The organism is Paenibacillus sp. 2TAB26 (genome assembly GCF_052115145.1).
GTDB lineage: Bacteria > Bacillota > Bacilli > Paenibacillales > Paenibacillaceae > Pristimantibacillus.
Map to the genome: position 1 here is coordinate 229,373 of NZ_JBFRGC010000004.1, position 109,213 is coordinate 338,585.

General features: G+C 45.0%; 104 protein-coding genes, 1 pseudogene and 2 riboswitches (1 of these 107 only partly in view). Of the genes and pseudogenes, 79 read left to right on the forward strand and 26 right to left on the reverse strand.

What is annotated here, in order from left to right:
• The 4 genes from AB4Z50_RS05555 to AB4Z50_RS05570 form a co-directional block, all read left to right on the forward strand.
• Positions 1-95: the 3' end of a response regulator transcription factor gene (locus AB4Z50_RS05555; RefSeq protein ID WP_441876665.1), read on the forward strand. 646 nt of this gene lie to the left of the window's left edge; 95 of the gene's 741 nt are visible here — the last part of the coding sequence; the start codon falls outside the window, past its left edge; its stop codon occupies positions 93-95.
• Entirely contained in the window at positions 92-1,189 is a 1,098-nt protein-coding gene (locus tag AB4Z50_RS05560) for a sensor histidine kinase (protein WP_441876668.1), read from the forward strand. The genes AB4Z50_RS05555 and AB4Z50_RS05560 overlap by 4 nt, the downstream gene beginning before the upstream one ends.
• 124 nt (positions 1,190-1,313) lie before the next feature.
• The gene (locus AB4Z50_RS05565; protein ID WP_441876671.1) at positions 1,314-2,090 is read left to right on the forward strand and encodes an ABC transporter ATP-binding protein; all 777 of its coding nucleotides are present in this window, start codon (positions 1,314-1,316) and stop codon (positions 2,088-2,090) included.
• The gene (locus AB4Z50_RS05570; protein ID WP_441876675.1) at positions 2,065-4,008 is read left to right on the forward strand and encodes an FtsX-like permease family protein; all 1,944 of its coding nucleotides are present in this window, start codon (positions 2,065-2,067) and stop codon (positions 4,006-4,008) included. Before AB4Z50_RS05565 ends, AB4Z50_RS05570 begins: the two co-directional genes overlap by 26 nt.
• A 70-nt stretch (positions 4,009-4,078) precedes the next feature.
• Here the strand turns inward: AB4Z50_RS05570 and AB4Z50_RS05575 are convergent, their stop codons facing one another.
• Together AB4Z50_RS05575 and AB4Z50_RS05580 are read right to left on the reverse strand one after the other, a co-directional pair.
• Positions 4,079-4,480, reverse strand: a complete 402-nt coding sequence (locus AB4Z50_RS05575; protein WP_441876678.1) for a collagen-like protein — start codon at positions 4,478-4,480, stop codon at positions 4,079-4,081.
• Positions 4,481-4,580: 100 nt separating this feature from the next.
• A complete protein-coding gene (locus AB4Z50_RS05580) occupies positions 4,581-5,345 on the reverse strand; it encodes a VCBS repeat-containing protein (protein ID WP_430060019.1) in 765 nt (254 codons plus the stop codon).
• Positions 5,346-5,555: 210 nt separating this feature from the next.
• Between AB4Z50_RS05580 and AB4Z50_RS05585 the strand changes: the two genes are divergently transcribed.
• The 9 genes from AB4Z50_RS05585 to AB4Z50_RS05625 all read left to right on the forward strand — a co-directional run bounded on the left by AB4Z50_RS05585 (position 5,556) and on the right by AB4Z50_RS05625 (position 16,150).
• The gene (locus AB4Z50_RS05585; RefSeq protein ID WP_441876682.1) at positions 5,556-6,143 is read left to right on the forward strand and encodes an NAD(P)H-dependent oxidoreductase; all 588 of its coding nucleotides are present in this window, start codon (positions 5,556-5,558) and stop codon (positions 6,141-6,143) included.
• Between the two features lie 128 nt (positions 6,144-6,271).
• Positions 6,272-8,053, forward strand: a complete 1,782-nt coding sequence (locus AB4Z50_RS05590) for a sensor histidine kinase (RefSeq protein ID WP_441876685.1) — start codon at positions 6,272-6,274, stop codon at positions 8,051-8,053.
• Entirely contained in the window at positions 8,046-9,677 is a 1,632-nt protein-coding gene (locus tag AB4Z50_RS05595; RefSeq protein WP_441876688.1) for a response regulator transcription factor, read from the forward strand. The genes AB4Z50_RS05590 and AB4Z50_RS05595 overlap by 8 nt, the downstream gene beginning before the upstream one ends.
• A gap of 125 nt (positions 9,678-9,802) precedes the next feature.
• Positions 9,803-11,152 carry an ABC transporter substrate-binding protein gene (locus AB4Z50_RS05600; protein ID WP_441876691.1) on the forward strand — a complete coding sequence of 450 codons (1,350 nt, stop codon included), beginning with the start codon at positions 9,803-9,805 and terminating at the stop codon, positions 11,150-11,152.
• A gap of 126 nt (positions 11,153-11,278) precedes the next feature.
• Complete coding sequence (locus AB4Z50_RS05605; RefSeq protein ID WP_339204444.1) at positions 11,279-12,169, forward strand: carbohydrate ABC transporter permease; 891 nt, start codon at positions 11,279-11,281, stop codon at positions 12,167-12,169.
• A 19-nt stretch (positions 12,170-12,188) separates the two neighbouring features.
• The gene (locus tag AB4Z50_RS05610; protein WP_339204443.1) at positions 12,189-12,995 is read left to right on the forward strand and encodes a carbohydrate ABC transporter permease; all 807 of its coding nucleotides are present in this window, start codon (positions 12,189-12,191) and stop codon (positions 12,993-12,995) included.
• Between the two features lie 39 nt (positions 12,996-13,034).
• Positions 13,035-15,116, forward strand: a complete 2,082-nt coding sequence (locus AB4Z50_RS05615; RefSeq protein ID WP_441876695.1) for a glycoside hydrolase family 43 protein — start codon at positions 13,035-13,037, stop codon at positions 15,114-15,116.
• A 187-nt stretch (positions 15,117-15,303) separates the two neighbouring features.
• Positions 15,304-15,588 (forward strand): DUF7667 family protein, encoded by a 285-nt coding sequence (locus AB4Z50_RS05620; protein WP_441876698.1) that lies wholly within the window; start codon positions 15,304-15,306, stop codon positions 15,586-15,588.
• A 145-nt stretch (positions 15,589-15,733) separates the two neighbouring features.
• A complete protein-coding gene (locus AB4Z50_RS05625) occupies positions 15,734-16,150 on the forward strand; it encodes a VOC family protein (protein ID WP_076267544.1) in 417 nt (138 codons plus the stop codon).
• Positions 16,151-16,385: 235 nt separating this feature from the next.
• Here AB4Z50_RS05625 and AB4Z50_RS05630 read toward each other — a convergent pair whose 3' ends face one another.
• Positions 16,386-17,456, reverse strand: coding sequence for a LuxR C-terminal-related transcriptional regulator (locus AB4Z50_RS05630; protein ID WP_441876702.1), 1,071 nt, complete (start codon positions 17,454-17,456; stop codon positions 16,386-16,388).
• Positions 17,457-17,559: 103 nt separating this feature from the next.
• Here AB4Z50_RS05630 and AB4Z50_RS05635 point away from each other — a divergent pair, with 103 nt between their 5' ends.
• The 3 genes from AB4Z50_RS05635 (at position 17,560) to AB4Z50_RS05645 (ending at position 20,313) form a co-directional block, all read left to right on the forward strand.
• The gene (locus AB4Z50_RS05635) at positions 17,560-18,759 is read left to right on the forward strand and encodes a saccharopine dehydrogenase family protein (RefSeq protein ID WP_441876705.1); all 1,200 of its coding nucleotides are present in this window, start codon (positions 17,560-17,562) and stop codon (positions 18,757-18,759) included.
• Between the two features lie 84 nt (positions 18,760-18,843).
• A complete protein-coding gene (locus AB4Z50_RS05640) occupies positions 18,844-19,953 on the forward strand; it encodes a hypothetical protein (RefSeq protein WP_441876708.1) in 1,110 nt (369 codons plus the stop codon).
• Between the two features lie 12 nt (positions 19,954-19,965).
• Positions 19,966-20,313, forward strand: coding sequence for a low molecular weight protein tyrosine phosphatase family protein (locus AB4Z50_RS05645; RefSeq protein ID WP_441876711.1), 348 nt, complete (start codon positions 19,966-19,968; stop codon positions 20,311-20,313).
• A gap of 3 nt (positions 20,314-20,316) precedes the next feature.
• Here AB4Z50_RS05645 and AB4Z50_RS05650 read toward each other — a convergent pair whose 3' ends face one another.
• On the reverse strand, positions 20,317-21,021 hold the full coding sequence (locus tag AB4Z50_RS05650; RefSeq protein ID WP_441876714.1) for a MerR family transcriptional regulator: 705 nt from the start codon (positions 21,019-21,021) through the stop codon (positions 20,317-20,319).
• A gap of 205 nt (positions 21,022-21,226) precedes the next feature.
• Here AB4Z50_RS05650 and uvrA point away from each other — a divergent pair, with 205 nt between their 5' ends.
• Positions 21,227-23,740 carry an excinuclease ABC subunit UvrA gene (gene uvrA / locus AB4Z50_RS05655; protein ID WP_441876717.1) on the forward strand — a complete coding sequence of 838 codons (2,514 nt, stop codon included), beginning with the start codon at positions 21,227-21,229 and terminating at the stop codon, positions 23,738-23,740.
• Positions 23,741-23,794: 54 nt separating this feature from the next.
• On the opposite strand, the gene AB4Z50_RS05660 is transcribed toward uvrA, so the two are convergent.
• The gene (locus tag AB4Z50_RS05660; protein ID WP_076267549.1) at positions 23,795-24,544 is read right to left on the reverse strand and encodes an MBL fold metallo-hydrolase; all 750 of its coding nucleotides are present in this window, start codon (positions 24,542-24,544) and stop codon (positions 23,795-23,797) included.
• Positions 24,545-24,723: 179 nt separating this feature from the next.
• Positions 24,724-24,987 (reverse strand): hypothetical protein, encoded by a 264-nt coding sequence (locus AB4Z50_RS05665; RefSeq protein WP_441876720.1) that lies wholly within the window; start codon positions 24,985-24,987, stop codon positions 24,724-24,726.
• Positions 24,988-25,033: 46 nt separating this feature from the next.
• Here AB4Z50_RS05665 and AB4Z50_RS05670 point away from each other — a divergent pair.
• A pseudogene (locus AB4Z50_RS05670) lies at positions 25,034-25,273 on the forward strand (iron chelate uptake ABC transporter family permease subunit); the annotation flags it as partial.
• Between the two features lie 31 nt (positions 25,274-25,304).
• Positions 25,305-26,195: a hypothetical protein gene (locus AB4Z50_RS05675; RefSeq protein WP_441876723.1), complete on the forward strand. Its 891-nt coding sequence runs from the start codon at positions 25,305-25,307 to the stop codon at positions 26,193-26,195.
• A 159-nt stretch (positions 26,196-26,354) separates the two neighbouring features.
• Here AB4Z50_RS05675 and AB4Z50_RS05680 read toward each other — a convergent pair whose 3' ends face one another.
• Positions 26,355-27,503 carry a metallophosphoesterase gene (locus AB4Z50_RS05680; RefSeq protein ID WP_441876726.1) on the reverse strand — a complete coding sequence of 383 codons (1,149 nt, stop codon included), beginning with the start codon at positions 27,501-27,503 and terminating at the stop codon, positions 26,355-26,357.
• 281 nt (positions 27,504-27,784) lie between these two features.
• Between AB4Z50_RS05680 and AB4Z50_RS05685 the strand changes: the two genes are divergently transcribed.
• The 4 genes from AB4Z50_RS05685 (at position 27,785) to AB4Z50_RS05700 (ending at position 32,191) form a co-directional block, all read left to right on the forward strand.
• Positions 27,785-29,950: a DNA topoisomerase III gene (locus tag AB4Z50_RS05685; RefSeq protein WP_441876888.1), complete on the forward strand. Its 2,166-nt coding sequence runs from the start codon at positions 27,785-27,787 to the stop codon at positions 29,948-29,950.
• Positions 29,951-30,154: 204 nt separating this feature from the next.
• On the forward strand, positions 30,155-30,766 hold the full coding sequence (locus tag AB4Z50_RS05690; RefSeq protein WP_441876729.1) for a TetR/AcrR family transcriptional regulator: 612 nt from the start codon (positions 30,155-30,157) through the stop codon (positions 30,764-30,766).
• An 86-nt stretch (positions 30,767-30,852) separates the two neighbouring features.
• Positions 30,853-31,440, forward strand: coding sequence for an NAD(P)H-dependent oxidoreductase (locus tag AB4Z50_RS05695; protein WP_441876732.1), 588 nt, complete (start codon positions 30,853-30,855; stop codon positions 31,438-31,440).
• 79 nt (positions 31,441-31,519) lie between these two features.
• A complete protein-coding gene (locus AB4Z50_RS05700; RefSeq protein WP_441876735.1) occupies positions 31,520-32,191 on the forward strand; it encodes a YheC/YheD family protein in 672 nt (223 codons plus the stop codon).
• A gap of 159 nt (positions 32,192-32,350) precedes the next feature.
• On the opposite strand, the gene AB4Z50_RS05705 is transcribed toward AB4Z50_RS05700, so the two are convergent.
• The gene (locus AB4Z50_RS05705; protein WP_441876738.1) at positions 32,351-32,917 is read right to left on the reverse strand and encodes a GbsR/MarR family transcriptional regulator; all 567 of its coding nucleotides are present in this window, start codon (positions 32,915-32,917) and stop codon (positions 32,351-32,353) included.
• A 248-nt stretch (positions 32,918-33,165) separates the two neighbouring features.
• On the opposite strand from AB4Z50_RS05705, the gene AB4Z50_RS05710 reads away from it, so the two are divergent.
• From AB4Z50_RS05710 to sda, 7 genes are all read left to right on the forward strand, one after another.
• Positions 33,166-34,035 (forward strand): carbohydrate ABC transporter permease, encoded by an 870-nt coding sequence (locus tag AB4Z50_RS05710; RefSeq protein WP_441876741.1) that lies wholly within the window; start codon positions 33,166-33,168, stop codon positions 34,033-34,035.
• 31 nt (positions 34,036-34,066) lie between these two features.
• Positions 34,067-34,909: a carbohydrate ABC transporter permease gene (locus AB4Z50_RS05715; protein WP_441876744.1), complete on the forward strand. Its 843-nt coding sequence runs from the start codon at positions 34,067-34,069 to the stop codon at positions 34,907-34,909.
• 53 nt (positions 34,910-34,962) lie between these two features.
• Positions 34,963-36,309, forward strand: coding sequence for an extracellular solute-binding protein (locus tag AB4Z50_RS05720; protein WP_441876747.1), 1,347 nt, complete (start codon positions 34,963-34,965; stop codon positions 36,307-36,309).
• A 14-nt stretch (positions 36,310-36,323) separates the two neighbouring features.
• Positions 36,324-37,118 (forward strand): HAD family hydrolase, encoded by a 795-nt coding sequence (locus AB4Z50_RS05725; protein ID WP_441876750.1) that lies wholly within the window; start codon positions 36,324-36,326, stop codon positions 37,116-37,118.
• Positions 37,108-37,449 (forward strand): DMT family transporter, encoded by a 342-nt coding sequence (locus tag AB4Z50_RS05730; RefSeq protein WP_076267561.1) that lies wholly within the window; start codon positions 37,108-37,110, stop codon positions 37,447-37,449. Before AB4Z50_RS05725 ends, AB4Z50_RS05730 begins: the two co-directional genes overlap by 11 nt.
• Before the next feature lie 27 nt (positions 37,450-37,476).
• The gene (locus AB4Z50_RS05735) at positions 37,477-38,307 is read left to right on the forward strand and encodes a metallophosphoesterase family protein (RefSeq protein WP_441876753.1); all 831 of its coding nucleotides are present in this window, start codon (positions 37,477-37,479) and stop codon (positions 38,305-38,307) included.
• Between the two features lie 330 nt (positions 38,308-38,637).
• On the forward strand, positions 38,638-38,781 hold the full coding sequence (gene sda / locus AB4Z50_RS05740) for a sporulation histidine kinase inhibitor Sda (RefSeq protein WP_076267563.1): 144 nt from the start codon (positions 38,638-38,640) through the stop codon (positions 38,779-38,781).
• A gap of 31 nt (positions 38,782-38,812) precedes the next feature.
• On the opposite strand, the gene AB4Z50_RS05745 is transcribed toward sda, so the two are convergent.
• A complete protein-coding gene (locus AB4Z50_RS05745; protein ID WP_441876756.1) occupies positions 38,813-39,052 on the reverse strand; it encodes a hypothetical protein in 240 nt (79 codons plus the stop codon).
• 117 nt (positions 39,053-39,169) lie between these two features.
• Positions 39,170-40,171, reverse strand: a complete 1,002-nt coding sequence (locus AB4Z50_RS05750) for an NAD(P)/FAD-dependent oxidoreductase (protein ID WP_076267565.1) — start codon at positions 40,169-40,171, stop codon at positions 39,170-39,172.
• Positions 40,172-40,504: 333 nt separating this feature from the next.
• Between AB4Z50_RS05750 and AB4Z50_RS05755 the strand changes: the two genes are divergently transcribed.
• Both AB4Z50_RS05755 and AB4Z50_RS05760 read left to right on the forward strand, forming a co-directional pair.
• Positions 40,505-41,698 carry an NAD(P)/FAD-dependent oxidoreductase gene (locus AB4Z50_RS05755; protein WP_076267566.1) on the forward strand — a complete coding sequence of 398 codons (1,194 nt, stop codon included), beginning with the start codon at positions 40,505-40,507 and terminating at the stop codon, positions 41,696-41,698.
• The gene (locus tag AB4Z50_RS05760) at positions 41,698-41,970 is read left to right on the forward strand and encodes a hypothetical protein (protein ID WP_076267567.1); all 273 of its coding nucleotides are present in this window, start codon (positions 41,698-41,700) and stop codon (positions 41,968-41,970) included. The genes AB4Z50_RS05755 and AB4Z50_RS05760 overlap by 1 nt, the downstream gene beginning before the upstream one ends.
• Positions 41,971-42,099: 129 nt before the next feature.
• Here AB4Z50_RS05760 and hemQ read toward each other — a convergent pair whose 3' ends face one another.
• A complete protein-coding gene (hemQ, locus tag AB4Z50_RS05765; RefSeq protein WP_441876761.1) occupies positions 42,100-42,846 on the reverse strand; it encodes a hydrogen peroxide-dependent heme synthase in 747 nt (248 codons plus the stop codon).
• Positions 42,847-43,010: 164 nt separating this feature from the next.
• Between hemQ and AB4Z50_RS05770 the strand changes: the two genes are divergently transcribed.
• From AB4Z50_RS05770 to AB4Z50_RS05805, 8 genes are all read left to right on the forward strand, one after another.
• On the forward strand, positions 43,011-43,301 hold the full coding sequence (locus AB4Z50_RS05770; RefSeq protein WP_076267568.1) for a YuiB family protein: 291 nt from the start codon (positions 43,011-43,013) through the stop codon (positions 43,299-43,301).
• Between the two features lie 208 nt (positions 43,302-43,509).
• Positions 43,510-45,042 (forward strand): helicase DnaB, encoded by a 1,533-nt coding sequence (locus AB4Z50_RS05775; protein WP_441876764.1) that lies wholly within the window; start codon positions 43,510-43,512, stop codon positions 45,040-45,042.
• Positions 45,043-45,063: 21 nt separating this feature from the next.
• Complete coding sequence (dnaI, locus tag AB4Z50_RS05780) at positions 45,064-46,020, forward strand: primosomal protein DnaI (RefSeq protein ID WP_076267750.1); 957 nt, start codon at positions 45,064-45,066, stop codon at positions 46,018-46,020.
• 387 nt (positions 46,021-46,407) lie between these two features.
• The gene (locus AB4Z50_RS05785) at positions 46,408-47,514 is read left to right on the forward strand and encodes a sulfate ABC transporter substrate-binding protein (protein ID WP_076267570.1); all 1,107 of its coding nucleotides are present in this window, start codon (positions 46,408-46,410) and stop codon (positions 47,512-47,514) included.
• 34 nt (positions 47,515-47,548) lie between these two features.
• Positions 47,549-48,382, forward strand: coding sequence for a sulfate ABC transporter permease subunit CysT (gene cysT, locus AB4Z50_RS05790; RefSeq protein ID WP_441876767.1), 834 nt, complete (start codon positions 47,549-47,551; stop codon positions 48,380-48,382).
• Positions 48,383-48,399: 17 nt separating this feature from the next.
• Positions 48,400-49,284: a sulfate ABC transporter permease subunit CysW gene (gene cysW / locus AB4Z50_RS05795; protein ID WP_339204419.1), complete on the forward strand. Its 885-nt coding sequence runs from the start codon at positions 48,400-48,402 to the stop codon at positions 49,282-49,284.
• Positions 49,285-49,308: 24 nt separating this feature from the next.
• Positions 49,309-49,551: a YezD family protein gene (locus AB4Z50_RS05800; RefSeq protein ID WP_076267573.1), complete on the forward strand. Its 243-nt coding sequence runs from the start codon at positions 49,309-49,311 to the stop codon at positions 49,549-49,551.
• Positions 49,552-49,649: 98 nt separating this feature from the next.
• Positions 49,650-51,584 (forward strand): hypothetical protein, encoded by a 1,935-nt coding sequence (locus AB4Z50_RS05805; protein WP_441876772.1) that lies wholly within the window; start codon positions 49,650-49,652, stop codon positions 51,582-51,584.
• A gap of 77 nt (positions 51,585-51,661) precedes the next feature.
• On the opposite strand, the gene AB4Z50_RS05810 is transcribed toward AB4Z50_RS05805, so the two are convergent.
• Positions 51,662-51,808, reverse strand: a complete 147-nt coding sequence (locus tag AB4Z50_RS05810; protein ID WP_144376731.1) for a YqzM family protein — start codon at positions 51,806-51,808, stop codon at positions 51,662-51,664.
• 208 nt (positions 51,809-52,016) lie between these two features.
• Here AB4Z50_RS05810 and uvrC point away from each other — a divergent pair, with 208 nt between their 5' ends.
• Complete coding sequence (gene uvrC / locus AB4Z50_RS05815) at positions 52,017-53,921, forward strand: excinuclease ABC subunit UvrC (RefSeq protein WP_339204416.1); 1,905 nt, start codon at positions 52,017-52,019, stop codon at positions 53,919-53,921.
• Here uvrC and AB4Z50_RS05820 read toward each other — a convergent pair.
• Positions 53,887-55,515, reverse strand: a complete 1,629-nt coding sequence (locus tag AB4Z50_RS05820) for a CPBP family intramembrane glutamic endopeptidase (protein ID WP_441876776.1) — start codon at positions 55,513-55,515, stop codon at positions 53,887-53,889. The two genes, uvrC and AB4Z50_RS05820, sit on opposite strands and share 35 nt — an antisense overlap.
• A gap of 245 nt (positions 55,516-55,760) precedes the next feature.
• Positions 55,761-55,965, forward strand: a riboswitch (cyclic di-AMP (ydaO/yuaA leader).
• 90 nt (positions 55,966-56,055) lie between these two features.
• On the opposite strand from AB4Z50_RS05820, the gene AB4Z50_RS05825 reads away from it, so the two are divergent.
• Positions 56,056-57,396: a TrkH family potassium uptake protein gene (locus AB4Z50_RS05825; RefSeq protein WP_339204413.1), complete on the forward strand. Its 1,341-nt coding sequence runs from the start codon at positions 56,056-56,058 to the stop codon at positions 57,394-57,396.
• 18 nt (positions 57,397-57,414) lie between these two features.
• A complete protein-coding gene (locus AB4Z50_RS05830) occupies positions 57,415-58,077 on the forward strand; it encodes a potassium channel family protein (RefSeq protein WP_076267751.1) in 663 nt (220 codons plus the stop codon).
• Positions 58,078-58,178: 101 nt separating this feature from the next.
• Here AB4Z50_RS05830 and AB4Z50_RS05835 read toward each other — a convergent pair whose 3' ends face one another.
• On the reverse strand, positions 58,179-59,087 hold the full coding sequence (locus AB4Z50_RS05835; RefSeq protein ID WP_076267578.1) for a LysR family transcriptional regulator: 909 nt from the start codon (positions 59,085-59,087) through the stop codon (positions 58,179-58,181).
• A 304-nt stretch (positions 59,088-59,391) separates the two neighbouring features.
• Between AB4Z50_RS05835 and AB4Z50_RS05840 the strand changes: the two genes are divergently transcribed.
• From AB4Z50_RS05840 to sdhB, 3 genes are read left to right on the forward strand one after another with little or no spacing between them, the layout of a single operon-like run.
• A complete protein-coding gene (locus AB4Z50_RS05840) occupies positions 59,392-60,063 on the forward strand; it encodes a succinate dehydrogenase cytochrome b558 subunit (protein ID WP_441876780.1) in 672 nt (223 codons plus the stop codon).
• A gap of 24 nt (positions 60,064-60,087) precedes the next feature.
• Positions 60,088-61,845, forward strand: coding sequence for a succinate dehydrogenase flavoprotein subunit (gene sdhA / locus AB4Z50_RS05845; protein ID WP_076267580.1), 1,758 nt, complete (start codon positions 60,088-60,090; stop codon positions 61,843-61,845).
• 2 nt (positions 61,846-61,847) lie between these two features.
• On the forward strand, positions 61,848-62,612 hold the full coding sequence (gene sdhB / locus AB4Z50_RS05850) for a succinate dehydrogenase iron-sulfur subunit (RefSeq protein WP_441876783.1): 765 nt from the start codon (positions 61,848-61,850) through the stop codon (positions 62,610-62,612).
• 162 nt (positions 62,613-62,774) lie between these two features.
• Here sdhB and AB4Z50_RS05855 read toward each other — a convergent pair whose 3' ends face one another.
• The 5 genes from AB4Z50_RS05855 to corA form a co-directional block, all read right to left on the reverse strand.
• Entirely contained in the window at positions 62,775-63,083 is a 309-nt protein-coding gene (locus tag AB4Z50_RS05855) for a winged helix-turn-helix transcriptional regulator (RefSeq protein ID WP_441876786.1), read from the reverse strand.
• A gap of 143 nt (positions 63,084-63,226) precedes the next feature.
• Positions 63,227-64,072, reverse strand: coding sequence for an EamA family transporter (locus tag AB4Z50_RS05860; RefSeq protein WP_441876789.1), 846 nt, complete (start codon positions 64,070-64,072; stop codon positions 63,227-63,229).
• A 163-nt stretch (positions 64,073-64,235) separates the two neighbouring features.
• A complete protein-coding gene (locus AB4Z50_RS05865) occupies positions 64,236-65,045 on the reverse strand; it encodes a histidinol-phosphatase (RefSeq protein WP_441876792.1) in 810 nt (269 codons plus the stop codon).
• Positions 65,046-65,090: 45 nt separating this feature from the next.
• The gene (locus tag AB4Z50_RS05870; RefSeq protein ID WP_076267585.1) at positions 65,091-65,993 is read right to left on the reverse strand and encodes a LysR family transcriptional regulator; all 903 of its coding nucleotides are present in this window, start codon (positions 65,991-65,993) and stop codon (positions 65,091-65,093) included.
• A 147-nt stretch (positions 65,994-66,140) separates the two neighbouring features.
• Positions 66,141-67,076 carry a magnesium/cobalt transporter CorA gene (gene corA, locus AB4Z50_RS05875; protein ID WP_076267586.1) on the reverse strand — a complete coding sequence of 312 codons (936 nt, stop codon included), beginning with the start codon at positions 67,074-67,076 and terminating at the stop codon, positions 66,141-66,143.
• A gap of 307 nt (positions 67,077-67,383) precedes the next feature.
• Positions 67,384-67,493, forward strand: a riboswitch (SAM riboswitch).
• 100 nt (positions 67,494-67,593) lie between these two features.
• Between corA and metA the strand changes: the two genes are divergently transcribed.
• From metA to AB4Z50_RS05920, 9 genes are all read left to right on the forward strand, one after another.
• Complete coding sequence (metA, locus tag AB4Z50_RS05880; RefSeq protein WP_441876797.1) at positions 67,594-68,511, forward strand: homoserine O-acetyltransferase MetA; 918 nt, start codon at positions 67,594-67,596, stop codon at positions 68,509-68,511.
• 30 nt (positions 68,512-68,541) lie between these two features.
• A complete protein-coding gene (locus tag AB4Z50_RS05885) occupies positions 68,542-69,708 on the forward strand; it encodes an aminotransferase class I/II-fold pyridoxal phosphate-dependent enzyme (RefSeq protein WP_076267588.1) in 1,167 nt (388 codons plus the stop codon).
• Complete coding sequence (locus tag AB4Z50_RS05890) at positions 69,708-70,874, forward strand: trans-sulfuration enzyme family protein (protein WP_430060067.1); 1,167 nt, start codon at positions 69,708-69,710, stop codon at positions 70,872-70,874. The genes AB4Z50_RS05885 and AB4Z50_RS05890 overlap by 1 nt, the downstream gene beginning before the upstream one ends.
• A gap of 166 nt (positions 70,875-71,040) precedes the next feature.
• On the forward strand, positions 71,041-72,177 hold the full coding sequence (mqnC, locus tag AB4Z50_RS05895) for a cyclic dehypoxanthinyl futalosine synthase (protein WP_430060069.1): 1,137 nt from the start codon (positions 71,041-71,043) through the stop codon (positions 72,175-72,177).
• 173 nt (positions 72,178-72,350) lie between these two features.
• Entirely contained in the window at positions 72,351-73,283 is a 933-nt protein-coding gene (locus AB4Z50_RS05900) for a putative sporulation protein YtxC (RefSeq protein WP_441876802.1), read from the forward strand.
• Positions 73,284-73,731: 448 nt separating this feature from the next.
• The gene (gene thrS / locus AB4Z50_RS05905; RefSeq protein ID WP_076267592.1) at positions 73,732-75,669 is read left to right on the forward strand and encodes a threonine--tRNA ligase; all 1,938 of its coding nucleotides are present in this window, start codon (positions 73,732-73,734) and stop codon (positions 75,667-75,669) included.
• A 60-nt stretch (positions 75,670-75,729) separates the two neighbouring features.
• Positions 75,730-76,323, forward strand: coding sequence for a 3D domain-containing protein (locus AB4Z50_RS05910; protein ID WP_441876805.1), 594 nt, complete (start codon positions 75,730-75,732; stop codon positions 76,321-76,323).
• Between the two features lie 61 nt (positions 76,324-76,384).
• Positions 76,385-76,513, forward strand: a complete 129-nt coding sequence (locus AB4Z50_RS05915; RefSeq protein WP_256710855.1) for a hypothetical protein — start codon at positions 76,385-76,387, stop codon at positions 76,511-76,513.
• A 182-nt stretch (positions 76,514-76,695) separates the two neighbouring features.
• Positions 76,696-77,079 (forward strand): hypothetical protein, encoded by a 384-nt coding sequence (locus AB4Z50_RS05920; RefSeq protein WP_339204396.1) that lies wholly within the window; start codon positions 76,696-76,698, stop codon positions 77,077-77,079.
• A gap of 68 nt (positions 77,080-77,147) precedes the next feature.
• Here the strand turns inward: AB4Z50_RS05920 and AB4Z50_RS05925 are convergent, their stop codons facing one another.
• Complete coding sequence (locus tag AB4Z50_RS05925; RefSeq protein WP_441876809.1) at positions 77,148-78,443, reverse strand: ammonium transporter; 1,296 nt, start codon at positions 78,441-78,443, stop codon at positions 77,148-77,150.
• A gap of 263 nt (positions 78,444-78,706) precedes the next feature.
• Here AB4Z50_RS05925 and liaF point away from each other — a divergent pair, with 263 nt between their 5' ends.
• The 11 genes from liaF (at position 78,707) to serC (ending at position 91,499) form a co-directional block, all read left to right on the forward strand.
• Positions 78,707-79,726: a cell wall-active antibiotics response protein LiaF gene (liaF, locus tag AB4Z50_RS05930; protein WP_441876812.1), complete on the forward strand. Its 1,020-nt coding sequence runs from the start codon at positions 78,707-78,709 to the stop codon at positions 79,724-79,726.
• A 7-nt stretch (positions 79,727-79,733) separates the two neighbouring features.
• Positions 79,734-80,747 (forward strand): histidine kinase, encoded by a 1,014-nt coding sequence (locus tag AB4Z50_RS05935; protein WP_430060077.1) that lies wholly within the window; start codon positions 79,734-79,736, stop codon positions 80,745-80,747.
• A 17-nt stretch (positions 80,748-80,764) separates the two neighbouring features.
• On the forward strand, positions 80,765-81,430 hold the full coding sequence (locus tag AB4Z50_RS05940) for a response regulator (protein ID WP_076267598.1): 666 nt from the start codon (positions 80,765-80,767) through the stop codon (positions 81,428-81,430).
• A gap of 75 nt (positions 81,431-81,505) precedes the next feature.
• Entirely contained in the window at positions 81,506-81,919 is a 414-nt protein-coding gene (locus AB4Z50_RS05945; protein ID WP_076267599.1) for a YugN family protein, read from the forward strand.
• A gap of 192 nt (positions 81,920-82,111) precedes the next feature.
• Entirely contained in the window at positions 82,112-83,800 is a 1,689-nt protein-coding gene (locus tag AB4Z50_RS05950) for a S1C family serine protease (protein WP_441876817.1), read from the forward strand.
• An 84-nt stretch (positions 83,801-83,884) separates the two neighbouring features.
• Positions 83,885-84,577: a response regulator transcription factor gene (locus AB4Z50_RS05955; protein WP_076267601.1), complete on the forward strand. Its 693-nt coding sequence runs from the start codon at positions 83,885-83,887 to the stop codon at positions 84,575-84,577.
• A gap of 4 nt (positions 84,578-84,581) precedes the next feature.
• Complete coding sequence (locus tag AB4Z50_RS05960) at positions 84,582-86,105, forward strand: sensor histidine kinase (RefSeq protein WP_441876821.1); 1,524 nt, start codon at positions 84,582-84,584, stop codon at positions 86,103-86,105.
• Positions 86,106-86,142: 37 nt separating this feature from the next.
• Positions 86,143-87,123, forward strand: coding sequence for a 4-hydroxy-3-methylbut-2-enyl diphosphate reductase (locus tag AB4Z50_RS05965; protein WP_339204386.1), 981 nt, complete (start codon positions 86,143-86,145; stop codon positions 87,121-87,123).
• Between the two features lie 297 nt (positions 87,124-87,420).
• Complete coding sequence (aroF, locus tag AB4Z50_RS05970; RefSeq protein ID WP_441876824.1) at positions 87,421-88,482, forward strand: 3-deoxy-7-phosphoheptulonate synthase; 1,062 nt, start codon at positions 87,421-87,423, stop codon at positions 88,480-88,482.
• Between the two features lie 289 nt (positions 88,483-88,771).
• On the forward strand, positions 88,772-90,196 hold the full coding sequence (gene glnA, locus AB4Z50_RS05975; RefSeq protein ID WP_076267605.1) for a type I glutamate--ammonia ligase: 1,425 nt from the start codon (positions 88,772-88,774) through the stop codon (positions 90,194-90,196).
• A 217-nt stretch (positions 90,197-90,413) separates the two neighbouring features.
• A complete protein-coding gene (gene serC / locus AB4Z50_RS05980) occupies positions 90,414-91,499 on the forward strand; it encodes a 3-phosphoserine/phosphohydroxythreonine transaminase (RefSeq protein WP_441876829.1) in 1,086 nt (361 codons plus the stop codon).
• Positions 91,500-91,598: 99 nt separating this feature from the next.
• Here serC and AB4Z50_RS05985 read toward each other — a convergent pair whose 3' ends face one another.
• Positions 91,599-92,321 carry a response regulator transcription factor gene (locus AB4Z50_RS05985; RefSeq protein WP_076267607.1) on the reverse strand — a complete coding sequence of 241 codons (723 nt, stop codon included), beginning with the start codon at positions 92,319-92,321 and terminating at the stop codon, positions 91,599-91,601.
• A gap of 149 nt (positions 92,322-92,470) precedes the next feature.
• On the opposite strand from AB4Z50_RS05985, the gene trmL reads away from it, so the two are divergent.
• The 3 genes from trmL to AB4Z50_RS06000 all read left to right on the forward strand — a co-directional run bounded on the left by trmL (position 92,471) and on the right by AB4Z50_RS06000 (position 94,897).
• A complete protein-coding gene (gene trmL, locus AB4Z50_RS05990; protein WP_441876832.1) occupies positions 92,471-92,935 on the forward strand; it encodes a tRNA (uridine(34)/cytosine(34)/5-carboxymethylaminomethyluridine(34)-2'-O)-methyltransferase TrmL in 465 nt (154 codons plus the stop codon).
• A gap of 176 nt (positions 92,936-93,111) precedes the next feature.
• Complete coding sequence (locus AB4Z50_RS05995) at positions 93,112-93,360, forward strand: AbrB/MazE/SpoVT family DNA-binding domain-containing protein (RefSeq protein ID WP_054023539.1); 249 nt, start codon at positions 93,112-93,114, stop codon at positions 93,358-93,360.
• Between the two features lie 340 nt (positions 93,361-93,700).
• Positions 93,701-94,897, forward strand: a complete 1,197-nt coding sequence (locus tag AB4Z50_RS06000; protein WP_441876835.1) for an aminotransferase-like domain-containing protein — start codon at positions 93,701-93,703, stop codon at positions 94,895-94,897.
• Here AB4Z50_RS06000 and AB4Z50_RS06005 read toward each other — a convergent pair.
• Positions 94,881-95,606, reverse strand: coding sequence for a DUF2161 family putative PD-(D/E)XK-type phosphodiesterase (locus AB4Z50_RS06005; RefSeq protein ID WP_076267610.1), 726 nt, complete (start codon positions 95,604-95,606; stop codon positions 94,881-94,883). The two genes, AB4Z50_RS06000 and AB4Z50_RS06005, sit on opposite strands and share 17 nt — an antisense overlap.
• A gap of 242 nt (positions 95,607-95,848) precedes the next feature.
• On the opposite strand from AB4Z50_RS06005, the gene AB4Z50_RS06010 reads away from it, so the two are divergent.
• The 8 genes from AB4Z50_RS06010 (at position 95,849) to AB4Z50_RS06045 (ending at position 105,232) form a co-directional block, all read left to right on the forward strand.
• The gene (locus tag AB4Z50_RS06010; protein WP_339204377.1) at positions 95,849-97,744 is read left to right on the forward strand and encodes a PrkA family serine protein kinase; all 1,896 of its coding nucleotides are present in this window, start codon (positions 95,849-95,851) and stop codon (positions 97,742-97,744) included.
• A gap of 164 nt (positions 97,745-97,908) precedes the next feature.
• Complete coding sequence (locus tag AB4Z50_RS06015; RefSeq protein ID WP_076267612.1) at positions 97,909-98,916, forward strand: globin-coupled sensor protein; 1,008 nt, start codon at positions 97,909-97,911, stop codon at positions 98,914-98,916.
• Positions 98,917-99,140: 224 nt separating this feature from the next.
• Entirely contained in the window at positions 99,141-100,598 is a 1,458-nt protein-coding gene (locus tag AB4Z50_RS06020) for a circularly permuted type 2 ATP-grasp protein (protein WP_441876840.1), read from the forward strand.
• An 18-nt stretch (positions 100,599-100,616) separates the two neighbouring features.
• A complete protein-coding gene (locus AB4Z50_RS06025; RefSeq protein WP_441876843.1) occupies positions 100,617-101,612 on the forward strand; it encodes an alpha-E domain-containing protein in 996 nt (331 codons plus the stop codon).
• Positions 101,609-102,499: a transglutaminase family protein gene (locus tag AB4Z50_RS06030; protein WP_441876846.1), complete on the forward strand. Its 891-nt coding sequence runs from the start codon at positions 101,609-101,611 to the stop codon at positions 102,497-102,499. The genes AB4Z50_RS06025 and AB4Z50_RS06030 overlap by 4 nt, the downstream gene beginning before the upstream one ends.
• A 226-nt stretch (positions 102,500-102,725) precedes the next feature.
• A complete protein-coding gene (locus tag AB4Z50_RS06035) occupies positions 102,726-103,586 on the forward strand; it encodes a polysaccharide deacetylase family protein (protein ID WP_441876849.1) in 861 nt (286 codons plus the stop codon).
• An 87-nt stretch (positions 103,587-103,673) separates the two neighbouring features.
• Entirely contained in the window at positions 103,674-104,375 is a 702-nt protein-coding gene (locus AB4Z50_RS06040) for a YhcN/YlaJ family sporulation lipoprotein (protein ID WP_441876852.1), read from the forward strand.
• A gap of 83 nt (positions 104,376-104,458) precedes the next feature.
• Positions 104,459-105,232, forward strand: a complete 774-nt coding sequence (locus AB4Z50_RS06045) for a polysaccharide deacetylase family protein (protein ID WP_256710856.1) — start codon at positions 104,459-104,461, stop codon at positions 105,230-105,232.
• 58 nt (positions 105,233-105,290) lie between these two features.
• On the opposite strand, the gene AB4Z50_RS06050 is transcribed toward AB4Z50_RS06045, so the two are convergent.
• Positions 105,291-105,905, reverse strand: coding sequence for a superoxide dismutase (locus AB4Z50_RS06050; RefSeq protein WP_441876856.1), 615 nt, complete (start codon positions 105,903-105,905; stop codon positions 105,291-105,293).
• A 127-nt stretch (positions 105,906-106,032) separates the two neighbouring features.
• Positions 106,033-106,395: a HesB/IscA family protein gene (locus AB4Z50_RS06055; RefSeq protein ID WP_441876859.1), complete on the reverse strand. Its 363-nt coding sequence runs from the start codon at positions 106,393-106,395 to the stop codon at positions 106,033-106,035.
• Positions 106,396-106,630: 235 nt separating this feature from the next.
• Between AB4Z50_RS06055 and AB4Z50_RS06060 the strand changes: the two genes are divergently transcribed.
• The gene (locus tag AB4Z50_RS06060) at positions 106,631-107,284 is read left to right on the forward strand and encodes a helix-turn-helix transcriptional regulator (RefSeq protein ID WP_441876862.1); all 654 of its coding nucleotides are present in this window, start codon (positions 106,631-106,633) and stop codon (positions 107,282-107,284) included.
• Between the two features lie 39 nt (positions 107,285-107,323).
• Here the strand turns inward: AB4Z50_RS06060 and AB4Z50_RS06065 are convergent, their stop codons facing one another.
• Complete coding sequence (locus tag AB4Z50_RS06065; protein ID WP_441876865.1) at positions 107,324-108,322, reverse strand: NAD(P)/FAD-dependent oxidoreductase; 999 nt, start codon at positions 108,320-108,322, stop codon at positions 107,324-107,326.
• Between the two features lie 203 nt (positions 108,323-108,525).
• Between AB4Z50_RS06065 and AB4Z50_RS06070 the strand changes: the two genes are divergently transcribed.
• Positions 108,526-109,065 carry an NADPH-dependent FMN reductase gene (locus AB4Z50_RS06070; RefSeq protein WP_441876868.1) on the forward strand — a complete coding sequence of 180 codons (540 nt, stop codon included), beginning with the start codon at positions 108,526-108,528 and terminating at the stop codon, positions 109,063-109,065.
• Positions 109,066-109,137: 72 nt separating this feature from the next.
• On the opposite strand, the gene AB4Z50_RS06075 is transcribed toward AB4Z50_RS06070, so the two are convergent.
• Positions 109,138-109,213 (reverse strand): IS3 family transposase (locus tag AB4Z50_RS06075; RefSeq protein ID WP_441876892.1); only part of this gene is annotated, 76 nt, incomplete at its 5' end.

Here is a 109,213-nt window from a genome sequence, read left to right on the forward strand (position 1 = left end):
TGGAGGAGCTTGGGCTTCCTAAAGCGATCGAAACGGTGCGGGGACAGGGCTATAAGCTCGTTATAGAAAATGCAGTAGGAGAAACGTCACGATGAGAGGCTTATCGCTGGCGTTATTTTTACGTGATCGTCTGTTATTTATTTTTATGGTTTGTTTAATTATTTTACTCGCAGTCAGCCTACTTCTCCTTGAGCGTGAGCGCTACCCAGGGTTAGTCGAGCTGGGTACGATTTATTATTTTATCGTCATTGCTTTATTTTTGCTTGGGACTTGGCTGGTCGTCGATTATTTGCGGCAGCGCACGTACTTTAAGCAAATGTTGGAGGCGATTGCACGGTCTGAAGAACTGCAAGCTTCAACAATCGTACAAGCTACAGTGACACAGGAGCAGAAGCTTGTCGCTAAAATGCTGGAGGAGCAGAGCAGGGCTTATTTGAACGAGCTTGGCAAATATCGAAGGCAGCAGGAAATACATAATCATTTTGTGCTGCAATGGGTGCATCATATGAAGACGCCGGTATCTGTCATCGATTTGCTCGCTCAGGAGGTTTTGCAGCAGAACTCGTCCTCGCAGCAGGAACAGCAGCAGCTGGCGCTAAGTATGCAGGAGGAAACTGATCGAATGACGCGGGGGCTTGAGATGATGCTGTATACAGCTCGTCTAGATAAGTTTGAAATCGACCTGCATGTCAAGCAGGTAGCGCTTCATGAACTTGTGCGCTCGGTCATCAACGCCCATAAGAAGCTTTGCATCCGTTACTCCATTTTCCCTCGTGTCGAGGGGGAAGCATCCGTGGAAACCGATGAGAAATGGATGACCTTTGTGCTTAATCAGTTCATTAGCAACGCAATCAAATATAGTAAAAGCAAAGAAGGCGGCAAAAAACTGCTCTTTCAATTGGAAGCGTTCAATGACGGAGGAGGCAGGCTGCAGGTGATCGATGAAGGCATTGGTATTGCGCCGCATGATCTTCCTCGCATCTTTGATCCTTTCTTCACAGGTGAGAATGGACGAACGGCGGGCGAGTCAACTGGAATGGGGCTTTATTTGGCTAAGCAGGTATGCAATCGGTTAGGTCATGAGATGACCGTTTCCTCGGTACTCGGAGAAAGTACGACGGTCAGTGTCGCATTCAAACCGCGCGGCATTCATATTATGGGCAGCCGAGGTAACGGAAGCTCAGGTTAGGTGACAAATTTGTAAGGTTGGCAGGGTGTGAATGAAAGGGAAATCGATGGGTTTAACCTCTTCCCCTCGTCTATACTAACGGTAATGAAGCACATTACAGATAGATCTGGGGAGGAACAAAGCAATGAGCGTACTAAAAGCAGAAGGGCTTGGCAAAATATACAGCAGTAAAGGCAATGTCGCTTACAAAGCGCTTGAGGATATAGAGCTTCAAGTGGAAGCGGGAGAATTCGTAGGGGTAATGGGGCCCTCTGGCAGCGGAAAAACAACTCTGCTGAATTTATTGTCCACGATCGATCGACCAACCTCTGGTCAAATTGAAATCAACGGCATAAATCCGAGCAAGCTAACGGACAAGAAGCTTGCCTTATTTCGCCGCCGCGAGCTCGGTTTCGTCTTTCAGGATTTTAACTTGCTAGATACATTATCAATCAAGGAAAACATCATTTTGCCGCTCGTAATGGAGGGCATGGCACCGAAGCAAATTGAACAAAAGCTGGATTCGCTCGCTGAATTGCTGCAAATCAAACAAATCTTGAATAAGCGGACGTATGAGGTGTCTGGCGGCCAGAAGCAGCGCGCAGCAATCGCCCGTGCTATTATTCATCAGCCTTCGCTCGTGCTTGCAGATGAGTTGACGGGCAATCTCGATTCCAAATCAGCGAAGGATGTTATGGATTCCCTGAAGGACATGAATGAGCGTTTTAAGGCGACCGTATTGATGGTAACGCATGATCCATTCTCTGCGAGCTACTGCCAGCGCATCGTATTCATCAAGGACGGCAAGTTTTTCTCGGAAATTCGCCGCGGCTCGAACAGGCAAGCGTTTTTCCAACAAATACTAGATGCGCTCAGCGTGCTGGGAGGTAATTTCGATGACGTTCCGTTCGCTCGCGCTTAGTAACATTCGGGGCAACTGGCGGTCGTACAGCGCATTTTTCCTGAGCAGCGTCTTTTCCGTTATGATCTTTTATATTTATGCAGCGTTTCTATACCATCCAGAAGTAACGAGCGGCCACATTATGGCAGCATCAAAAATTCGTACAGGCATGGTGTTTTGTGAATATATTATCGTCATATTCTCGTTTTTGTTTGTGCTCTATTCTAATTCAGCATTTCTCAAAACGAGGCAGCAGGAATTTGGTTTGTTCTCCTTATTCGGTATGACAAAAGTTCAGCTTCGAAAGCTTGTTATTTATGAAAATGCAGCCATCGCTGCGCTGGCCATCGCTGTAGGCATCGGTCTTGGCATGCTGTTCAGCAAGCTGTTTTTTATGGCTCTAACGGTGCTTCTTAATTTGCAGGAAGCGATATCTTTTGCGGCTCCACTCAAAGCCATTGGCTTAACGGCAGGCGGTTTTTTTGTTCTGTTCATGCTGATCTCCATTTGGACAGCACTTCGCATTGGACGAACTGAAATTATTGATTTGCTGAAAGCGGCTCGCAAGCCAAAAGGACAGCTCGTATTCTCGCCTTGGCTGGTTGCTGTGTCTGTCGTTTGCTTATCGGCTGCCTATGGCATGGCTCTGGTTATGAACGACGGAAATTTCATGCTTCTAGCCTTGCCAATACTAATTACTGTCGTTATCGGGACGTACTTTCTCTTTACTCAGCTGAGCATTTTGCTGCTCCGCTATATTCAAAAAAGATCATCGATATATTATAAACGGACCAATATGATCGTGTTTGCACAGCTCGGCTATAAGATAAAGGATAATGCGCGTATTTTATTTATTGTATCTATTCTTAGCGCGATCGTTATGACTGCCCTTGGGACGGTATATGTGATGAACATCGGTGCCAAAAAAAATATGATAGAATACTCTCCTTTCTCACTAGCCTATAGTGAAAAAGGCTTGAATACACATGAGGTTATTGACCCAGCTAAGCTTAGACAAGTAGTCAAAGAGGACGGCTACAAAATTGTGCGTGAAGCAAAGGCAGCTGGCGTACTGTTGAATCGCTTTTCGGTTAAATGGGGAGATGAAAAGGCCCGTGATTTTGATTATGATGCTTTGGTAATTTCAGCTACAGACTATAACAAGCTTGCAGCATTGACGGGTCAGCCGAGCATTCAGCCTGAGAATGGCAAGCTAACGCTTATAAAGTCCTTTTTATCAAAAGAAAGAGAACAAGCAGGTACTGTAAAAGGCAGCATTAATGGCAAGGAAGCGGCATTCGACATTAGCGGCTCGGTAGAAGCTCATGTTATGAATTATCTCGAAAGCAACTATTTTACTTTCGTTATGGACGATTTTTCTTACATGAAGCTGCTATCGAGTGTGCCAGAAGATGAGCTTTATGTGATGTATGGCTATGAATTAAGCAATTGGGAGAAAACAGCAGCTACGGTTGAGAAACTTAGTAAGCTTGTGCCAGAACAATTTCAATCCCAAACCGATTTTAGCCGTGTAAAAACGCTGCAAGAAATGAATCAAACGGTTTCTTTGACTTTATTCATCGGTATGTTCATTAGTTTGCTATTCTTCATTGCATCGGGAAGCATGATTTATTTCAAGCTATTCACCGAGCTGCAAGAAGACCAAGCCCAGTTTAAAGCTTTAGTCCGCATCGGCATGACGAAGGGCGAGATTCGCAAAATTGTTGTAACGCAGGTCGGCATCGTCTTCTTTGTTCCCGTCATTGTTGGCATTTGTCACGCCTTGTTCGCGATGAAAGCACTCGACAACATTATGGAATCATCTAACTGGATTTACTCCTTCGTCGTTATCGGCATTTATATCGTGATGCAGACGTTGTACTTCATAACCGCATGCAGCAGCTACATGAAGAGCATGCTTCGCGGGGCAAACGCTTAATAAAATTAAAAAAACGGCTTTTTCCTCAGAATATGAGGAGAAGTCGTTTTTTTTATGTTCATATGAACATTTAGAAGCAAGTGAAAGAGCTGATTCTCCGTAAATCTATACCGGTGTAACCCCATGATCTTCCGAACCAACGGAAACCGGAGACAGATGTACGTCCAACAAATACAGGGAAAAACCAGAAACCATGACCATTCTCCATCCATACGTAAGTGTTGCGGAACAAACAGCCGGAAATAGCTCCTGGATCAATTGCAAATGACGAAACAGCTGGCTGCGGCGGCGTGAATTGTGGAGGCGGAGCGGTCGGACCCGACATACCTGGTTGACCTTGTTGTCCTGGTCCCATAGGTCCTTGTGGACCTTGTGGACCTTGTGGACCTTGCGGACCTTGCGGTCCAAATGGTCCGAAAGGCCCCATCGGTCCCATTGGCCCCTGAGGGCCTATTGGAGGCATAAATGCCATGCAAAATCACTCCTTATCAATTGGGCTAATGCATGTTATGCAGAAATACCTAGCAACGATTGGGCGAACGATCATTGTCAGCGATTCAATCTGAAAAAAGTTAAAAATGTGATTGGAGCGGAGTACCGATTATAGCGACGTTTAATCTAGAGGAATCAAACCTGTTTCCATTCCATGTCAGCAGATTCTCTACATAACCGAGCGTATCAGCGTTTGTTGGTCCAATGATGCGCTGAAGAGCCTGCAGATCAAAGGATGCACGGTTTTCGGCTGTAATAATTGGGTTTAATGCTGCGATAGCCAGCACTTCACCTTGCAGAGGCTGCTTCAGCGTTCCGTTTTCGTTGTAATAAGTGGCTAAATAAGCGGCCCCTTTGCTGCTTATATCAATTATAAACAGCAAATCAAGCTGAGCACTTGATACCGATACTTTGTACATATCTTCATACTGGACGCGAAACTTGTATTGTTGATTGTAGCTGTCTGAATCAAACAGCTTGTGAAGCGCATGGTGAGCGAAGGAGTAAATGTAGAAAATGCCGTAACCGCCGCTTCCTCCGGAATCGATACTGATCAAAATGTCTGGTATTTGATTTTTATCAAAGTCGCCAAGCAGCAGGACAGCGTTATAACCGGCATTATTTTGTAAAGGAACGACTGTTCGCTGCTGTGAATACCCATCTTGAATGACTAGCGTAATATGATCTGCGAATATACCGGATGGTCCATCCGGTTTATGACCAATTAAATAAATCTGATCAGGTATACCGTCACCTGTTACATCTCCTTGTTTCATGTCGAGCAAATATTCGTCTGTTGCTAACCGATCTGGCTGGTACCTATGTGTATGGAAAGACGAGTGCATAACTTTTCCTCCAAGCTTAAAATACATGGTTTCTGTCTATACCTATGCCAATCCCTTGCGATTGGACTGTGCGAATGCCTAGAAGCGGGCAAACAAACCAAAGCAAGCTTTCGTTTGAAAAGAGAGCATTCAGGCATTACATATTGCAAGATGATTAGGCAACACTAATGCGGACTGATGTCTATATACTTACGGAGGTGCAGCCTTTTTATGAAGCACTTAATCGTCTATTGTCATCCTAATCCAGACAGCTTTAATAACGCCATTGTGGATGCTTTTATTGAATCATTAAAGGAGCAAGGCCATGAGGTCGTCGTCCGAGATTTATACGCGATGCGATTTGACCCTGTGCTCAAAGCCAGCGATTTTGAGGCGCTGCGAGAAGGCAACACACCTTTGGATATTAAAACGGAGCAAGAGCATGTGAAATGGGCGGATGCTTTTACGATGGTATATCCTATTTGGTGGACGGGGCTGCCCGCACTTATTAAAGGATACATTGATCGAGTATTCTCGTATGGTTTCGCTTATGCGTATGGTGAGGATGGAACGATCAGCAAGCTGCTTGCGGGCAAGAAGGGGCTTATTATTAATACACATGGAACGCCTTCGGAGATTTACAGCCGGACTGGCATGTACGATGGGCTGAAAAAAACTTCGGATACGGGTATTTATGAATTTTGCGGCATCAAGTCAGTTGGCCATATATTTTTTGGCAGCGTGCCGCAAATTGATGATGCAGCCCGAAAGAAGATGCTCGAAGAAGTGCGGGGCAAGGCAGTCAGCTTGTTCGAATAGAAAGCCAAGAAAAGCTGGTCGCAACGATGCGATCAGCTTTTCCTTTTTTTAAAGCATGCTTGTCCTGTCCGAGGTTGAGGAGTATCATATAGTCCAAAAGCCTAAATGTATAGAATTGGAGATTTGGAATGAGAATCGGCATTCGCACCAAGATATTCACAAGCTTCTCTGTAGTAATCATTGTTTCGCTGACGATAGTTAGCGTGTTGTGGTACAACAAATATTATGATAGCCAGCGCGATTCGGCTGAGAGCTTTATGTCCCGTACCATTTTGGATGCAAATAAAAGCTTCGAGCTTACTCTCAAGGACATCGATTATATTAGTACGATTATTTCTCTCAACCGGCCTAACGTGATTGATGTGCTTTTGCCTGATCCTTCTGAAAGTTTAATTAATCGACTCGAGAAGGATCGTAAGCTTGATAACTTCATTTCTAGTTTATATGGCTACAAATATTACATATCGAGCATACAAGTAGCGAGTTTGGGAGGCCGCAGCTACTCGCAGGGGGCCATGGTTCCAACCAATGAATTTATGGAGTCGAGCTGGTTCGAGCAGCTGCTCGAGCAAAGAGGGAACAAAATATTTATTACGACGCATTCCAATAAAAAACTTAATTATGTGTCTTCCTATGTGAACCAAAACGTCGTTTCTATTGCGAGGGCAATCATGGACGGCTCGGAGGCGGCAGGTTACGTCATGGTTGATTTCAGTTATGAGGTTGTTGAGCGTATTTTCAATACCCCTCTGCCTAATAAAAGTCAGCTGTTTCTGATTGATGAAAAAGGGAATTTTGTCTACTCGCCGCGCAACAAGGATATTAATCAGCCGATTTCAGATACAGCTTATGCAGATGTGCTCCCTGAGCTGAAGGGCAGCTCGGGCAAGCTAAGCATGAACATAAACGGAGAGAAGCATCTTGTTATTTATCATACTTCCGATTTTACAAATTGGACGACAGTGGGGCTAATTCCGCAGGGTGAGCTGCTCGCAGAGAGCAGAAAAGCAGCCAATACGATTATGATTATTCCTATGGTGACCCTCATTGTTGCCCTTTTTGTTGCTACGATTTTGTCCAATCAAATTACGATTAATATCGGCCGTTTAAGGCAGGCCATGAAGAAGGTCAGCGAGGGCAATTTATCACATCCTATTGCCATATCATCAGGAGATGAGGTGGAGGAGCTGAGCCACGGCTTTAACGCGATGGTTACCAACTTGCGGCTGCTGCTTGATGATGTGAAGCAAACGGAGGAGCAGAAACGGATTCTTGAGTTTAAAGCGCTTCAGGCGCAGATCAATCCTCATTTTTTATTCAATACACTAAATCAAATCAAATGGCTGGCAGATGTACAGAAAGCCGACAATATTAAGCAGCTAGTTACCTCTCTCGTTACACTCCTGCATAGCAGCATGGGCAAAGGCGGAGAGTATGTTACCGTTCAAGAGGAACAGCAATATTTGGAGCATTATTTGAATATTCAGCAGTTTCGTTATTACGATAAGTTTGTCGCTGTATTCGATATTGAGGAAGAGATTTTGCAGGTGCGTATGTTGAAGTTTTTGCTGCAGCCTATCGTTGAGAATGCCCTCATTCATGGCTTAGAGCCGCTTAAGGGAAGAGGACAGCTCACGGTTAAAGGATATGAGGATGATGGACATATCGTAATACAGGTGTCTGACAATGGTGTAGGCATCGAGCAAGAGCGATTGGAAACTATTTTTAATAAAGTCACTGAAAAAAATCGGTCTAGATTTAGCGGTATTGGGCTTGTAAATGTACAGCAGAGAATGAAGCTCCATTATGGAATAGGCTATGGCCTGCAAATCGAGAGCGTGCCCGGTTTATTCACGACGGTAACTGTGCGTATTCCGATTGAAGTGAAGGGAGACAACAAGCATGATTAATGTTTTGCTGGTCGATGACGATCTGCCTATGTTGAGCAAGCTGAAGAACATCATGAACTGGGAAGCGGGCAGCTTTAATATATGCGGAGAAGCCAGCGGCGGCTATGCAGCGATCAAGCTTCTGGATGAACGCAAGCCTGAAATCGTCATTACGGACATGAGTATGCCGGGAATGGATGGTTTAGAGCTGATCAGTTATATGGAGGAGCATTATCCGCATATTCAAGTGATAGCGATCAGCAGCTACAGCGATGTTCATTATGTGAAGAACAGTATGAAAAAGGGCGCTGTCGACTATATTTTGAAGCATGAGCTGGATGCAGAAACACTGGCTGCTGCCCTTGCAAGCGCACGGGAGCGGTTTGCAATAGAGCAGGAGGAGCAGGCGAAGACGCTGGATTTGCAGCGGCAAATTCAGCAGAATCAAACGACGCTGATCAGGGGGTTCATTCGAAGTCTTGTTCAGTACACATACAATAGCGAAGAAGAGCTTCTCGTGCAGATGGACAAGCTTGATTTAACTCTGAACCTGCGGATGCTCACCGTCGTCGTTGCGGAGTGGGATAGCCGCGGCATGCTTCATGATAAATATAACGCCAAAGAGCTTGACTATATTATGGGCACTTTTATGGATATTACCGACAATATCCTTGGAGATACAGGAAACGCTTATATGACGCCGATCGAAAATGGGAAGTTTGCCATTTTATTTTCATTTGATACGAACAGCAAATTTATTTGGCACACGATTATATCGGAAGCGCTCTCCCGAATCAGATTGAGCGCCAAACGGCAGCTTAACCAGATGTTAAGCTTCAGCGTAAGTGAAATGTGCAGCAAGGTGAATGTGCTGCATGAATACTTCAATGAGGCGGATAAAGCGCTGCAGGAGAGGTTTTATGAAGGCGGCGATGTCGTCATCTGGCCGGGGATACAGCGAAAGGCAGGGGCTGACTCTGGAACAAGCTTCTCCGTTGATGTGAAGCTGGAGCGAACATTGCTGTCGCTTCTCGCAGCATCCAATGAAAAGGATCTGGTCATCAAAATCGAAGAGCTGTTTACTAGAATGAATGAAGCACGTGCACCGCATAAAACGGCTCAAATGGTTGCGGTAGAACTCATTCATCTTGTTAATCGCAAGGCGAAGGAAGCTGGCATTGCAGATCAGGATTTGTTCGAGGGCGACCAGAATCCTTATCTGGCGATTGGTAAATTTGATACGCTCTCCGATCTGAAGGAATGGATTGTTGGGGTGTATAAGAAGCTTGTCGAGGCGCTTAGTCCGTATGTGCATGACAATCTTTATTCTGAAAATACCCGCCGCACGATGGAGTGGGTTCGGAAAAAATTCTCAGAGCCAATCACTTTGCAGGAGGCCGCAGATGTCATTGGAGTCAATTCCTCTTATTTGAGCCGGATGTTCAAGGAGGAATGCGGTCAAGGCTTCGCTGATTATGTCAACCATGTGCGAGTGGAACAAGCTAAGCTGTTGATCAGGTCAGGCGATGTTGATTTAAAGGATGTTGTGAAGCAGGTTGGTTTTAACAATTACAATTATTTCTTTACGGTATTCAAAAAAATTACTGGAAACACGCCAATCGAATATGAAAAACAACAAAAATAAGATTATTTGAGTGAAAAGTAAAAAAGATAGAGTAAATGTAAAAATAATGGAGTCCACGTGTGGGCTCTTCTTTTCTATGATGAAGAGGCAAGATGACAAACATACATCTAAGGGGAGATGGAACAATGAAAAAATTATCTTTTAGATTTGCGCTTGTATTGGCATTATCCATTTGTTTAACATTGACGGCTGCTGCTTGCGGCAGCAAAAACACAGACACAAATAACGGCAAGAATAGTGGATCAACTTCTACGGAACAGCAAACGGTTACTTTCTGGTCTTGGGTTCCTACGGATGTACAAGCGGAGAAAGCGATTGCGGCATTTGAAGCAGCTAACCCGAACATTAAAGTAGATTACTGGCGCGGCGAGCAAACAGACTTTCAGAAGAAGCTTCAAGTAGCGATGGCTGCCAACGAAGGTCCGGATCTTCTTGGTATGCAAGTTGGAGGCATGCTGAACCAATATGCTAACACGCTAGAGCCTATCGAAGCGCTTGCGGATACGAACTGGGGTACTGGCTGGCAGGACAAGTTCGTTAAAGCTTCTATCGATCAAGTAAGAGCAAAAGACGGCACAATGGTTGCACTGCCGCTTAACTTGACTGGCCAAGAATTTGTTCTTTATAACAAAACGATTTTTGATAAATTGGGCATTACAAAAGTGCCGGCAACGTATGAAGAGTGGTTGTCTGTAAATGCGACTATTCGTGAGAAAGGCAACGGCATCGTGCCTGTAGCTTTCGGAGCGAAGGACATTTGGCATGACGTTGATATGTTCGTAGCGCTTAGCAATCAATTCGCGCCAGGCAAAATCTATGAAGCAGAGCAAGGCAAAGTAGCTTGGACCGATCAAGCTTTCGTCGACACAATGACAGCATGGAGCAAGCTATTCACTGATAAAGTAATGCAAGACGGAGCTTTGGGCTTGTCTACTTACCCAGATGCTCGTGACCAATACTTCTATTCTGGTAAAGCTGCGATGTTCTTGACTGGTTCTTGGCATGCAGGCTTCAGCCTACCAGGCGGAGAGAAAGACGGAACAGCGATTGAAAACGATGAAACGGGCATTTTCTTGCTTCCGCAAATCGGACCAAACGAATCCAAAGCGGTTGCCAGCGTAGATACAGCACTTTCAATCAACAAAAACTCCAAAAACAAGGAAGCGGCTTGGAAGCTGCTTGAGTTTATGACACAAGGCGAAGGCCAACAAATTATGGCTGATTTCATTCAAGGATCACCAGCTAAGATTGGCATTGAAATTAAATCGCTTGATCAATTTAAATTCGAATCCGAGCGTGAAGCGATCAAAACAGTAAACGATGCAATCGAAAATGCAGTAGGCAAACGCTTGCTTGATTACCCTGAGCTTACGAATGCGATTGGTGTAGCGATGCAGGATGTTGCAGCAGGTAAAAGCATTGAAACCTCGCTTAAAGATATTCAGAAGGTTTCCGATGGTATTGACCGCAAGTAAATTCGAATTTTTAGCAAGCAATAAGATTTAGAGCAGATAAAGAGCATGGATATGCGTGTTGGTATTCATGCTCTTTCTTATACTCAAAATCGGATATTTGATAGGTAAATGAAGGGGTGATACACCATGAACGGCAATCGTTCTGTTCTTTCCGGATGGAGAGCTTATTTATATATTTTACCAATTCTTATCGTATCGGGTTTATTTTTGTACTATTGCATAGGATTTACGGTTTATACGAGCTTTCATTCTTGGAACGGCATTGACTCGGAGATGAAATATATCGGCTTTGATAACTATATCAAGCTGTTTGACGATAAGTCTTACCATATCGCACTGCGAAATAATCTCGTGTTCTTTATTTTTACAGTGGGCATTCAAGCGGCGCTTGGGTTAATGCTGGCGATACTGCTTCGCGCGAAGCTGCGGGGCCATTCCATCTTCAGATCGGTCTATTTCATACCGACCATTATGGCACCGATCATTATTGCTGCTATATTCCGTATCATTATGGATACAAACTTCGGCAGTCTAAATGAAGGATTGCGCGCTTTGGGGCTAGATTTTCTAGCTGTATCCTGGCTTGGCGATCCCAAATATGCGCTCATGTCGATCATTATCGTCAATATTTTTGAATGGATGGGCTTTAGTATGACGCTTTATTATTCAGCGCTTCTAGCCATTCCAGATGAAATCTATGAATCAGCAAAAATTGACGGCTCTGGCTTCTGGAGGACGCTGTTCAAAATTACGGTTCCGCTCGTTGGCGGCACAACGTCTACACTCGTCATTCTTGGTATTGTCGGCTCGCTCAAAACATTCGACATCGTATCGCTGCTTACTGGCGGCGGACCGGGGCGCTCGACAGAGTTTCTGACTACGTATGTGTATAAGAAGGCGATTGAGGAGTTTAATGGCGGGATGTCCGCTGCTGCAGGGGTGACCATTCTCATCATCGCTCTCATACTTGCCGTGCTGCAAATTCAGTATACGAACCGTCAACAACGTGATTTATAACCGTAAGGGGTGAGCTCAAATGTTTATTAATTTACGCAAATTAGATAAATGGATCATTCAAGCCGTGTTAGCCATAGTTGCGGTCGTTTGGTTGTATCCGCTTGTACAATCCGTCATTAAATCGCTCGGCATCAATGGGTTTGGCAATTATCTTGCCGTTATCAATCACCCAAAGGTCAATTATTTCTTAGTCGTTTTCAATAGCTTTTTTATCGCGGTATGCACAACTCTCGCAGTAGGTTTGCTAGCTACACTGGCTGCTTATGCATTCTCAAAAATGCAATTCAAGATGAAAAACGTCCTGTTTTATTCGCTGGTTGCCTGCTTGGCTATTCCTGCGACAGCGGTCATGTCACCGCTCTTTTTTACAGCAAAAACACTTGGCATTATGAATAGCTATTCTGGCGTCATTTTGCCATTGGTCGCATTCAACGCACCGTTCATGCTTCTTATTCTCAAAAACTATTTCGATTCCATTCCGAATGCGATTCTGGAAGCGGGCATGATTGATGGCTGCACATCCTTCCGAATGTACAGAACGATCATGATCCCGCTTGGCATACCTGCTATTATTAATATTGCAGTGCTTACATTTATCTACTCATGGAATGACTATATCATTCCGCTGCTCCTTATTCGTGATGAAGAGATGTATACCGTTACGCTGGCTACGCAATTTTTTACGGGTACAACAAATCAGACGCCAGAAATGGTCGCACAGCTTTATGCAGCGCTTATTTTGATGACTATTCCTTCCATTATTGTTTATATGTTCGGTCAGAATGCAATGAAATCAGGCTTAACGGCAGGCGCAGTAAAAAGCTAATTAATGAGCTAGTAGATAAGCTGGAGGAGGACTATTATTATGGCTAAAAATATACCATCTATCGGACTGCCGCATCATGGCGGCGCATCGTATTTGAATCCGCTGAAGATCGAAGCGGGCGCAGGGCAGCAGGAGCCGCTGACGCTCGTGCATCCCGATCCTTACCTTTTGAAATTTAACGGTCGTTATTATACCTATGCAACCGCGAAAGCTGGCGTAGTTGTGCTGCGATCCAGTGATCTTGTAAGCTGGGAGCACTTAGGCTATGGATTTCAGCTGGAAGGGCATAAGGAATATTGGGCGCCAGCCGCTGTATATGAGAATGGCCGCTTTTACTTATACGTATCATCAATGCTCATAACGGAAGATGATGTGCATGAAGAGCGATTAATGGTTGCCGTTTCAGATACACCGGAAGGCCCATTCGAATACGTGCGAACGTTTTATGACACGTTTTCATTGGATGCGCATGTCGTGAAGGACGAGCAAGGCGATTATTATATGTTTTACTCCAATAATGAATATTCAGGCGTAGATCGTGATCGTGCGGGCACAGTCATCCTGGTCGATAAAATGCTTGATATGGTTACGCCAGCCGGTGAGCCGCAAATTGTCGTATTGCCTACTATTGATGAGGAAATCTATGAAGAAAATCGGTTTGGCGACGGCCGTGACTGGCATACGATCGAGGGTGCTTTTTATTTGAAGCGCGGCACGAAGCACTATATGATGTACAGCGGAAATGCATATGTACGCCCGAATTATTTTTTAGGTTATTCGGTGGCAGACGGCAGCAAAGGCCAGCCGCTTCATGAGCTGGAATGGAACAAGTATCCTTCCGATGATCAATATGAGCCGCTTCTTCGCAAAAATGATGGTGTCGAGGGCGTAGGCCACAATTCCGTGGTGAGAGCTCCAAACAACGTAGATTCATGGGTGTTTTACCACGGCCGGAATGCTGACGATGTTCTTGACATGGACCGTGAGCAGCGGACGATGCGAGCAGATCCTCTGCTTTGGAGCGGTGATCGGCTCTATATTGCCGGCCCGACTTATACGCCGCAGACAGCGCCGGCGCAGCCAACATTCCGTGATTTATTTGACGGTAGTGAAGAAGGTCTAGGCGAGTTGTGGCAAGCAGCTGCGGGCAGCTGGACAAGAGCAAATGGCGAAGCGCTTCAGACAAGCCGTGCTGTTATCGCCGGGGCAGTCACGAAGTCTGCATACAGCCACTATGTTCTTGAAGCAAGCGTGAAATGGTCGAAGGATCATACCGGCGGTTTATATGGCATTTATGCCGCATATCAGGACGAAAGCAATTACGTGTCGGTCTTATTGGATGTCGGACGTAGAGTACTACGTGCTCATGCCGTCTATAAAGGCATTCAGCATGAAGCAATCGAGTATGCTTTGCCAGAGAGCTTTAACTTCGCCGTATACCATTTGCTTCGTGTGGAGAAAACGGGAGACAACTATCGTATTCAGCTTGATGAGGTTACGGTAATAGATAAACAATTCCCGATTGCAAGCGGCAGCGTAGGTTTACAAACGCGTTATACTGCTGCTTCCTTCGCAGGTTTTGAGGTTACACGCCATTTGGCGTTAACGGATGCGAGCAGCACCGCATTTGCTGAGCAGCTTGAGCGGACAAGCGGCGATGGCATCTGCCGTGTCAGCGGCGGCGAGCTTCACTGCCGCAGCAAGCAAGGGCTGCGTACAGCTTGGTTATTGGACAAACTAGGTGATGCTGCCTCAGGTGAGGCTTACTGTTTTGATACCGATATTCTCGTGAAGCGTGGTTCCGAATATGGCGTCTATGCCGCTTATACGGATGAGCGCAACTCGGTAGAAGCCGTGTTGAATCGTACAGCCGGTTCCGTAACCGTATCGTCATGTATTGATGGAGAGGCATCTGTTTTGTCCAGCGTTACTTTAGATGCGGCAGACTTCGATTGGACGGTCTGGCATACGCTTTCGAGTACGGTCGTTAACGGCTGCTTGACCATTCGACTGGACGATCAAGTCGTATTTGCAGGTGCTGTATCCAGCCTTGCAGGCTTGCCTGGTCTGGTGGGCGCAGGTGAAGCTTCATTCCGTGAAACACGGTATACGATGCTTTAATAAGTGAATGTTGTCATGATAGATTAATGAAATAATGGGTCTGTTTCTCTAGGTCGCGAGTGACCTTTAGGGACGGGCTCTTCTTTTTTTTATAGCAAATCTACTAATTTTTTGTGAGTTTTAATAGCAAGGAGATTATTTTGGCTACGACTGGGAAAGAATAGAGGTGAAGGTCATTAATAGAACGATGGGAATGATCGATATGATGAATGTTCATTGGCGCCTTGCTGAGCTGTGGCTGCTGCAGGAGAAACGGAGCTTAACGGAGCAAGAAAGCTCAGAGCTAAACGCCTGCATGAAATTGAATGCCAAGTACGCACAAAGACTTGCCGAACAATATAATTTTGGCTATATGGCGAGCATGACAGGTGACGAGGTTTGGCTTCAGGAAATCGCAGTCGAAATTGACAAGCTGGAGAGAACTAATGAATGCAAGCGTCCTTTGTTTTTTGAAGGCAAAACGGAGAAGTAAGCAAGAAACGGCTTATTAATGTGCGAGTATTGGTATGAAAAAAGCAATCGACAAACTATCATTCACTAGTAATAAAGCTAGAATATAGGTTATTATGATAGTGATGATTTACATGTAGGGCATTCTAATTAAGAGGTGATAGGTTATGGCTTTTCAGTCCGCAAACATCTTTGTGAATTTACCGATTAAAGATTTGAATAAGACAGTCGATTTTTTTACTAAATTAGGGTTTGAGTTCAACCCCCAATTTACGGATGAGAAAGCTACCTGTATGATCATCGGACCTAATATTTTTGCTATGCTGCTGGTTGAGCAGTACTTCCAAACGTTTATTGATAAAGAAATTGCAGATCCATCAAAAACAGCTGAGGTCATATTGACATTATCCGCCGAAAGCAAAGAGCAAGTGGATGAGATTGTGAATAAGGCTTTGGAAGCTGGCGGTAAACCTGCTAAAGATCCAATCGACCATGGATTTATGTATAACTGGAGCTTTCAAGATATAAATAATCATCTATGGGAACTAGTGTATATGGACCCAAGTGTGATCGAACAAGGGTAAGCTGGTGCAATAGGCAAGTAATGCAGGGGYTGTCTTAAACGTAGATTTATCTGCGTTTTGGACAGCCCCTGCTTTGTTTTGTTAATCGAGCTTAGACTGCGTGAATCCCAAAGCGCTGCTCTGCTGGGGCTTCGTTCACCTGCCATTTGGATTGCACCACTATTTTCAGTTAACGAACCCAGCATCTCGTTCCCAGTTTGCAAGCCCCCTTGAAGATGACATCAACCTCTGGTTATTAGTTATGACGGGAAAACAGTTCCCATAAAAGCTCACGCCGGCTGTTTACGCCGGTTTTTGTGAAAATCGACTTTAAATGGTCTTGAACGGTATAGGCAGAAATATGAAGAGACTTAGCAATTTCTTTAGTTGAAAATGCTTTGATGATCCGCTCTATAACCTCCTTCTCCCGAGAAGAGAGGGCGTATGCCTCTGATATAAGCGGAACAATATCGGATGGTTTAGCTAGCTCGATAAAGACCGCAAGCTGGGTCAAACCATTTGTTCCATCCAGCCTGCTCGCATGCAAGGATAAATAATGACCGCTCGGCATCCGAATACATACTTTTGCTGACTTTGTTTCATCCGCTGAAGAGGCTGGCTTTGCCAGCGCCCGAGAGCAAACAGCTCTGATTGGTCTTGGCAGTGTATCGCCTTCTATTTGCTCTAAGCCTCTTAAGGCGGAAAGCCAGCGGCGGGCAGCATCATTGGAGGAATTGAATTGAAGCTGCTCGGACAGCACCAAGAAGCCAGGCTCCTCTAAGCCTGCAACACCATCGGTCGACGGAAGCTCCAAAGCGTATTTTTTTAATGCTTTGGCTAAAATCGGAGCGACAGCGACGATAAGCAAAATTTCCGACTCAAGGAAAAAAGGCTCTCCTGACTTACGGAACAACGTCAAATATCCCCAGCATGAACCCTCATAAAGCAAAGCTGCACGCAGCTCGTCTCCGAATCCAGCAGGCAGCAGAACCTCGTGGTAACGACCGCTTCGCCCCAAGTAGCCCTCAGTGGCTTCGCTTAAGGAGGCTGCTGCCATTTCTGCTTGGGCTAACTGCTCATAGCTGTTGTAATCCTCATGCAAATATTCATATTCAAATAATTGATGATGAATCGCTTCCACAGCCTCATCTGTTGTCGCCCCGATTGAGAGCAGAGTCATCGGATCAACAGAAGTACAGCAGGCTCCAGCATAAGGCACGGCTTCTCTGATGATGGATAAGGCCGCTTCGCGATAAGCCTGTGATGTTATTGAGGCAACAGACAACTTATTTAATCGCTGTTTGACCTTATCTATGGTTAAAGACATACACAGTCTCCTTCATTTCTGTATTCGGAATCCCACATTTATGGGATGGTTGTTTATTTTATCTCCACTATAATTGAGAATAATTCTTAATTCATTTTACATAATGGATGGGACGATGAACAGCTTTGCTGCTGCTTATATATTAGACGGCTATGTTGATTTAAGAGAGGATAAGGGGACAGCTATGAAAACAGACATCATTGTAGTAGGCGGTTACGGCCATGTGGGCGGGAAAATATGCAATCAGCTTGCGATTCATTATCCAGGCAACGTGTATGCGGCAGGCAGAAGTCTAGCGCGAGCGGAACAATTTTGCCAGAGCGGTGGCGGGAAGGTAAAGCCGCTTCGGATTTCAGTGGAAGAACCGCTTAAGGAACACCAGCTTGAACGAGTAAAGCTTGTTGTGATGTGTTTGGATCAGATGGATACTGCCTTTGCGGAAGCTTGTTTGCTCGCTGGCGCGGACTATGTAGACGTATCGGCAAATGGTGCTTTTTTTGCAGCGATGGAGCAATTGAATAAAAGCGTGAACGATCAGCAAGGTACCGCTGTATTAAGCGTCGGGCTGGCGCCAGGCCTGACGAATCTGCTGGCGCTTAAGGCCGTGCAGTCGATGGATGAAGTGCAACGGATTGATATCGGCATTATGCTGGGTCTTGGAGACGCGCATGGCAAAGCAGCTATCGAATGGACAGTCGATAGTCTCTCACGGTCATTTCATATTACGGAATCAGGCAGCGCACGAAGAGTCAGCAGCTTTACGGAAGGGCTTAAAACAGATTTTGGCGCTGATTTAAAAGTCCGAACAGCCTATCGCTTCCCTTTTTCCGACCAAGAAACACTACCTCATACATTAGGCGTACCATCAGTATCTACGAGGTTATGCTTTGATTCGCGGATCGTCACCAGCACGATAGCACTCTTTAAGGGATTAGGATTCGATCGTCTGCTGCGATTAAAACCGATGAGAAGTTTGGCGATTCAATTGCTCGGTAAGCTTCGAGTCGGTTCTGCTTGTTACGCGGTAAAAATGACAGGTTACGGTGTTAAATCAGGAGCAGAGACGTTAATCGAATATGGGCTGCAGGGTACAGAGGAGGCTGAAATTACAGCACAAACGGCAATTGCGGTTGCCATGGCTGTATACAGCTCGAATCTGCCAAAAGGAGTTTATCATATTGAGCAATTATTTGAGCTCGATCTCTATGAAACAAAGCTTGAGCTGCGTTTAAAAGAGGACGAGAACAAGCTTTCAATCGCTGCTATTTCCAATATCGAGAGCTGGACTAGGATGAATATGTAGTTTTTCAGCTGATTCATTTGGTATAATTAGCATTAAATGCCTAAAATACTGAATCGGATTTACGATAGGGAGATGGAGCTGAGCATGGATAAACAATCGATGATTGCTTTCATTTTGGAAGAATATGCGTTCGTAAAGGAGGATAACCGCGCACAGTTTGATGCGATTATTCTGCGTTTATCCGGTCATAAGGGCGGGATATCGTTGGAGAGCTTGTCGGCGTGGGAAGAAGATGACCTTACGCAGCTGTACCAAATTCTGTCTGGGCATAAACTGACTCGTGAATACGTACCGGATATCATTCAAGCCTACGCCAGCATCGATAGGGCAAATTTTCCATCGGAAATATCGTTTGGGCCGATCGTCAAAACGGAACAAAAATGGGATAAGCCGCGTGTTCATCGGCAATATGGCAACTATGAGGTGCCGCAGGCGATTAATCGGCTGTATGAGCTGGAGTCAGAGCTCGGGAGAGCAATGGATCTAGAGCTGGGGCTTATCATGCAAAAATATGACTTCCGCTATCCATGTACGCCGCCCGATTTTATTCCTTTCGCCAGCTCTGGTTGTGATGGCATTCATTATTGTTTTGTAACGGATTTCGGAGCTGTCAAAGATTTGGAGCAAGCTTATATAGCTGTCGTATCGCCAATGGATTTTGACTCGGAAATATGGCTTGTTTCCAAAAATATTACGGATTTCCTTCGTCTTATTATTACGGATAGAAGTCTACTGTATAATAACCCTGCGACATTTGATGATTTCTTTAAAAAGATGCGAGAGCAGAAAAATGAAAGCTTGGCGGATGAGCATTCAGCGGCGCTGCAAAGGCTGAAAGAGCTTTTTGGACTGCGTGAAATTACTGACTTGGAACAGTATATGCAAAGTGTACGTGAGGAAAGGGCGCAAGCGATTTGCATGCAAACGCTGGATTCGATTGGTGTTGCACCGCTTTTGGGTCAGGTTGATTATATCGCTGAAGGGCCGCTCTCTATTGATTGGGATGATAGGCGGGCGCTCGATGCAATGGTTGAAGAGGCAACCCCGGAGAGAAAGCTTGCTTTCCTTCGTGATGCGCAGCACAAGAAATTAATTTTGGAAGACAGACGGATGCTTAGACGCTGCAAGCGCGTATTGTCGGAGCTGGAGTTATATCATGAGCTGAGTAATTTGCTTGAACTGGTTGACCAATAAAATAAAATATCAATGAGGAGTGTGTTCTCGATAAATCTATTGTTTGTATGCAGCAGAAACAAGTGGCGAAGCTTGACTGCGGAAACGATTTTTCAAGGTGTTGTCGGCCATGAGGTGAGGTCCGCTGGTACGGAAGAGAATGCCCGGATTAAGGTGACAGCAGGTCATATTGGCTGGGCTGATTATATTTTTGCAATGGAGAAAAAACATATTCGAAGGCTGCAAAGCAAGTTTGGCCATGAGCTTTCGGGCAAGCAGCTAATCTGTCTTCATATACCAGATGAATTCGAATACATGAACGATGATTTAATCGATCTACTTCGATCAAATGCAGCTTCCTATGTCAGCGATCTGGGCTAATGATTAATGTTTTTGTTCGATGGCGAGTAGAAGCTTATACAAAAAATGGGCTCCGAGCAGTTGGTTTCTATTGACTCGATTTAGAAATTGCATCGATTCACGCGCTATTTTTATCGCATTTTCTACCTGGTTATCGTCTACTTCTTTCAACACCTGTTGAATGATCTCAAGCGACCATACCGCCGCCTTGAAGGTGCGAATAATTAAGATTTGACGCAGGTTTGCTGGACTGAAGATGCGGTAGCCATTTTCCTTGTTGCGATTAACAATAAGGAGACCCATCTTCTCCCAGTGACGAATAGCGGAGCTTGGTATGGTTGTTGCCTCGGATACTTCCCCAATGGTCATCCCTTTTCTGTTCCTTGCTCTATGCAGCAAATGAATTTCATCTGTCTCCAGCGCAAGAATCGTTTTATCGGCGATCGTTTTGTCACGGTGAAGCTCTGCCTGTGCACGGTTTACAAGCCATAACGATTCATCAATCTCGCCTTGGATTAGTTTAATCATCACTTCTTTGGTAAGCGTCATTCCAAAACCTTCATTCATCGCTCTTATGCACTCAAAGTAAGCGACGTGTTCTGCTGTATATATGCGATAACCGTTTGTCCCTCGTTCAACCGGTGGAATGATGCCCCAATCCTCGTAGTGCCTCAGCGCGTTAGTACTAATATTTAATCTCCTGGCAATATCAATCGGCCGAATAATCACAAAAAAACACCTCCGAACATTTTCTAAAAACATTAAACAACCATGGGAACCTTTTTGTCAACGAAACAGGTTTAAATAGGGTGTTTATTTGCGTAACCTTCTCACTTGCATCAATGTAGTATGCTGGAATAAATGCTGGAAAAGAGCTCTAAATAGGCGAAGCGTTGCTTACCCCAAAAATTTATTGTCAATGAGGAGGACATGCATGAACGATACGATAGTCATTACAGGTGCGCGCGAAAATAACTTGAAAAACATTTCACTCTCAATCCCCAAATACAAATTGGTTGTGTTGACAGGGCCCTCAGGCTCCGGCAAATCAACGCTTGCCATGGACACGCTGCAAAGGGAATGTCAGAGGCAGTATATGGAGTCAATGGGGATGGTATCGGATTCCATAAGCAAGCCGAAGGTGGAATCGATAGCTGGACTTTCTCCTTCCATCAGCATCGGTCAGCACGTCACCAATCGCAATCCGCGTTCTACGGTTGGTACGGTTACAGATATTTATACGTATTTGCGTTTTGTCTACTCCAGGCTTAGCAGCCGTAAATGCAGCAGCTGCGATACAACTATACCGCCTGTATTCGATGAAGAGAATGATATCGCAGCTGCAGAGGAAGAGGAGGGACGCCAGACGATCGTATGCCCGGGCTGCAATAAGGAACATGAGAAGCTCGGAATGGCTCATTTTTCTTTCAATAAGCCGGAGGGAGCCTGCGAAACCTGCAGTGGGTTAGGACATGTTGCCACGCTTGACTTAGAAGCGGTATTCAATCAAGAGCTGAGTTTCCGCGGCGGCTGTGTGACTTGCCTGTACGAAGTACAACTCGAATATTATGCTGTCATTTTAAAGGGTGCAGGAGACCATTATGGATTTACATTTGATCTCGACCTGCCATTAAAGGATTATACGGAAATCCAGCGTGATCTGCTTTATTACGGCGTGGAGAGCGATGCATTCATGAGGCATTTTCCTCTTGCAGCGCCGCCAAAAACAGTCGGAAAAGGCAAGTTTGAAGGCATTGTAACTGGAATGTGGAGAAGGTATAAAGAGAAGGAAAGCGAGCAAGGGGCAGCAGAAAAGGAAAACGATTATTTTAAGCAAGATGGGTGTACGGATTGCAAGGGCATGCGTCTAAAAAAAGAAAGCCGGTCAGCTTTAGTGGCAGGGGCTTCGATATCAGAAGTATCCACTTGGTCATTGGAGGATTTGCTTACTTGGACCAAGCAGCTTCAGGATGCTGTGCCTCCTCAGGGACGGCCGCTGCTTGCGCCTGTCATGACCGATATGCCGATACGTTTGGAGAGAATCATCGATGTTGGCCTTAGTTATTTATCTCTGGACCGACAGACCGTTTCCCTGTCAGGCGGGGAAGCTCAGCGTCTGCGATTAGCGTCACTCCTTGGGTCTGGACTTACTGGTGTGCTCTATATATTGGATGAGCCAACAACAGGTCTACATCCACGCGATACAGCAGGTTTGCTTCGCGTTCTCATGCAGCTGCGTGATTTGGGCAACACGGTACTCGTTATTGAGCATGATATTGAGGTCATGAGAGCTGCAGATCATATTATCGATATCGGTCCAGGAGCAGGATATTTAGGTGGGACGGTCGTTGGCGAAGGCAGCTTGGAGGAGCTGATCGCAAGTGAGAGTTCCGTTACAGGTACCTATTTGCGTCAGGAAAGCTTGCCAGCGGCGGTACGGACAAGAAGGTCAGGCGACGGTAAACAGCTGTCGATTGTCCATGYACATGCTCGTAATTTGAAAGGGTTTGATGTTGCTTTTCCGCTTGGCTGTCTCATCTCGGTAACGGGAGTGTCTGGCTCAGGCAAATCTACCTTGTTATTTGATTTGCTTGCGGAGGGAGGGCAGGGGAAACGACGTATTGCGGGCTGCGACAGCATTGCGGGCTTTGAGCATATCGGAAATCAAATTACGGTCGATCAGTCACCATTAGGTCGTATGCAGCGCTCAAATATTGCGACTTATACAGAAGTATTTACACAGCTGCGAAATTTATATGCAGGGCTGCCAGAGGCGAAGCGCAATCAGCTTACCTCGAAGCATTTTTCATTCAATACACCAGGGGGACGCTGCGAGACTTGCCAAGGACTTGGCGTATTATCGGTAGACATGAGTTTTCTCCCTAATCTTGAAATTCGCTGCACGGCTTGCAAAGGAAAACGATTCAAAGATGAAGTGCTGCGAGTCACCTACGAGGGTTATTCGATATCGGATTTGCTTGATATGACGGTTGAAGAGAGCAGATCTGTGTTTAAAAATAAAGCAAAAATTGCGAGCATGACCGAGCTGCTGTGTGAAGTGGGGTTAGGCTATCTGCAATGGGGACAGTCGGTAAAAACGTTGTCCGGCGGAGAAGGTCAGCGAATTAAGCTGGCTAGGGAGCTGAACAAGAGATCGAACAAACATACCCTTTATTTGCTGGATGAGCCAACAACGGGCTTGCATCTAGCGGACGTTGAACAGCTGCTTGCTCTACTCAATAAATTAGTGGATGCCGGCAATACGGTCATTCTGGTTGAGCATAGCTTAGAACTTATCCGGGAATCCGATTGGGTCATCGATATAGGGCCCGAAGGCGGTGCAGAAGGCGGCAATCTTGTCGCAGCAGGAACGCCAGAGCAAGTAGCGGCTGTTGCAGCTTCCTATACAGGACAGTTTTTGAAAAAAGCGCTGGCTGGCGGATTGTAGACATATATATAAAGGAGCTGTCAACGTCGATTGCGTTGGCAGCTCCCTTATTCGCTATTCGGCAGCGAGCTCTAAAATCCGCTCATTCACATGATCAGAATATAATCCGCCATGGTAGCAGATGACTGTGTTTATGTCGTATTGCGTTAATTTTTTGATGGATTTTTTTGCGGTATCCGGGTCGAGGCAATAATGTGGTGTCGGTCCTAGCAGCTGGTCGTTTTCAACGATTAGAGCATCAGCTGCAATTAACGTTTTGCTAGCAGTATGATAAAGGCTAAGATGTCCGGGCGTATGCCCAGGTGTGCCAATGACGATAATTCCTCCGCAATACGGCAATTGTTGCCCATCCGTAATGATAACATCGACATTCGCTTTAGGCGGATTTTCAAGCGTCTTCCTGAATGCGGCTCGCCATTCCTCAGGCACTTCTGCCGGCAAGGCTTTGACAGCTTGCTCAATCGATTCTGGTGTAACTTTGAGCAAATGTGCTTCACCTTGAATGTAAGGAGCTTCTACTTTATCCGCAAGCACCTCCGCCTTATGAGGCAATTCCTGCAAAATCGCAGGCAAGCTTCCAATGTGGTCAAGGTCTTGATGGGTAATAATGATTTTGTTAAGACGCTCAAACGCAAGTCCAGCACGCTCCATTTGCTCCTTTATTAATGGCAGCTGCCCCGGATAGCCAGTATCCACTAAGATCACGGTGTCGTTATCCCAAATTAAAGTGGGATAAATCGTTTCCATTCGACCCATCATGACCGCTGATATTGGCATCATATTAACGCCGCTTGCAATGTTCATTTTAACCCTCCGCTACTGTTTAGAAGTTTTTGCTGCAGGTGAGTTGCTCATTTCAAGTAACATCGTACCAATAGTTAAAATGTATGTAAATAGTAAAATATTATATTATACCACAAAAATAATTATTTGTCAATATGCAATAGTAGCGTTTTTGATGAAATAACGTTTCATCTCACGAATCATATATTCACGCCCAATGGGGCCCCAAGGGTCCCATTCTCTAGAATCGGGATAATGTGCTCAAGCGCATTGTTTTTGTAAATGGGATACGTGATGCGCTCATCACATTGGAACTGCAAGCGATCGTAAAATAACTCCGTAAAGGTATGTTCACTATTTCCATAAAGGCGGCAATTATTTGGCAGCAGTCTTATGATTACCCATTTTCCTTGTTTTGTAACCGAAGCAAGCTTTTTTCTTGCGTCCTGCTCGACCATGATCATTTGCCGAATGATGATTTATTTAATTGCTTGAAAAAAGGGTGTAAATCCCTTTCGCCTCGTATTAGTCGGCATAGGTGTGGCTTCCTTGTTGTCGGCGATGACGACATTTATGCTTGTGTTTAGCCCTGCCTATTATGCCATCTCCTCCTATATTTGGTTGACCGGAACAGTTTATGGCACAACCTGGACCTATGTATGGAACCTTTTACCATGGACCTTCGTCTTAATGGTTATCGCACTCGATTTATTTATCTATTTATTATATCGGACACGAAGTAACAGGTAGCAATGGTTGAATTTTTTTGGAGAAAGGAAGTGTGCATTTGAAGCGTGGCTACATCATTCTGATTGGCGTCGTAGTTGTGGCTGCTGCAATTTTGATGTTTTTGTTTCGGGTAAATGAGAATCAGGTTACCGTTCAGCGCATGCTTGATTTTGAGCAGGCAGAGCCGACCTCGCAAGTGGTGTGGGAGGATCGAGAGTCGATTCGAGCATTCGAATATGCATTCCGATTTGGTAAGCAGATGAAGGGAAAGGTCGATATCGCGGCACCACCCTATTCTGTAATCTTAGGGGACTCGCGTTACCTGCTTTGGATATCAGAGAGCAGCGAGCATGGGAATTTCATGAAGCCAGGTGATACTGGAACGCTTTATCGATTAGGGAAATCATCCACGAATAAGATTTGGACTTTGCTGGAAGATGCGTATTCGGTGAGTGGTTATGGCAAAGATGGAGCAGACGAGCAAGTAGACGGAGAACAGCAGAATACACAGAGCATGTCGCCATCACCTATAATCGAGTCTTCCACTCCCATTCCTATGCAGTCGTCTGAGTCGCCGAATAACGAAGTACTCGAGCCAGCGTATTTGGAAAGCTCAGCTTTCACGGAAGAAGAGAAGCCGCTTATCGAGCTAATTAATTTGCGAATAAAGTATATACATGAGAAAAAATGGGATGATTTTTTAAACTTGTACACGGAAAGTGCACGCAAGTCACGCGAAGATTCAAGTGGCATTACCGGATTCACAATTACAAGCATAAAGGTCGAACAACCAATAGCTATTAAAGAGCAAAAGTCGTTGTTTGAGGCTGTCGTTCAAGTTTCGGAGATCAGGAACAATGAAGACAGCGGTGGAAGCTCAGTGTATGTGTTCCATAAGAGCAAGGAAAAAGGTGCTGAATGGCGTATAGCTGATGTAGATTAATCGTTAATTAGCGGATTCACACCGTTATAGACGCAACACGGAGTCTACAATAAAGATATAAAAATAGCGGCAGCAATTGTGTGTATACCCTCGTCATAGGCTGGATAGCCGGAAATGAGAGTGGTTTACATCATTGCTGCCGCTATTTTCGTTAACCTTTTAAACGGTTGTGAATTCTACCTCGATATGAATAACCTCAGACCGGCTGCCAATTCGTACTGGCGGTCCCCAAGTTCCGAAGCCCGATGATACGATGGCATGCAGTCCGCCTTTTTTTAAATAACCCCAATCGAGCTCAAACAGCTTTCTCGTTATCAGATGATTAGGCATCATCTGGCCGCGATGGGTGTGGCCGGATACGGAGATGTCGATGCCGTTATCCGCTGCGCTTGCGATGTCGGAAGGCTGATGATCGAGCATGATTAGCGGTCTAGATTGATCTAGAGGAGCGACAAGCTCCTGAATAGGTAGCCTTCCTTTGCCGCTGAATCCCGCAGCCGCCTTATCTTTACGTCCGATGACATAGAAGCTGTCAGCAATGAGCGCCGTCTCGTCCATAAGGACACGAATGCCGATTGCATCCATTGCCGCAATAAATTCCGGCACTTTCCGGCCAATGTATTCGTGATTTCCAGTTACGGCGTAAACGCCTAGTGGTGCTTTGAGCTTGCCAAGTTCAGTTGACATGTTTTTGCGAAGAAAAGGCTCAATATCATCATCAAGAATATCGCCAGGAAGCAGGATAAGATCCGGCTTAATTTCTTCAACCTTATTCACCAGCCTAACTAAATGCCGATTGCCTACAATTGTACCCAAATGAAGATCAGAAGCCATGGCGATGCGCAATTTCTTCAATTTTCCAGCAGGTTTTGGCACTTGAACGTGATAGGTTCGAACAATTGGGCTCCATGCATTCCATGAACCGCGGATAAGGAGTACAGCCATAATAAGCAAGGTCAGTCCGCCTACACCTACAATATAGATTGATTTTTCAGCGCCAGCTGCTTTTAAGATAAGGGCAACAACATTGGCAGGCGGCAAAATGATTACGGCGTATTCCAATACGGCAAACCAGTAGGAACCAATCAGCTTCAATACCTCGGCAACCGGTTTAAAAGGCGCACGGTAAGCGAGCCGGCCGATAATGTATGAAAATGCAATGACACTAGCAATGATCGTATACACTGTCGCATTTTCGAAATGAAATAAATGAGATAAGAACAGCCACCCATTCCAGCCAATATAGAAGGAAATGCCGCTGTATAAGAGCAAAACACCAAAAACAATAGCAACAACACGCAGCTTCATCCATCAACGCTCCCTAGCTCTTAATCTGCTTTCTTATAAGCTGAACCTACTATATCACACCGAGATTATAGCAGTAAAATTCACAAGAATAGCAGGAATAGATTGCTAATCGCCAAGTGTTTCAATACGATAGGAAGGATGCGAAATCGATGCATAAACGTTTTATAGCATGCTAGGAGTTAAGGCTGCAGGCGTTGCGCAGGCTGCGAGCCTATGGTATCGTTTCGTCATAATGATTGATGCGAATGAGGCATCTAAATGGAATGGAGCGAATAATCCGAATGAAATCGCTTGTACTGGCAGAAAAACCGAGTGTGGCGAAGGAAATAGCCCGTGTACTCGGCTGCGGACAGAAACATAAAGGCTACATGGAAGGCTCTAAATATGTTGTAACTTGGGCGCTGGGACATTTGGTGACACTGGCTGAACCTGAGGATTACGATCCGAAATATAAAACTTGGAATTTGGAAGATTTGCYGCTGCTTCCGCCAAAAATGAATTTAAAAATTATGAAGGAAACATCACAGCAATATCGTACAGTAGCTCAGCTTTGTAAACGGCAAGATATTAGTGAGCTTATCATCGCTACAGATGCTGGCCGAGAAGGCGAGTTAGTCGCTCGTTGGATTATGGAGCTTGTTCATTGGCGCAAGCCGTTTAAGCGTCTTTGGATTTCATCTCAGACGGACAAAGCGATAAAGGACGGCTTCAACACCTTGAAGCCAGGCAAGGACTATAACAATTTGTATGCTTCGGCCGTTTGCCGAGCAGAAGCGGATTGGTTGATTGGATTAAACGTGACGAGAGCATTAACGACCAAATACAACGCGCAGCTAGCAGCTGGACGCGTGCAAACGCCAACGCTTGCCATGCTGATGGAGCGGGAACAAGAAATACAATCGTTTCAATCGCAGCCATATTGGAATGTGTCCGCTGATTTTGGCTCATTCTCTGCGCATTGGCGGGAGCAGGATGCACATGATGGAAGAGTATGGAGCCGTGCTGATGCTGATGCGATCGCCGCTCGTATTAAGCAGGGAACTGCAAAGGTAAGCAAGCTTCGCACCTTGGAGAAATCGGAGCCGCATCCTCAGGCCTATGACCTTACTGAGCTGCAGCGGGATGCAAATAAACGTCTGGGCTTCTCGGCCAAACAAACGTCCAACGTGCTTCAGAAGCTTTACGAGCAGCATAAGCTGGTTACGTATCCGCGTACAGATTCCAGATATTTGTCGAGCGATATGGTTCCTACCTTAAAGGGACGTTTAGAGAGCATCGCTGTTGGCCCCTACACACAGCTGGCTCGCAAGCTTGTCAGAATGCAGATTCCGATAACGAAGCGAATTGTGGACGACAGTAAAGTAACAGATCATCATGCTATTATTCCTACAGAACAATTCGTAAACTTGTCTGCTCTAAGCAATGATGAGCGCCGATTATACGATTTAATCGTAAAACGGTTTATTTCATTATTTTATGGACCTTATCGTTACGATGAGACGAGTGTCGTGCTTGCTGTAGGCAAGGATATGTTATACGCAAAAGGGAAGATCGAGAAAGAAAAGGGCTGGAAGGAAATTTATCAATCAGATGCTTATTCTTCCGTTCAAGATGAGGATGACGACGACGGAGCGGGCTCAGGTCAAGGGAAATCCGACGGACAGCCTGCTCAGCTGCTTCCGCCGCTATCCATTGGACAATCGCTCCCTGTGAAGCAGGAAAAGGTACGCGAGCTTCGCACAATGCCGCCAGCACGCTATACAGAAGCGACACTGCTTACTCGCATGGAGAAGCACAGTCTTGGAACACCGGCAACAAGAGCTGATATTATTGAAAAACTGCTCGGAACAGATACGATAACTCGGACGCAAAACAAGCTGATGCCAACGGGTAAAGGAAAGCAGCTGATTGAACTCGTAGTAAACGAGCTCAGAAGTCCTGATTTAACAGCAAAGTGGGAGCAGGAGCTGGAGCGCATTGCGAAAGGTAAAGGCGACCCGGCTGCCTTTATGAAAAATGTCAGACAGCAGGCTGCGAAATGGGTTTCTGAGGTTATTGCTGAGACGAAGGAATATAAACCGCATAATTTGACCCATTCACGTTGTCCTGAATGCGAGAAGCCGTTGCTCGAAATTAACGGAAAACGAGGCAAATCGCTCGTCTGCTCAGATCGTGAATGCGGCTATCGCCGTTCAGCAGAGCCAATGCTCTCCAATAAGCGCTGCCCGCAATGCCATAAGAAAATGGAGATTAAAGACGGCAAAGCAGGGAAATTTGCACAATGCAAACCATGCAATGTCATCGAAATGCTTGGCGATAAGCAAAGCGGCAAAGTGAATCGTAAGCAAAACCAGAAACTGATTGAACAGTATAGCGATAATACGTCGATGTCCAATAGCTTGGCAGATAAGCTTAAGGCAGCACTCGAGAAACAATCAGGCAAATAAATTAGAGAAAACCGGCAAGCAATCCCTAAAGGGCTGCTTGCCGGTTTTTTTGTGATAAGAAAAAATGAAATACTACTTTACAAACCGACCAGCGGTCTGTATTATAAAGGTAGCAACAAACCGACCGACGGTCTGCTGTCCTTCTAAATAAGTTATCGTCGATTGCAACTAATAATAAACAATTAATAATAAAGGAGGCTGCTTATGGTAGATTACACTTCAAATGTGAGTTATAAATTATTGTTGGAAACAGCAGAGCAGCTCATTCGGGAAAAAGGCTGCCGACATACCACATTGCAGCAAATCATGCTTAGTACCGGATTGTCCAAAGGTGCCATCTATCATTATGTAAAAAGCAAGGAAGAGCTTTTTGGACTTATATTGGCTTCGCAAGTAGAGCTCATTAATGATTCCTTCCTGCTTACGATAGAGAAAAGCTGCAGTCTTACAGCTCCATTGCTTGCTATTACTGAGGGGCTTGATCGGCTTCAGCAGAAGGATAGTGTGGCTAATCAAATCTTAACTTATTTGCTTAGTCAGAAGGATAAGCCAGGTATTGCAAATGTGCTGCAGCAATTTCACGAGCGTTCAACAGCGACCTTGCTCGAGTGGATAGAAAGCGGACAAAAAGAGGGTCTCATTGCTCAAACCGTGGATGCGCGTAAAGCAGCGGAGCAAGGCGTAATGCTGTCATACGGCATGTGCGTTCGGAACATTATGTTAGCCGACACGCTTTCATCACCAGCTCGTGCATTCGAGAAAGAAGATTTTTATACATTTATGCTGCTCATTTTACAAGACGGAGCTTCTGAATAGTGTCAAAGAGAATCGCGACAAGGATAAGTACCGATGATTAGATTTCTTACAATTATTTTAGTAACAGAAACGGTGGTGGAGCCAAAGTGAGCTCAAATAAAAAAATACTTATCATTCAAGGAAATCCCAATCCTACCAGCTATTGCAGTTCTTTGGCCAAGGCTTATGCTGACGGCGCGGTGCAGGGCGGCGCAGAGGTTCGAATCATACAGCTGCATGAGCTAAGCTTTAATCCTAATCTTGCCTTCGGCTATGCGAAGCGTACAGAGCTTGAACCTGATTTGCTAGAAGCTCAAGCATCGATGAAGTGGGCGGATCATCTCGTCTTTATTTATCCGACTTGGTGGGGGACGCTGCCGGCTTTGCTCAAAGGATTTTTGGATCGGGTGCTGCTGCCAGGTTTCGCTTTTAAATATCGTGAAGGCTCTATATTTTGGGATAAGCTGTTGTCTGGCAAAACAGCTCGCTTGATCGTTACACTGGATACACCAGTATGGTACAACCGCTTTGTATACGGTCAGCCAGGGCATCGCGCAATGAAGAAAGCAACACTTCAATTTTGTGGAATTAATCCAGTACGGATTACGAATATTGGTCCAGTAAAAGGTTCTACGGATACGAAACGAGGCAAATGGCTAGCGATTGTTGGTAAGCTTGGTAATAAAGGCTCCTAACCTATGTCATTCATCCAAGAGACAGATAGTGTTCTGTCATATGCTATGGATGAAGAGGTGGGAAAGGGGAAAGATTTCATTGGGTGATTATCAGGGTAGGCAATTAGCTAGCAAATGGGCTAAGACGGCAATACTGCTCTCTCATTCCAGCATCGCACCGCATATTCCTCCAACTAGGAGATTTACGGCCAATAACCTCAGAAGCATGTTGGATACACATCAAATGGTTGTTGTTAAGCCAGTAGTCGGTGCTGGCGGACACGGCGTTATTAAGGTTACGCGAGACGGCGATGGGTATACCTATACTTATTATTCGCAGATGAAACGATTCGCTAGTTTTGCAGCTTTAGTAGGATCGCTTAACAATCAACGTAAAGGCCGTGCTTATATTATTCAAAAAGGGATATATTTGGCAACGGTGGACGGCAGGCCTATTGATTACCGAGTAAAATATGTGAAGACGGAGAACGGCTGGGTCTATCGTGCAATTGTAGGGCGAATTGCTAGAAAAGGGCTGTTCGTAACTAATTTATGCCGAGGCGGCACATTGGTTTCAGCAGCAGACGGGATTAGCAGATCCCTAACTTCAGCACAGGTAGGGGAAAAGAAGCGGAAGATGCGTGAGCTTACCGTATTATCGACAAATGTGCTTGAAGCCAAGTACCCCGGAATTGGCCAGTTAGGGTTTGATTACGGTATTGATAAACAAGGTAAAATATGGATATTTGAAGTGAATACAAGGCCGCAATAACAGGCAAACAAAAGGATGCTAAGAAGTGGAAATCACTTCTTAGCATCCTTTTGTTCAATATAAGAAAGTAGATTGTTTTCTCATACTTCTCTTATATTTCTCCGTCAAAGCGGCTTCAGCATCCAGAGGGTGCCGAAGCCGTTTTTGCTTTATTCATAGCTAAAGATCGAGCTTGGTTTCATTTTGGCGGAAAAACTCTCCGTTACGAAGCCCGTCGACGAATTGCTGAAGCCAGCTGTAATACTCAATACCGTGGCGCAGTTTGTTCAAGTCCTTTAGGCATAGGAGCCGCTCCTCAGCCTCCGTATCAATATCTAAGATGATTTCTGACAACGGAGGAATAACCTCATTTATTGCACCGAGCATGACATCGATCTCGCGCTGCAGCTTAGCAGCAAAGAAGTTTTGGAAGGCTTGGAAAAAGTCAGTCTCCGCTACATATAAATCTTTGCGTTCCAGTTTTTCATCCAATTTCATTATCATCTTTGAATCCATCAAGGATCGAACGGCATAGCTCATATTGCTTTTGCTCATATTCATTTGCTGCTTCATTTCTTCAAGTGTCATTGGTTTATCTTCAAAAAACATGATGCCGTAAAGCTGTCCGAATGAATAATTAGCACCATATAAATCCATCGTCTGGGCAATAGCGTCTATTATCTTTCCTCTTATTTGCTCCTGAGTCGTGGGCAAACTATTCTGATCGCTGGTGGAAGCTCTTTTCACAACATCACCTACAAGATTAAGATTTTATGATTCATTATACAGCAACAATATTAGTTGAAAGTGAATCTTTCAGGAAAACAACTCTTTTACAAGATCTTTATCAGACGTTAACGTTCAGATAATGTGGCTGTTCTAAACTGAGTGTACAATAATTTTTGAACGATAGAGGTGAAAATGAGTTATTAATGATAATTATAGCAAACATTAAGGAAAAATTGAACGATAAACAGGAGATGATAAAACGCGATATGGCTAAGGAATGGAAGGCTCTATTGTTCACGCTGCCGGCTATGATTCCATTGATTGTATTTTGGTTGATCCCGCTGGGAACTATTTTTTATTTGAGCTTTACGGATTGGGATTTTATGAGTCCCGTTAAAACATTTGTAGGTTTTGAAAACTATATTTATTTGTTCAATAATTCAGCATTCTATCAATCCCTTGGCGTAACACTCCTCTTTTGTCTTGGTAGTGTGCTTCCGGTGATGGCTTTTGGACTCGCACTTGCGTTGTTGCTAAACCGGAAGATGAAGGGCTCCGTTATATACCGGACGTTATTGTTCTCTCCTTGGGTTACACCAACGGTTGCTGTATCTATTGTATGGTCTTGGATATTCGAGCCAAAAGTAGGAATGGCCAATACGGTGCTGAGATGGTTCGGCTTTGACGGAATTGGCTGGCTTCAAGATACGAGATGGGCGCTTGCAGGGGTGCTGATCGTTACCATCTGGAAGCTGATGGGCTGGTCGATGGTGTTTTTCTTAGTCGCCTTGCAAAATTTGCCGCGAGAGCTGTTGCAGGCTGGAGAGCTGGACGGGGCGGGAAGCTGGAGCAAGCTTAGATATATTACGATTCCGCTAATATCGCCAACGACCTTTTTTCTTTTTATTGTACAAACGATATCGGCGCTGCAAGCTTATGACCAAATTAACGTGTTAACGCAGGGTGGCCCGGCCGGCTCAACAAGAACGCTTTTATATATGTATTATCAATCGGCTTTTGAGTCGTTTGATATCGGAGAAGCTTCCTCTGTGGCGGTTGTGCTCGTAGCTATCTGTATGGTGCTGTCGATCGTATCCTTTGCCATCAGCCGTAAAACCGTTCATTACAGCTCATAATCGTCAACCGATGGGGAGGAGAAAAATTGTTATGCAAGCTCAAAATGTTTTTCGACGTACGATCAGGCATTTGTTATTGCTGCTCTTCAGTGCCGTTATGGCCTTTCCATTCTATTGGATGATTACAAGCGCGCTCAAAACAAATGATGAAATATGGCAATTCCCGCCCACTTTCTGGCCAAGTTCTCCTCAGTGGAGCAATTTTTTGGCGGCTTGGCTAGAAGCGCCTTTCTGGCGGTATTTAACGAATAGCATTCTCGTAGCTTCAGTCATTGTTCTGCTGCAGGCACTGAATTCTGCGATGATGGCTTATGCTTTGACGCATTTGCGATTTCGATTGAAGAAAGCCATCACAGCAATCATAATGCTTGGTTATATGATTCCTAGCACAGCGGTTTACTTGCCGAGCTATATGATTTTGGCCAAGCTCCACCTGCTCGATTCCTATGCTGGCCTTATTTTATCCAACTGCGTCAGCGTCTTTTCCATTTTTTTGATCAGACAAGCTTTTTTACAGGTGTCGCATGAACTGGTAGAAGCAGGGCAAATCGATGGTGCGTCATCAATGCGGATTTTATGGTCGATTCTTATTCCGGTGACGCGTTCCTCCTTCATAGTGCTCGCTCTTATTACGTTCATTGAACATTATAATAACTATTTTTGGCCGATGCTGATCACGAAAAATCCGAATCTGCAGCTAGTCTCGGCTGGCCTTAGAAGCTTCTTTGTGGAAGGAGGAGCCTATGGCCTGAAGTGGCCGCTTATTATGGCGGCAAGTTCCTTTACGATTATCCCGCTGCTTGTGCTGTTTCTTTTTGCGCAGAAGACGATTATGAAAAGCTTCAATATGTCAGTTGGCGTGAACAAAGGGTAGAAAATAGGCATTGCTTGTTGTTTTATACAAATCGAGTGGAGGAATCAATTACAATGTTGAAAATGAAGCAAGGTTTAGCTCTGATGATGGTAACCAGTTTTGCGGTGCTGGCAGCGTGTGGACAAACAGCAGGAAATACGAAAACGAATAATGGAGCTGATGCAGTTCCAACCAATGAGTCAAGCGAAGCTCCTGCTCCTAAAGAGCCAGTTACGATTGAGTTCTGGTATGGGCTTGGCGGCAAGCTTGGCGAAACGATGAAGGAAAAAATCGACTTATTCAACAACTCGCAGCAGGAGGTAATCGTGAAAGGCATTGCCCAAGCGGATTATTCCGAAACCGAGCAGAAGCTTCAAGCTGCGATTGCAGCGAAGCAAGCGCCTGCTGCTGTTCTTTCCTCTAATATGAACTGGGCAAAAAAAGGATTATTCGCTGACATGAGCGAATTAATTGGTGCTGACTCTTCTTTCAATAAAGAAGACTTTGTACAAACATTTCTTGAGCAAGGACAGCTGGACGGCAAACAATATTTCCTACCGATGTATGGCACGACGCAGGTCATGTATTATCGCAAGGACGCACTTGAGAAGAGCGGACTTACAACAGAAGATTTTAAGACATGGGAAAGCTTAGCTGCTTCGGCGTCGAAGATGGCGGTTAAAGCGAATGGAAAAACAAGCTTCTACGGCTGGGAGCCGATGTGGGGCATGGAAAATATGATGGATGCTGTATTAGGCAAAGGCGGAACCGTTCTAAGTGATGATGGCAAAACTGTGATGATTGACTCTCCAGAATGGGTTGAGACATGGGAGATGTTCCGCAAATGGATTCATGAAGATAAAGTGATGACGATCCACTCCGGCGGCCAAGGATGGGAATATTGGTACAAAACGATCGACGATGTTATGAAGGGACAAGCTGCAGGCTATACGGGCTCAAGCGGCGATCAAGGTGATCTTGATTTCAATATCGTTGGGGCAATGGAGCAACCGGGCTGGGACGGCATTGGTGCAGGCAAACCTGTTGCAAGTGCAATTATGGCAGGCATTCCAGCTGGCGTTAGTGAAGAACAAAAAGAGGCGGCATACAAATGGCTTACATTCTTCTCTGAAACGAAAAATACCGCATCATGGTCGATTGGTACGGGCTATATCGCAGTTCGCTCATCCGCACTTGAAGACGAGGAATACAAAGCATTCAGCGAGAAAAACCCTCAAATTAAAGTGCCGCTTATGCAGGCAGCTCATGCATCTGCGCCATTCCAGGACCCGACAGGCGGCAAAATAAACGATGCGCTTAAGATTGCAGCTGATAAAGTGCAAATCGGAAATGTTTCTGCTGAGAAAGCGCTCAAGGAAGCGAAGGAAGCAGCACAGAAGGAGCTCGACAGATTAAAATAGGAGGAATGGCTAATATGCCTGACTTAATAATAAATAATCGAGCATACAAGGTGTCAGGCATCTTGTTTGACAAGGATGGAACGCTGCTGGATTTCATCGGGATGTGGGGCAACTGGAGCGAGTTCATATTCATTGAGCTAAAGAATCAGCTAGAGCACCGTGGAATTCCTTTTCAGCTTGATCGAACTCCTAGCCTTTGGGGCACGAAACATGATGCTGACAACAAGATTATCGATTATGATCGAAATGGCCCGCTTGCTATGGGCACGATGAATGACTTGTATGCAGTGCTTGCTTGGCAGTTGTACAGCCAAGGCGTATCGTGGGCCGAAGCGATGGAGCTTGTTCAGCATTGCAAGAAGCAAGCGGATATTGAGCTGGAGCTCTCGCGCCCAGCTCTCCCGCTGCCTGGAAGCATTGATTTTCTGGATAGCTGCAGAGAGCATGGCATTAGGCTTGGCGTTGTCACTGCTGATGAAACGGAGGCTGCAAATAAACATTTGGAGTGGCTTGGAATACGCAATTATTTTGATGTCGTAATCGGCACTGATTTGGTTGAGCGAGGCAAGCCGTTTCCGGATATGATGCAGCTGGCCTGCCAGAAGCTTGGAATTGATTGTTCGGAGGCTGCGATTATAGGCGATACTAATGGAGATATGCGGATGGGACTTGCGGCTGGAGCTTGTGTAAAAGTTGGGATCGCAGATGTTGCCGAAGGATCTCGCGTCCACAAGGCGCTTCCTAATGCAGATGAAGTTATTGCTTCTTATAGTGAACTAACGATTAGGAGACGAGTGAATGAAGAGTGAAATGGGCTGGGGATGGACATTTCTTCTTCTCGCTATCGTATTAGAGCTGTCAGGAACCGTTTCTATGAAATATTCAGCGGGCTTTTCACGATTTTGGCCCTCTGTACTCATGTTTTTGTTTTATGGTGTCAGCTTCACGATGCTAAACTTCGCTCTATCTTATATGAATGTGAGCGTTGCCTATGCGATCTGGTCAGGTATTGGCATTATTCTCATTACGATTGTCAGCGTTACGATTTTTCATGAAAAGCTGCCTATTACCTCATTGCTCTGGATCGCTGTTATCGTTGTTGGAGTAGTGGGCTTGAATATGAGTGTAAAAAACCATTAAATGCAAGCAGAAAGGGAGAGGAATAAAATGCTGTCTCCAATTATTAGTTTTCAAGTCATTACGGACACCCATGTTACGAATGACCGGGATCATATTCACAATAAGCATTTCGAGCAAGCGCTTCTTGATATTGCTGCATATGCCTCTAACAGTATAGGCATAATGCATGTTGGAGACGTGACGGATCATGGACTCCGACCTGAATATGAGGAGTTTACCCGCATTTGGGAAGCAAACAAAGCAGGACTGCCAGAGATGCTGCTTACGTATGGCAATCATGATATTTTTTTAGGTGAATGGAGCAATCAACTTAAACTCTATGAATCTAGCACCGGCATGAAAGGTCCATATTATGATAGATGGCTGGAGGGCTATCATTTTATTTTTCTTGGCTCGGAGCAAGGATTAAAGGATTTCGCCTATTTGAGTACAGAGCAGCTTGACTGGCTTGATGAGCGTCTTGGTGAGCAGGCATCAGCATCAAAGCCGGTATTTTTGTTCCTGCATCAGCCGCTGAAGGATACGGTTGCCGGCTCGCTCGAGGAGCAGGGCTGGTATGGTGTGACTCAGGACAAAGAATTGAAAGCAATATTGAAAAAGCATCCTCAGACCATCATGTTTAACGGACATACCCATTGGGAGCTGGAAGCGGGACATACCTGCTTTGAAGGAAAAGGTGAAACGGCGACCATATTTAATACGGCATCGGTCGCTTATTTATGGACGAATGAGGACGAGTACAAAGAGGGCAGCCAAGGTTATCAGGTTGACGTGTACGCAAATAAGATTATTGTGCGCGGCAGAGACTATACGACTTCCTCATGGATCGAAAACGAGCAGTATGAATTGAATTGGTAAGGAATCATTTCTCATATGAGCCCCCATTGGGGCTTTTTTTATGTGATTGTATGTGGGCTAGTGTAGGAAATAGGGAGAGGTTTCAATATATTCCATTAATAGATTCATATAAAGCGATTAAAGTTTTTTATTGAGAGGATGTAAAAAAGACCTGTGGATAACTCTATCCACATTATCCACCTTGATAATGCTTAAAATTCGACGTATATACACATGCTATTCACATCGTATCCACAACATCTTGTGTATAACCGGGACTGTTGTCCTTCTAATAGTGCCATGCTACTATGAAAAAGTAGTAACCAAAGTATGGAAGAAAGGGTGTGTAGTATGGAGCTACTGTCTGACGAAATGTTAGTAGACACTTATTATGCAGCTGTGCAGTTTGAATTGGAACCCGAGTTTATTCGAATGTTAGCCATCGAAATGACACGCAGACGACTCAAACCAGAAAACATCAAAATTACAGCATAAAAAGTCGCGATTCTTCAAGATAGCAGAGCGACTACATTTCCTTCACCCAAACCTCGGCAGTAAGCTTGCAGGCCTGACAATATACAAGATGCTTGCAAGATAAAGAGTTTTGCACATGCACACTATTTATGAGCGGCTCGTCTTCGATCTGTTCATAGGGAGCGTAAGGGCTCGTCAGATCAGATGCACGACCGCAATCGATAACTGCGCTATCGCAAGAGGAGCAGCGAACATGCAAATATTGAAAGCCATTACAAACAGGACAAAACATAAGGGTATCCTCCTAGGCTCACCGTGCATATGAATGCAATAGGTGTATGATTGAGCTAAGCCAAGGTTAGGATACCCTTATGTTTATTTTTTTACCGTTATGATCAATATAAATGCGCTAAAGCTTCATGTTGCTGCTATGTCCTGGGGAGAGCTTTGCTCCGGGATCAACATAAACCTTAGCGTTGTTAATAGCAGTAGGGGCTTCTCCGAAACCAACAGCGATCAGCTTGAGCTTACCGGGATAAGTAGTCACATCGCCGGCTGCAAAGATTCCAGCAATATTCGTTTCCATACGGGTATCAACGATAATCGACCCGCCTTGAATTTGAATACCCCAATCAGCAATTGGACCGAGTGAGGAAATAAAACCAAAGTTGACGATGACGGCATCGACTTCAAGTTCAATTGTCTCTAACGTTTTGACGTCGGATAACGTGACTTTCGTAATGCTCTCCTCACCATGAAGCGCTGTAATTTCTTTTGGTGTAAGGATGTTAACTTTCGAATTCATTAAATTCTCAACGCTATGCTCATGCGCTCTGAATTTGTCACGACGATGAATTAGCGTAACGCTCTCAGCAATGGGCTCCAGCATGAGCGACCAGTCAACGGCTGAGTCGCCGCCGCCGCTTATCAACACCTTTTTCCCCTGAAAACGCTGCAAATCACCCACAAAATAATGAAGGTTTTTCTTCTCAAATCCAGCGGCCTCAGGCAATTCAAGCCTCCGCGGCTCAAATGCACCAACACCGGCAGTAATAATGACCGCTTTAGCATAATGTTTTGTTTTGTCTGTTATAATTTCAAAGAGACGTTCATCAAGCTTGTTTACGTTTAATACCTTTTCCTCAAGGCAGATTTCCTGCTGAAAATGAGTAAGCTGCTCTCTTAGACGGTCAACTAGTTCTTGTGCCGTTACCTTAGGAAATCCAGCAACATCATAAATGTATTTTTCAGGATAAAGCGCTGCAAGCTGACCGCCTAGCTGGGGCATGCTTTCGATGAGCTTAACTGAAGCTTGGCGCATACCGCCATAGAAAGCAGCAAACATTCCTGCAGGCCCGCCTCCGATGATTAAAATATCGACGGGATCTACTGCTGATTCAGGGTTTGACATTGTAGCCACCTCCACGTTATAAGCTTTACGACTTCAATTATAAACTTTCCAGATATAAGAAGGAAATATTTAATTTGTATAGAGTTCTAAACAATTTCGTATATTTTGCCCTTGAACTTTGCCCGAAAACTCTGTAGAATTTCTGATGTATGTTATGCATGGGAGTGGTTGCATAAAACGTCGAAAGTTGTCGGTTTAATGCCATAGGCTCATTGATAAAAGCACTTTAATTAGAACACACTGAACTCATCATTATAAATATTCGGTTTAGCATGTGTAATTTTTCACAAAGTATAAATACAAAGATAAATAAGGAATGGATGGGATTAAACGATGAGTAACATACCTAAAATCGTTATTCTTGGCGCAGGGTACGGCGGCATTTTGACCGCACTTCGACTGCAAAAAGAATTAAATTACAATGAAGCTGACGTTACGTTAGTTAATAAACATGATTACCACTATATTACAACACATCTTCATATGCCAGCGGCAGGCACGGATAATCCGGAAAATGCACGGGTGAGCATTTCGAAATTGATCGATGAATTTAAAATCGACTTCGTGAAATCAACGGTCGTTCAAATTCGTCCGCAAGATAAAAAAGTGATTCTTGAAGACGGTACTTTGTCTTATGATTATTTGGTCATTGGTCTTGGAGGCGAGCCTGAGACTTTCGGAATTCCAGGCTTAGGCGAGCATGCAATGAATATTCGCAGCATCAACTCTGTTCGTTTGATTCGCGAGCATATCGAGTACCAATTCGCGCGCTTCAAACGTGAACCGCATCGTACGGATTATTTGACGTTTGTTGTTGGCGGTGCAGGCTTTACGGGAATCGAGTTTGTTGGAGAACTCTCCGACCGTATTCCTGAGCTGTGCAAGCAATTTGACGTAGATCCTGCGCTTGTAAAAATCTACAATATCGAAGCAGCACCAACGGCGCTGCCAGGCTTTGATCCTGAGCTCGTAGAGTATGGGATGGATGTGTTGACCAAGAAGGGTGTAACGTTCCGTATTGGCACAGCCATTAAGGAATGCTCGCCAGAGGGTGTAATCGTTGGCGAAGGCGAAGAAATCAAGTCGGCAACCGTGATCTGGACTGGCGGTATTCGCGGCAATCGCCTCATTGAGGAAGCTGGCTTCGAAACGATGCGCGGACGCGTGAAGGTGGATGAATTCCTTCGTTCCCCGAGCAATGAGAACATTTATATCGTTGGCGACAACTCGCTGATGTTTAATCCAGAAGGCCGTCCTTATCCGCCGACTGCTCAAATTGCAATGCAGCAAGGTGTCGTATGCGCACATAACCTTGTCGCTTCCATTCGCAATCAACCGCCGAAGAGCTTCACGTTCAGCAACAAAGGAACGGTAGCATCACTTGGCAAAGGCGAAGCAATCGGAGTAGCTTTTGGCAAAAAATATAAAGGCCGCGTAGCCGCTTGGCTGAAAAAAGCGATCGACCTTCGTTACCTGTTCATCATCGGCGGCATTTCGCTTGTACTTCGCAAAGGGAAGTTTCTATAATGAGACATTGCAGCGTACAAGTCCGCGGATTGCTGACCAGAGATGAGCTGGATCGTTACAATGCATTGATGGAAGTCGGCTCCTTCTTAGAATCGCAAACACGATACGACTTGGCCTATACGGTGCAAAAGGAAGTTGACCTCCTTATTCAGCCGGCGATCGAGCGGTTGAAGGACAAAGGCCGCGCTCGTGACCGAGCTACGCAAGAGTATTTGGAAGCGAAGCGGCTTGGTCTTGAAAATAATGACGAAGATGACGACGACGATAATTAAAATAAAGGCTTTCGCTCATTGGAGCAGCAACGAAACTGCTCCAAGGCGGAAGCCTTTTTCATTCAGTTGATTCTCTCGGAAAAAAAAGAAGCCCAAGCCATTTGTAGAAAAGGCTTGGGCTTCTTTCTATTATATTTTCAGCAAAGCTTGGAATTTTTCTGCATTCAAGAAATTGCCGACATAAAAATCGCCGAAGTCAGCGTAACGAGCGCTCACTTCATCAAAGCGCATTTCATAAATCAGCTTCTTGAATTGCAACGCATCATCGGCGAACAGTGTAACGCCCCATTCCCAGTTGTCGAAGCCGACAGAGCCGGTAATGATTTGTTTAACTTTGCCAGCGTATTGGCGACCGATCATCCCGTGGCTGCGCATCAACGTTTTACGCTCGTCCATTGCGAGCATATACCAGTTGTCTTGTCCATCCCGGCGCTTGTTCATCGGGTAGAAGCAGATGTGGTTTGCTTTTGGCAGCGTCGGCTTCAATCGAGCGATAATATCCGGGTTTTGCATCGGATCAGAGCCCGGTTGTGCCATGTAGTTGCTCAGCTCTACAATGCTGACATATGAAAATACCGGATATGTAAAGCTTGCGAACGTTGTTTTGTTAAACGCCGTTTCAAGTTCGTTAAGCTCCTCTAGTGTTTCACGCAAATGCATGAATACGAAGTCTGCTCTTTGACCAACGATTGAATAAACGGCTGTACTGCCTTCTTTATTTTCCTCCACTGTGGTCCATTGCTGCAAAAACGTTTGCAGCTCGTCCAGCGCGCGGCTGCGTTCACTTTCATCGGCTAAGCGCCAAGCGGTCCAATCCACACTGCGGAAATCATGCAGCGCGTACCAGCCTTCTAATGTTTGTGCTGCTTCACTCATCGTATAAATGCTCCCTTCAAGCTCCATAATGATGCTCTAGTCATTGTATCGTAAGGAGGGCAGAGTGAGCAAATGGCGGTCTTGTGACATTTGTCCTCATATAATTGACTTCCATCTAACCATTAATTAAACTAATAAACGAGAGTGTGAAAGGGGAAGTTTGGATGCTTCAATTAATTATTGCAACCGTGCTGTTTTTAGTTATGATGTTCGGCATTGGCTTTATTTTGAATATGTTGTTAAAAACAACGTGGTTCCCGATATATTTATTTGTTATCGCATTAATTGTATTAGGCATTTGGGCTCCTTGGGATCAGTCGGCGTCAACGACGATTGAAAACTTTGCTCACTACACGGTTTTTGATTACATACCGGTAATTGGAGCACTAATCGGCGCATACGTAAGCGGATGGGCGATTCAGGCGCTGCGCAAGGGCGGCTACAAAATGTTTTAAGCCAAGCAAAAACGCCTTCAGCGTCCACTGGATGCTGAAGCAGCTTTGACGGAAAAATATAAGATAAGCAGAAGGAACGAATGATATGCCTTCTTATATTTGAAAAAAAAATCCCTCCTTCGGGGGATTTTTCTATTTTCCGACTCGTCCTGAACATCGGTTTTTATGTTAAAATGATAGAATGTTAGTGAAGGATGGAGCTGATGCTATGCGCATCAATAATATATTGCAGTACACTGAACACCACCGATATTACATTTTTCGCGATTTTTCGCTAAGCAGCCTCGACTACAAAATGCTGTCGCTAATCTATCAGCCGATGATTGGCGCATTTGCCGTCGCATTTTACCAGCAGCTGTATCATGGCATTGCCGAAGGCACCTCGGGCTACTCTTCGATTGAGCCGCAGCGCAAGCTGTTTCTTGGCTTAGGGCTGGAGATGAACGAGCGCGGACGCAAGCATCTTATCGAGCAGGCTTCGAAGCTGGAGGCTGTTGGATTGCTGCAAACGTCACGATTAGGCGTTCCTGATAATGCAGATGTTATTTATGAATACGAGATGTCGCAGCCGTTGTCGCCAGTCGAATTTTTTCGCAATATGCATTTAACGATGCTCTTGCGCGATAAGGTTGGCAAGTATGCGGTAATCTCGCTTCGAGAATCATTTGGCGCTAATGAACCGGATGAGCTGGCAGGAGCGAAGTTAACGAAAGAAAATATATCCGTGCCTTTCTATGAGCTGTTTAAGCTTAATATGCAGTCCGTAGACAATGAGCTTGAGCAAGCGTTGATAGAGGTTGCGCCATCGCGGCAATCTGCCGCTAGGCCGGCACAAGCAACAGCAGGCATACCTTATGGAGAAATTATTTTGCGTTTTCCTCGTAATTCCGCCAATCGGCGGTTCGTGGAGCGGCTGCGAAGTGATGAAGAACAACTCTCGCAGGTAAACTATGTAGCTTACAAATATAATTTGGCTGTAGTGGATATATGTCGTTTGCTTGATGAGGACGGCATTTTTGGAGAGAGCGGCACACTGAATGTTGACGAGCTTCAACTGCGGGCTAATCAATTTTATAGGCAGGACAAGAAGCGGGAAGGCGAACGGCAGCGAGCGCTGTCACGCACGCAAGTTGTTGCGGACGAGGAGACGGTTGATCCTGATGAATTGACCGAGGAATACGAAGTGCAAGAGCAGCATTATTTGCAAGTTCCAAATCAGCTTAGCGGCCGCTGTGATGTTCAGCAATATAATATGCTGATGCGAAATGAACCACATACACGGTTTCTTCAGCGCTTTTTCCCCGGAGCAGTACCGGATTGGATTGAACGAGTGTTTGAACGCATCGACCTCAATTATAAATTAGCTGCCCCTGTTATAAACGTACTTATACATTATGTTATCGGAGCTAACGATGCGCAGCGGGTGACAAAAACATTTTTGGATGCCGTAGCATCGAACATGCTTGTGAAACAAATCGATACATTCGAGAAAGCAGTGCTTTATGTGCGAGAGCAAGCGCAGGTGGAGCAGGATAAGGAGCGCCGCAAGGAAGCTGCGACCAGTTACGCTGGCGGAGGCTATAACGGCTCGAAAGGCGGCTCCAGAAGCGGAGGCAGCAGCAGGGGCACATCCCGTAAGCCTTCTATTCCAATCGTACAGGAAGATCAATCGGCTTCGGCAGTTTCGGCCGATGAGCTTGAAGAGCTGTTGAAGCTGGCTCGGAAATTAGACGGTAAATGATAAAGGCGGTGTAAGCAGATGATGGAGTCGATGGGCGAATTGCTGAAGGCTTGGCCTTCCGGCAAAGCCTTTACGGAAAAGGCGGAGCATAAGCTGACTGAGCTGCTTGCAGAACCGCTTGTTGAGAAGCTTCGCGTTAAATATCCGGATTTGGATGAGCAGACAATCCGTCTTAATTTGAATCGGGTTTATCAATATGTGACGGAATACAGGAACTGTACCAATTGTCCGGGCTTAGACAATTGCCCGAATGATTTTGAAGGCCACTATACGCTGCTTAGTTCTGATACGGTGAATGGACTAACGCAGTTATATGACCGTAAGGTAGCATGCAAGAAATTTAACGCTCGTCAGAATGAGGATCAGATTAGAAGCCGGATCAGAAGCTTCTACATAGACGAGAAGGCGCTGCAGCGCGGCTATTCGTCAGCTGAGATTATTACGAGAGATCTTGAGCGTGCAAAGGCGGTTGGGCAGGTTCAGAAATATATCGATCGCACGAAAGAGCATGGCTTGCAGGAGGAAGGCTTGTATTTGGCAGGCCGCTTTGGTACAGGCAAAACATTTTTAATGTGTTATTTGCTTCATGAGCTTGCGAAGGCTGGATATTCTGGAGTGATCGTCTACATGCCTGACTTTGTAGAAGATCTGAAGACGCTCATGCATGAGCCTGGCAAGCTGAAGGAAACGGTCGAGATGATGAAGGAAACCGACCTGCTTATCTTTGATGATATGGGCGCGGAAAATTTAAATCCATGGGTTCGCGATCATGTACTAGGCGCGATCTTGAATTATCGGATGCAGCGCAAGCCAACGTTCTACACCTCCAACTACGAGCTGGAGGCGCTGGAGAGGCATTTTAGCTTTACGAGCAAGGATGGCGATGAGCTGCATAAGGGACAGCGTATAATGGACCGTATACGGCCTTACGTTGAAGTCGTTATGGTTACCGGCGAAAACAAGCGCGGACAAAAGTAATTGATTAAAGCTTTGGTTAACGGATTCCTATTCGCGGAATTTGTTGACCAAAGCTTTTATTTTGTTTAAGGATAGCAGCAGCATCAAGCTTAATCTCAATATGGTTGAAAGCGTATTCAGGATGAGTGCTGTTTTTATACTGTGTCGTTCGTTCTGCTAGCATATAAAGCTTTCTTATAGGACTTATCAATTATTTGAAATTAAGTATTGACAGAAAGTGGGGCTCGCTGGTAAGATTCTTCCATAACCAACTAAGCAGGTAGGAATAATGTTTTCCGACCGGACGAACCGGAGCAAACACCTATCCAGGAGAAACATCCTCACAGGAAGTAAACTTCATAAATGTTTCTGAAAGCCTGTTAATTTAAAAAAGGGGTGTATGGAAAGATGAAGAAAATTACTCATGTTCGTTCCGTTGTTATTTTATTGGCATTAGTGCTTGTATTGGCTGCTTGCGGTCAAGGCGGCAACAACAAAACAAACAAAGAAACGAATAAGCCTACTAACGAGGCAACTAATACAGCTGCAACAGACGCACCTACGGATAAACCAAAACCGCCAGTTGAGCTTTTGAATGTATCCTACGACCCTACTCGTGAGCTTTATGTAGCATTTAACGCGGCATTCTCGAAACATTGGAAAGCGGAAACAGGTCAAGACGTGACGATAAAACAATCGCATGGCGGGTCTGGTAAACAAGGCCGCGCAGTTATTGATGGCCTGAAGGCGGATGTTGTAACACTTGCACTTGGTTATGACATCGATGCAATCGTTGAGCCAGGGCTAATTAATGCGGATTGGCAATCAAAGTTTGAGCACAACAGCGCTCCTTATACATCAACAATCGTATTTCTAGTTCGTAAAGGAAATCCAAAGGGCATTAAGGATTGGAACGATCTAATCAAGGACAAAGTTGAAGTTATTACTCCAAATCCTAAAACATCTGGCGGAGCTCGCTGGAACTATCTTGCTGCATGGGGTTATGCGCTTAAGCAAAATGGAAATGACGAAGCGAAAGCACAGGAGTTTGTTACACAATTATTTAAGCATGTACCTGTACTGGATTCCGGTGCACGCGGATCAACAACAACGTTTGTAGAACGCGGAATTGGCGATGTACTGCTTGCTTGGGAGAATGAGGCTTTCCTATCGATCAATGAGCTTGGTCCAGACAAATTCGAAATCGTATATCCTTCTTTAAGTATTCTTGCTGAACCTCCAGTAGCTGTAGTGGATAAAGTGGTAGACGAGCGCGGAACTCGTGAAGTAGCGGAAGCTTACTTGAAATACCTTTACACAGAAGAAGGCCAAGAAATTGCAGCTAAAAACTACTACCGTCCAATTTCGGAGACAGTTGCTGCAAAGTATGCAGATCAATTCAAAACTCTAGAATTGCTCACGATTGATAAAGATTTTGGCGGCTGGAAAGAAGCGCAAACCAAACACTTTGCAGACGGTGGCATTTTCGACAAAATTTACACACCAGGCTCATAATGCAAAGCATAAACAAGATTGGAGCTGACTTCACATGAAAGGTTCCAAGCCCCGTAACGTACTGCCGGGTTTTGGTTTGTCGCTTGGATTCACATTGTTTTACCTTAGCATTATTGTATTGATTCCGCTGACTGCCGTTTTTTTCAAAACGGCAGAGCTCAGCTGGTCTGAATTCTGGAGCACGGTTACGAATGCTCGTGTCGTTGCATCTTATCGAGTCAGCTTTCTAACCGCATTTTTTGCCGGACTTGTTAATGCGGTATTTGGCCTATTAATTGCATGGGTGCTCGTTCGTTATCAGTTCCCAGGCAAAAAAATCGTCGACAGTTTAGTGGATCTGCCATTTGCACTGCCAACTGCAGTGGCTGGCATTGCTTTAACTGCGATCTATGCACCGAATGGTTGGATTGGCTCATTGCTCGCACCACTCGGCGTCAAGGTTGCTTACTCCCCGCTCGGTATTACCATCGCACTAATATTTATTGGACTTCCGTTTGTTGTTCGTACGGTACAGCCGGTGCTGCAGGATATGGAGAAAGAAACGGAAGAAGCGGCAGTTATGCTCGGAGCCTATCGTTTAAGAACCTTTTGGAAGGTCATCTTGCCTGAGCTGTTGCCAGCACTACTAACTGGTTTTGCTCTAGCCTTTGCAAGAGGTATCGGAGAATATGGTTCGGTCGTGTTCATATCGGGCAATATGCCGCTGAAAACAGAAATAACTCCACTGCTCATCATGACGAAGCTGGAGCAATACGATTACGCTGGCGCTACTGCCATTGCACTCGTAATGCTCGTTGTATCCTTCCTGATGCTGCTAGTCATTAATTTACTGCAGTGGCGAATGAATCGCCGCACAGTATCAGACTAAGAAGGGAGCTCATACAAATGGCTGGAGCAATTACAGTACACACGAATGCAGAAGCTTCCAAACGTCCGAGGCATATTACAGAATCAGGTCCCGTCAAATGGCTGCTTATTATCATTGCGATGCTGTTTCTTGGATTAGTTGTCCTGCTGCCGCTGGCATCGGTATTTGTTGAAGCATTAAAAAAAGGTGTAGGCGTATACATTGATTCGATTACGGAGCCGGATGCTTTGTCAGCGCTTAAACTCACGCTTATCGTTGCATTAATCGCAGTTCCTGTGAATACGGTCTTTGGTATTGCTGCGGCCTGGGCGATCAGTAAATTTCGCTTTCGCGGTAAAAATATTTTAATTACGTTAATCGATTTGCCGTTTGCTGTGTCGCCAGTCATTTCTGGATTGATCTATGTGCTGTTATTTGGCGCACAGGGCTTTTTTGGTCCTTGGCTCGATGAGCGTGGCATCCAAATTATATTTGCAGTTCCTGGAATCGTACTTGCAACCGTGTTTGTTACGGTCCCCTTTGTTGCTCGCGAGCTTATTCCGTTGATGCAAGCGCAGGGCGTCCAAGAAGAGGAAGCAGCTGCAAGCTTAGGCGCTAAAGGCTGGCAAATCTTTTGGAAGGTTACTTTGCCAAACATCAAGTGGGGGCTTTTGTATGGCGTTATTTTGTGTAACGCACGAGCCATGGGCGAGTTCGGCGCTGTATCTGTCGTATCCGGCCATATCCGCGGAGAAACGAATACGCTGCCGCTGCATATTGAGATTTTGTATAACGAGTATCAATTTTCAGCCTCATTCGCCGTTGCTTCTTTGCTCGTCATGCTAGCGGTCGTAACGATGATCGTGAAGAGCATTGTAGAGTGGAAGTCTGGCACGCAGAAGCCAGCGGAGAAAGCTGAATAAATGACAATAATGGAGGGGTTTGAAATGGCAAAACCGCTAGAGTTAGATGCGCAATGGCTGGAGCGTATTTCTGAACAAGTAACGGGTCTTAATTATGGGCATGTAACGATCACTGTTCATGATGGAAGAATTGTACAGATCGACCGGACGGAAAGAACACGTTATGATGGTCCCTCTCAGAAGCAGCAGGTTCCGTCCGAATCTTCACAGCAATCGAAGCAGCGGGACAATTCATCAACGGGCGAAGCGCTTAGAATTGTGCAGTAGCTCCCTAATAGATTCGATAAAAATACAACAAACCCAATGCCGCGCAGGCATTGGGTTTGTTGTATACTGGAAGAAAAGTATCCATAAGGAGAATATTAATGCCGGATTGGTCCTATCAGTCCTTGTTTCGACCTCTTTTATTCAGGCTTCCTTCTAGGCTCAGCAGAACACTGACTCTAAAAGCAATGGGAACGCTGAGCAGTATCCCAGGCGGTACTTTTGTCATTCGTACACTTGGGCATATGGAGCCATCACCTCACTTGGAGCAGAAGCTAGCAGGCATTTCCTTAACTACAAGTGTGGGATTGTCAGGCGGTCTAGATCCGCAAGGAGTGGCGCATAAAGCGCTGGCTCAGTTTGGAATCGGTTTTATCGAGCATGGTCCAATCACCGTCAAGCAAATTAAGAGTGATAAGCCTATAACGAATGACATCCTAAATGAAACCATTCGATATCCAGATTATTATGAAAACGATGGTGTAGAGCAATATGCTGAGCGTATGGGAAAGCCCGGACATTCGTTGCCGCAGCTGGCAAGAATTGCTCCAATGCCGCATGCTTCTTGCGAGCAGGCTCTAATCGAACTTAAAAGCATGCTGGTGCAGCTAAGTGCAGCGGGTGCGGCTGGTTTTTATGTTGATGTCCTGCATTCATCAAGGAGCCTCGAAGAAGCCCTCACTATTTTGAAAGGCATAGCCGGATACGCTTCCGCACAACCGCATGCTAATAAACCTTTGTTTATTTATGTTCCGCCTGACTTTTCTAATGACAGCTTAATCTCCCTGATCCACGCAGCAGAGGGAGTTTGGAGAGGCGTGGTCATTGGAGAAGCAATCTGCGATGATAACAACGATGGCTATGCCGCAAGCATGGGTAAAGAGGCCAAGGCGCTTACTTTGGCCAAAATAAAGCTGCTGCGAAAGGAATGCTGTTCCCACTTGCTAATCAAAGCGGGCGGGGGCGTGCATGAGCCGCAGGATGCGTTAGATTTGCTGAAAGCAGGCGCTAACGCCGTTCTACTTCACAGCGGACTGATTTATGCAGGGCCTGGTCTGCCAAAACGGATTAATGAAGCTGTCATTTATGAGCAGGTCCGAGATCTTCCTGCGCAAGTGACTCCATCATTCTGGAAGCATTGGGGCTGGATGCTCCTGCTTGGAATCGGCATGATTATTGGCGGGATATTGTCTTGGATTATTGCTGCGACTACGGTGCTGCTGTCCTATGACTTGAATTTTATAGACATGACGCTGGACGAACTGAAGCAAGTCAACCATCATTTGCTGCATTTTATGTCTCATGACCGAATTACGCTTTCCGGAACGATGATTACAATCGGCATATTGTATGTTCAATTGGCTAGACATGGATTAAAGTATAGTCTGCACTGGGCTCGAACAGCTTTGATGACGTCTGGTATTGTTGGATTTTTAAGCTTTTTCTTATTTCTTGGCTACGGTTATTTCGACCCGCTGCATGCGCTAGCTGCTGCGGTTTTGTTCCCGATGTTTCTGCTATCCATGCGCAGAAATCCGGATCAGCCCTATCGCTTGCCAGTTAATGTTCGTAATGATCGATTATGGCGTTTGGCGATGTATGGACAATTTTGTTTTGTTGTTTTGGGCTTTGCGCTGGCTGTAGGCGGTTTAACGATCGCAGGCGTTGGGATTACAGAGGTGTTCGTACAGTCAGATTTGGTTTATTTGAATACGACGCATAACGAGCTGAATGGGGCGAACTTGAAACTCATCCCGTTAATAGCCCATGATAGAGCAGGATTTGGCGGAGCGTTGTTCTGTGCTGCGCTGGCCATTCTTATTATTGCGCTATGGGGAATCCAGCAGGGATCGCGCTGGATATGGTGGACGCTGCTGCTTGGCGGAGCACCGGGCTTCTATGCGGGCTTAAGTGTTCATCTATCCATCGGTTATATCGATTTTTTGCATCTTTCACCTGCGTTGTTTGCGTTATTGCTTTATATACTCGGACTTATTTTCTTGTATCCTTATTTAATGAGAAAGCAACAAGCATAGCGGAATTATATCTGATTAATCAGCTGCGTATCGTTGATAGGCAACAAAAAAAAGGAGCAGCTCGCTGCTCCTTTTTCTTATGAAATGATGAATTTCACGATTACAGCAACAGCGAAAATGACGGTCATTAAACCGAGCATGCCGCCAAAGCCGAACACGACGTCCATCAAGTCATGGCGAGGCTCTTCGTTAAAATGCTCGCGCGGGTCTCTTACGTTTTCCATCGTTGACGTCCTCCTTGAAAAAGACCGATTGCGTAAGTAACAACCAATTTACGGTCGTCTTTATGTAGTATCGGTTTATTCAACTTATATTAGTATACTCAAACAGATAAACAGTTGTAAAGCCAGAACCGGTGACAATTGTAAAACAAAGTATAGCCGAGTTATGATAAAATATGAACAGAATCATTTGGCAGTCGGAGGCGAGAGCATGGATCATCAGCAAACGGATCGGGAGCAGGCAGAGCAGCAGCTTGCAGAGGCAAAAGAGACGATACGGAACAAACTAGCTTTGCTCCCGGATCAATCAGGCTGTTACCTCATGAAAAACAGCGAAGGCGTCATCATTTATGTAGGCAAGGCAAAAGTGCTCAAAAATCGCGTGCGTTCTTATTTTAACGGCAGCCACAACGGCAAGACGCAGCGGCTCGTATCTGAAATTCGTGATTTTGAATTCATTGTAACCTCTAGCAATATGGAAGCACTTATTTTAGAATGCAACTTAATTAAACAATACCATCCAAGATATAACGTCCTGTTAAAGGATGATAAAACGTTCCCCTATATCAAAATTACGAACGAGAAACATCCGAAGCTCGAGGTCACAAGACGTATCATTAAAGACAAGGGCAAGTACTTTGGCCCTTACCCGAATGCTTATGCCGCTCAGCAGACAAAGAAGCTTCTGGACCGGCTATATCCGCTTCGCAAGTGCAAGACACTTCCTGATAAGGTGTGCTTGTATTATCATCTAGGACAATGTATTGCACCATGTGAATTTGATGTGCAGCAGAGCGAATATGATCGGATGATTCAAGAAATTTCAAAGTTTTTGAACGGCGGTCAAGATGTCGTGAAAAATGAGCTGCAGCGCAAGATGGAGGAAGCAGCCGAGAAGCTCGAATTTGAACGGGCGAAGGAGCTTCGGGATCAGCTTATTGCAATCGATGCGGTCATGGAGAAGCAGAAGATTACGATGTCCGATGCGCTTGACCGTGATATTTTTGGTTTTGCAGTAGATAAGGGCTGGATGTGCGTTCAAATATTGTACATGCGCCAAGGAAAGCTTATTGAGCGGCACGGCACAACTTTTCCTTATTACGGGGAAGAGTATGATGATTTCATGACATTCGTTACGCAGTATTATAGCGATAATCCGGCTTTGCCTAAGCAAATCCTGCTGCCAATACCGCCTGAGCTGGAAGCGGTGGAATCAGCGGGCGGAGTGGCAGCAGTTGATGAGGCAGCCGCTACGCATGCTGACGATGTCATTGCATCCTTGCACAGCTGGCTGAAGGTTAAGGTGCTTATGCCGCAGCGCGGACGCAAGAGTGAGGTCGTAACGATGGCTATCGATAATGCAAGGGTGATGCTGGACGAGAAATTCAGGCTCATCGAAAGAGATGAGGAACGAAGCGTTAAAGCGTCAGAGTCGCTTGCAGGCTGGCTAGGACTGGATGAAGTACGCCGAATCGAGGCATTTGATAACTCCAATATTCAAGGTACGAATCCAGTTTCGGCTATGGTTGTCTTTACGGACGGCAAGCCAGATCGCAAGGAGTACCGTAAATACAAGGTTAAGACAGTACAAGGTCCAGATGACTACGAAACGATGCGCGAGGTCATACGGCGCCGCTACGAGCGTGTGGTGAAAGAGGAATTAGCTCCGCCGGATCTGATCGTAGTCGATGGGGGCAAAGGGCAAATATCAGCGGCGCTCGACGTGCTTGAGAATGAGCTTGGCTTATACATCCCAGTTTGTGGTCTTGTGAAGGATGCGAAGCATAAGACAGCACAGCTTATGACTGGAGATCCTGCGGAGATTGTTCCTTTGCCAAGGGACAGCCAGGAGTTTTATTTGCTGCAGCGCATTCAAGATGAGGTGCATCGCTTTGCGATTACATTCCACCGCGAGCAGCGCGCCAAGTCCATGGTGGAGTCGAAGCTTGATTCGATTCCGGGCATTGGCGAGAAACGACGCAAGCTGCTGCTCAAGCATTTTGGCTCGATCAAAAAAATAAAAGAGGCCTCAGTCGAAGACTTCCGGCCTCTATCTATTGGTGATAAATTAGCTTCGCAAATTATAGCTGCCCTAGGGGAGGAGTCGTCGTCATAGACGGCTTCTTCTCTTTTTTGTGACTTAAATATTTTAGAACAAATGCAATCAGTACCGGCAGCACGGAGAAGAAAATAGCCGAGATTATGTTCGGTGCTGTTCCAATAGTGAGCAAGGATAGGCCAACTGCAACGCTGTTGAAGATGGCATGGGTGAACATGGCTGTAATGAAGCCGTATCTGACGAAGATAAAGCTGAACAACAGCCCGATAATCATCAGCTCAAACAATCTCGTCGTAGACGGATAAAAAGGATACATCACATGGCCGAGCGCCCAGAAGAAGGTAGGCAGCAGTGCTGCGGCAAACGTGTTTTTAAACCACCTGCGAAATAGTCCAATACCGAAGAAGCGGAATACGGCTTCTTCGCCAATTGCGGCAGCCCAAGCAAGCACGGGCATCAGCCAAAGAATGCCCATATTGTATGGGGATTGTGAGGCATCTGATGTTTCCCAAGTGCCAATGGACAGCTTTAAGGCGATAAAGATAACCGATTGAATTGCGAATAAGATGATCGCGAATAAATAGGACAAGCCGACGCTGCGCCAAACATAATCGCCATACCCTCTTTGACCAAAACGCGGCCATAAAGCGCGGCCCTGCGCCTTCCAGAGGCCGTCTCCGGCAACAATGGATACATAAATGGAACCTGCCATTGGAATCGCTAGCAGAACACTTACGATGGCAGTGATCGATACGGTAGCGCCTGCCATATCCGTCTCGCCGAGCGTAGCCCGGATACCATCCAGAACGTTTAAATTCATGATCGTATAAGTAATTAAATAAATGATCGTTAATACGATTCCGTATTTAAAGGATGTATGTTTTCGATACAAAACGGAGTAAATAATAGCTAAGACGAATAAAACGAAGCTCATGAACAGATAACCGATAGAGGTAAGGTATCCAGCTATTTTATCTTGTTTCTCTACATAGTTTATGTAATCGGATGGTGCTTCGAATATCGGTTTATATTTAGTAATGATCGTACGGTCATTCACGACAAGAGCGTTAACCAATACGTTAAGATGAGCATTTTTAATGGAATAACCTGCAGGAGGCTGAGGCTGCCAATCACCATTAGGCAATATTTGACCGCCAATGAATTCAGTACCGCTGAAATTTCCTGCAGTTAGGAAGGCAATAGCTTCTTTTGCTTTATCTGCATCTGATAGCTGTTCCCCCTCAAGCTTCAAGTTCCAAGCTACGACTTTCCCGCTATGCATATGCAGATAAATATATCCGCTGCCGCCGCCTACGAATTTAAGATCAACCTGAAATGTATCTGTAGGAAACATGGGGTCATATTTATCCGTATATGCTTTGACTAGCTCATATTTTGATAAGTAGCCATTCATAATTTTATCGGTTTGATGTACGGCTTTAGCCGATTTCACCTTCAAGCCTGTTTCTTTTTCAACAAATGCAGACGCCTTATCCTCCGCCGCTGATTTCGTAATGACCTTGGTATTCATTTCGCCAGATGAGATGGCCGTAATCATTGGAACGATTTGTACGGCCCCATAAATAATAAAGCAAGCAACTGCTGCCCATATAAATCGTTTCCATTCATTGGGTTTAATAGAATCAATCATAGTTTCACCTCAACTGTCTTCATAATAAATAGCTCATTTTATTACCTTAACATATGAATCCCTAAATTATCCAATGAAAATGACCGTTTGTTTTCAAAAAAATGCGAAATAACGATGTCCAGCAAGCTAGCTATGTGCTGGTTCGTCCCATTGCCCTAATTTGAGCTAATATCGTCCTGTTTGTCATAAACGTCACCTTTATATCAGGAGTGCTTAGGGATTATAATCGTTATCGTCATACTAATTGCATAGCATAGCCGAATTTCCTAAGGAAATCGGGGGAACCATAAAGTTGTCTAAATGGATGAGCCTGCTGAAAGCAAAGCAGTTCAACATTAGATAGCATGGGGTGAATTTTAGCGGTGAAGCATCGTCTTCTTCCGCTGAATAGGGCTGCCTGTCCAGGCCCGAATCCGTCAGCTAACCTCGAAGGCGTATTGGAACAGGACTCATCGCACGAGCACTTGAGTTTCCAGTGCTTTTTTTTATGCTTAAAAACAATAAATGACAATATGACATAATCAAAAAGAAGGGAAATGGATGAAGGTTAGTTGGAATGTTTTGAAGTGGTCACCCCCGCGTATTTTGGTAAGTGGATTCGCTCTTATTATATTGCTGGGTGCCTTATTATTATCCATGCCTTTTGCATCGGTAAGCGGTGAGAGATTGCCTTTTATAGATGCGCTGTTTACGGCAACTTCGGCAACCTGTGTAACAGGGTTAGTTGTCGTTGATACTGGAACTTATTTCTCTATATGGGGTCAAATCATATTAATGTGCCTGTTCCAGCTTGGCGGACTCGGATTTATGACGATGGCAACGCTGGTAGCGCTCGTACTTCGCAAGAGGATTTCGCTGCGTGAGCGGCTTTTGCTGCAGGAATCCATGAACCAGTCGAGCATGGAAGGCATCGTGCGTTTGATTAGACGCGTTATTGTGTATTCATTGACAATAGAGCTTATTGGCGCTGCGTTGTTTGCTTCGAGGTTTGCATTTGATATGCCGCTGGGCAAAGCGATTTATTTTGGAGCCTTTCATGCGGTTTCATTGTTTAACAATGCTGGTTTTGATATTTTTGGGAACTATCGCAGCTTGACCTTATACGTTTCTGATCCAGTCGTCAATATTGCAGCTATGATGCTGATCATTTCGGGCGGACTTGGCTTTGTCGTTATGTCGGACCTGATGGAGTTCCGCAAAAACCGCAAGCTGTCGCTGCACAGCAAGGTCGTGCTATCTATGACAGGAACACTTATTGCAGTAGGGACACTCGTCATATTTATTTTTGAATTCTCGAATTCGAAGACACTGGGCTCTCTGGACTGGGGCGGGAAAATTTTGTCCTCGTTCTTCCAGTCGGTAACGCCGCGGACGGCAGGAGCCAATACGCTTGATTATACGGCTATCCGGCAAGCAACGATGTTTTTCACCATTATATTAATGTTTATTGGCGCCTCGCCCGGCTCGACGGGCGGCGGCATCAAAACAACAACCTTTGCAACGCTGGTCGGCGCTGTATTTGCAATGATTAGAGGACGAGAGGACATCGTTCTTTTCCGTTACAGATTAGGCAAAGACAGAATTTTTAAAGCACTCACGATTACTTTGATCTCTTTATCGCTTGTCATTATTGTAACGATGATCTTGTCGATGACGGAGGATCAAGCTTTTATAAAGCTATTGTTTGAAGCGACATCAGCATTTGGAACAGTAGGATTATCCGTTGGTGTTACGCCAGAGCTGAGCCTTGTTGGGAAAATAGTCATTGCATTAACCATGTTTGCCGGAAGACTTGGACCCCTGACGCTCGCATACGCGCTTGGGCCTCGTACAGAGAAAGAGCTTTATCGGCATCCAGAAGGCAAAATTACGATTGGATAGGAGACTTTGCAAGTGGGAATTAAAAAGAAACAATTTGTCATCATCGGCTTAGGGAGATTTGGTTCGAGCTTAGGGCGCGAACTCGTCCAGCTTGGCCATGAGGTGCTTGGAATAGATAAGGATGAAGAAGCCGTTCAGGACATGAGCGGTATTCTAACCTATGCTGTATCAGCTGATTGTACGGATGAAGAAGCGCTGCGCTCCTTGGGTGTAAGAAACTTTGATTGCGGAGTTGTCGCGATTGGCGATGACATTCAATCCAGCATTTTGACAACCATACTGCTTAAGGATTTGGAAGTGAAGCAAGTTGTAGCGAAAGCTTTGACTGAACTACATGGCCGGGTGCTTGAGAAAATCGGTGTCGACCGCGTGGTCTATCCTGAGCGCGATATGGGTATTCGAGTTGCGCATCAGCTTGTATCCCCAAATCTATTAGATTATATCGAGCTTTCCAAAGAGTATACGATTGCCGAGCTTGCCGTACCGCAATGCTTGGATGGCAAGTCATTGCATGATCTTAATCCGCGAGCTAGATTTGGATGTAGCATCGTAGCCATAAATAAGCCCAATGGCATCATCATCGCACCGACAGCAACGGATGTCCTTTCACTTCGTGATGTCATGGTTATTATAGGAACAAATGAGCAAATAGAAGACTTCGAAGCATCCGTTATCCGTTAATTTTTTTATGTAGTGGAAAAGGCTTATTATTAGAAAAAGCAGATTAGGCTGAAATGGATTTGGAAGTGTAATATTGGAAATGCTGAAGGACAGCAGCTATTTTAAAAGCTGCTGTCCTTTTTGCTGGGGAAGCCTGCTGCAAGCTCGTTGATCCATAGACGAACGGACGGGCTGAGGGCGGCCGAATCCGCATGAATGAGCGAGGTGGTACGCTTTGTATCTTCAAGTTCTCGAATGGGAATGACGGTAAGATCATTGTCTTCAAGCAGTTGATTGCGCATATATGATTGAGGCAGGAGCGTCGCAGCACGGCAAGTATGCAGCAGCCGAAGTATAGCTTCAAACGAATCAATTTCCATTCGCACATCCGGCTGAAGATGATATTTGTCAAACAGCTCGTCGGTCAACAACCTGTACCAAGTGCCTTTGGAGAACAAGATCATCGGCATGCCGGTCACATCCTGTATACCCAGCGTGCCTTTATCGGTAATGACCTGATTACGAGGCACCACGAGCGATAGATGATCCTCAAACAGCGGAATACACCGCAGCGTTGAATCCTCAATACTAGAGGCGACAATGCCGATATCGGCTTTGTGATCTCGTACGAGCGATACGATTTCATGCGTCTTGCCGGTAATCGCTTTAATGTCGATCTCCGGATGAGTTGAAGTTAAGCTTTGAATGAGATCGGGCAAAGTCGTTTGAAGCGTCGTCAAGCTTGCGCCAATAGTAAGGGTCGTATGTCCAGCTGAGGTGAACTCAGAGACGGTTTGCAAATATTTGCGATGAAGCTGGCGAAGCTCCAAAGCATATTCATAGGTCAATTGCCCAATTCGAGTAAGCTCCAGCCGCTTTCCGATGCGATGAAACAAAGGAGAGCCCAGGTCCTGCTCAAGCTTGGCAATTTTACGAGAAAGTGCAGGCTGAGACAGGTTTAGCAAGGCGGAAGCCTTGTTCATACTGGACTGTTCCACAATAACGGTGAAGACATGCATCTCTTCATTCATGAATGAAACCCCTTATGTCATTTTGTTATAAGAAATTATAAAAAATAAGCAATTCCATTATAAGCTTAAAAGGAGTAGGATGGGAAGTGTGGCTAATATGTGTCGAGTTTTGTTGACGGACATACATGCTGGGGTTACAATGTAGAATGATTTGCCAAGCGTAAACTGCTGATGACAACCATTGGCTGCACAGCACCTCGTTTGCGCTGGAATATAAGCAATGTATAAAGGGGAAACCGATACATTCTTATATTTTAAGAAAAAGCATGCTAGCACTCACAGTTTTGAAAGGAGAAGGAATGACATGAAAGGAAATTCGTATTTCTCGCGCAAGCTTCACTCGCTTCTCGGGATCATTCCACTCGGCGGATTTATCGTCGTGCATGGTCTGACTAACTACCAGGCGTTTGAACGCGGGCCTGAAGGCTTTGACAAAGGCGTAACTCTCATTAACAGCATGCCCGTGCTGCCGCTGCTCGAGATTTTCGGCATTTACCTCCCGCTATTGTTTCATGGTATTTACGGCTTGTATGTCGCTTACCAATCGAACACGAATACGGGACGTTTTAAGTACGGCCGGAACTGGGCGTTTACCGCTCAACGGGTAACTGGGGTAATTACTTTTGTATTCGTTTTCTGGCACGTATATCAAACTCGGATTCAGGTTTATCTCGGCCACATCAACCATGAGGAACTGGGATCAACGATGAATCAAATTGCGAGCAACCCTACTTACTTCGTACTTTATGTTATTGGTGTATTAGCAGCTGTTTTCCACTTCAGCAACGGCCTTTGGGCGTTTCTGATCAGCTGGGGCATTACGATTGGCCCGAAAGCTCAACGCATCTCTTCATATATTTGCATGGGCGTTTTTGTAGTCGTATCAGCATTGTTTATTCTTTCGCTTATTGCATTCAGCGGAGATCAATTCAAAGAAGCTGCAAGTGCTGCATTGGCACTTACGAATATCGGTTAGTTTGTAGACAAGGAGCGAAACGTTATGGCTAAAAATAAAATTATCATCGTAGGCGGCGGTCTTGCAGGCTTGATGGCTACCATCAAAGCAGCAGAAGCTGGCGTTCACGTTGATCTGTTTTCACTAGTACCGGTCAAACGTTCCCACTCAGTATGTGCACAGGGCGGCATCAATGGCGCTGTTAATACAAAAGGAGAAGGCGATTCTCCATGGGAGCATTTCGACGATACCGTATACGGCGGAGATTTCCTCGCCAACCAACCGCCAGTTAAAGCAATGTGTGATGCGGCACCAGGCATTATTCACTTGATGGACCGGATGGGCGTTATGTTCAGCCGTACATCCGAAGGCTTGCTGGATTTCCGTCGCTTCGGCGGCACGAAGCATTCCCGTACAGCATTTGCAGGCGCAACGACAGGTCAACAGCTGCTTTATGCACTGGATGAGCAAGTTCGTCGCTGGGAAGCAGCTGGACTAGTTAACAAATTCGAGCACTGGGAATTCCTTGGCGCTGTTGTTGACGATGACGGCATTTGCCGCGGTGTTTCGGCACAGGATCTTCGCTCGATGGAAGTTCACACGGTTCGTGCAGATGCAGTTATTCTTGCATCAGGCGGTCCTGGTATTATTTTCGGCAAAACAACGAACTCTGTTATCAACACCGGCACAGCTGCCAGCGCAGTTTACCAGCAGGGCGTTAACTACGCAAACGGCGAGTTCATTCAAATTCACCCAACAGCTATTCCAGGCGATGACAAGCTCCGCTTGATGTCGGAATCAGCGCGTGGTGAAGGCGGACGGATTTGGACGTACAAAGACGGTAAGCCTTGGTACTTCCTAGAAGAAAAATACCCTGCTTACGGAAACCTTGTTCCTCGTGATATTGCGACTCGTGAAATTTTCAGCGTGTGCGTAGATCAGAAGCTTGGTATCAACCAAGAAAACATGGTTTACCTTGATTTGTCTCACAAAGATCCGAAGGAGCTTGATGTTAAGCTCGGCGGTATCATTGAAATCTATGAGAAATTCATGGGCGACGATCCACGGAAAATCCCGATGAAAATCTTCCCAGCGGTTCACTATTCAATGGGCGGCATGTGGGTTGACTACAATCAAATGACAAACATTCCTGGTCTGTTTGCAGCCGGTGAGTGCGAGTATCAATATCATGGTGCGAATCGACTTGGCGCCAACTCTCTGCTATCCGCTATTTACGGCGGTATGGTAGCTGGACCAAAAGCTGTTGAGTATATCAAAGGCTTGAAGAAATCAGCTGAAGATGTAGCTTCCTCCGTATTTGACCGCGAGAACAAGCGTCAAACGGACAAGTACAACAGCATCGTTAATATGAAGGGTACTGAAAATGCATATGTCATTCACAAAGAGCTAGGCGAATGGATGACGAACAATATGACGGTTGTTCGCTTTAATGACAAGCTGGAGCAAACGATCCACAAGATCAAAGAGCTGAAGCAGCGTTATGCGAATATCAACATTAACGATACAGCGCAATGGAACAATGCAGGCGTTGCCTTTACTCGTCAGCTTTGGAACATGCTTGAGCTTTCTGAAGCAATGACGCTAGGCGCATTGCTGCGCAACGAAAGCCGTGGCGCTCATTATAAACCAGACTTCCAAGAACGCGACGACGAGCATTTCATGAAATCGACGATTGCGAAATGGACGAAGGAAGGTCCACAAATTTCTTACGAGGATATCGACGTAAGCTTGATCAAGCCGCGTAAACGTGATTACTCGAGCGACAAGAAGAAAGGAGAATAATGATGGCTGAAACGACTGTAGCTACAAAATCGGTTAAGTTTATCATCACTCGCCAAGATACTCCTGAGTCCCAACCATATACGGAAGAGTTTGAAATTCCTTACCGCGCTAATATGAACGTTATTAGCGGCCTGATGGAAATTCAACGTAATCCGAAAAAGGCAGATGGAGCAAGCACGGCTCCTGTATGCTGGGATTCCAACTGCTTGGAAGAAGTATGCGGCGCATGCTCAATGGTCATCAACGGCAAGCCTCGTCAAGCGTGCAGCGCTTTGATCGATAAGCTTGAGCAGCCGATTCGTCTTGAACCAATGAAAACATTCCCAGTAGTTCGTGACCTTGTTATTAACCGTGAGCGCATGTTTGGTGCCTTGAAACGCGTTAAGGCATGGATTCCAATCGACGGAACGTATGATCTGGGTCCTGGACCGCGGATGGCAGAAACGAAGCGTCAATGGGCTTATGAGCTTTCCAAATGTATGACTTGCGGTGTGTGCCTTGAAGCGTGCCCGAACGTAAATGATCGGAACAGCTTCATCGGTCCTGCTGCAATTTCACAGGTTCGTTTGTTTAATGCTCATCCAACGGGTGAGATGAACAAGGAAGAACGTCTGGATGCACTGATGACAGATGGCGGCATCGAAGGCTGCGGCAACTCGCAAAACTGTGTTCGCGCATGTCCGAAGGGCATTCCGCTTACGACTTCACTCGCAGCAATCAATAAAGATACAACCAAACATCTATTCAAAAAATGGCTTGGCATGTAGTCCAAATGATTTATAGGAAACCCTCGATCTGATCGGGGGTTTTTTATTTGTCTATTGTGATATTGATTATTATTATCAATGATAGTAGATAAATAATCCTTTGTCAATTCCAGATAAAAGAAGAGAAGGCAATAAAAAAAACCGCCTAAGCGGTTTTTTATCTTACATCCATTGTTCGCCCCAAGTTTGAATGGACTCAATGACTGGCTGAAGCTCCCTGCCTTTGTCGGTTAGCTCATATTCAATACGTACAGRCATTTCTGGATAAACTTGACGTTTGATAATCGTTAATGTTTCAAGCTCTTTCATCCGGTCCGTTAGCATTTTGTCGCTCATTTCGGGAATTTGTTCCTTAATCTCTTTGAACCTTTTTGGTCCTCCAAGCAATACCCGAATAATTCTGCCAGTCCACTTCTTGCCTAAAATGTCGGCTGCGGCTTCATACTTTGGGCACATTGTCGAATAATCCAACCGTATCACCCCGCTTTTTGTAATACTATTGTACCATACGAACAAACTAAAAGTAAGTTAATTTCAGTGGGAATGCGATTGTTTGATCGTATATTATATTTACTATATAAAAGTTAGGAAAATACAGGAAAAGCGTTCGCTAATTACAATCGAATAACAATCAACCCAAGAATGGTACAAGCAAAGGCTGCCCACTGCAGGATCGTCAACTTCTCTTTATAAAATATAATAGCGCCAGCTGCTACGACGAGACTGTTCGTAGCAAAGATAGGCGCTGCAAGATTCGCTTGTCCAGTAGCAATCGCGACTGCATAAAGCTGCAATCCTCCGTATGAGAACAGACCCGCAACAATTCCGAGCCAAAGCCCAGTTCGCTCTGAGGAACGTGCAGCGGTCGTTTTGACCGGGATGAGAAACCAGCAGAGAGAGAGGGCATAAGCGATGAACAGGATCGGGGCGCTAGGAAGATCCAACTCATCGGTGACCTTTAATCCGCCATTGCGCAGCGCAAATAGCACGACTGCCAAAAAGACGAGAATGAACCATCTTTTTTCTATAATCGTGAGCGGTTCCTTTCGTTTATGAGCAATAAAGACGACAGCAAGCAGAAGCAGCGTAATGCCTATTGCTTCCGAAGCGCTGAGCGGCTCGTTGTACCACAAAGTCGCTAAAGCAACAACTAGGATAATGTTCATATTCGTTAGGGGAGAGGTCAAGCTGGCGGGTCCAAAATGCAATGCTTTCATAAACAAAGCGTTTCCCCATGCTGAGCCTGCTCCTATTATGATGCCTGCAATCCATACCCTCGGATCAGCAAGAAAGAAAAACGTTCCTTCAAGCGTCGCATGCACCCCAAAACCTAACGTTCCAGAAGCATACAATCCGAGCAGCAGCGTTCTTGTAGAGCCGCCCCGCATTTGTGATACTTTCATCCACCAGCCTGCTAGTCCAAATAAAACAGCGCTRCTGATGGCTGTAATGAGCCACATCGTTTTCCAACCCCTCAAATTTGTTACACAAATGAAATAGTTCTGTTATCGTCTCATTACATTAGTGGGCTATTATAATAAACAAGACCCCCTTTTTAATATATCCTTTTGGGACCTGCGACGTGCAGGTCCACTTTTTTTGTCTAAAGCCCCTCATGAGCTCTTATATCGGTACAATAACTTGCTGGCGCTTGCGATAAAAAACCCACTGTGAGAAGCCTATTTCCTTCAGCCTTTTCTGTACGAGCTCCCAATCTTCGCCAACTCTGCTTGGCTTATGCGCATCCGAACCAAACGTCACATTTACGCCAAAATGTAGTGCTCGCTCCAAGATTGCATCCGATGGATACCATCCGCCTACATCTTTGGTACTGCCTGATGTATTAATCTCTATGGAAACGCCGCATTCGGCAATCGTTTGCAAAGCATCGTCAATTTCTTTATTAGCAGGTATATCGGAGAAAGCAGGGTAATACCCCTTCATCGCGTCGATATGTCCCAAAATATCAAACATGCCGCTGCGTGCAGATTGTTTGATAAGATCATAGTAGCTTTGCTTCACTTCAATATGCTGCTGTTCATTTAAGTTTTTAAACCGATTGCGATTGAATATGCTGACGTCGCCAACTTGATGAACAGAACCAATGATATAATCGAAGGGCACGCCRTCATATGCTTTTTTGTAGCTGTCTACATATTTAGGAAAAAAATCCGATTCTACTCCAAGCATAACCTCGATTTTGCCTGCGTATTTCTCCTTCAACCGCAATACTTCATTAACATAATTGGTGAATTCGCTTCTTGCCATTGCAATGCCTGGCGAAGGCTGATCATTCTCATGATAAAAGAAGGGGGAGTGATCCGAGATGCCGATAACCTGAAGCCCGGCTTCAATTCCGGCTAAAATATAATCCTCGATATTGCCGTCGGCGTGGCCGCATCTAAAATGATGGGTATGTAAGTCGAATTTCATTTTTTATCTCTCCTAGTTTTTTGTCTAGTGGAAGCTTCTTGTCGACTACTCGCTGCTAATGAATTGATGCTCAGGCATGCCTTTTAGATCACTTAAAAATTGCTTCAGTGCGGTATTGATGTAACGGCCTGATTTATAAACCACGCCAACGGGATGACTTATTTCAAGCTCGTTGACCTTTATCATTTTTAGTGTACCCATACGGAGTTCGTTTGCTATCGAAAGTTTGGATACGACTGCGGCGCCTAAATTAATTTCAACCATGCGCTTCACTTCCTCGCTGCTGGAAACCTCCATTACGATATTGGGTTGAATATTGTATTTACGAAAAATTTGATCGACAAATCTCCTGCCAAGCGTGTCTGGAGCAAGCATAATCATTGGAATGTCCTTAAGCGTATCAACTGTCGTATGCGTCAACCTGCTCATGGGATGGGAAGGAGGAACGACGAGCTCAAATGTATCATAATAAAGGACGGAGGAGGAAACGTTCGGATTTTTTTCAGAAAGATATGTAATCCCTATATCGACTGACCCGTTCTCGACACTGGCCATAACTTGGGATGAGGGCATGGAATGAATCGTTGTTTTAATAAAAGGAAATTGGTTTTGAAAATAGGATAGCACGCGCGGTAAAATCTGAATCGCTATTGAAGCCGTAGTTCCGAGTAATATGTGTCCTTGCGGCGTAAGGTTCATATCGGAAAGCTTCTGCTTCAGTTCTTCCACAATCGAAAGAACTTGCTCCGCATGCTCCAAAAAAACTTGTCCGTGTTCCGTTAATGTAACTGGCTGATTGCGATTAATGAGAATCGTTTTGAATTCATCCTCAAGGCTTTTGATTTGTGCCGAAACAGCTGGCTGTGTGAGATTCAGCAGCTCGCCAGCTTTCCTGAAGCTCATCGTTTTGGATATCGTAAGGAGTGTTTCAAGCTGACTAATATTCACGTCAATCCCCCTCTCATAGGTACTTAATGCTCAAACTCATATTCTACTATTATAAAGGATAGCGGCCATTACAGCAAAAAGGCTGCAGCTCGTTAGGCATAAATTGCCCGTACGAGTGCAGCTCTGTAATGAATATGGCACAGGTCTCTAGAGCCATTCTTTTTTGCGGAAAATATAAAACATGCTTATGCCAAGCAGCAGCATGATACCAAGTAAAATGTATGATCCTAACCGAAGGTGAAGGCCTGGAATGAAATCGAAATTCATCCCATAGATGCCGGTTATAAAGGTCAGCGGCATGAATATAGTCGTAATTGCTGTAAATACGCGCATGATTTCATTGGCACGGTTGGATACGCTGGACTGATAAGCTTCGCGTAAGTTGCCCATGAGATCGCGGTACGTATCGAAGGACTCGGCAATTTTCAAGGCGTTCTCGTATATATCGCTGAAATATTTTTGTAGCTGATCATCAATGAGCTTCAGATCTTTTTTGTTAAGCGTTGCAATGACATCGCGTTGTGGACCGAGCACTTTCCTCAGCCACAATATTTCACCGCGGAGCCCGATGATTTCGTTCAAATGCGATTTCTTAGTGTGCATTAATATATCTTCTTCAAGCGCTTCAATGCGCGTATCAATGCGGTCGCCAACGAGGAAATAATTATCGACAACAATGTCGACGAGATGATACAAGAAATAATCGGGCCGGCTAACCTCTTGTTCCCACAGCACAGGCTTTAGAGAACGAAGCTCGTTAATTTTTTGCTTGGTGACCGTAATAATGAAATGGCGGCCAAGGAAAATATTGAGTGCCCTTAGGAAGATTTCTTCGTCATCAAATCGTATGCTGTTGATTACAATAAAATAATGGCTTTCGTAAATTTCAATTTTTGGACGCTGCTCCTCTTCACTGAGGCAATCCTCAACTGCCAGATCGTGCATGCTGAATAGGGGCTGTAAAATAGCAAGATCCTCCACATCAGCGTCAATCCAGTAAAATCCTTCTTTCGAGGGAATAAGTGTTTCGTTAATATCTTCAATAGTGGTGAACATGCCATTGCTAACAAGGCGGATTTTCATCCGGAGTCACTCCTTTCTTTCTTCAGAGGAAACTGCCGGCTGAATCGGACTTGGCCGGCAGTAACCGTATTCGATCGTTTTCAGGCTTCGGTCGGTCGCCTTCCATGTCCATATGCACCCCTTTATAAGTCAAATAAATGAAATAATTCTTGTCTAGTATACTCCCGCGTCAGCTTTACATTCAAGCCTAAAAACAATCGTTTTTTTCATCTAAATGTCAAGGATATGAATAGAGGATCTTGACGCAATTGTCAGAATGCATTAAAGTGAAGGTGAAATGAAACCGCGGAAAATTGAATAGACTACTTTCTTATCAAGAGCAGGCGGAGGGACTAGCCCGATGAAGCCCGGCAACCGGCGTGTAAAACGCACGGTGCTAATTCTTGCGGAAACTTTAATGTTTCTGAGAGATGAGAGAGGCGGATGGCTTATTTACTGAGCATACGACCTTTTCTCACAGCAGAAAGGGTCTTTTTCATGTTCAAGCGGTCATACTGCTTCTAGAGGAGTGATACCTATGCCAATTAAAGTGCCTGACAATTTACCAGCCAAAGAGGTATTAAACAACGAGAACATTTTCGTCATGGATGAGAGCATCGCCTACCATCAGGATATTAGGCCGCTCAGAATTGCGATTTTGAACTTAATGCCTACCAAGGAAACAACCGAAACGCAGCTGCTTAGACTTATCGGCAATACGCCGCTACAAGTTGAGGTTGTACTGCTGCATCCAAGAACACATACATCAAAAAACACCTCAGCCGATCATTTGGAATCCTTCTATAAAACATTCGATGAAATTTCGGATGAATATTATGATGGTCTCATCATTACAGGCGCGCCGGTAGAGCATATGCCTTTCGAGGATGTAAACTACTGGGAAGAGCTGAAAGAAATTATGGATTGGAGCGCAAGGCGCGTAACTTCAACTTTCCATATTTGTTGGGCCGCACAAGCTGGGCTCTATCATCACTTTAATGTTCCCAAATACAGCTTGGACAGCAAAATGTTTGGTGTGTTCCCGCACACGATTGAAAAACGCAATGTTAATTTGCTGAGAGGCTTTGATGAAATGTTTTTTGTGCCACAGTCTCGTCACACAGAGGTACGCCGCGAGGACATCGAGAAGCTTGACACGCTCGATATTTTATCGGAATCAGCGGATTCGGGCGTATACATCGTGGCTTCAAAAGACGGCAGACAAATTTTCGTCACAGGCCACTCCGAATATGATCCAACTTCACTTAAATATGAATATGATCGCGATCAAGCCAAAGGGCACCAAATAGATGTACCAAAAAATTATTTCCCAGGTGATAACCCAGCTAACCCGCCGTTATCAACATGGCGTGCGCATGCCAACCTATTATTCTCGAACTGGCTTAATTATTATGTTTACCAGCAAACACCGTATGATTTGGGTGGAGGCATTTAAAACCATATAATAAGGGAGCGCTATATAAAGATGAAGATAGAGAGCCATTTAGCACAGATTGGATCTATTAAAGAGCCTGTAACTGGAGCGGTAAGTTTTCCAGTGTACCAATCAACAGCATTTCGTCATCCTAAGCTGGGACAGAGTACAGGATTTGATTATGCGCGTACCAAAAGCCCAACCAGAGCGGTATTAGAAGAAGCGGCTGCACAATTAGAAGCTGGCGATGCGGCATTTGCCTGTAGCTCCGGCATGGCCGCGCTGCAAACGATATTCGCCTTATTTAGTCAGGGCGATCATTTGATCGTATCTCTTGATCTATATGGCGGTACTTATCGCTTGTTGGAGCGGATCATGTCGAGATTTGGTGTGACGGCATCTTATGTGGATACCAACGATATTGATGCGATGGCGGCATTATGGACGCCGAACACAAAAGCAGTACTTATCGAAACGCCAACTAACCCGCTTATGATGATTACGGATATTGAGAAAGTAACTGCGTGGGCGAAGTCAAAAGGCTTGCTTACTATTGTAGACAATACGCTGCTTACGCCTTTCTTCCAACGTCCTATAGAACTGGGTGCTGACATTATCATTCATAGCGCGACTAAATATTTAGGTGGTCACAATGACGTTCTTGCTGGTCTTATTGTAACCAAAGGCAAGGAGCTCTCGGATGAGATGGCCTTCCTGCACAATTCAATTGGAGCGGTGCTCGGGCCTCAGGATTCATGGCTTCTAATGAGGGGAATGAAGACGCTTGCGCTCCGTATGGAGCGCCACCAATTTAATGCTACCGCAATTGCTAATTATTTGCTTGAGCATTCAGCCGTTGAGGATGTTTATTATCCGGCATTGCCTCACCATCCTGGCCATGAAATTCAGAACAAACAATCATCCGGCAATACTGGCATTTTCTCATTCCGATTAAAGGACGCTCGTTATGTGGAGCCAATTCTTCGTCACATTAAGCTCATTGCATTTGCTGAGAGCTTGGGCGGAGTTGAATCCTTGATGACCTACCCAGCGGTTCAGACGCATGCTGATATTCCGCTTGAAATTCGTCAAGCGATAGGCGTTGACGACCGTCTGCTTCGTTTCTCCGTAGGAATTGAGCATGCAGATGATTTGATCAGTGACTTGGCGCAAGCACTCGAAGCTGCCAAACGCGAAATTGAGGAGGTTAACAACTAATGGGCAACGACAAAATTCAACCTCAAGATCGCCGGTTTGCAACGAAGCTGCTGCATTTCGGAGCAGAAATTGACGAGCATACAGGAGCTTCAAGCGTACCTATTTATCAAGCTTCAACGTTCCATCATCATGATATTTTCAATCCGCCGCAATATGATTACAGCCGCTCGGGCAATCCTACACGCCAAGCGCTAGAGGATTATATCGCTTTGCTTGAGGGCGGTGCTCGCGGATTCGCCTTTGCATCAGGCATGGCTGCAATCTCAACCACGTTTTTGCTGCTTTCTGCAGGTGAGCATGTCATCGTAACAGAGGATGTCTACGGCGGAACTTACCGCTTGCTGACGACGATTTTGGATCGACTGGGCATTGAGTCTACTTTTGTTGATATGACGGATTTTGAAGCGGTTAAGGCGGCGCTTAAGCCAAATACAAAAGCTGTATTTATGGAGACGCCTTCCAACCCGACGCTCAAAATCACAGATATTGCAGAAACGACAGCTTGGGCAAAAGAGCATGGACTGCTTACACTGCTTGATAATACGTTCATGACTCCGTATCATCAGCGTCCAATTGAGCATGGCGTCGATATCGTCTTGCACAGTGCGACGAAGTTTCTAGGCGGCCACAGCGATGTGCTAGCTGGGCTTGCAGTTACCGCAGATGAAGGTCTAGGCAAACGCTTGAAACAGCTTCAAAACGGAATGGGAACGGTTCTGAGCGCCCAAGAATCATGGTTGTTGATGCGCGGCATGAAAACATTGAAAGCTCGGATGGAATATAGCGAGCAAAGCGCTCGCAGACTAGCTGAATGGTTGTCGGAGCATAAGGAAGTAACAGCGGTTTATTATCCTGGTTTAGAGAATCACCCCGGCCGGGCGATACATGAGAAGCAGTCGCTTGGGTATGGAGCTGTCGTATCCTTCGATGTTGGAAGTGGAGAGCGTGCCAAATCTTTGCTGAGCAAGGTTCAAATTCCTTTAGTAGCTGTCAGCTTAGGTGCAGTAGAGAGCATTCTTTCTTACCCAGCTATGATGTCGCATGCAGCAATGCCGAGAGAAGTGCGTCATGCACGCGGCATTACGGACGGCTTGGTGCGTTACTCTGTTGGTCTAGAGGATATTGAGGATCTTATTGAAGATTTGGATAATGCGCTTCGTGCCTAATTGGGACTAAAAGAAAGGAAAGCACGGATGTTCTCACGAACATGCCGTGTTTTTCCTTATTTCAGGGCGAGATGCCATCATACGGCGGGTGACTTGCACTAGAGATCTATGTTAGGATGAAGTGATGGTTAGCATAAATAGAACGGGAATAAGGAGGTCTTGCGGAATGGGAACGTTGGACCATATTTTGGATAAAGCGTTGCGCGGCGAGCGTGTTTCGCTCGAAGAAGGCATGGAATTATTAGCTTCGGATCAGATTGAAAAGATGGGGCATGTAGCTAATCAAATCATGCTCAAGCATCATCCAGATCCAATAACGACTTTTGTTGTTGGTCGAAATGTAAACTACACGAACGTATGTGATGTTTATTGCCGTTTTTGCGCATTTTATCGCGCTCCAGGCTCTAAAGAGGGTTATGTACTGCCTGACGATACGATTTTGAGCAAAATTCAAGAAACGATCGATGTGGGTGGAACTGAAATTTTGATGCAGGGCGGTACGAATCCAGATTTGCCGTTTACGTATTATTTGGATCTGCTTCGCAAAATTAAACAGCATTACCCGGGCATAACGATGCATTCGTTCTCTCCAGCGGAAATTCAGAAGATGAAGGTTGTATCAGATGGCCTTTCTCTCGATGAAGTGATTAGACAACTGCATGATGCTGGACTTGATTCTTTGCCTGGCGGCGGCGCAGAAATTTTGGACGATCGCACTCGCCGCAAGATCAGCCGCATGAAGGGCTCTTGGACAGACTGGATGGATGTGATGAAGTCTGCACACCGTCATGGTATGAATACGACTGCAACGATGGTTTATGGTCTTGGCGAGACCGTTGAAGAGCGCGCATTACATATGCTGCGCATCCGTGATGCTCAAGATGAGTGCATCGCGAACAAATATGATTCGACGGGTTTCTTGGCGTTTATTTCGTGGCCATTCCAGCCAGACAATACAAACCTGAAGCTTGAGAAAGCAAAGCCAGAGGAATATTTGCGTATTGTTGCAGCTAGTCGAATCATGCTTGATAATATTCCGAATTTCCAATCCTCTTGGGTAACGATGGGTCCTGAAATGGGCAAGTTATCACTCTCTTATGGCTGCAATGACTTCGGAAGCACCATGATTGAGGAAAATGTCGTTTCAGCAGCTGGAACAACACATAAAGTGAACATTGAACTTATCCTTCAGCTTATTCGCGAGTGCGGCAAAATTCCGGCTCAACGGGATACAAAATATAATATTTTAAAGGTTTACAATGAATCCGATAAAGCAGATCTCGATTTTGTTATGCAAAATTAATGCTTTTTAGACCGATATAAGCATGATCAATACGTTTGTTGAACTTCTCGCTGCATAGTGGGAAGTTCGGCAAACGTTTTTTTGTATGCTTGCTTCCCTTACATTCCAATGTCTTCATCGTATATCCCTGAACGCGTCACCATATACTGATAAGGAAAGAAAGGGGTGAGCTGATGGAGCTATTCACGGTATCGTTACCTGCAAGTCTCCAAAAGTCGGTTAATAAACTAACTCAATTGTTGAAGGAACAAGCGCTCGTCGATTTACATATTGGCTCAAAAACGGAGCAAACAGCCGTCATCGAGTTTCAGCAGGTATCGGATCAAAATATAAGCTGTCTAGCGCTGTTGCCAAATTTTCAGTTAAAAGCGCATGGTCACATCGTATATAAAGCAGCATCACTAGCCATAGCTGAATTTGTAGTAAGTGAGATGGAACCAGGGATGCTTGCTGCTATTATTCGCAGAAAGTATCGCCATAACAGTTCAGCCGATACAGCTGCTATTGAGCGGTATTGTCATGACTTGCTGCATGGGAAAGAATGGGATAGCCTTGGAACGAGATTTTTGGATGCGGATCGCCTAAGAAGGAAAAGCAAAGTGGCTGCAGAGGTCCAGCTTTTTTTGCAGGATAACACGGAGCTTAATGTAAAGGGGTTTACAACCTTCAGGCTTGAGCCCTATCGTAAAGAGCTAGCCGAAGTTGTGGAATACGCATTAGATGAGTATGTGCTCGATAAACAATATCAGGAGTTTATTTCCCTGTTAAAATATTTTGTGTTTCTTCAAGATACAAAGCTGCCTATGGTGCATTTGCTGCATAAGGGCGGTCATGAATTCATGCTCTATGATGAAAAGTTTCAACCGCTTGATCCGAACCCTCCAACCGATCGTATCGTAGCCGAAATGCTTGAAACGGAAATGAACATTGAAGACATGGTAATCAGCTCGCTGATTGCTGTATCTCCCAAGCATATTACGATTCATACGAGGCAGCAGGATATGCAAGTGATTCGAACGATTCAAACGATTTTTGACCAGCGTGTCACGCTTTGCACGCAATGCGCATCCTGCAGCAGCAGCCTTGATGAACTCGTTCAGCCATAGGCGAATTAACGAAATTACTGTCTATTTGAAGCTTATAGCCTTGACCAAACGCGTAAGTCGAGCTATAATGACACACATATACGATGTAATCGGCAATGAAAAAGACATGTGTCTGTTTATGATATTTGGTCCAGAGAGAGGAAACTTGGCTGTAATTTCCTTCCACAATATCCACAGGCGTACCCCTTTGAAGCTGTATGGCCCAACCTATAGCAGGTTTCTTATGAAGCTGAGCGCTATAGCAGTATGCTGTACCGGAAATCTCCGTTACCAGATAATACGAGGACTGCTGCGATAGGAATAAAGAGCAGTCGAAGTAGGGTGGAACCACGAGCACACAAGCACTCGTCCCTTTTTTAGGGATGCGTGCTTTTTTTGTGCTCTTTTTTGCTTGAAATGATGAATGGAAGCGTAATTCGCTTACGGACAAAATGGAGGATGAACCAAAATGACAATTCAAATCACTTTGCCAGATGGCGCGGTAAGAGAATATGCGGCTGGCACAACTATTGAAGAAGTAGCAGGCTCGATCAGCTCGGGTTTGCGTAAAAATGCGATTGCCGGAAAAATCGATGGCAAAGTAGTCGATGTATACACACCTATCGAGAACAATGCTGCAATTGAAATCGTTACAGTAGATTCGGCAGACGGCCTTGAGGTATACCGCCATAGTACAGCTCACTTGCTGGCACAAGCGATCAAACGGATATACGGCAATGCTAATGTTAAGCTTGGAATTGGTCCGGTAATCGAAGATGGCTTCTACTATGATATTGATATGGAGCAATCGTTGACGCCTGAGGATCTTGTAAAGATCGAGAAGGAAATGGAAAAAATCGTTCAGCAAAACATCGACATTCGTCGTCGTGTAGTTAGCAGAGACGAGGCGCTTGCGATTTTCACTGAGCTTGATGATAACTTGAAGCTGGAGCTTATTCGTGACCTTCCTGCTGATTCGGTTATTACGATGTATGACCAAGGAGAGTTCTTCGATCTATGCCGTGGACCACATTTGCCATCTACCGGCCGTATTAAAGCATTTAAACTGCTTAGCGTAGCAGGTGCCTACTGGCGCGGAGATTCCAAAAACAAAATGCTGCAGCGTATTTACGGAACAGCTTTCCCTAAGAAAGCACAATTGGATGAGCATCTTCACTTCCTCGAGGAAGCTAAAAAACGCGATCACCGTAAACTAGGCCGCGAGCTAAAAATGTTTACATTCTCACGTGAGGTTGGCCAAGGCTTGCCGCTTTGGCTGCCGAATGGCGCGAAGCTTCGCAGAACGATGGAGCGTTATATCGTGGATCTTGAGGAAAGACTGGGCTATGAGCATGTTTATACGCCAGTGCTTGCGAATGTGGAGCTTTATAAAACCTCCGGTCACTGGGAGCATTACAGCGAGGATATGTTCCCAAAAATGATTATGGACAACGAAGAGCTTGTTCTTCGTCCAATGAACTGTCCACACCATATGATGGTGTTCAAAAGCGACATGCGCAGCTACCGCGACCTGCCTGTTAGGATTGCTGAGCTTGGCACAATGCACCGCTATGAAATGTCAGGCGCGCTTACAGGCTTGCACCGCGTACGTGCCATGACGCTAAATGATGCGCATATCTTCTGCCGTCCGGATCAAATCAAAGAAGAATTTGCACGCGTGGTTAACTTGATCCGCAAAGTGTATGAAGATTTCGGAATTAAAGAGTATCGTTTCCGCTTATCTTATCGTGATCCTAAGGATACAGAAAAGTATTTCCAAAATGATGAGATGTGGGAAATGTCACAGCGCATGCTGCGTGAAGTGGTCGAGGAGCTGGAGCTTCCATTCTTCGAGGCTGAAGGCGAAGCTGCATTTTACGGTCCTAAGCTTGACGTTCAAATTAAAACGGCGCTTGGCAAAGAAGAAACGTTGTCGACTGCACAGCTTGATTTCTTGCTTCCTGAGCGTTTCGAGCTTGAATATGTCGGCGATGATGGCAAGAAGCACCGTCCGGTCGTTATCCACCGCGGCATTATAAGCACGATGGAAAGAATGACAGCTTTCTTGCTTGAGAACTTTGCTGGCGCGCTTCCATTGTGGTTGTCGCCAGTACAGGCGAAGGTTATTCCGGTATCGACTGCCTATGAGGAGTATGCCCGTAAAGTTGCCGAGCAGCTGCAAGAAAACGGCATTCGTGTAGAAAGTGATTTGCGCAATGAGAAGCTGGGCTACAAAATTCGTGAGGCTCAGCTGGAGAAAGCGCCTTACATGCTCGTAGTGGGCGAGAATGAAATGCAGGCTGAAGCCGTCTCCGTAAGGAAACGCGGTGAAGGCGATCTTGGCGCTATTCCAGTTGCAGAGCTGATTTCGCAGCTGCAAAAGCAGATCGCAAACAAAGAACAATAATAAATAACGCATAAAGCTTGAGCCATCGGGGCATTATTCTTCTGAGGAGGAAGTACCCAGATGGCTACAAGCTTTTTTTATATTCAAAAAGGATTAACGGCTTTGCTGCTCCTAACTGTTATCGTAATCGGTTTAGATACAATGGGCGGCGGTACGGTTCATGCTGAAGCATCAGCACCTGAGCAAAGCCCTGTTGCAAGCAAAAGCGACAACCTGGGCAAGTCAGAGGCAGCTGCGCGCACGAAGCCGAAAAAGGTTGAAGTTGTTGCTACAGGCTACACAGCTGGCGTAGAATCGACCGGTAAACGGCCTGGGCATCCACAATACGGAATCACCTATTCGGGCGTAAAGGTGCGCAGGGATCAAGTCTCAACGATTGCGGCGGATACGAGGCTGTTTCCCATTGGGACGCTGCTCTATATACCTGGCTATGGCTATGGCGTGGTGGCTGATACGGGTTCAGCGATTAAGGGAAAACGCATCGACTTGTATTTTGAAACGATCAAGCAGGTGTACGAGCAGTGGGGCAAGCGCACCGTTCATGTAGAAGTGCTGCGCATGGGAACGGGCAAGCTTTCGCAGGCATGGCTGAACAAAATTAACTTGGCTATTGAGGCTGGAAAGCCTATTCCGCAGACGTATTTAGAATCGTAAATGAGTCGTATAATAAGCGGCAAGAATGCCATACTATCAATGAAACGGGGAGGTGAATACAATGGCTAAAAACAAAAACAACAAAGCCCAAAACAATCAATACAATGCAGAATTCGCAGAAGAGTTTAACCAAAATAACGCTGCTAACAAACAAGCGGCAAACAATGCTCAGCAAAAAGCTGAGAAGTAATATTTTTTTGCTATGCCATGAGAAGGAAACAAAGGGGAACCGTTATCGGTTCCTCTTTTTATTTATCCTCTGCTCATCAAACCGTTATTTTGATCTAATAAAAAACAGTTTTCAAATGACCTCGGTTTGTTGTATGATTACATATGTAAGAAATAATAACATGACAAGACAGGTGGATACTCATGACAGATCCGATCATTCATTCAGGCTTTGTAATTGCTGCCCATCATCGTAAAGCGGGCGAGGTTTTACCTTTTATTGATGCTTACGTTGCTAAGAAAGAGCAGGAAATAGCTGAAATTGAACAGATGGTTGAGCGTTATGAGAAAAGAAGGCTGATGGAAGACCGCGCGTATCAATCGATGTCTACACTTCGAAGAATGCTGACTGGCAGGAAGCCAGATCATCATCTGGCCGTTGAATATATTCATTTTGTAAGAAAACCGATGGAGAAGGTTCGTGCGCTCCGTCTGGAAATCGAAAGTGCTCGCTCCATCAAAAATGTATCGGCTCCAAGCGATATTGTAACGGTATCCTATGAGCTGGCCAATGAGATGAACGATTAATGGAATGATCATTCTAAATAATAGCAAAGAACCGTCCAGGCCATTCCGGCTTGGGCGGTTCTTTATGTTTATTTGCTGTTCTTTAAGCGATCATAATCGAGGAAATCATGCTCCTGGCTGTATGCGGGAACACCGTGAATGCCAACATCGAGGCCGATGAGCTCCTCATCCTTGGAGACACGGACGGGCATAATTTTGCGGATCAACCATAGTGCGCCCCAAGTTAAAGCGAAGCCCCATAAGGAAACCGTTACGAGCCCTAATGCTTGAACGCCGAGCAAGTTGAAGCCTCCGCCATAAAATAAACCGTAGTAGCCCTTGCCTACGCCCTCGGTTAGCTCGGGAAGTGCGAATAAGCCGACTGCAATAGTTCCGATGCTGCCGCTGACGCCATGTACGGCAAAGGCGCCGACTGGATCGTCGATCTGCCTGCGTTCGAGCCATTCAGTGACCAGCACCATCGCGATGCCGGATACTGCGCCGATCCCAATTGCAGCGATGTCAGATACGAATGCACAGCCAGCAGTAATGCCTACGAGGCCGGCGAGTGAACCATTGATGACCATTGGTGGATCTGCTTTCTTGTAGCGGAACATCGTAAACAGGATACATGTTGCGCCCCCTGCAGCTGCCGAGAGCATCGTTGTAATCGCAATATGTCCGATTGAGCCGTTTGTAGCGCTAAGTGTGCTGCCTGCATTAAACCCGAACCAGCCAAACCATAGAATGAACGCACCTACAGAAGCAAGCGGCAAGTTGGAAGGCGGAACGATATTGGCTTTGCCGTCTGGACTGAACTTACCGATTCTCGGACCAATGAAAATGGCTGCGGCAAGAGCGGAGAAACCTCCTAAAGCATGAATGACAGCAGAGCCTGCAAAATCGATCATGCCAAGCTTGCCAAGAAAGCCGCTGCTTGACCATACCCAGTGTCCGGCTAACGGATAAATGAAGCCGGTCATTGCAATAGTGAGTAAAATATATGCTCTAAAATTTATTCTTTCCGCTACTGCGCCCGACACGATTGAAATGACGGCTATAACGAATGCGCATTGGAATAACCAAAAGGTTTCGTGCGTAATATTTAGTTTTATGTGAGACAGGTCTCCGTTGATGAGAAAGCCGGTCGTTCCGATTATTCCGCCTGCGTCCTGCCCATACATGAGTGCGAAGCCAAAAAAGTAAAAAACGAGTGCGCCGAAAGCGATGTCGACAAAAACCTTCATGATGATGCTGACGGCATTCTTTTGCCTGACAAATCCTGCTTCAAGCAATGCGAAACCGCCCTCCATGAGCAAGATCATGGCTGCTGTCAAAACGACCCAGATGGTATCTAGTCCTTTTGACAGTTCGATAACGTCCATTTCTTCATCTCCTATTCCTAATATTCATGCATAGCGGTCTCTATTTTCTTAATCCGTTCATCATTATAAATATTAGACGTTAACAATGTCAACGCTCTGCGTTATGTTTCGTGACGCATGTTAGGTTTAAAATGGATAGAATCAACAAAAGCTCAGTCTAGAGACTGACTAACAATTCAATCGGTCGTCCCTTTTTCTATTGCATGTTGTCCGTTATACTAAGAATATCAAACGACGATGGAATCGTAAGGAGCTGGTGCCGCATGAACGGAAACTTCGCAAACCGGTTATTCACCGGGTTAATCATCATTGCAGTTGGCGTCTTGTTTTTACTGAATCAAACGGGTCATGTGGCCTTTGATATTGGAGATTTATTTTCTACCTATTGGCCTGTAATCATTATGATTGTAGGTATTCGCGGATTGTTGTCCAGCAGAACGTACGGCTCGGGTTCGAGCTGGTGGGGCGCGATTGTCCTATTAATCGGATGTGTATTTTTGGGACGCAATTTAAACTTGTTCTCATGGTCTATTGGCGACATCATTCCTTACATTTGGCCAATAGTTGTGATTTTAGTCGGGATCAATATTATTTGGAGACCAAGATCAAAACGCCAAACTCCGCCAACAGATGATTGGAAATCATACCGCCCTTACACAGATGAAGCGTCTGTTCCGCCAGCGCCGCCTCTTCACCCTGATCCAACGAAGCAGCCTGCGGACACGCACACTAAGGAAGAGAAGCAGGAAAGCGCATCAAACAAACCATATGATGATTTTTCTGCCACCAAGAAAGAGTATAAGGAATGGAAAAATCACCATAAATCAGAATACAAAAAAAATGAAAAAGAATGGAAACGAAATCATAAGGAGCATGTGGAATGGTGGAACCATAATGATTCCAATGTGCAGAATCGTTCCGGGTTTATCGGGGATATTCATATCGGTCATGATTATTGGGATTTAAAGCCGCTTAATATTTCCCATTTCATCGGTGATACCGTGCTTGATTTAACAAAGGCACAAGTATCCATGGGCGAAACCAAAATTCATGTATCTTCATTTATAGGCGATGTAAAGGTATATGTTCCGAATGATTATGAAGTAGGCGTACAGGTTGTATCAAGCGCCTTTATTGGCGATGTGAAGGTGCTTGGCCAGAAAGAAGGCGGATTGTTTACGAATATCAATATTCAATCGCCAACTTATCAGGAAGCTAACAAAAAAATTAAGTTGGTCGTCAGCACGTTTATCGGAGATGTTCGTGTTACAAAGGTAGGGTGATTCGAGTATGATGGTTCGGTTTTTGAGGAGCGGAAAGTGGGAGCTCATCGGAATGTTTGTCATCGCATCAACTGTGTCTCTAATACTTGGAGCGGTGGTCTGGAATGGCCTCTTAGATGAAGTCAATAAGACGGAAGTGCGCCTAGGGGCTGCCTCCGTCTTCCTCCTTGTCAGCGTGGCGTTCGGTTACTGGGCGGCACAGCGCATTGGACGCCGAATTGATACGCTTCATTTATCGCTAAAGCAAGCATCAAACGGCAACTATGGCGTTCGGATTACTGAGGGCGGTCATAATTCATTTAATGAGGTTTATCGTGAGTTTAATGAGCTCGCTCAGCAGATGGAAGAAAAGATGAAATGGCTGCAAGTACGCGGTGAAGAGTATGTGATGACGGAGTCTGCCTCTAATGAAGCGGCAGTGCTCGAGGAGCGAAAGCGTTTGGCTAGGGATTTGCATGATACGGTAAGCCAGCAGTTATTCGCTATCCATATGTGCGCTTCATCGCTTCCAAAGCTGCAGCAGGTTGATCGCGAACGAGCGGATTCTGTGCTCGAGCAGCTCGTCAATATGTCTAATTTGGCTCAGAAACAAATGAGGAATTTCATCGCTCAGCTGCGGCCTATGGAGCTTGAAGGTCGAACTTTATATGAAGCGCTTGATAAGTGGTTCCCTGATTATTGCCGCCAAAACAATTTGCAAGGTGAGCTGGAATGGCGCTTGAAGGAGCGTTTATCCGAAGCGAAGGAGCATCAGCTTTTTCTTATCGTCCAAGAAGCGATGGCGAATATCGTAAAGCATGCAAGCGCAAAGGGCTGCACGCTGACAATGGCAGATACGGAACGGCAGGTTAGCATGATTTTGCAGGATGATGGAGTTGGCTTCAAGGTAGATGAGGTGAGACGCGGCTCATATGGACTGTCTACGATGCAGGAGAGAGCACAGAAGCTTGGCGGTGCAGCCGAAATTTGGAGCAAGTCTGGGAGCGGGACGAGGGTAAAGGTTACGATACCAAAAATGTAGCGGGGAGAGCATGAATAATGAATGCATCTGAACTAATAAAAGTAATGATCGTGGATGATCATGATATGGTAAGGACGGGCCTTCGAACTTATCTAATGCTGGAGCCAAAACTTCATGTCATTGCAGAGGCGAGCAATGGACAATCAGCAATTGACTTGCTGAAGGCTAGCTCGGACGAAAATAGACCTCACATTATTTTGATGGATCTGATGATGCCCGGCATGGATGGCATTGAGGCGACAAGGGCGATTATCTCGCATTTTCCTGATATGAAAATCGTAATGCTGACCAGCTTCCTCGAAGATGACAAGGTTTATGGTGCGATAGAGGCTGGCGCTGTCAGCTACGTGCTCAAAACCGTTTCTGCAGAAGAGCTTATTTATGCGATCAGCGGCGCATTCAAAGGAATGCCGGTCATGACTGCTGACGTATCGCAGGCGTTAACGAGAGGCTTAAGACAGAAGACCGCTCAGTCTGGTGATGAGGGGTTAACGGAACGTGAGAAGGAAGTTCTGCTGCTTATTGCAGATGGACAATCGAACAAAGAAATTGCAGAAGAGCTGCATATAAGCGTAAAAACAGTGAAAACACATGTCAGCAATTTATTGATGAAATGCGAGCTTGACGACCGGACACAGCTTGCCGTGCTGGCCCATCGCAAGGGCTGGGCTAATCGCACATAAAGGTGGAAATGGAAGGGTATACTACCTACTAGCAAAAAGAGATTAGAAATAAGCTAGTGCAAAGGAGACGCCTTCATGATACCCATTTCGTCCGTGCTGGAATCACGGGAGCAACATTTCTTAGAAACGAAAGAGCTGCTGGAGTCGCAGCAATTCACGCTTGGCGGCAACTGGGAGTATGCTGCTGGTTCCTTTGACCGCGCGCTTGATGATGCGAATAAGATTTGGCTTCGCATTCCTTTTGAAGTCATTGCTGGTCATATTGATGTTGGGGAAAAAGATAATGAAGCGAGGATTATACTTGGTACACCGTACGTACTTAAGCATGAGTATAGAGAAGGTAATGATCCGGAAGCATCGGTACGTGTAGTCGGAGCGCTGTTTGATCAATTCCAATCACCGTCAAATCCAGATGCTGAAGTAGAACCACAGTGGATTGATCGCGCAAAAGAAACATTAAATGAAGTAGAGCAGCTTTTTCCGCATTGATTCACATCGTAAAAGCACTCAAAAAAAACGCTGCCAAAATCATTTGGGAGCGTTTTTTTTATTTCTGTTTAAATTCCTTTTAAGTTTGTTTTAAGGTAGAATGTGCATGATAGAACTATATCAAATAACATGTTTCCGGATAGAATACCAATTGGACTCATGATGCAATAAGATTCAAGGAGGAGAACGTACATGGACGATCAAAACAACAAAAAGGGATTTGACGACTTTTTCCGCAAAAATGAAGAGGGACATGGCTCAGCTGATAACAGCGAAAGCGCAAATGACTCCGCGCAGCCTATTTCAAATGAGTCATCGGAGCAGCCGGCAAAGCCATCTTATTATTATTCGTATGGGCCGTATAAGGCGAATTCTCAAGAAGGCGGGAATCCTTCAGCTTCTGGCTACGGATCGGAAAAGCCTAAGCTGATTCAAGATCAGCCATACGGCAATACACATACACACGATACGCAAGCACAGGCATCCAGTGCAGAAGAAGCGAATGTACAATCGGATTCAACGATGGAATCTGAACGGGCAAGATCACAATCGCCTATGCAATCCCAAATTCGAACGTTCACGCCGTCGCCGCAGTCCTCCAAAGGGCCATGGCAAGTAAGGGAACCGCGCCGGACTTCCTTTAAGGCCATTTTTTCATCGTTTCTAGCAGGTGTTCTTGTAGTAGGCAGCTTGATGTATACAGCGGACTTAAACAACTGGTTCACGAAAGAAGCCGCATTAACATCAAATACACAATCTAGCGGATCGGGTTCCACTGCTTCTGCGGGTACGACCAGCAACGGCGGTGCGGCTACAGTCGCGGATAGACCAGACAACATCGCTAAATTGTTCGAGACAGCAAGTCCAGCAGTAGTAAAAATCGAAACCTTCGTTAATACGGCAAAACGCAACAATAGCAACAACATGCTCGATGATTCGTTTTTCCGCCAATTTTTTGGCGATGATTACCCTGGAACGACACAGCCGGATGCAGGACAAAAGAATGAAGAAGGCAACATGCAGCAATCAGGCATCGGAACTGGGTTTTTCTTCGATTCAACAGGCTATATTTTAACGAATCAGCACGTAATCGGAGAATCTGACCAAATCAAAGTTATTGTTCAAGGCTATGATAAGCCATTCACGGCTGAATTGCTGGGTTCTAGCTATGACTTAGACTTAGCGGTACTTAAAGTAACGGGCGACAAAGCGTTCCCAACGCTTCCGCTTGGCAACTCGGATACGATTAATATCGGCGACTGGGTTGTTGCAATCGGTAACCCATACGGCTTCGATCATACGGTTACTGTTGGCGTATTAAGTGCCAAAGAACGTCCGATTGATATCCCTGATACACAGGGAGCACGTAAATACGAGCATTTGCTGCAAACGGATGCCTCGATTAACCCAGGTAACTCTGGCGGTCCGCTTCTTAATGTGAACGGTGAGGTTGTTGGCATTAATACGGCAGTAAGCTCGCAAGCACAAGGCATCGGTTTCGCGATTCCGACGAGCACGATTCAAGATGTGCTGGAAAATCTTAAAAACAACAAGACGATTCCTAAGCCAGCCGCTCCATACATTGGTGCAGAGCTGCAGGATGTAACAGCGGATATTGCGAAGCAATTAGGCATGGATAAAGTAGAGGGATCTATTGTTCGCAATGTATACTATAATTCACCAGCTTACTTGGCTGAATTGCAGCAGTTCGACGTCATCGTCGGCATTGACGGCAAGAAATACGCAAACACGCAAGCTCTTATTGATCAAATTAAAACCAAAAAAGTTGGCGATAAGATCGAGCTGAACATTTTGCGCAAAGGCAGTGCGATGAACTTGAAGGTTGAAATTGGTGATAAAAATACGTCAGGCGCTCAATAAAGCCTTACATGATGGATAGAAACAAAAAGCGCAGAGAGACAGCAGGCTCTGTGCTTTTTGCTGCAAATAGAGGGGGACATGCCGTTGAGACAGCATATTGTAGTTGTAGATGATGATGATAAAATTATTTCTTTACTTCGCAGAAGTCTAGCGTTTGAAGGTTATGAGGTAACTACCGCTTCGAATGGAATGGAAGGGCTGAAGGTGCTGCTTAAGACGGAGCCGGATCTGCTCATTCTTGATGTGATGATGCCTCAAGTGGATGGCTGGGAAGTTTGCCGCCGTGTGCGCGAGGGAGGCAGTACGGTGCCGATTATGATGCTGACGGCAAAGGATGACATCAATGACCGGGTCAAAGGGCTCGATCTTGGGGCTGACGATTATTTGGTTAAGCCGTTTGCGCTGGAGGAGCTGCTTGCGCGGACACGTGCCTTGCTGCGCCGCAAAGCAGATAAAATCGAGCAGTCAAGCAATCAACTGCTTTATGAGGATTTGATTTTGGATATGGATGCCAGAGAAGCGATTCGCTCGGGTCGCCGGATTGAGTTGACATCCAAGGAATACGATTTACTGCTGCTATTCATGGAGAATCCTCGCCGTGTACTTACGCGAGATGCAATTATGGAGAAGATTTGGGGTTATGACTTCAGCGGGGAGTCGAATGTGCTGGAGGTGTATATCGCGATGCTGCGCCAAAAGGTAGAGGACGGAGGCAAAAACCGACTCATTCAGACGGTTCGCGGCACCGGTTATGTGCTTCGCGGAGAGGCGGGTTAAGCATATGTCCATTAGGCTCAGGCTCACGCTTTGGTATTCGGGTTTGCTTGCGGTAACACTTCTTGTTTTTGGCGTTTCCATTTATGTTTTTTTAAATTGGAATACCTATTCTGATTTAAAGGAGCAATTAAAGAAACAGGATCAAAAGCTTGTCGTTAGAGGTGGAACTACTTTTTGGGATCAATATGATTTGAATTTGGGACGAGAATCCCAAATTGAAGAGAAAGATATGTATATTCAAATCGTTAATTATATTGAAGGTGCAATTAGTCAGTCAAACAATTTAAATCAATTTGGAATTGTCCTCCCTTATGCTGAAGCATCGGATAAGCCTGAGCAGGGAGTAGTCGAAAAACGTGTGGAAATTAATAAGAAAAAGTACAATATGCTGATTCACCAACGTCCTATTTATACAAATGATGGAACTTTAGTTGGCCTTCTTCAGGTTGGTGCAATCCCTTACAATGAAGAAAAATTTATGCACAGTGTTCGTACGACGCTCATTTTCGCCTCTTTAATCGTTGTACTTATCGCCTTTACTATAGGCTTGTTAATTGCACGTCAGGCACTTCGTCCAATTGAACGTGTCATTCGTGCTACAGAGCAAATTGAAAATGGTGCTGATCTCAGTGTACGGATTCCTGTCATGGGGCCGAAGGACGAGATAGGAAGGCTTGTGAGTACGTTAAACGTGATGCTTGCGCGTTTGGAGATGGCATACAATGAGCTTGATGAAGCTTACAAGGCGCAGCGCAGGTTCGTATCTGACGCGTCTCATGAGCTTAGGACGCCTTTGACAACGATTCGAGGCAATATTGAGCTGCTCGAGCGGATGTGGACGCGAGTTCGAGAGACGAATAGAGATATCGATACGGGCGAGTGGTTGCCGCTGGATTCGGATCGATGGGATATGTCCAAAGAAGCGATGAGCGATATATCTGCTGAGGCGATTCGTATGAGTACGCTCGTTAATGATCTGCTTGCGCTTGCGAGAGCAGATGCGGGTTATACGATGGAGAAGACGCCGCTTGACCTGCTGCCGCTTACAGAGGAGGTTGTGCGCAGAGCACAGCTGCTCCCGCGTACAGCTGAATGGAAGCTTGGCGATCTATCGGCATTGGATGGGGTGCGCGTCAATGCCAATCACAATTATTTGCAGCAGCTGTTATTTATTTTCATTGAGAATGCATTCAAATATACGTCGGAGGGTACGGTTGAGCTGAGTGCGGTCAGAAGGGATTTACAAATCGGCTTCGTTATCCAAGATACAGGGATTGGGATGAATCCTGATGAAATCCCGCATATTTTCGATCGTTTCTATCGAGCGGACGAATCACGGGGAGTTACCGTCGGTACAGGTCTAGGATTATCCATTGCAAAATGGATTATTGATGAGCATAAAGGCTCTGTAGAAGTGCTCACCAGCGAAGGAAATGGAACGAAGTTTACGATTTGGCTTCCAATTAGCTTTTCTGACACGTCTCATTCGTCTATAATAGTAGCAACGGATGAAATGAAGGATTCATAGCTGTTACGCATATCCGGTCAGAAAGCAGGTGCAATAAATGGAAATCGTTAGAATATCACCGCGTGGTTATTGCTATGGCGTCGTCGACGCGATGGTACTGGCTTTGCAAACGGTCAAAAACTTGGAGCTGCCGCGACCTATTTATATATTAGGTATGATTGTCCATAATGCCCATGTTACAGAAGCATTCGAGCAGGAAGGTGTCATTACGCTTGATGGTGCCAACCGACTCGACATTTTGGATCAAATCGAACAAGGCACCGTTATCTTTACAGCGCATGGCGTCTCGCCAGAAGTGCGTCAGCGTGCTCGTGACAAGGGGCTTTCCGTTGTGGATGCAACATGCCCAGACGTTACGAGAACTCATGATCTCATTCGCGATAAATCGGCGGAAGGCTATCATATTATTTATATTGGCAAGAAGGGCCATCCTGAGCCCGAAGGAGCGATCGGCGTTGCGCCGGAGCAGGTTCACCTCATTGAAAAGGAAGAGGAAATTGCTGCGCTTAATGTGCCGGAAGGGCGCATTCTTATAACGAACCAAACGACGATGTCGCAATGGGATATTCGTCATGTGATTAGCAAGCTCCTTGAGCGTTATCCTACTGCAGAGGTTCATAATGAAATCTGCATGGCAACTCAGGTTCGTCAAGAGGCGGTGGCAGAGCAGGCAGGCGAAGCGCAGCTTACGATCGTAGTTGGCGATCCGCGAAGCAACAACTCGAACCGTCTAGCACAAGTATCCGAGGAAATAGCAGGAGTGAAAGCTTACCGCGTTTCCGATGTGTCAGAGATTGAACAGGAATGGCTGAAAGGCATCGATCGTGTCGCAGTTACGTCCGGTGCGTCTACGCCGACGCCGCTTACGAAAGAGGTCATTACTTATTTAGAGCAGTACGATCATAATAATCCGGAGACATGGGAAATCCGTCGTACGGTCAATATGAATAAGCTGCTGCCTAATGTTCGAGTGAAGTCGACCCCAGCGGCAACGGCAACCGCAGAGAAACCTGAATAAATAGCTAACATGAAGCAAGAGATGAGACTAGTGATTGATGCAGAAGAAGCATCATGAATGAGTCTCATCTCCTTTTTTTATTATGACGGGGTTGACGAAAATGAGTTTCTCTTGTATATTTACTTTAGCGGTTAAAAGCATAGAAGCTTAAAAGCTACGAAGCATAAAAGCCATAAAGTGGATATCCAATGATTATGAGAAATTGAGGCGCGCTTCGTGCGATGCCATGCATTTATTAAGCAAAAGTTTGTACATTTTTTTTGCCCAAATCCCACAATAAATTTAGGAGTGATCCCTATGATCGTTATCACGAATTCAAATATTGCAGAAGAACGCATTACAGAAATTGTTGCTCATATTGAAAGAGCAGGTGTTCAAGCGCATGTATCAAGAGGTACGGATCGCACGGTAATTGGAATTATTGGCAAAGCAGAACCTACGCTTGCTGAGCATTTGCGTCAAATGAAAGGTGTGGAAAACGTTATTAAAATTTCGAAATCATACAAGTTAGCAAGCCGTGACTTTCATCCGGATGATACAGTTATTGACATAAAAGGCGTGAAAATCGGCGGAAGCAATCTTGTTATAATGGGCGGACCTTGTGCTGTTGAAACACCGGAGCAAATCGACGAGATTGCTCGTTTAGTAAAAGCGGCTGGCGGACAGGTGCTGCGCGGAGGCGCCTTCAAGCCGCGCACAGGGCCTTACAGCTTCCAAGGCGTAGGCGTGGAAGGGCTTGTTATGATGGCGGAAGCGGGTAAGAAGCACGGCCTTCTGACGATTACAGAAGTCATGACGCCAGAATACGTGGATGTATGCGCAGAATATGCAGACATTCTTCAAGTAGGTACACGCAATATGCAAAACTTCGATTTGCTGCGCAAGCTTGGAACGATTCAAACGCCTGTACTGCTTAAACGTGGATTCAGCTCAACCTATGACGAGTTTTTGAATGCGGCGGAGTACATTTTGGCAGGCGGTAATCCTAATGTCATGTTGTGTGAGCGCGGAATCCGAACATTCGAAACTTATACGCGCAATACGCTTGATTTAACTGCAATTCCAGTGCTTCAATCTCTCAGCCATTTGCCAGTTATTTCTGACCCGAGCCATGGAACAGGCCGTCGTGAGCTGGTTGAGCCTATGTCGAAAGCTTCAGTAGCGGCTGGCGCGAACGGATTAATCGTTGAAATGCATACCGATCCAGATAACTCGATGACTGGCGATGGGGTACAATCCTTGTTCCCGGACCAATTCGCTAACTTATTGAAGGACCTAGAGAAGCTGGCACCGATCGTAGGCAAACAGTTTGATACGCCAAAAGCACCAGCAGAAGCTTTTGTAGAGTGGAAAATCTAACATAACATCAAACCAAACTTTGTCATCTTAGGATGGCAAAGTTTTTTTGTTTTTTGTGTAACCGTTCTCAAAAAGCCTTATAAATAAAAGGATCTCAGCTTTTTTTATTGAGGATTTGTGAACAAACGTACAAACTTGTAAGTATACCTAACATGAGTTCAAAAAATACCTTACATAGCTATTGACGGAGATTGAGGGCTAGTTTTATAATAACCACATGGATTTGGAGCAATAATTGAACAATACTTGTTCAACACTACGCTAATGTTCGGAAATGGAGGAAATTATAATGTCAGTTCAAAATGTTTTGGACAATATTAAAGAAAACAGCATTATGTTTGTAGATTTCCGCTTCGTGGATCTTCTAGGTAAGGCTCACCACATCACGCTTCCTGCTGCTGAGGTTGATGCTGATACTTTTGTAAACGGAGTAGCTTTTGATGGATCATCAATCCACGGTTTCCGCGGTATCGAAAATTCCGATATGGTTATGATGCCGGATACAGAATCCGTATTTATTGATCCTTTCACTGATCATCCTACACTGAACGTTATGTGTAATATTCATACACCTGAAGGCGATCGTTATGACCGTGACCCACGCAGCATCGCTCAAAAGGCTGAAGAGTATCTTCAAACTACGGGTATTGGTACGACAGCATTTTTTGCACCAGAACCTGAATTCTTTATTTTCGACGAAGTTCGCTATGAAAGCACAATGAACGCATCCTCATATGTTGTTGAATCCGAGGAAGCTGGCTGGAACACGAACCGTAAAGAAGAGGGCGGAAACCTTGGTTCGAAAATTCCGGTTAAAGGCGGCTATGTTCCTGTAGCTCCTATCGACTCCCAACAAGACATCCGCAGCGAAATGGTTCGCCTATTGCAGGAATCGGGCCTTCGCGTAGAACGTCATCACCATGAAGTTGCAACTGCTGGTCAAGCAGAAATCAACTTCCGTTTTGACACATTGACAAAAACAGCCGACAATCTTATGAAATTCAAATATATTATTCACAACACAGCTCGCCAATACGGCAAAACGGCTACTTTCATGCCGAAGCCACTATTCGGTGACAACGGTAGCGGTATGCACGTTCATGCTTCTATCTTCAACGGCGATACTCCTTTGTTCTATGACAAAGGCGCTTACGCTAACCTAAGCGAAATGGCTATGCACTACATCGGCGGCGTGCTTTACCACGCTCCGGCTTTGATCGCAATCACTAACCCAAGCACAAACTCATTCAAACGTCTTGTGCCTGGTTACGAAGCGCCGGTTAACCTTGTATTCTCAAAAGGCAACCGTTCTGCAGCCGTTCGTATTCCGATTGCAGCTGTAACACCTAAAGGCTGTCGTATTGAATTCCGTACGCCGGACAACACGGCTAACCCTTACCTTGCATTTGCAGCGATGCTGCTTGCAGGTTTGGACGGCATCAAGCGCAAGCTTGATCCAGTAGCTCTTGGTTACGGTCCTTTCGACAAAAACATCTACGAATTGCCAGAAGAAGAGAAAAAAGAAATCCGCAGCGTTCCTGGAACGCTTGACGAGGCGCTTAATGCCCTTGAAGCAGATTCCGATTTCTTGACTGAAGGCGGCGTATTCTCAAAAGACTTCATTGACAACTACGTTGCAGTAAAACGTCAAGAAGCTAAAGCTGTTGCAATCCGTATTCATCCGCATGAGTTCAGCCTTTACTACGATTGCTAATCAATGGTTCAAGAAATATAAGAAACGGGTCCCTCTGGGACCCGTTTTTTTATGGTTTGTAAAGATAAAATGAACGAAATCCGAATGTTTATTGACAGTATTGCGTCATACGTTCGACTTTTAATTTATTTAATATGCGGAATACACTTGATGCAGCCCTTCAAAATTGCTATCATATCCATATCATAAATAAAGAAACAGAGGTGGGTATCCGAAGATGACACGAGCATTTAATTTTAATGCAGGACCAGCCGCAATACCACTTGAGGTGCTGAAGCAAGCCCAGGAGCAGTTTGTTGATTATCAGGGCGCAGGGATGTCCATTATGGAAATGTCTCACCGCAGCAAAATGTATGAAGAAGTGAACAATCAATCGCAAGCCCTGCTTCGTGAATTGTTCGGAATTCCAGAAAACTATGAAGTTTTATTGCTGCAAGGCGGCGCGAGCACACAGTTTGCTATGCTTCCTCTGAATCTTCTGCAGCCTGGCAAGCCAGGCGCTTACGTCATGACAGGAGCTTGGGCTGACAAAGCGCTTAAAGAAGCGAAACTTGTCGGAGAAACGGTTATTGCCGCTTCGACTGAAGCTGACAAATTTATGCGTATGCCGACTTTGTCAGAAATTGAAGTTCCAAGCAATGCTTCCTATGTACATTTAACATCAAATGAAACGATCGGCGGAACGCAGTTCCAAGAATTCCCTGACACTGGTGATGTGCCACTAATTGCGGATATGTCCAGTGATATTTTGAGCAGACCGATTGATGTGAGCAAATTTGGCGTCATTTATGCCGGCGCACAAAAAAACCTAGGTCCATCAGGCGTTACCGTTGTCATCATTCGTAAGGGTCTTATCGAGAGCAGCAACAAAACGATTCCAACGATGTTCCGTTACAGCACGCATGCGAAGAGCGGCTCGTTGTACAATACACCGCCGTCTTTCTCAGTATATATGGTGAAGCTGGTTCTGGAGTGGATCAAGGCAAAAGGCGGAGTTTCTCAGCTTGAGCAGTACAACCGCGACAAAACGAAGCTGATCTATGACGCTATCGATCAAAGCAGCGGCTTCTACACGGGCTGTGCTCAGCCGCAAAGCCGTTCGCTTATGAATATTACTTTCCGTATTCAAACGGAGGAGCTTGAGGCTCTGTTCGTTAAGGAGTCGTTGAAAGAAGGTTTTGAAGGCTTGAAAGGTCATCGCGATGTTGGCGGTCTAAGAGCTTCAACATACAATGCGGTTCCGCTTGAGAGCTGCGAGGCGCTTGCACAATTCATGGCTGACTTCCAAAAACGGAACGGTTAATAAGTAGTTTTAATTTCACGCCTATAATTGCTAGAATAGAAACAGCCTGCTTCTAATATAGAAGCAGGCTGTTTTTTTGATATAGACGTTATAAGTTCATTAAGCTTGGGCAAGACTGCTCTCAGCAATATGAGGACCATTTAGTTTATAACCGACATTGCGGACGGTCATAATATATTCCGGTGTACGAGCGTTTTTCTCGATCTTGTCGCGCAGATGGCTAATATGAACGTCGACGATTCGTGTGTCACCGAGGAAATGGTAATCCCAAACGCCGTGAAGCAACTGCTGGCGGCTAAGCACTTTTCCTTTGTGGCGGCATAGGAACAATAGCAGTTCAAATTCCTTTGGCGTAAGCTCAACGGATTTGCCGTCTATGAATACTTCACGCTGTTCAACCTGAACCTTCAAGCGGCCAATGTTGAACGTTGTGTCATCTGCAGTGCCTGGAAGCGATTGAACTCTGCGGAAAATAGCTTGAATACGGGAAACAAGCTCCTGCGGGCTAAAAGGTTTAGTCATATAGTCATCGGCACCATTATCAAGACCAGCTATTTTATCGGTTACGTCTTGAAGTGCAGTCAGCATAACGATGGGTACAGCATTGCTTTGCTTGCGCAGCTCGCGGCAAACTTGGAGTCCATCCATTTTTGGCAGCATGAGATCTAGAACAATTAAGTCGGGACGGAAAGGCTTAAGCATTTCGAATACAGCTTCACCATCACCTACACAACGTACATCATAACCTGCCAGCTTTAAGTTAAATTCAATCAACATTGAAATAGATGGTTCGTCATCCACGATCAAAATTTTTTTTCGCATGATTCAGCTCTCCTCCATGTGTTTCCGCCTATTATGGTTCTATTATGAAGGTTGAAATTATGCTTGAGATTAACGGTACGTAAAGTGGGTGTAAAAATATTCGTCATTTTCGTGTATAATAGGCAAAATGAGAGGTGAGAAACAAAACTATGCCATTTCATATTGTTTTGGTAGAACCAGAAATTCCTGCAAATACAGGTAATATTTCTCGTACATGCGCTGCAACCGGCACTATTTTGCATTTAGTAAGACCACTTGGCTTCGATACGGACGATCGTACTTTGAAGAGGGCAGGACTCGATTATTGGCACTCGGTACATATCGAGTATCATGATTCCTTCGATGAGGTGCTCGCAAGTTATCCGCAAGGCCGATTCTTCTACGCAAGTACAAAAGCGAAGAAGACGTATTCACAGTTCGAGTATCAGGATGGCGATTTCTTTGTATTCGGGAAAGAAACAAAGGGCTTGCCACAGGAGCTTATAGATGCGAATATAGAAACTTGCATGAGATTGCCGATGACGGATAAGGTGCGATCACTTAATCTGTCCAATTCTGCAGCAATTATCGTGTATGAAGCGCTTAGACAAAATCATTTTCCAGGACTCGATTAAAAATGTTGATTTATTTCTCATTTTTTGGAATTTTTTTGCTCTAATAAAAAGAATTATTGCAGGATATTAAGAAATTATTAAATTAGGAAGGAAATACTGAAGTGCCATCGAAAGACTATAACGCAGAGGTTTCTCAAAAATAGCTTGCGAAACCAGACACAGAAGAGGTGAAAGTGATGAAACCAGCAGGTGTAGTAAGAAAAGTGGACCAACTCGGACGTATTGTACTTCCAAAATCATTACGTAAACGTTATTTGATGAACGAGGGCGATCCCGTTGAAATTTTCGTCCAAGGTGACCATATCATTTTGGAACGTTACCGTCCAAAGTGTGTTTTTTGCGGTTCAATGGTTGAAGTTCGTGATTTCAAGGATCGCTATGTTTGTGGTGTATGTATGGAAGAAATGGCAGTTCTGCAACGCTAATCAGCGTTTTTGCATGCTGTATAACGAAATGAAGCTTCCCGAGAAGAGTATTAATGCTCTTCGGGAAGCTTCATTTTTTTGTTGCGCTGGCTATAAGCGGATAAAGCAGGCTTATAGTCCTTTTGTTTTGTCGTCATTGTAAGAGCTGGTAAGCATCGCAATAATGAACAATGCAAACACAGTCATAACGATAATAAAGTTCATCTGTGGGACACCTCCAAGTATGCTGTTTTTATTATAACCAACGATGGCAAAAAAGAAAACTTTAAAAGTTGTGAACACATTGTTAACATAGAGAGTATAAGCATAGCAATATAGCTTGCGAGGAGGAACAATCAATATGAATTATCGTTTTTCATCTAGAGTATCAGAGCTTAAATCTTCAGCGGTCAGGGATATACTTAAGCTGACGCAAGGAAAGGAAATGATCTCATTTGCTGGAGGGCTTCCAGCTGAGGAGCTGTTCCCCGTACAAGCCGTGCGCGAAGCAGCAGACCGCGTATTTACTGCTGGAGCAAGCGCACTGCAGTATGGTTTGACAGCTGGGTATTTGCCATTGCGGGAGCAGCTTTGTGAGCGCATGGCAGTTAAGCAAATGCATGTTAATCCAGATCAGATGATTCTGACGACTGGATCGCAGCAGGCGATTGATTTGCTCGTTGGCGTACTTACAGAGCCTGGAGATGTAATCTTGGTAGAGAAGCCTACTTACTTGGCAAGCTTGCAAGTATTTGCTCTTCATGGTTTAAAGGTAGTGGCAGCGGAGAGTGATGAGCATGGAATCATTCCTGAGGATGCAGAACGTCTTATTCGCGAGCATCGTCCGAAGCTGCTTTATGCTGTACCGACATTCGGCAATCCAACGGGACGTGTATGGAGCGTTGAGCGAAGGAAGAAAATACTTGCTCTCTGCAAGCAAAATGAAATGCCAATTATTGAAGATGATCCTTATGGTGACATAAAATTTGATGAGAGAGAGCAATTCCCTACACTGTTCTCATTAGAAGGACAAGTAGAGGGCGGCGCGGTATTTTATACGAGTACGTTTTCTAAAACGGTAGCACCTGCTCTGCGGTCAGGTTGGGCTATCGGAGACAGCGAAGTCATCAACATGGTAGCCAAAGCTAAGCAAGCTGCCGATCTACACTCGAGTACGATCGATCAACAAATATTAAGTCAATTGCTTACAGGGTTTGATCTCGATGGTCATATCCGTCTTATTTCCAAGTCATACGGCGAGCGTATGCTTGAAATGCATGGTCTCCTAGAGCGACAGGCAATAGAAGGTGTCACTTGGGTAAAACCGAAAGGCGGCATGTTCCTATGGCTGGAGCTGCCTGACGGATTGGATGCAGAGGCGCTCCTGCGGTGTGCGGTTCAAAAAGGGGTTGCGTTTGTGCCGGGCAGCTCTTTCTATGCCGATCATCCACAGCGCAACACTGCAAGGTTGAATTACACGTATAATACAGGAGCGCGTACAGAACAAGGCGTATTGCGGTTTGTTGAAGCGATCGGCGAATTTACGGGGCGGAGCTAACCGTTGCTGACCATTCAGCGATAACATTGCTATATTCAGATAATGCAGCCGCGCCCTCAGGGCGCAGGCTGTATTTGCCGCGTTCAATGCGATCGAACCAGCCGTAATAATTGCTGCGCAGCGTTTCGCCGCTGCGTCTATAGCCTGTAATGGCTGCGACCTCACGCGGCGCTAGTGGTCCCGAGGTGTGAAGCGCATAAGCACAGCGCAGAGCCTTCTCGCGGTATGCTGTAACAAGCTTGCGGCCTGTGCTGCCGCCGACGTTATAGTCGCCGCTGCGCTCCTTAAACTCGGTCAGCAGCTGTGCTTGCTTCTTGCGCCTTACTCCGCGAAGCGGCGGATCGCCCGGCTGACATAACCAATCGATGACCGGCGGCTTTGTTTTATAGAAGGTGACGGTCATAAATCCGAGTCCAAGCATTCGGCACAGTTCAGTCAAATCGCCAAAGCGCTGGTTGTGCGCTCCGCTTTTCGTTCGATTGCGTTCTACCGCCAGCACGACATGGCTATTTAATCGAAGACGTTCAACCCCTTGCAAAAGCAAGGCGAGATTGAATGTTTTTTTCATTTCGACAATTATCGTATCGGCTCGCTCAGGATGAATAGCGACCAAATCGCAATGAAGGACCTCGCTTTTTACTGCATACCCAAGCTGCTCATAATACTTTTTTATAGGTTTGTAGAGCTCTTCTTCGCGTGCTACTGCCACGTTTGCTAACTCCTCTCCACGTTCATTTCCATTGATGCTTATGAATCATTATAGCAAAGGATTTTGCGCACTTGTCGTTTTTTGATGGATGAAGGACAAAAATAGTGTGCAATTATCTCCTCGAATAAGCATAGGAATGTAATACCTCAATAAAAGTTGGCACCACTCGATAGAGCGTCTAGAGACAAATCCCGGGCGTAGAATGATAAGTGGAATGCGGAAGCGATGGGAGGAGGCACGGTATGGACATTTTCAAGCGAATATCGGAGTATCAGGCTGAGAGCGAGAAACTTGCTTGGACAGGAACATTCAAGGATTACGTTGATTTGTTAAGGAAGGACCCGTCCCCGGCCATGACAGCACATTCTCGCGTTTATGAAATGATTGAATCTCATGGGGTGGAAGATGTTGGCGGCAACAAGCAGTATAAATTTTTCGATCAAGAGATTTTTGGGCTGGATCGTGCGGTAGAGAAGCTGGTTGAAGAATATTTCCATTCATCAGCTCGCAGGCTGGAGGTTCGCAAACGGATTCTATTGTTAATGGGTCCGGTCAGCGGAGGAAAGTCCACGATCGTTACGATGCTCAAAAAAGGTCTTGAGAAATTTTCCAGAACTGAGCGTGGAGCCGTTTATGCGATTAAAGGCTGCCCGATGCATGAGGATCCGCTTCATCTTATTCCCCATGAGCTTCGGCTTGATATTGAAAAAGAGCTCAGTGTTCGAATTGAAGGGAATCTATGCCCTTCATGCCAAATGAGGCTTACGACGGAATACAGCGGCGATATTGAAAACGTACTCGTTGAGCGGGTGTTTATTTCTGAGGATAACCGTGTTGGTATTGGCACATTCAGTCCATCCGATCCGAAGTCACAAGATATTGCCGATCTTACAGGAAGCATCGATTTCTCGACGATAACGGAGTATGGATCTGAATCCGATCCGCGCGCCTATCGTTTTGACGGAGAGCTTAATAAGGCAAATCGCGGATTGATGGAATTTCAAGAAATGCTCAAGTGTGATGAGAAGTTTTTATGGAACTTGCTCTCACTGACGCAGGAAGGCAACTTTAAAGCAGGCCGATTCGCTTTGATCAGCGCGGATGAGCTTATTATTGCTCATACGAATGAATCGGAGTACAAATCGTTCATAAGCAATAAGAAAAATGAGGCCTTGCACTCCAGGATGATCGTTATGCCGGTCCCTTACAATTTGCGAGTGTCCGACGAAGAAAAAATTTATAAGAAGCTAATCGCACAAAGCGATATGCGCCATATCCATATCGCACCGCATGCGCTGCGTGCTGCTGCCATCTTCTCCATCTTAACGAGGCTGAAGGAAACGAAGAAGCAAGGCATGGATCTTGTGAAGAAAATGCGGATGTACGACGGCGAGGAAGTAGAAGGGTTCAAGGAAGCAGATTTGAAGGAAATGCAAAACGAATACTTAGAGGAAGGCATGACAGGTATTGATCCGCGCTACGTCATTAACCGAATTTCCAGCGCGCTTATTAAGCAGGATACACAATGTATTAATGCGCTTGATGTTTTGCGTGCGCTTAAGGAAGGATTGGATCACCATCCATCCATTACGAAGGATGAGCGTGAACGCTACTTGAATTTTATCTCGGTGGCCCGCAAGGAATACGATCTGCTCGCGAAAAAAGAAATTCAGAAGGCATTCGTATATTCCTATGAAGAATCTGCCCGCACTTTATTTGAAAATTACTTGGATAACATTGAATCGTATTGCAACTGGGCAAAAATTAAAGATCCGCTGACAGGCGAAGAGATGGATCCGGATGAGCGCCTCATGCGTTCCATCGAGGAGCAAATTGGCGTCTCCGAAAATGCGAAAAAAGCGTTCCGCGAAGAGATTTTGATTCGAATCTCGTCTTATTCGCGGAAAGGGAAAAAGTTTGATTTTACAAGTCATGAGCGGTTGCGCGAAGCCGTTGAGAAGAAGCTGTTCGCTGATCTGAAGGATATTGTGAAAATAACGACGTCTACAAAAACACCGGATGAGAGTCAATTGAAGCGAATTAATGAAGTAACGAAACGTCTTATGGATGAGCATAGCTACTGCTCGGTATGTTCAAATGAATTGCTTCGTTATGTAGGAAGCTTGCTCAATCGATAAAAAATTGTCCTGAGTATTAGAGAAGCTGATAGACAATTGTCTATCGGCTTTTCTTTTCTTCATCAAGGTTTAAAAAGAATTTGAGATGATCATACTGTTTCTTGAATATTTTCCGATATAATAGGTAATAGTGGTCTACTATATACCGAAGGAGTCGGGCTATTTTGATTAATTTATCAGCAGAGCGCAAGAAGCAGATTGAATACACGGGCATTACGGAGCAGGATCTCAAAATTTTAGCGGAATGCAAGCCCATTTTTCAAAATATTGTCCATGAAGTGGTCGACCGGTTTTATGAAAGCATAGGCCAACAGCCGGAGCTTGTAGCTATTATTTCTAATGTAAGCACCATTGAGCGTTTGAAGGAAACGCAGATATGGTATTACATGTCGCTTACCGAGGGGGTAATCGACCAAGCTTACATTGATAACCGCATAAAAATAGGCGCTGTTCATTCCCGAATTGGATTGACGACGGACTGGTATTTGGGTACATATATGACTTATCTGGACATATCGACGAACGTACTGAAAAGAGTTCTTCCTGAACGCTGGAAGGATGTTGTGCATGCTTTGACGAAATTGTTCAATCTGGACTCGCAATTCGTGCTTGAAGCTTACAATCAGCATGAACAGAAAAAAATTCAAGAGCTGGCAGACAATCGTTCCATCATGCTGACGACTGTTACGAGTGCTGTGCAAGAGCTTGCTTCACTTATGTTTGAACTGGACGAGGGTGCACAATCGATTGCGGCAACTGCGATTTCGACTTCGCAATCTCAGGATAAGACGCATACACTATTAGGTGAGCTTCGTGAAGAGCTTGAAGGCATTAACGAAATGGGAACTTTGATTCGAGGCATATCGGATCAAACGCATTTGTTAGGTCTTAATGCTGCGATAGAAGCTGCGAGAGCTGGCGAGAATGGGAGAGGCTTCGAAGTTGTTGCGAATGAAGTGCGCAAGCTGGCCGCTTCATCAAGGAACGCACTTGAAGGGATACAGTCAAAGCTTGAGGAAATCGATAAGAAGCTATCCGCAGTGCGCCTTGAATCGGAGCAAACCTCGGTTGAGGCCCGTAATCAAGCAGCTCGATCCCAAGAACTGGCTTCATTCGTTAATATGGTTGATAAAGTTACAAAGGATTTGCAGCAATTAAACCAATCCGAATAGGTAATGCAGCTCAGAAAAAGCAGGAATTCTCTCATTTGAGGGTTCCTGCTTTCGTGTTATATAAGTTGACACAATATTTAGAATTTAGTATGATTATCCTAACATTCCGATACAAATATGTAATTAATGTTAAGTTTTTTAACGTGAAATCAACAAAATTGATCGATTTTCCCCCTAGCTAGTACCAAACTGGTATAGCGGCCATCATGAAGGAGGCGGTTGTCATGTCGACGGCCAAACAGTCGCAATCGCAATATTACGATGCTCAGACCTTTTACGATGAAATGTTCGATAAGGACTTTTCTGTTCGTGACCACTACGAAAGCGTTCATCGATTATTCGGAAGAATGAATCCAACTGAGCTTGCAGTCCGGCAAAACGCGATTAATCAAAGAATGATGGAGGAGGGCATTACCTTCACGCTGTACAGCGGTGCGCAAAATGAGCCGCTTGAGCGAACGATTCCGTTCGATTATATCCCTCGCGTCATACCGAAGCATGAATGGGATGGCGTTGACCGAGGAGTAAGGCAGCGAATCAAAGCTTTGAATGCATTCCTTCATGATGTATATCACGGACAAAAAATTGTAGCAGACGGTATCATTCCTCGTAGAATGATTGTTTCAAATACTTATTTTCGGCCTGAAATGGCTGGTCTACATGTTCCAGGCGGTGTATATATTACAGCATCGGGCATTGATTTGATTCGTGATGAGAAAGGCCGATATTATGTGCTGGAGGATAATTTGCGTTCTCCATCAGGCTTTTCTTATTTGTTTAAAGGCAGAACGTTAATGAATGAGCTATTTCATGATTTGTATTTATCAAGCTCAGTACAAAGTATTGACCGCAGCTTAAATTGTTTTCTAAGCTCACTTCGCGCGCTTTCTCCAAGCGGCAAACGCGACCCCTTGATCGTGCTGCTCACTCCTGGTGCTTATAATTCAGCTTATTATGAACATACCTTTTTGGCGCAGCAGATGGGCATTCACCTCGTTGAAGGCAGGGACCTCGTATACAAAGACCACAAAATTTATTTGCGTGATTTGCGCGGACTTCGTCAAGTGGATGTTATTTATCGACGCATTGATGATGATTTTCTTGATCCGCTTGCCTTTCAGCCGGATTCCTTCCTTGGTGTACCTGGACTCATGAACGCTTATCGTGCCGGAAATGTAGCAATCGCTAATGCGCCGGGAACAGGCGTGGCAGATGATAAAGCCGTTTACGCGTATGTTCCAGACATGATTCGTTACTATTTGGGAGAAGAGCCTCTTTTGCATAACGTTCCAACGTACATTTTAACGCGCAAGGAGGAACGTGATTATGTGCTGGAACACTTGGATCAGCTCGTCGTGAAGGAGACATCGCTTTCGGGGGGCTATGGCATGTTGATTGGTCCAAGCGCTTCCCTGCCCGAGATTCATGCTTTTGCTGAAGCTATTAAGCGGGAACCTGAGCGATATATCGCCCAGACGACGATGAAGCTCTCGCGAGCGCCGGTTATGGTGGATGGCGGCATGACGCCCCGGCATATTGATTTGCGCGCATTTGCTTTGATGGGTGAAGAGACTCATGTCATTCCGGGCGGTTTAACACGTGTTGCGATGAAGGAAGGTTCACTTGTGGTCAACTCTTCTCAGGGCGGCGGAGTCAAGGATACGTGGGTCCTAAAACGATAATTAACAGGAGGGATTGATATGCTGAACCGGAATGCAGAAGCGTTGTTTTGGATAGGCCGCTACATGGAGCGTGCTGAGAATCATGCTAGATTAATTGATGTTCATTACCACCTGCAGGTTGACGACGACACGCCAAGCCTAAAAGGAAAGCTGGAGGGCGACGAGATGGTGTCTTATTCGAAATGGGCAAGAATTGTAGATGCTCTTGGCAGCCGAGAGGCTTATGAGCAGCAATATAGCAGCTACAATGAACGTGATGTTCTGTTCTACACGACGCTTGATCGTGATAATCCGAACTCTTTGGTTTCCTGCGTCAGTCATGCTCGCGGCAATCTTCGTACATTGCGCGAGAAGTTGCCAAGTGAAATGTGGGATGCAACAAATGCTTTTTATTTGTGGCTGCGGGAGAAGCAGCCTGATGATTTGCTGCGTGAATCTCCACATTTGTTTTTCGGAAGAATCAAGGAATGGACGGCGCTATTTCAAGGGGTCAGCCAATCCGTCATGCCAAGGGAAAATGAATGGCATTTCATTGAATGCGGGCGATACTTGGAGCGCTCTGAGAATACGCTGCGCATCATCAAGGCAGTGGGCAACGCAGCTAGCGGCGAGGATTGGGACAATGCAAGGGCATATCCATATTTGCAGGCCGTACTGCGCTCGGTTAGCGGCTATCAAGCGTTTCGTCGTTATTATGCTGATGGCATCTCTGTGGAGTCGATCGTTGAATTTGTTGTTCTTAATGGTGTGTTTCCGCGGTCTCTTCATTTTGCACTGCATACCCTTGATGAACATATGCGGCATATTGAACTGCAGGATAAACAGCTTCGCACCGCACATGAGAAAGTAATCCGCCAAGTGAGCAAGGTGAAAGCGGATTTGGCGTGTCTTGAGCGAGAGGATATGGTCATTGATCGGAATGGAACGATCGTTGCTCATTTGCTTGATGCTTGTCAGCAGCTTGGGATGGCTTTTGCCAAAACCTTTTTTCGTATGGGGGAGGCAAGCGCATGAAGCTCAGTATTTCACATGTCACGCAGTACGAGTATGCAGAGTCAGTGACGGACAGTGTCAATGAAATTAGACTAACGCCCAGCACCAATGAAAGGCAGTCCTGTTACCAGCAAGCGATTTCGATTGAACCGAATGCCTCTTTGTTCACCTATGAGGACTATTTTGGCAACCGTGTTCATGCGTTCTCGGTTAATGGTCCCCATAAGCGGCTTACCATTCGAACATCTATGACCGTTGTTACGAAGCAGGCGCCAACGTCGGAGGAACGTGAACAATACTTAAGCAAGCGGCCGCCAGAGCAGGCATGGAACTGGTTAAGAACAGATGAAGCTGCCAACCGTTTCACCGAGTTTTTGCTTACGACCGAATATACAGCTGTTACGTCTGAGGTGGAGCAATTTGCTGGTGAAATTTTGAGCGCAAGCTCGAGCAGTCAAGCCAGCGTTCTCGATTGGCTAAGTGCGCTGTCTACAAAGATTAGGAGCGAGTTCATTTATGATCCTGAAGCGACAGATGTAAAGACGAAAACATCGGATATGTTTTTGAGCAAACGCGGCGTATGTCAGGATTTTGCGCATTTAATGATCGCAAGCTGCAGAGCTTTTGGCATTCCAGTCAGATACGTAAGCGGCTATCACTTTGTTGGTGATTTGCAGGGAGGAAGCGCTGATTTCGAGCAAGCTTCGCATGCTTGGGTTGAAGCGTTTGTACCCGGACTAGGCTGGTGCAGCTTTGATCCAACTAACGTTGATCCTGTTGGAGAGCGTTATGTAAAGCTTGGGCACGGACGGGATTATAAAGATATTGTGCCGGTTAAAGGTGTATATAGAGGCACGGGCGAGCAAATATTGCATGTATCTGTAGATGTAAGAAATGTTGAGGATTAAACGATGGAAAATCAAATGTAGAGGGAACAGTTAACCGCTTATGTAGAATGCGGATACTGTTCCTTTTTTGCGTGCAAAAAAAAACCATCCCTGCTTGGGAGGATTGGAAGCCTGTTATTTTAAGGAATGGAAGCTACTTTTACCATGTATGATTGCTGGTGCTTTGCAGACCTTATGACTATGACCCTTCAGAGGATATAGCAAAAATTTGAGAACAGCTGAGTTCATGAGAAAGGAGCAAATCGACAAAATGAACATCATTTTTCGAATGACCTTCATGCTGAGTCTGGTTTTTCTAATACTTATAAGTTCCTCCTCTGTTTCGGCAAAGAGCTCATCTGGTGTGTATAAGGATAAAGTCGCTGTTCTAATGTATCATCATGTTCACGATAAAGATTCAAGCTCTTCGACGATTTCATCGATGCTCTTTCGGGATCAGCTAATTTATTTAAGGAGCAAGGGCTACCAGTTCATTAGACTGGAGGACTTTCGTCATTTTTTGGCTGGCGGCGCCGTACCGAGCAATGCCGTATTGATCACATTTGATGACGGATATGAAAGTTTTTACAAAGTGGCTTATCCGATCCTAAAAGAATTATCCATTCCAGCAGTTAATTTTACGATTACAAGCTATTTAGAGAAGCCATCTAAGACGATACCGCATTTGTCTTACGCGCAATTAAAACAAATGATGGCCAAATCAACAAGTATCGATTTTCAATGCCATACCAATCAATTGCATCAGAAGGTTGGGGAGAAAAGTGCATTAACTTATGTAAATAAAAAAGCCGGCGGGAAAAATGCACTAGAGCTTCATAAGTCACGCGTTAAGCAGGACACTCAAACATGCGTGAATTTGCTGAAAAAAGCAGGAGTGAAAAATCCGGATTCGATCAGCTATCCTTTTGGCATCTATTCTAAGACTTTGTTTCCAACGATGCTGAGGGCAGGCGTTAGTTATGGCTATACAACAAAACCTGGTTTGGCCAAAAAAGGGATTAATAAACTGGAAATACCGCGCATTAATGCAGGCAGTCCCGATATTACGCCTGAAGTGCTATATAAACGAATAAAAAGGTTATCTTAAATGCCGTTGTTGCTTGAAATATTTTTTCCATGTATGAATGATCACATTTAGCACAACTTATTATCATTAAACAGGAGGTGTTATGTAGTGAAAAAACATTTAAAACCGGTTCTTACTTCAGTTATGGTGCTTGCTATTGGATTTTCGATATCGGCATGTGGTCAAAACCATACGGTGAACCAAAAATCAATGAGAGTTAAAAACGACATGAATCGTATTGAATCAAAAATGGTTCCTCACGGCACTAATATGACGGATAGAAGATATAACAATTTGGATAATAGAGCATATGGTGTCGATCCTTTAGTGAATAATAACAATTCATACAGCGCCAATCCTTATAGTGCTAATCGCACCTATGGTATTGACGGTGATGGAATGAATGGAACCAACAGTCTCAATGGCACAAATCGTATGAATGGCACCGATGGAACGGTACATCGCCTCGGAATGGATCATAATAAAAGCGCTGGTCAATTAGCTAACCGTGCTAAGCAAGTTAGCGGTGTGAAAAAAGCAACAGTCGTCATTCATAATAAAGATGCAATCGTAGGCCTAGATGTTGATAACATCGGCAAAAAAGCCATTATTGAGAAACAAGTGCATGCTGCCTTAAAAGGGCAATACCCTGAGTACAACATTCATGTGACATCCGATCAAGGTATGCATAAGAAAATACAAACGATGAACACGAGCATGACTAATGGTCATCCATTGAAGACGTTAGCGAATGACGTGACCATCATGATTCGCGATATTGGCAATGCAATAACCGCTCCTCTCCGTTAATAAGACTTGATATCGGCAGCTCCTTATGGAGCTGCCGAATCCATCTCGTCATACATATCGATAAGCCGCTAGGAGGAAAACCGTTGTCCATTAGTAAGCGTGGCCTGCTATTGCTGCTCATGTTCGTTTTTCTGGTAGGTTTCTCAGCACCAATTAAAAAGGACCGTTTTTTTTATGAGAAGCGGGGGGAAATTGTGTGGGAGGTTCCTACGGAGGATAAGAAAATTGCTTTAACCTTTGATGATGGGCCATATCCGAAAACAACGGAAGTTATTCTCGATTTGTTGCAGAAATACAATGCGAAAGCAACATTTTTTGTACTGGGCAACAAGGTGAAGCTTTACCCGGAAACAATTAAGCGAGAAATTGCAGAAGGACATGAGGTAGCCAATCATACGTTTAATCATGTTTACTTCTTGAAATCGATAAGCCAAGCGACTATTCGAGATGAGATTGTAAAAACTGAAAATGCGTTAGAAGCCTTGACGGGGAAAAAGCCGCTTTTATTTCGCCCGCCCGGAGGCTATTACAATGAAAATTCAATTCAGGTTGCGAAAACATTAGGTTACACAACGATTTTGTGGTCATGGCATCAAGACACAAATGATTGGCGAAGCCCTGGCGTGAACAAAATTGTAAACAAAGTTTTGAATAACGCAAGAAACGGAGACATTGTATTGCTGCATGATTACATTCCTGGTTCTCAGCAGACAGTCAAAGCCTTGGAGACAATACTGTACGAGCTGGATAAACGGGGTTTTCAATTCGTGACCGTAACGGAGTTAATGAAATCAATGACAAGCGTAGAATCAAAGGTTGACGACGGCAGTGACGGCAGCATTTTGGAGTCGCCATAAGCATGACAAAAGCTAGGTTGCCATGCAGCAGCCTAGCTTTTTATAATCCGTTGTCATCTTAATTGATAGCCGCTTCGTATCGTTCTGCTACAACATCCCACAACACGATATTCCAGAATGCCGAAATATAATCAGGGCGTTTGTTTTGGTAGTTCAGATAATAAGCATGCTCCCAAACATCAAGTCCTAAAATAGGAGTCAGATTATCCATAAGCGGACTATCTTGATTAGGCGTGCTCGAAACGAACAAATGGCCTTTATGATCTACGCTTAACCACGCCCACCCGCTGCCGAAACGAGTTGTAGCTGCTTTCGTAAACTGCTCCTTAAACGAGTCGAAGCCGCCTAATTCTTTATCGATAGCATCTGCCAAATGACCAGCAGGCAATCCTCCGCCACTCGGTCCAATCGATTCCCAAAATAAAGAGTGGTTGGCGTGTCCGCCTCCATTGTTCTGTACGGCTGTCCGAATATCTAAAGGGACGCTTTTTAAATCTTGAAGCAGCTCATTTAAGCTTTTTTGCTGAAGCTCAGGATAGTTCGCCAAAGCGGTGTTTAAGTTTGTTACATACGTATTATGATGGCGGTCATGATGAATCATCATCGTTTGCTCGTCGATATGCGGTTCCAAAGCATTGTTTGCATAAGGCAGTTCAGGTAATTGATGTGACATGGTTCATTCCTCCATAAGTTGATTTGGTAAGTTATACTTACAGCTTAATTGATATTTCATACTTAGTCAATATAAATGTATAATAAGTGTGATAAAAAAATGCCTCGTTCCGAATGGGAGGAGAGGGTTATTCATCGCATTTTTCGCGTTTGCCTTTGAAGGTCGCCGTACGAAAGCTAGCTCCGCAGCCGCAGGTTGCTTTAGCATTGGGATTATCAATCGTGAAGCCGCCAGTCATGCCTTGCTCCACATAATCAATTTTCACCCCCGCCAAATAAGGCTCGCTCTGAGTGTTCCACACCACGTTGATATGATCCGTTTGCAAGGAGCGGTCATCGTTTGTAATGGTATCATCCAATTTGATGTTATAGGATAATCCGCTGCAGCCGCCATCTTCAACACCTACTCGCAAAAACGTACGATCATTTCCTGAATCGATAACCATCTGATTAATAATGGACTCTGCTTTTTCGCTTATTTCTATCATCATGTATGCACCTCGCTTAGAATTGGAAAAAAGGATGGAGTTGAATTATTAAATTTATTATATATAATAGTATATAAAAGATCAAATCTAATTTTGATGATCCATTCCGATAAATGAAGATGAATAGCAGGATGAATTATTGCAGAGTGGAGACATTGATTTTAGAAAATGTTATTATTGCAGTATTCATTTCAGACATGAAATATTTCATATGACAATTATCGGAAGGTGATTAGGAATGACCAACATAGATCAAGGACAGCTTTCTACAAGAGAATATATTCTTCAACTGCTGAAGACGAAGGGTAATTTAAGTACAAAGGACCTTACGGAAGAGCTGGGAATTACGGTAATGGCCGTTAGACGTCATATTCAATCGCTGGAGAGGGATAATCTTATCTCATCGAAAACCATCAGACAAGCGATGGGCAGACCAACAGCGGTTTATTGTTTAACGGAGCAAGCAGACGGATTTTTCCCGCGCAAATATCATACCTTAACGCTTGAATTATTGGATGAGCTTACCGATCAGCTTGGCTCGTCGGCGGTAGAGTCGTTATTTGAAGGCCGCAAAAACAAAATGACTAAAAAATACGAATCGAGCATGCAAAGCAAAGAGCTTGAGGATAGAGTGAAGGCACTCGCAGAAATTCAGAACGAGAATGGATATATGGTGGAATGGGAAAAGATCAACAACGAACAATTTATTTTGAAAGAAAATAATTGCCCAATTGAGCAAGTAGCGACCAAATATCAGCATGCCTGCCAATGTGAATTGAAGCTGTTTGAAACGATGCTGGGCGATGTAGAGGTTTCGAGATCCGAGTGTCTTGCCAAAGGCGGACAAAGATGTACCTATTCCATAAAAAAGAGACAAAAACAAGAACAGTGAGGTAGCATTTATATCTCACTGTTCTTGTTTTTTCTGTGGTTAAAGCTTCAGATTACTGCTGTGGCCGGGCGAGAGTTTAGCGGTAGGGTCCAAATAAACCTTAGCGTTATTAATGGCAGTAGGAGCTTCTCCGAAACCAACTGCAATAAGCTTTATTTTGCCGGGATAGCTTGTAATGTCTCCAGCTGCAAAGATCCCTTTAATATTCGTTTCCATTCGAGTATCAACGACGATAGAGCCGTTCTCCACTTCTAATCCCCATTCCAAAATGGGACCAAGCGAGGAAACAAAACCAAAATTAACGATGAGCGCGTCGCATGCGAGTTCGCGTGTTTCTCCTGTTTTGCCAAACGTAATCGTTATTTTCTCGATCTGTTCATCCCCGTGCAGCTCTGTAATCTCCGCTGGTGTAATGACATTCACTTTCGATTTTAGAAGATTTTCGACGCTGTGCTCGTGAGCGCGGAACTTGTCCCGCCTATGAATGAGCGTAACCTCTTCAGCAATCGGTTCAAGCATAAGCGCCCAGTCGACCGCGGAATCGCCGCCTCCGTTAATGATCACCCTTTTGCCGCTATACTGATTCAAGTCACTTATAAAATACTGCAAGTTTGTGTTTTCGAAAGGTTTGGCTTCTGGAAGCTCTAATCGACGCGGCTCAAATGCGCCTATGCCGCCGGTAATAATGACAGTTTTACTATAGTGTATTCCTTTATCGGTTACGATTTCAAAATGATGCTCGTCCTTCTTAATTACTTGCTGAACCTTTTCTTCCAGGCAAACCTGCACAGGGAAATGATTCATTTGTTCTTGTAAATTATGAATAAGCTGCTGGGCTGTCACCTTAGGGAATCCAGCAACATCATATATATATTTCTCAGGGTATAGAGCGGCCAACTGCCCGCCGAGCTGAGGCATACTGTCCAAAATTTTCACGCTTGCATGCCGCATCCCAGCATAAAACGCAGCGAACATCCCTGTTGGACCGCCGCCAATAATCGTTATATCTGTAAATAGATCTGGTTGTTCATTGCTCACGAAAGGTTCTCTCCCTTTATATTTATATATAGTATATTAAAATATATAATAAATGTATCTTATCTGTTAGATCATGTCAACGCTGTGGATATGGTCATTGACAAAGAACAAATGACCTCAATATAATATACATTATAGTTTAAAAAGTGTCTAATCAAAAACGGAATAAAAAACAATATAAAATTTGCGGGAGCGTGAAAAGGATGAAATTGTTGGGCATTTCAGGTACTATTTTGGGATCAAAAACAGCTGCGGCTGTAGATGCGAGCTTAGACGTTGTCCGGAACAAATATCCGGATATTGAAGTGGATTTTCTGGATATGCGGCATTACAAAAACGTACAATTTTGCGATGGAAGCAATATATCCGACTACAATGAAGATACACAAAAGGTAATTGAGATGATAACAACTGCTGATTTCTATATTATCGGCACTCCGATTTTTCAGTCGTCGATTACCGGCGTATTAAAAAATCTATTTGATCTCGTTCCCGTTCCCAAAATATCTAACAAAGTAATGGGATTTATCGCAACTGGAGGAACCAGTCATCATTACCTCGTAGTTGAAAATCAACTGAAGCCGATAGCTGGTTATTTTAGAGCTTATGTAGCCCCGGGGCATGTTTATATTCATGATGAACATTTTGATGAGCAGCAGCAAATTGCAAATAAGGACATCATTGCGCGTATCGAGAAGTTAGCTGATGAAGTTGTATTTATGCAGACTAGGCTGAAAGGTTAAGCAAAGTATAAATAGGAAAGCACCCATCCTAGCGTGGTCAAGACCCCTATTTGTAGACATTGCAAAAAACACCTAGGCAGAAAGCTGACGTCTGTAAGCAACAGGCGTCAGTTTTTTTAGTTTTCTCTGCGGTCGCTCGTTATTATAG

What these genes read in the sequence shown, in the direction of transcription:
- AB4Z50_RS05560 (WP_441876668.1), top strand. Translation starts at nt 92, where the DNA reads ATGAGAGGCTTATCGCTGGCGTTATTTTTACGTGATCGTCTGTTATTT.
- AB4Z50_RS05565 (WP_441876671.1), top strand. Translation starts at nt 1,314, where the DNA reads ATGAGCGTACTAAAAGCAGAAGGGCTTGGCAAAATATACAGCAGTAAA.
- AB4Z50_RS05570 (WP_441876675.1), top strand. Translation starts at nt 2,065, where the DNA reads ATGACGTTCCGTTCGCTCGCGCTTAGTAACATTCGGGGCAACTGGCGG.
- AB4Z50_RS05575 (WP_441876678.1), bottom strand. Translation starts at nt 4,480, where the DNA reads ATGGCATTTATGCCTCCAATAGGCCCTCAGGGGCCAATGGGACCGATG.
- AB4Z50_RS05580 (WP_430060019.1), bottom strand. Translation starts at nt 5,345, where the DNA reads ATGCACTCGTCTTTCCATACACATAGGTACCAGCCAGATCGGTTAGCA.
- AB4Z50_RS05585 (WP_441876682.1), top strand. Translation starts at nt 5,556, where the DNA reads ATGAAGCACTTAATCGTCTATTGTCATCCTAATCCAGACAGCTTTAAT.
- AB4Z50_RS05590 (WP_441876685.1), top strand. Translation starts at nt 6,272, where the DNA reads ATGAGAATCGGCATTCGCACCAAGATATTCACAAGCTTCTCTGTAGTA.
- AB4Z50_RS05595 (WP_441876688.1), top strand. Translation starts at nt 8,046, where the DNA reads ATGATTAATGTTTTGCTGGTCGATGACGATCTGCCTATGTTGAGCAAG.
- AB4Z50_RS05600 (WP_441876691.1), top strand. Translation starts at nt 9,803, where the DNA reads ATGAAAAAATTATCTTTTAGATTTGCGCTTGTATTGGCATTATCCATT.
- AB4Z50_RS05605 (WP_339204444.1), top strand. Translation starts at nt 11,279, where the DNA reads ATGAACGGCAATCGTTCTGTTCTTTCCGGATGGAGAGCTTATTTATAT.
- AB4Z50_RS05610 (WP_339204443.1), top strand. Translation starts at nt 12,189, where the DNA reads ATGTTTATTAATTTACGCAAATTAGATAAATGGATCATTCAAGCCGTG.
- AB4Z50_RS05615 (WP_441876695.1), top strand. Translation starts at nt 13,035, where the DNA reads ATGGCTAAAAATATACCATCTATCGGACTGCCGCATCATGGCGGCGCA.
- AB4Z50_RS05620 (WP_441876698.1), top strand. Translation starts at nt 15,304, where the DNA reads ATGGGAATGATCGATATGATGAATGTTCATTGGCGCCTTGCTGAGCTG.
- AB4Z50_RS05625 (WP_076267544.1), top strand. Translation starts at nt 15,734, where the DNA reads ATGGCTTTTCAGTCCGCAAACATCTTTGTGAATTTACCGATTAAAGAT.
- AB4Z50_RS05630 (WP_441876702.1), bottom strand. Translation starts at nt 17,456, where the DNA reads ATGTCTTTAACCATAGATAAGGTCAAACAGCGATTAAATAAGTTGTCT.
- AB4Z50_RS05635 (WP_441876705.1), top strand. Translation starts at nt 17,560, where the DNA reads ATGGATGGGACGATGAACAGCTTTGCTGCTGCTTATATATTAGACGGC.
- AB4Z50_RS05640 (WP_441876708.1), top strand. Translation starts at nt 18,844, where the DNA reads ATGGATAAACAATCGATGATTGCTTTCATTTTGGAAGAATATGCGTTC.
- AB4Z50_RS05645 (WP_441876711.1), top strand. Translation starts at nt 19,966, where the DNA reads ATGAGGAGTGTGTTCTCGATAAATCTATTGTTTGTATGCAGCAGAAAC.
- AB4Z50_RS05660 (WP_076267549.1), bottom strand. Translation starts at nt 24,544, where the DNA reads ATGAACATTGCAAGCGGCGTTAATATGATGCCAATATCAGCGGTCATG.
- AB4Z50_RS05665 (WP_441876720.1), bottom strand. Translation starts at nt 24,987, where the DNA reads ATGATCATGGTCGAGCAGGACGCAAGAAAAAAGCTTGCTTCGGTTACA.
- AB4Z50_RS05680 (WP_441876726.1), bottom strand. Translation starts at nt 27,503, where the DNA reads ATGAAGCTGCGTGTTGTTGCTATTGTTTTTGGTGTTTTGCTCTTATAC.
- AB4Z50_RS05690 (WP_441876729.1), top strand. Translation starts at nt 30,155, where the DNA reads ATGGTAGATTACACTTCAAATGTGAGTTATAAATTATTGTTGGAAACA.
- AB4Z50_RS05710 (WP_441876741.1), top strand. Translation starts at nt 33,166, where the DNA reads ATGGCTAAGGAATGGAAGGCTCTATTGTTCACGCTGCCGGCTATGATT.
- AB4Z50_RS05715 (WP_441876744.1), top strand. Translation starts at nt 34,067, where the DNA reads ATGCAAGCTCAAAATGTTTTTCGACGTACGATCAGGCATTTGTTATTG.
- AB4Z50_RS05720 (WP_441876747.1), top strand. Translation starts at nt 34,963, where the DNA reads ATGTTGAAAATGAAGCAAGGTTTAGCTCTGATGATGGTAACCAGTTTT.
- AB4Z50_RS05725 (WP_441876750.1), top strand. Translation starts at nt 36,324, where the DNA reads ATGCCTGACTTAATAATAAATAATCGAGCATACAAGGTGTCAGGCATC.
- AB4Z50_RS05730 (WP_076267561.1), top strand. Translation starts at nt 37,108, where the DNA reads ATGAAGAGTGAAATGGGCTGGGGATGGACATTTCTTCTTCTCGCTATC.
- AB4Z50_RS05735 (WP_441876753.1), top strand. Translation starts at nt 37,477, where the DNA reads ATGCTGTCTCCAATTATTAGTTTTCAAGTCATTACGGACACCCATGTT.
- sda (WP_076267563.1), top strand. Translation starts at nt 38,638, where the DNA reads ATGGAGCTACTGTCTGACGAAATGTTAGTAGACACTTATTATGCAGCT.
- AB4Z50_RS05745 (WP_441876756.1), bottom strand. Translation starts at nt 39,052, where the DNA reads ATGTTTTGTCCTGTTTGTAATGGCTTTCAATATTTGCATGTTCGCTGC.
- AB4Z50_RS05750 (WP_076267565.1), bottom strand. Translation starts at nt 40,171, where the DNA reads ATGTCAAACCCTGAATCAGCAGTAGATCCCGTCGATATTTTAATCATC.
- AB4Z50_RS05755 (WP_076267566.1), top strand. Translation starts at nt 40,505, where the DNA reads ATGAGTAACATACCTAAAATCGTTATTCTTGGCGCAGGGTACGGCGGC.
- AB4Z50_RS05760 (WP_076267567.1), top strand. Translation starts at nt 41,698, where the DNA reads ATGAGACATTGCAGCGTACAAGTCCGCGGATTGCTGACCAGAGATGAG.
- hemQ (WP_441876761.1), bottom strand. Translation starts at nt 42,846, where the DNA reads ATGAGTGAAGCAGCACAAACATTAGAAGGCTGGTACGCGCTGCATGAT.
- AB4Z50_RS05770 (WP_076267568.1), top strand. Translation starts at nt 43,011, where the DNA reads ATGCTTCAATTAATTATTGCAACCGTGCTGTTTTTAGTTATGATGTTC.
- AB4Z50_RS05775 (WP_441876764.1), top strand. Translation starts at nt 43,510, where the DNA reads ATGCGCATCAATAATATATTGCAGTACACTGAACACCACCGATATTAC.
- dnaI (WP_076267750.1), top strand. Translation starts at nt 45,064, where the DNA reads ATGGAGTCGATGGGCGAATTGCTGAAGGCTTGGCCTTCCGGCAAAGCC.
- AB4Z50_RS05785 (WP_076267570.1), top strand. Translation starts at nt 46,408, where the DNA reads ATGAAGAAAATTACTCATGTTCGTTCCGTTGTTATTTTATTGGCATTA.
- cysT (WP_441876767.1), top strand. Translation starts at nt 47,549, where the DNA reads ATGAAAGGTTCCAAGCCCCGTAACGTACTGCCGGGTTTTGGTTTGTCG.
- cysW (WP_339204419.1), top strand. Translation starts at nt 48,400, where the DNA reads ATGGCTGGAGCAATTACAGTACACACGAATGCAGAAGCTTCCAAACGT.
- AB4Z50_RS05800 (WP_076267573.1), top strand. Translation starts at nt 49,309, where the DNA reads ATGGCAAAACCGCTAGAGTTAGATGCGCAATGGCTGGAGCGTATTTCT.
- AB4Z50_RS05805 (WP_441876772.1), top strand. Translation starts at nt 49,650, where the DNA reads ATGCCGGATTGGTCCTATCAGTCCTTGTTTCGACCTCTTTTATTCAGG.
- AB4Z50_RS05810 (WP_144376731.1), bottom strand. Translation starts at nt 51,808, where the DNA reads ATGGAAAACGTAAGAGACCCGCGCGAGCATTTTAACGAAGAGCCTCGC.
- uvrC (WP_339204416.1), top strand. Translation starts at nt 52,017, where the DNA reads ATGGATCATCAGCAAACGGATCGGGAGCAGGCAGAGCAGCAGCTTGCA.
- AB4Z50_RS05820 (WP_441876776.1), bottom strand. Translation starts at nt 55,515, where the DNA reads ATGATTGATTCTATTAAACCCAATGAATGGAAACGATTTATATGGGCA.
- AB4Z50_RS05825 (WP_339204413.1), top strand. Translation starts at nt 56,056, where the DNA reads ATGAAGGTTAGTTGGAATGTTTTGAAGTGGTCACCCCCGCGTATTTTG.
- AB4Z50_RS05835 (WP_076267578.1), bottom strand. Translation starts at nt 59,087, where the DNA reads ATGAATGAAGAGATGCATGTCTTCACCGTTATTGTGGAACAGTCCAGT.
- AB4Z50_RS05840 (WP_441876780.1), top strand. Translation starts at nt 59,392, where the DNA reads ATGAAAGGAAATTCGTATTTCTCGCGCAAGCTTCACTCGCTTCTCGGG.
- sdhA (WP_076267580.1), top strand. Translation starts at nt 60,088, where the DNA reads ATGGCTAAAAATAAAATTATCATCGTAGGCGGCGGTCTTGCAGGCTTG.
- sdhB (WP_441876783.1), top strand. Translation starts at nt 61,848, where the DNA reads ATGGCTGAAACGACTGTAGCTACAAAATCGGTTAAGTTTATCATCACT.
- corA (WP_076267586.1), bottom strand. Translation starts at nt 67,076, where the DNA reads ATGAAAATCCGCCTTGTTAGCAATGGCATGTTCACCACTATTGAAGAT.
- metA (WP_441876797.1), top strand. Translation starts at nt 67,594, where the DNA reads ATGCCAATTAAAGTGCCTGACAATTTACCAGCCAAAGAGGTATTAAAC.
- AB4Z50_RS05885 (WP_076267588.1), top strand. Translation starts at nt 68,542, where the DNA reads ATGAAGATAGAGAGCCATTTAGCACAGATTGGATCTATTAAAGAGCCT.
- AB4Z50_RS05890 (WP_430060067.1), top strand. Translation starts at nt 69,708, where the DNA reads ATGGGCAACGACAAAATTCAACCTCAAGATCGCCGGTTTGCAACGAAG.
- mqnC (WP_430060069.1), top strand. Translation starts at nt 71,041, where the DNA reads ATGGGAACGTTGGACCATATTTTGGATAAAGCGTTGCGCGGCGAGCGT.
- AB4Z50_RS05900 (WP_441876802.1), top strand. Translation starts at nt 72,351, where the DNA reads ATGGAGCTATTCACGGTATCGTTACCTGCAAGTCTCCAAAAGTCGGTT.
- thrS (WP_076267592.1), top strand. Translation starts at nt 73,732, where the DNA reads ATGACAATTCAAATCACTTTGCCAGATGGCGCGGTAAGAGAATATGCG.
- AB4Z50_RS05910 (WP_441876805.1), top strand. Translation starts at nt 75,730, where the DNA reads ATGGCTACAAGCTTTTTTTATATTCAAAAAGGATTAACGGCTTTGCTG.
- AB4Z50_RS05915 (WP_256710855.1), top strand. Translation starts at nt 76,385, where the DNA reads ATGGCTAAAAACAAAAACAACAAAGCCCAAAACAATCAATACAATGCA.
- AB4Z50_RS05920 (WP_339204396.1), top strand. Translation starts at nt 76,696, where the DNA reads ATGACAGATCCGATCATTCATTCAGGCTTTGTAATTGCTGCCCATCAT.
- AB4Z50_RS05925 (WP_441876809.1), bottom strand. Translation starts at nt 78,443, where the DNA reads ATGGACGTTATCGAACTGTCAAAAGGACTAGATACCATCTGGGTCGTT.
- liaF (WP_441876812.1), top strand. Translation starts at nt 78,707, where the DNA reads ATGAACGGAAACTTCGCAAACCGGTTATTCACCGGGTTAATCATCATT.
- AB4Z50_RS05935 (WP_430060077.1), top strand. Translation starts at nt 79,734, where the DNA reads ATGATGGTTCGGTTTTTGAGGAGCGGAAAGTGGGAGCTCATCGGAATG.
- AB4Z50_RS05940 (WP_076267598.1), top strand. Translation starts at nt 80,765, where the DNA reads ATGAATGCATCTGAACTAATAAAAGTAATGATCGTGGATGATCATGAT.
- AB4Z50_RS05945 (WP_076267599.1), top strand. Translation starts at nt 81,506, where the DNA reads ATGATACCCATTTCGTCCGTGCTGGAATCACGGGAGCAACATTTCTTA.
- AB4Z50_RS05950 (WP_441876817.1), top strand. Translation starts at nt 82,112, where the DNA reads ATGGACGATCAAAACAACAAAAAGGGATTTGACGACTTTTTCCGCAAA.
- AB4Z50_RS05960 (WP_441876821.1), top strand. Translation starts at nt 84,582, where the DNA reads ATGTCCATTAGGCTCAGGCTCACGCTTTGGTATTCGGGTTTGCTTGCG.
- AB4Z50_RS05965 (WP_339204386.1), top strand. Translation starts at nt 86,143, where the DNA reads ATGGAAATCGTTAGAATATCACCGCGTGGTTATTGCTATGGCGTCGTC.
- aroF (WP_441876824.1), top strand. Translation starts at nt 87,421, where the DNA reads ATGATCGTTATCACGAATTCAAATATTGCAGAAGAACGCATTACAGAA.
- glnA (WP_076267605.1), top strand. Translation starts at nt 88,772, where the DNA reads ATGTCAGTTCAAAATGTTTTGGACAATATTAAAGAAAACAGCATTATG.
- serC (WP_441876829.1), top strand. Translation starts at nt 90,414, where the DNA reads ATGACACGAGCATTTAATTTTAATGCAGGACCAGCCGCAATACCACTT.
- AB4Z50_RS05985 (WP_076267607.1), bottom strand. Translation starts at nt 92,321, where the DNA reads ATGCGAAAAAAAATTTTGATCGTGGATGACGAACCATCTATTTCAATG.
- trmL (WP_441876832.1), top strand. Translation starts at nt 92,471, where the DNA reads ATGCCATTTCATATTGTTTTGGTAGAACCAGAAATTCCTGCAAATACA.
- AB4Z50_RS05995 (WP_054023539.1), top strand. Translation starts at nt 93,112, where the DNA reads ATGAAACCAGCAGGTGTAGTAAGAAAAGTGGACCAACTCGGACGTATT.
- AB4Z50_RS06000 (WP_441876835.1), top strand. Translation starts at nt 93,701, where the DNA reads ATGAATTATCGTTTTTCATCTAGAGTATCAGAGCTTAAATCTTCAGCG.
- AB4Z50_RS06010 (WP_339204377.1), top strand. Translation starts at nt 95,849, where the DNA reads ATGGACATTTTCAAGCGAATATCGGAGTATCAGGCTGAGAGCGAGAAA.
- AB4Z50_RS06020 (WP_441876840.1), top strand. Translation starts at nt 99,141, where the DNA reads ATGTCGACGGCCAAACAGTCGCAATCGCAATATTACGATGCTCAGACC.
- AB4Z50_RS06025 (WP_441876843.1), top strand. Translation starts at nt 100,617, where the DNA reads ATGCTGAACCGGAATGCAGAAGCGTTGTTTTGGATAGGCCGCTACATG.
- AB4Z50_RS06030 (WP_441876846.1), top strand. Translation starts at nt 101,609, where the DNA reads ATGAAGCTCAGTATTTCACATGTCACGCAGTACGAGTATGCAGAGTCA.
- AB4Z50_RS06035 (WP_441876849.1), top strand. Translation starts at nt 102,726, where the DNA reads ATGAGAAAGGAGCAAATCGACAAAATGAACATCATTTTTCGAATGACC.
- AB4Z50_RS06050 (WP_441876856.1), bottom strand. Translation starts at nt 105,905, where the DNA reads ATGTCACATCAATTACCTGAACTGCCTTATGCAAACAATGCTTTGGAA.
- AB4Z50_RS06055 (WP_441876859.1), bottom strand. Translation starts at nt 106,395, where the DNA reads ATGATGATAGAAATAAGCGAAAAAGCAGAGTCCATTATTAATCAGATG.
- AB4Z50_RS06060 (WP_441876862.1), top strand. Translation starts at nt 106,631, where the DNA reads ATGACCAACATAGATCAAGGACAGCTTTCTACAAGAGAATATATTCTT.
- AB4Z50_RS06070 (WP_441876868.1), top strand. Translation starts at nt 108,526, where the DNA reads ATGAAATTGTTGGGCATTTCAGGTACTATTTTGGGATCAAAAACAGCT.